General features: G+C 60.8%; 109 protein-coding genes and 2 pseudogenes (2 of these 111 only partly in view). 30 read left to right on the forward strand and 81 right to left on the reverse strand.

Going from position 1 to position 113,142, the window contains the following annotated elements; translation table 11 throughout:
• The 5 genes from ACS4NR_RS13495 to ACS4NR_RS13515 all read left to right on the forward strand — a co-directional run.
• On the forward strand, positions 1-558 hold the end of the coding sequence (locus tag ACS4NR_RS13495; protein ID WP_456020349.1) for a TRZ/ATZ family hydrolase. It extends 777 nt beyond the left edge of the window; only the last 558 of its 1,335 coding nucleotides appear in the window; its start codon lies off the left edge, out of view; it ends in the stop codon at positions 556-558.
• Between the two features lie 57 nt (positions 559-615).
• The gene (gene ubiG, locus ACS4NR_RS13500; RefSeq protein WP_047598712.1) at positions 616-1,314 is read left to right on the forward strand and encodes a bifunctional 2-polyprenyl-6-hydroxyphenol methylase/3-demethylubiquinol 3-O-methyltransferase UbiG; all 699 of its coding nucleotides are present in this window, start codon (positions 616-618) and stop codon (positions 1,312-1,314) included.
• A gap of 4 nt (positions 1,315-1,318) precedes the next feature.
• Positions 1,319-1,990: an N-acetylmuramic acid 6-phosphate phosphatase MupP gene (gene mupP, locus ACS4NR_RS13505; RefSeq protein ID WP_003226921.1), complete on the forward strand. Its 672-nt coding sequence runs from the start codon at positions 1,319-1,321 to the stop codon at positions 1,988-1,990.
• A gap of 177 nt (positions 1,991-2,167) precedes the next feature.
• Positions 2,168-2,908 (forward strand): YciK family oxidoreductase, encoded by a 741-nt coding sequence (locus ACS4NR_RS13510; protein WP_003226924.1) that lies wholly within the window; start codon positions 2,168-2,170, stop codon positions 2,906-2,908.
• Positions 2,909-3,270: 362 nt separating this feature from the next.
• The gene (locus ACS4NR_RS13515) at positions 3,271-4,197 is read left to right on the forward strand and encodes a GGDEF domain-containing protein (RefSeq protein WP_095137259.1); all 927 of its coding nucleotides are present in this window, start codon (positions 3,271-3,273) and stop codon (positions 4,195-4,197) included.
• A gap of 144 nt (positions 4,198-4,341) precedes the next feature.
• Here the strand turns inward: ACS4NR_RS13515 and ACS4NR_RS13520 are convergent.
• Positions 4,342-5,095, reverse strand: a pseudogene (locus ACS4NR_RS13520) (TenA family transcriptional regulator).
• Positions 5,096-5,174: 79 nt separating this feature from the next.
• A complete protein-coding gene (locus ACS4NR_RS13525) occupies positions 5,175-7,634 on the reverse strand; it encodes an EAL domain-containing protein (RefSeq protein ID WP_115984056.1) in 2,460 nt (819 codons plus the stop codon).
• A 173-nt stretch (positions 7,635-7,807) separates the two neighbouring features.
• Here ACS4NR_RS13525 and ACS4NR_RS13530 point away from each other — a divergent pair, with 173 nt between their 5' ends.
• A complete protein-coding gene (locus ACS4NR_RS13530) occupies positions 7,808-12,424 on the forward strand; it encodes a deaminase domain-containing protein (RefSeq protein ID WP_456020350.1) in 4,617 nt (1,538 codons plus the stop codon).
• On the opposite strand, the gene ACS4NR_RS13535 is transcribed toward ACS4NR_RS13530, so the two are convergent.
• The 5 genes from ACS4NR_RS13535 to ACS4NR_RS13555 form a co-directional block, all read right to left on the reverse strand.
• Complete coding sequence (locus tag ACS4NR_RS13535; protein WP_456020351.1) at positions 12,425-14,242, reverse strand: ABC transporter ATP-binding protein; 1,818 nt, start codon at positions 14,240-14,242, stop codon at positions 12,425-12,427.
• Positions 14,235-14,837, reverse strand: coding sequence for a DsbA family protein (locus ACS4NR_RS13540; RefSeq protein ID WP_443533910.1), 603 nt, complete (start codon positions 14,835-14,837; stop codon positions 14,235-14,237). Before ACS4NR_RS13540 ends, ACS4NR_RS13535 begins: the two co-directional genes overlap by 8 nt.
• A 35-nt stretch (positions 14,838-14,872) precedes the next feature.
• The gene (gene trhO, locus ACS4NR_RS13545; RefSeq protein WP_166496868.1) at positions 14,873-15,814 is read right to left on the reverse strand and encodes an oxygen-dependent tRNA uridine(34) hydroxylase TrhO; all 942 of its coding nucleotides are present in this window, start codon (positions 15,812-15,814) and stop codon (positions 14,873-14,875) included.
• A gap of 148 nt (positions 15,815-15,962) precedes the next feature.
• Positions 15,963-16,262 (reverse strand): BolA family protein, encoded by a 300-nt coding sequence (locus tag ACS4NR_RS13550; protein ID WP_003226935.1) that lies wholly within the window; start codon positions 16,260-16,262, stop codon positions 15,963-15,965.
• A 12-nt stretch (positions 16,263-16,274) separates the two neighbouring features.
• Positions 16,275-16,790 carry a DUF2059 domain-containing protein gene (locus ACS4NR_RS13555; protein WP_047598727.1) on the reverse strand — a complete coding sequence of 172 codons (516 nt, stop codon included), beginning with the start codon at positions 16,788-16,790 and terminating at the stop codon, positions 16,275-16,277.
• Positions 16,791-16,983: 193 nt separating this feature from the next.
• Between ACS4NR_RS13555 and ACS4NR_RS13560 the strand changes: the two genes are divergently transcribed.
• Positions 16,984-18,378 (forward strand): class II fumarate hydratase, encoded by a 1,395-nt coding sequence (locus ACS4NR_RS13560; protein WP_115989174.1) that lies wholly within the window; start codon positions 16,984-16,986, stop codon positions 18,376-18,378.
• A gap of 113 nt (positions 18,379-18,491) precedes the next feature.
• Here the strand turns inward: ACS4NR_RS13560 and ACS4NR_RS13565 are convergent, their stop codons facing one another.
• Entirely contained in the window at positions 18,492-19,451 is a 960-nt protein-coding gene (locus ACS4NR_RS13565; protein WP_253151966.1) for a DMT family transporter, read from the reverse strand.
• A 208-nt stretch (positions 19,452-19,659) separates the two neighbouring features.
• On the opposite strand from ACS4NR_RS13565, the gene ACS4NR_RS13570 reads away from it, so the two are divergent.
• On the forward strand, positions 19,660-19,848 hold the full coding sequence (locus ACS4NR_RS13570) for a DUF6316 family protein (protein WP_456020352.1): 189 nt from the start codon (positions 19,660-19,662) through the stop codon (positions 19,846-19,848).
• A 132-nt stretch (positions 19,849-19,980) separates the two neighbouring features.
• On the opposite strand, the gene ACS4NR_RS13575 is transcribed toward ACS4NR_RS13570, so the two are convergent.
• Entirely contained in the window at positions 19,981-21,165 is a 1,185-nt protein-coding gene (locus ACS4NR_RS13575; RefSeq protein ID WP_456017675.1) for a thiolase family protein, read from the reverse strand.
• Between the two features lie 103 nt (positions 21,166-21,268).
• The gene (pap, locus tag ACS4NR_RS13580; protein ID WP_456017676.1) at positions 21,269-22,783 is read right to left on the reverse strand and encodes a polyphosphate:AMP phosphotransferase; all 1,515 of its coding nucleotides are present in this window, start codon (positions 22,781-22,783) and stop codon (positions 21,269-21,271) included.
• 337 nt (positions 22,784-23,120) lie between these two features.
• Here pap and mnmC point away from each other — a divergent pair, with 337 nt between their 5' ends.
• From mnmC to ACS4NR_RS13605, 5 genes are all read left to right on the forward strand, one after another.
• Positions 23,121-25,100 carry a bifunctional tRNA (5-methylaminomethyl-2-thiouridine)(34)-methyltransferase MnmD/FAD-dependent 5-carboxymethylaminomethyl-2-thiouridine(34) oxidoreductase MnmC gene (mnmC, locus tag ACS4NR_RS13585; RefSeq protein WP_456017677.1) on the forward strand — a complete coding sequence of 660 codons (1,980 nt, stop codon included), beginning with the start codon at positions 23,121-23,123 and terminating at the stop codon, positions 25,098-25,100.
• Positions 25,101-25,249: 149 nt separating this feature from the next.
• Positions 25,250-27,022, forward strand: a complete 1,773-nt coding sequence (locus ACS4NR_RS13590) for an N-acetylglutaminylglutamine amidotransferase (protein ID WP_166496874.1) — start codon at positions 25,250-25,252, stop codon at positions 27,020-27,022.
• A 3-nt stretch (positions 27,023-27,025) separates the two neighbouring features.
• On the forward strand, positions 27,026-28,774 hold the full coding sequence (ngg, locus tag ACS4NR_RS13595; protein ID WP_204895169.1) for an N-acetylglutaminylglutamine synthetase: 1,749 nt from the start codon (positions 27,026-27,028) through the stop codon (positions 28,772-28,774).
• Between the two features lie 164 nt (positions 28,775-28,938).
• Positions 28,939-30,129, forward strand: a complete 1,191-nt coding sequence (locus tag ACS4NR_RS13600; protein WP_027612398.1) for an osmoprotectant NAGGN system M42 family peptidase — start codon at positions 28,939-28,941, stop codon at positions 30,127-30,129.
• Between the two features lie 170 nt (positions 30,130-30,299).
• Complete coding sequence (locus ACS4NR_RS13605; RefSeq protein WP_003192759.1) at positions 30,300-30,527, forward strand: YheU family protein; 228 nt, start codon at positions 30,300-30,302, stop codon at positions 30,525-30,527.
• Here ACS4NR_RS13605 and csrA read toward each other — a convergent pair.
• The 3 genes from csrA to ACS4NR_RS13620 form a co-directional block, all read right to left on the reverse strand.
• Positions 30,524-30,709: a carbon storage regulator CsrA gene (gene csrA, locus ACS4NR_RS13610; protein WP_456017678.1), complete on the reverse strand. Its 186-nt coding sequence runs from the start codon at positions 30,707-30,709 to the stop codon at positions 30,524-30,526. The genes ACS4NR_RS13605 and csrA overlap by 4 nt on opposite strands.
• 146 nt (positions 30,710-30,855) lie before the next feature.
• Positions 30,856-31,188 (reverse strand): YnfA family protein, encoded by a 333-nt coding sequence (locus ACS4NR_RS13615; RefSeq protein WP_003226957.1) that lies wholly within the window; start codon positions 31,186-31,188, stop codon positions 30,856-30,858.
• 63 nt (positions 31,189-31,251) lie between these two features.
• Positions 31,252-32,067, reverse strand: coding sequence for an SDR family oxidoreductase (locus tag ACS4NR_RS13620; RefSeq protein ID WP_095137244.1), 816 nt, complete (start codon positions 32,065-32,067; stop codon positions 31,252-31,254).
• A gap of 323 nt (positions 32,068-32,390) precedes the next feature.
• Between ACS4NR_RS13620 and ACS4NR_RS13625 the strand changes: the two genes are divergently transcribed.
• Positions 32,391-32,549 carry a DUF3309 family protein gene (locus ACS4NR_RS13625; protein WP_169432680.1) on the forward strand — a complete coding sequence of 53 codons (159 nt, stop codon included), beginning with the start codon at positions 32,391-32,393 and terminating at the stop codon, positions 32,547-32,549.
• Positions 32,550-32,606: 57 nt separating this feature from the next.
• On the opposite strand, the gene ACS4NR_RS13630 is transcribed toward ACS4NR_RS13625, so the two are convergent.
• From ACS4NR_RS13630 to ACS4NR_RS13675, 10 genes are all read right to left on the reverse strand, one after another.
• Positions 32,607-34,700: an LTA synthase family protein gene (locus tag ACS4NR_RS13630; RefSeq protein ID WP_095137243.1), complete on the reverse strand. Its 2,094-nt coding sequence runs from the start codon at positions 34,698-34,700 to the stop codon at positions 32,607-32,609.
• Between the two features lie 311 nt (positions 34,701-35,011).
• A complete protein-coding gene (locus ACS4NR_RS13635; protein ID WP_456017679.1) occupies positions 35,012-35,617 on the reverse strand; it encodes an START domain-containing protein in 606 nt (201 codons plus the stop codon).
• Positions 35,618-35,658: 41 nt separating this feature from the next.
• Complete coding sequence (locus tag ACS4NR_RS13640) at positions 35,659-35,913, reverse strand: YkgJ family cysteine cluster protein (protein ID WP_027612393.1); 255 nt, start codon at positions 35,911-35,913, stop codon at positions 35,659-35,661.
• Positions 35,914-36,078: 165 nt separating this feature from the next.
• Positions 36,079-36,570: a translation initiation factor 2 gene (locus ACS4NR_RS13645; protein WP_456017680.1), complete on the reverse strand. Its 492-nt coding sequence runs from the start codon at positions 36,568-36,570 to the stop codon at positions 36,079-36,081.
• 78 nt (positions 36,571-36,648) lie between these two features.
• Positions 36,649-38,088 (reverse strand): aminotransferase-like domain-containing protein, encoded by a 1,440-nt coding sequence (locus ACS4NR_RS13650; protein WP_064588649.1) that lies wholly within the window; start codon positions 38,086-38,088, stop codon positions 36,649-36,651.
• A gap of 201 nt (positions 38,089-38,289) precedes the next feature.
• Positions 38,290-39,102, reverse strand: coding sequence for an OmpA family protein (locus tag ACS4NR_RS13655; protein ID WP_456017681.1), 813 nt, complete (start codon positions 39,100-39,102; stop codon positions 38,290-38,292).
• Positions 39,099-39,455 (reverse strand): DUF4398 domain-containing protein, encoded by a 357-nt coding sequence (locus ACS4NR_RS13660; protein WP_178083262.1) that lies wholly within the window; start codon positions 39,453-39,455, stop codon positions 39,099-39,101. The genes ACS4NR_RS13655 and ACS4NR_RS13660 overlap by 4 nt, the downstream gene beginning before the upstream one ends.
• Before the next feature lie 9 nt (positions 39,456-39,464).
• The gene (locus ACS4NR_RS13665) at positions 39,465-40,286 is read right to left on the reverse strand and encodes a substrate-binding periplasmic protein (protein WP_456017682.1); all 822 of its coding nucleotides are present in this window, start codon (positions 40,284-40,286) and stop codon (positions 39,465-39,467) included.
• 80 nt (positions 40,287-40,366) lie between these two features.
• The gene (locus ACS4NR_RS13670; RefSeq protein ID WP_041069267.1) at positions 40,367-41,296 is read right to left on the reverse strand and encodes an electron transfer flavoprotein subunit alpha/FixB family protein; all 930 of its coding nucleotides are present in this window, start codon (positions 41,294-41,296) and stop codon (positions 40,367-40,369) included.
• 2 nt (positions 41,297-41,298) lie between these two features.
• Entirely contained in the window at positions 41,299-42,048 is a 750-nt protein-coding gene (locus ACS4NR_RS13675; RefSeq protein WP_003226982.1) for an electron transfer flavoprotein subunit beta/FixA family protein, read from the reverse strand.
• Between the two features lie 525 nt (positions 42,049-42,573).
• On the opposite strand from ACS4NR_RS13675, the gene ACS4NR_RS13680 reads away from it, so the two are divergent.
• Positions 42,574-44,238, forward strand: a complete 1,665-nt coding sequence (locus tag ACS4NR_RS13680) for an electron transfer flavoprotein-ubiquinone oxidoreductase (protein WP_027612388.1) — start codon at positions 42,574-42,576, stop codon at positions 44,236-44,238.
• 184 nt (positions 44,239-44,422) lie between these two features.
• Here ACS4NR_RS13680 and ACS4NR_RS13685 read toward each other — a convergent pair whose 3' ends face one another.
• A complete protein-coding gene (locus ACS4NR_RS13685; RefSeq protein ID WP_007961974.1) occupies positions 44,423-45,313 on the reverse strand; it encodes an AraC family transcriptional regulator in 891 nt (296 codons plus the stop codon).
• A gap of 190 nt (positions 45,314-45,503) precedes the next feature.
• Between ACS4NR_RS13685 and ACS4NR_RS13690 the strand changes: the two genes are divergently transcribed.
• Positions 45,504-46,556 (forward strand): NAD(P)-dependent alcohol dehydrogenase, encoded by a 1,053-nt coding sequence (locus ACS4NR_RS13690; RefSeq protein WP_095137236.1) that lies wholly within the window; start codon positions 45,504-45,506, stop codon positions 46,554-46,556.
• Between the two features lie 4 nt (positions 46,557-46,560).
• Here the strand turns inward: ACS4NR_RS13690 and ACS4NR_RS13695 are convergent, their stop codons facing one another.
• The 5 genes from ACS4NR_RS13695 to ACS4NR_RS13715 all read right to left on the reverse strand — a co-directional run bounded on the left by ACS4NR_RS13695 (position 46,561) and on the right by ACS4NR_RS13715 (position 51,729).
• Entirely contained in the window at positions 46,561-47,364 is an 804-nt protein-coding gene (locus ACS4NR_RS13695) for an IclR family transcriptional regulator (protein WP_095137235.1), read from the reverse strand.
• A 60-nt stretch (positions 47,365-47,424) separates the two neighbouring features.
• Positions 47,425-48,729 (reverse strand): MFS transporter, encoded by a 1,305-nt coding sequence (locus ACS4NR_RS13700; RefSeq protein ID WP_166496881.1) that lies wholly within the window; start codon positions 48,727-48,729, stop codon positions 47,425-47,427.
• A gap of 173 nt (positions 48,730-48,902) precedes the next feature.
• Positions 48,903-50,051, reverse strand: coding sequence for a galactonate dehydratase (gene dgoD, locus ACS4NR_RS13705; protein WP_007961968.1), 1,149 nt, complete (start codon positions 50,049-50,051; stop codon positions 48,903-48,905).
• Positions 50,052-50,099: 48 nt separating this feature from the next.
• Complete coding sequence (locus ACS4NR_RS13710; protein ID WP_456017683.1) at positions 50,100-50,720, reverse strand: 2-dehydro-3-deoxy-6-phosphogalactonate aldolase; 621 nt, start codon at positions 50,718-50,720, stop codon at positions 50,100-50,102.
• 19 nt (positions 50,721-50,739) lie between these two features.
• Complete coding sequence (locus ACS4NR_RS13715; protein ID WP_456017684.1) at positions 50,740-51,729, reverse strand: 2-dehydro-3-deoxygalactonokinase; 990 nt, start codon at positions 51,727-51,729, stop codon at positions 50,740-50,742.
• A 191-nt stretch (positions 51,730-51,920) separates the two neighbouring features.
• On the opposite strand from ACS4NR_RS13715, the gene ACS4NR_RS13720 reads away from it, so the two are divergent.
• Entirely contained in the window at positions 51,921-52,367 is a 447-nt protein-coding gene (locus ACS4NR_RS13720; RefSeq protein ID WP_027612381.1) for a hypothetical protein, read from the forward strand.
• Positions 52,368-52,410: 43 nt separating this feature from the next.
• On the opposite strand, the gene ACS4NR_RS13725 is transcribed toward ACS4NR_RS13720, so the two are convergent.
• The 5 genes from ACS4NR_RS13725 to ACS4NR_RS13745 form a co-directional block, all read right to left on the reverse strand.
• Positions 52,411-52,905: a hypothetical protein gene (locus ACS4NR_RS13725; protein WP_456017685.1), complete on the reverse strand. Its 495-nt coding sequence runs from the start codon at positions 52,903-52,905 to the stop codon at positions 52,411-52,413.
• Positions 52,898-53,638 (reverse strand): alpha/beta hydrolase, encoded by a 741-nt coding sequence (locus tag ACS4NR_RS13730; protein ID WP_456017686.1) that lies wholly within the window; start codon positions 53,636-53,638, stop codon positions 52,898-52,900. Before ACS4NR_RS13730 ends, ACS4NR_RS13725 begins: the two co-directional genes overlap by 8 nt.
• A gap of 5 nt (positions 53,639-53,643) precedes the next feature.
• The gene (locus ACS4NR_RS13735; RefSeq protein WP_108588821.1) at positions 53,644-54,138 is read right to left on the reverse strand and encodes a PAAR domain-containing protein; all 495 of its coding nucleotides are present in this window, start codon (positions 54,136-54,138) and stop codon (positions 53,644-53,646) included.
• A complete protein-coding gene (locus ACS4NR_RS13740) occupies positions 54,135-54,797 on the reverse strand; it encodes a hypothetical protein (protein ID WP_456017687.1) in 663 nt (220 codons plus the stop codon). The genes ACS4NR_RS13735 and ACS4NR_RS13740 overlap by 4 nt, the downstream gene beginning before the upstream one ends.
• 158 nt (positions 54,798-54,955) lie before the next feature.
• Complete coding sequence (locus ACS4NR_RS13745; RefSeq protein WP_007961964.1) at positions 54,956-55,435, reverse strand: GNAT family N-acetyltransferase; 480 nt, start codon at positions 55,433-55,435, stop codon at positions 54,956-54,958.
• Positions 55,436-55,650: 215 nt separating this feature from the next.
• Here ACS4NR_RS13745 and ACS4NR_RS13750 point away from each other — a divergent pair, with 215 nt between their 5' ends.
• From ACS4NR_RS13750 to ACS4NR_RS13765, 4 genes and pseudogenes are all read left to right on the forward strand, one after another.
• Positions 55,651-56,304 carry an HD domain-containing protein gene (locus ACS4NR_RS13750; protein WP_456017688.1) on the forward strand — a complete coding sequence of 218 codons (654 nt, stop codon included), beginning with the start codon at positions 55,651-55,653 and terminating at the stop codon, positions 56,302-56,304.
• 97 nt (positions 56,305-56,401) lie between these two features.
• The gene (locus ACS4NR_RS13755; RefSeq protein ID WP_047598772.1) at positions 56,402-56,746 is read left to right on the forward strand and encodes a hypothetical protein; all 345 of its coding nucleotides are present in this window, start codon (positions 56,402-56,404) and stop codon (positions 56,744-56,746) included.
• Positions 56,747-56,790: 44 nt separating this feature from the next.
• Positions 56,791-57,045, forward strand: coding sequence for a hypothetical protein (locus ACS4NR_RS13760; protein ID WP_095137223.1), 255 nt, complete (start codon positions 56,791-56,793; stop codon positions 57,043-57,045).
• Positions 57,046-57,180: 135 nt separating this feature from the next.
• A pseudogene (locus ACS4NR_RS13765) lies at positions 57,181-57,561 on the forward strand (Rho termination factor N-terminal domain-containing protein).
• A gap of 115 nt (positions 57,562-57,676) precedes the next feature.
• Here the strand turns inward: ACS4NR_RS13765 and ACS4NR_RS13770 are convergent.
• The 27 genes from ACS4NR_RS13770 to ACS4NR_RS13900 all read right to left on the reverse strand — a co-directional run bounded on the left by ACS4NR_RS13770 (position 57,677) and on the right by ACS4NR_RS13900 (position 82,506).
• On the reverse strand, positions 57,677-58,606 hold the full coding sequence (locus ACS4NR_RS13770; protein WP_456017689.1) for a PfkB family carbohydrate kinase: 930 nt from the start codon (positions 58,604-58,606) through the stop codon (positions 57,677-57,679).
• Positions 58,599-60,065, reverse strand: coding sequence for a purine-cytosine permease family protein (locus ACS4NR_RS13775; protein ID WP_456017690.1), 1,467 nt, complete (start codon positions 60,063-60,065; stop codon positions 58,599-58,601). The genes ACS4NR_RS13770 and ACS4NR_RS13775 overlap by 8 nt, the downstream gene beginning before the upstream one ends.
• Before the next feature lie 202 nt (positions 60,066-60,267).
• Entirely contained in the window at positions 60,268-61,266 is a 999-nt protein-coding gene (locus ACS4NR_RS13780; protein ID WP_166496892.1) for an ADP-ribosylglycohydrolase family protein, read from the reverse strand.
• Entirely contained in the window at positions 61,263-61,976 is a 714-nt protein-coding gene (locus ACS4NR_RS13785; RefSeq protein WP_095137218.1) for a GntR family transcriptional regulator, read from the reverse strand. Before ACS4NR_RS13785 ends, ACS4NR_RS13780 begins: the two co-directional genes overlap by 4 nt.
• A 186-nt stretch (positions 61,977-62,162) precedes the next feature.
• Positions 62,163-63,131, reverse strand: coding sequence for an L-arabinose ABC transporter permease AraH (gene araH, locus ACS4NR_RS13790; protein ID WP_027612371.1), 969 nt, complete (start codon positions 63,129-63,131; stop codon positions 62,163-62,165).
• A 12-nt stretch (positions 63,132-63,143) separates the two neighbouring features.
• Positions 63,144-64,688, reverse strand: coding sequence for an L-arabinose ABC transporter ATP-binding protein AraG (gene araG, locus ACS4NR_RS13795; RefSeq protein WP_115984081.1), 1,545 nt, complete (start codon positions 64,686-64,688; stop codon positions 63,144-63,146).
• Between the two features lie 33 nt (positions 64,689-64,721).
• Entirely contained in the window at positions 64,722-65,726 is a 1,005-nt protein-coding gene (locus ACS4NR_RS13800; protein WP_095137216.1) for a substrate-binding domain-containing protein, read from the reverse strand.
• Positions 65,727-65,868: 142 nt separating this feature from the next.
• Positions 65,869-66,687, reverse strand: a complete 819-nt coding sequence (locus tag ACS4NR_RS13805) for an SDR family oxidoreductase (protein WP_456017691.1) — start codon at positions 66,685-66,687, stop codon at positions 65,869-65,871.
• Positions 66,688-66,957: 270 nt separating this feature from the next.
• Positions 66,958-67,833: an SMP-30/gluconolactonase/LRE family protein gene (locus ACS4NR_RS13810; protein ID WP_456017692.1), complete on the reverse strand. Its 876-nt coding sequence runs from the start codon at positions 67,831-67,833 to the stop codon at positions 66,958-66,960.
• 132 nt (positions 67,834-67,965) lie between these two features.
• On the reverse strand, positions 67,966-68,682 hold the full coding sequence (locus ACS4NR_RS13815; RefSeq protein ID WP_253149912.1) for a FadR/GntR family transcriptional regulator: 717 nt from the start codon (positions 68,680-68,682) through the stop codon (positions 67,966-67,968).
• A 192-nt stretch (positions 68,683-68,874) separates the two neighbouring features.
• The gene (locus tag ACS4NR_RS13820) at positions 68,875-69,435 is read right to left on the reverse strand and encodes a DUF1285 domain-containing protein (protein WP_095137212.1); all 561 of its coding nucleotides are present in this window, start codon (positions 69,433-69,435) and stop codon (positions 68,875-68,877) included.
• A 15-nt stretch (positions 69,436-69,450) separates the two neighbouring features.
• Positions 69,451-70,056, reverse strand: a complete 606-nt coding sequence (locus ACS4NR_RS13825) for a DUF4823 domain-containing protein (protein ID WP_115984085.1) — start codon at positions 70,054-70,056, stop codon at positions 69,451-69,453.
• A gap of 169 nt (positions 70,057-70,225) precedes the next feature.
• The gene (locus tag ACS4NR_RS13830) at positions 70,226-71,194 is read right to left on the reverse strand and encodes a GTP 3',8-cyclase MoaA (RefSeq protein WP_456017693.1); all 969 of its coding nucleotides are present in this window, start codon (positions 71,192-71,194) and stop codon (positions 70,226-70,228) included.
• Positions 71,195-71,331: 137 nt separating this feature from the next.
• Entirely contained in the window at positions 71,332-71,970 is a 639-nt protein-coding gene (locus tag ACS4NR_RS13835; protein ID WP_007950805.1) for a TetR/AcrR family transcriptional regulator, read from the reverse strand.
• A gap of 351 nt (positions 71,971-72,321) precedes the next feature.
• A complete protein-coding gene (locus ACS4NR_RS13840) occupies positions 72,322-73,113 on the reverse strand; it encodes a TatD family hydrolase (RefSeq protein ID WP_115984087.1) in 792 nt (263 codons plus the stop codon).
• A 14-nt stretch (positions 73,114-73,127) separates the two neighbouring features.
• A complete protein-coding gene (locus ACS4NR_RS13845) occupies positions 73,128-73,484 on the reverse strand; it encodes a PilZ domain-containing protein (RefSeq protein WP_027612362.1) in 357 nt (118 codons plus the stop codon).
• Between the two features lie 42 nt (positions 73,485-73,526).
• On the reverse strand, positions 73,527-74,510 hold the full coding sequence (locus ACS4NR_RS13850; RefSeq protein WP_041069199.1) for a DNA polymerase III subunit delta': 984 nt from the start codon (positions 74,508-74,510) through the stop codon (positions 73,527-73,529).
• Positions 74,503-75,135, reverse strand: coding sequence for a dTMP kinase (gene tmk, locus ACS4NR_RS13855; protein WP_456017694.1), 633 nt, complete (start codon positions 75,133-75,135; stop codon positions 74,503-74,505). The genes ACS4NR_RS13850 and tmk overlap by 8 nt, the downstream gene beginning before the upstream one ends.
• A 19-nt stretch (positions 75,136-75,154) precedes the next feature.
• A complete protein-coding gene (gene mltG / locus ACS4NR_RS13860) occupies positions 75,155-76,342 on the reverse strand; it encodes an endolytic transglycosylase MltG (protein ID WP_456017695.1) in 1,188 nt (395 codons plus the stop codon).
• A gap of 3 nt (positions 76,343-76,345) precedes the next feature.
• Positions 76,346-77,161: an aminodeoxychorismate lyase gene (pabC, locus tag ACS4NR_RS13865; protein WP_456017696.1), complete on the reverse strand. Its 816-nt coding sequence runs from the start codon at positions 77,159-77,161 to the stop codon at positions 76,346-76,348.
• Complete coding sequence (fabF, locus tag ACS4NR_RS13870; protein ID WP_003227039.1) at positions 77,161-78,405, reverse strand: beta-ketoacyl-ACP synthase II; 1,245 nt, start codon at positions 78,403-78,405, stop codon at positions 77,161-77,163. Before fabF ends, pabC begins: the two co-directional genes overlap by 1 nt.
• A gap of 108 nt (positions 78,406-78,513) precedes the next feature.
• A complete protein-coding gene (gene acpP / locus ACS4NR_RS13875; protein WP_003175607.1) occupies positions 78,514-78,750 on the reverse strand; it encodes an acyl carrier protein in 237 nt (78 codons plus the stop codon).
• 196 nt (positions 78,751-78,946) lie between these two features.
• The gene (fabG, locus tag ACS4NR_RS13880) at positions 78,947-79,687 is read right to left on the reverse strand and encodes a 3-oxoacyl-ACP reductase FabG (protein ID WP_027612356.1); all 741 of its coding nucleotides are present in this window, start codon (positions 79,685-79,687) and stop codon (positions 78,947-78,949) included.
• Positions 79,688-79,703: 16 nt separating this feature from the next.
• Positions 79,704-80,642, reverse strand: coding sequence for an ACP S-malonyltransferase (gene fabD / locus ACS4NR_RS13885; protein ID WP_456017697.1), 939 nt, complete (start codon positions 80,640-80,642; stop codon positions 79,704-79,706).
• 125 nt (positions 80,643-80,767) lie between these two features.
• Positions 80,768-81,778, reverse strand: coding sequence for a phosphate acyltransferase PlsX (gene plsX / locus ACS4NR_RS13890; RefSeq protein ID WP_456017698.1), 1,011 nt, complete (start codon positions 81,776-81,778; stop codon positions 80,768-80,770).
• Positions 81,779-81,782: 4 nt separating this feature from the next.
• Positions 81,783-81,965 (reverse strand): 50S ribosomal protein L32, encoded by a 183-nt coding sequence (rpmF, locus tag ACS4NR_RS13895; protein WP_003179396.1) that lies wholly within the window; start codon positions 81,963-81,965, stop codon positions 81,783-81,785.
• Positions 81,966-81,978: 13 nt separating this feature from the next.
• Complete coding sequence (locus tag ACS4NR_RS13900) at positions 81,979-82,506, reverse strand: YceD family protein (RefSeq protein ID WP_003204262.1); 528 nt, start codon at positions 82,504-82,506, stop codon at positions 81,979-81,981.
• A 105-nt stretch (positions 82,507-82,611) separates the two neighbouring features.
• On the opposite strand from ACS4NR_RS13900, the gene ACS4NR_RS13905 reads away from it, so the two are divergent.
• A complete protein-coding gene (locus tag ACS4NR_RS13905) occupies positions 82,612-83,190 on the forward strand; it encodes a Maf family protein (protein ID WP_095137204.1) in 579 nt (192 codons plus the stop codon).
• 33 nt (positions 83,191-83,223) lie between these two features.
• Here ACS4NR_RS13905 and sppA read toward each other — a convergent pair whose 3' ends face one another.
• Genes sppA through rluC form a run of 3 tightly spaced genes read right to left on the reverse strand, consistent with a single transcriptional unit; the run spans position 83,224 to position 85,849 of the window.
• Positions 83,224-84,213: a signal peptide peptidase SppA gene (gene sppA, locus ACS4NR_RS13910; protein ID WP_456017699.1), complete on the reverse strand. Its 990-nt coding sequence runs from the start codon at positions 84,211-84,213 to the stop codon at positions 83,224-83,226.
• 24 nt (positions 84,214-84,237) lie between these two features.
• Positions 84,238-84,900, reverse strand: a complete 663-nt coding sequence (locus tag ACS4NR_RS13915; protein WP_027612351.1) for an HAD-IA family hydrolase — start codon at positions 84,898-84,900, stop codon at positions 84,238-84,240.
• On the reverse strand, positions 84,887-85,849 hold the full coding sequence (gene rluC, locus ACS4NR_RS13920) for a 23S rRNA pseudouridine(955/2504/2580) synthase RluC (protein WP_007950779.1): 963 nt from the start codon (positions 85,847-85,849) through the stop codon (positions 84,887-84,889). Before rluC ends, ACS4NR_RS13915 begins: the two co-directional genes overlap by 14 nt.
• 699 nt (positions 85,850-86,548) lie before the next feature.
• Between rluC and rne the strand changes: the two genes are divergently transcribed.
• On the forward strand, positions 86,549-89,788 hold the full coding sequence (rne, locus tag ACS4NR_RS13925) for a ribonuclease E (protein WP_456017700.1): 3,240 nt from the start codon (positions 86,549-86,551) through the stop codon (positions 89,786-89,788).
• A 189-nt stretch (positions 89,789-89,977) separates the two neighbouring features.
• On the opposite strand, the gene ACS4NR_RS13930 is transcribed toward rne, so the two are convergent.
• From ACS4NR_RS13930 to ACS4NR_RS13985, 12 genes are all read right to left on the reverse strand, one after another.
• Positions 89,978-90,574, reverse strand: a complete 597-nt coding sequence (locus tag ACS4NR_RS13930) for a nucleotidyltransferase family protein (protein WP_456017701.1) — start codon at positions 90,572-90,574, stop codon at positions 89,978-89,980.
• Positions 90,571-91,551, reverse strand: coding sequence for an XdhC family protein (locus ACS4NR_RS13935; protein ID WP_456017702.1), 981 nt, complete (start codon positions 91,549-91,551; stop codon positions 90,571-90,573). Before ACS4NR_RS13935 ends, ACS4NR_RS13930 begins: the two co-directional genes overlap by 4 nt.
• On the reverse strand, positions 91,551-93,872 hold the full coding sequence (locus tag ACS4NR_RS13940; protein WP_456017703.1) for a molybdopterin cofactor-binding domain-containing protein: 2,322 nt from the start codon (positions 93,870-93,872) through the stop codon (positions 91,551-91,553). The genes ACS4NR_RS13935 and ACS4NR_RS13940 overlap by 1 nt, the downstream gene beginning before the upstream one ends.
• Positions 93,869-94,339, reverse strand: coding sequence for a (2Fe-2S)-binding protein (locus tag ACS4NR_RS13945; RefSeq protein WP_456017704.1), 471 nt, complete (start codon positions 94,337-94,339; stop codon positions 93,869-93,871). The genes ACS4NR_RS13940 and ACS4NR_RS13945 overlap by 4 nt, the downstream gene beginning before the upstream one ends.
• A gap of 394 nt (positions 94,340-94,733) precedes the next feature.
• Positions 94,734-95,753 (reverse strand): UDP-N-acetylmuramate dehydrogenase, encoded by a 1,020-nt coding sequence (murB, locus tag ACS4NR_RS13950; RefSeq protein ID WP_166496909.1) that lies wholly within the window; start codon positions 95,751-95,753, stop codon positions 94,734-94,736.
• Entirely contained in the window at positions 95,750-96,214 is a 465-nt protein-coding gene (locus ACS4NR_RS13955; RefSeq protein WP_456017705.1) for a low molecular weight protein-tyrosine-phosphatase, read from the reverse strand. The genes murB and ACS4NR_RS13955 overlap by 4 nt, the downstream gene beginning before the upstream one ends.
• Complete coding sequence (kdsB, locus tag ACS4NR_RS13960; RefSeq protein WP_456017706.1) at positions 96,214-96,978, reverse strand: 3-deoxy-manno-octulosonate cytidylyltransferase; 765 nt, start codon at positions 96,976-96,978, stop codon at positions 96,214-96,216. The genes ACS4NR_RS13955 and kdsB overlap by 1 nt, the downstream gene beginning before the upstream one ends.
• On the reverse strand, positions 96,975-97,160 hold the full coding sequence (locus tag ACS4NR_RS13965) for a Trm112 family protein (RefSeq protein ID WP_003174668.1): 186 nt from the start codon (positions 97,158-97,160) through the stop codon (positions 96,975-96,977). The genes kdsB and ACS4NR_RS13965 overlap by 4 nt, the downstream gene beginning before the upstream one ends.
• Positions 97,161-97,181: 21 nt before the next feature.
• Positions 97,182-98,192, reverse strand: coding sequence for a tetraacyldisaccharide 4'-kinase (lpxK, locus tag ACS4NR_RS13970; protein ID WP_456017707.1), 1,011 nt, complete (start codon positions 98,190-98,192; stop codon positions 97,182-97,184).
• On the reverse strand, positions 98,192-98,620 hold the full coding sequence (locus ACS4NR_RS13975) for an ExbD/TolR family protein (RefSeq protein WP_027612340.1): 429 nt from the start codon (positions 98,618-98,620) through the stop codon (positions 98,192-98,194). Before ACS4NR_RS13975 ends, lpxK begins: the two co-directional genes overlap by 1 nt.
• Complete coding sequence (locus tag ACS4NR_RS13980; protein WP_095137193.1) at positions 98,617-99,252, reverse strand: MotA/TolQ/ExbB proton channel family protein; 636 nt, start codon at positions 99,250-99,252, stop codon at positions 98,617-98,619. The genes ACS4NR_RS13975 and ACS4NR_RS13980 overlap by 4 nt, the downstream gene beginning before the upstream one ends.
• 111 nt (positions 99,253-99,363) lie before the next feature.
• Positions 99,364-101,577 (reverse strand): DNA internalization-related competence protein ComEC/Rec2, encoded by a 2,214-nt coding sequence (locus tag ACS4NR_RS13985; protein WP_456017708.1) that lies wholly within the window; start codon positions 101,575-101,577, stop codon positions 99,364-99,366.
• A gap of 136 nt (positions 101,578-101,713) precedes the next feature.
• Between ACS4NR_RS13985 and ACS4NR_RS13990 the strand changes: the two genes are divergently transcribed.
• The gene (locus ACS4NR_RS13990; RefSeq protein ID WP_115984131.1) at positions 101,714-102,232 is read left to right on the forward strand and encodes a DUF2062 domain-containing protein; all 519 of its coding nucleotides are present in this window, start codon (positions 101,714-101,716) and stop codon (positions 102,230-102,232) included.
• 140 nt (positions 102,233-102,372) lie between these two features.
• Here ACS4NR_RS13990 and ACS4NR_RS13995 read toward each other — a convergent pair whose 3' ends face one another.
• From ACS4NR_RS13995 to ACS4NR_RS14010, 4 genes are all read right to left on the reverse strand, one after another.
• On the reverse strand, positions 102,373-103,152 hold the full coding sequence (locus ACS4NR_RS13995; RefSeq protein ID WP_007908200.1) for an ABC transporter permease: 780 nt from the start codon (positions 103,150-103,152) through the stop codon (positions 102,373-102,375).
• Positions 103,149-104,081, reverse strand: a complete 933-nt coding sequence (locus ACS4NR_RS14000) for an ABC transporter ATP-binding protein (protein WP_027612335.1) — start codon at positions 104,079-104,081, stop codon at positions 103,149-103,151. The genes ACS4NR_RS13995 and ACS4NR_RS14000 overlap by 4 nt, the downstream gene beginning before the upstream one ends.
• A gap of 133 nt (positions 104,082-104,214) precedes the next feature.
• On the reverse strand, positions 104,215-104,838 hold the full coding sequence (locus ACS4NR_RS14005) for a glutathione S-transferase family protein (RefSeq protein ID WP_456017709.1): 624 nt from the start codon (positions 104,836-104,838) through the stop codon (positions 104,215-104,217).
• A gap of 43 nt (positions 104,839-104,881) precedes the next feature.
• Positions 104,882-105,541: a transglutaminase-like domain-containing protein gene (locus ACS4NR_RS14010; protein WP_456017710.1), complete on the reverse strand. Its 660-nt coding sequence runs from the start codon at positions 105,539-105,541 to the stop codon at positions 104,882-104,884.
• Between the two features lie 248 nt (positions 105,542-105,789).
• Between ACS4NR_RS14010 and ACS4NR_RS14015 the strand changes: the two genes are divergently transcribed.
• Positions 105,790-108,237, forward strand: a complete 2,448-nt coding sequence (locus ACS4NR_RS14015; protein WP_456017711.1) for an acyl-CoA dehydrogenase — start codon at positions 105,790-105,792, stop codon at positions 108,235-108,237.
• An 89-nt stretch (positions 108,238-108,326) separates the two neighbouring features.
• Complete coding sequence (locus tag ACS4NR_RS14020; protein WP_007967565.1) at positions 108,327-108,734, forward strand: PA2817 family protein; 408 nt, start codon at positions 108,327-108,329, stop codon at positions 108,732-108,734.
• 94 nt (positions 108,735-108,828) lie between these two features.
• Here the strand turns inward: ACS4NR_RS14020 and ACS4NR_RS14025 are convergent, their stop codons facing one another.
• On the reverse strand, positions 108,829-109,824 hold the full coding sequence (locus ACS4NR_RS14025; protein ID WP_115984135.1) for a LysR family transcriptional regulator: 996 nt from the start codon (positions 109,822-109,824) through the stop codon (positions 108,829-108,831).
• 90 nt (positions 109,825-109,914) lie between these two features.
• Between ACS4NR_RS14025 and ACS4NR_RS14030 the strand changes: the two genes are divergently transcribed.
• The 4 genes from ACS4NR_RS14030 to ACS4NR_RS14045 form a co-directional block, all read left to right on the forward strand.
• Positions 109,915-110,541 carry an alanyl-tRNA editing protein gene (locus tag ACS4NR_RS14030; protein WP_456017712.1) on the forward strand — a complete coding sequence of 209 codons (627 nt, stop codon included), beginning with the start codon at positions 109,915-109,917 and terminating at the stop codon, positions 110,539-110,541.
• A gap of 92 nt (positions 110,542-110,633) precedes the next feature.
• Positions 110,634-111,404 carry a 2OG-Fe(II) oxygenase gene (locus tag ACS4NR_RS14035; RefSeq protein ID WP_095137186.1) on the forward strand — a complete coding sequence of 257 codons (771 nt, stop codon included), beginning with the start codon at positions 110,634-110,636 and terminating at the stop codon, positions 111,402-111,404.
• 1 nt (position 111,405) lies between these two features.
• Positions 111,406-112,044 carry a LysE family translocator gene (locus ACS4NR_RS14040; protein ID WP_456017713.1) on the forward strand — a complete coding sequence of 213 codons (639 nt, stop codon included), beginning with the start codon at positions 111,406-111,408 and terminating at the stop codon, positions 112,042-112,044.
• A gap of 199 nt (positions 112,045-112,243) precedes the next feature.
• Positions 112,244-113,142, forward strand: partial view of a dipeptidase gene (locus ACS4NR_RS14045; protein WP_456017714.1) — the 5' portion only. The gene runs 841 nt beyond the window's last position; the window shows 899 of its 1,740 coding nt (coding positions 1-899); its start codon is at positions 112,244-112,246; the stop codon falls past the right edge of the window.

The following is a 113,142-nucleotide window of genomic DNA, read 5'->3' on the forward strand; positions in this document are numbered from 1 at the left end:
ACCCAGATCAGCGATGACGATCTGGCATTGCTGGTAGAAAGCAACACCAGCGTGATCCACTGCCCGGAATCGAACCTGAAGCTGGCCAGCGGTTTCTGCCCGGTGGAGCGTCTATGGCAGGCTGGCGTGAACGTCGCCGTCGGCACCGATGGCGCCGCCAGCAACAACGACCTCGACCTGCTCGGCGAAACCCGCACTGCCGCGCTGCTGGCCAAAGCCGTCGCTGGCTCGGCCACCGCGCTGGACGCCCATCGTGCGCTACGCATGGCCACGCTCAACGGCGCCCGAGCCTTGGGCATCGAGGCGCAGGTCGGCTCGCTGGAGATTGGCAAGGCTGCGGACATCGTCGCGTTCGACCTGTCCGGCCTGGCCCAGCAACCGGTCTATGACCCCGTGTCGCAGCTTATTTATGCCACCGGCCGCGACTGCGTGAAACACCTGTGGGTCGCCGGTAAACAGTTACTCGACGACCGGCGCCTTACCCGTCTGGACGAACAACAGCTGGGCGCCACCGCCCGGGCCTGGGGCCAGCGCATCAGCGGCCACACCGAATCGTAAACACTGCGGAGCAGACTCCGCGGCTACAGCCCTTTTCAAGTTTTTCGAGGAATAGATATGAGCAACGTCGACCACGCCGAAATCGCCAAATTCGAAGCCCTGGCCCATCGCTGGTGGGACCGTGAAAGCGAATTCAAACCGCTGCACGACATCAACCCGCTGCGCGTCAACTGGATTGACGAGCGGGTCAATCTGGCCGGCAAGAAAGTCCTCGACGTCGGCTGCGGCGGCGGCATCCTCAGCGAAGCCATGGCCCAGCGCGGCGCCACTGTCATGGGCATCGACATGGGCGAAGCGCCACTGGCGGTCGCGCAACTGCATCAGCTGGAATCCGGGGTCAGCGTCGAATACCGGCAGATCACCGCCGAAGCCCTGGCTGAAGAAATGCCCGAGCAGTTCGACGTCGTGACCTGCCTGGAAATGCTGGAGCACGTACCGGACCCGTCGTCGGTGATCCGTGCCTGCTACCGCATGGTCAAGCCCGGCGGCCAGGTGTTCTTCTCGACCATCAACCGCAACCCGAAGGCGTACCTGTTCGCCATCATCGGCGCCGAATACATCATGAAGCTGCTGCCGCGTGGCACCCACGACTTCAAGAAATTCATCCGCCCGTCCGAGCTGGGCGCCTGGAGCCGCATCGCCGGCCTGACCGTCAAGGACATCATCGGCCTGACCTACAACCCGCTGACCAAGCACTACAAGCTGGCCAACGACGTTGACGTCAACTACATGATCCAGACCCTGCGCGAGGAGTAAGCCGATGGCCATCAGAGCAGTCCTTTTCGACATGGACGGTACCCTGCTCGACACCGCGCCGGACTTCATCGCCATCTGTCAGGCGATGCGCGCGGATCGCGGCTTGCCGCCGATGAACGACAAGCACATCCGCGACGAAATCTCCGGCGGCGCGAAAGCCATGGTCGCGGTGACGTTCTCGATGGACCCGGAATCGCCGGGCTTCGAGGAGCTGCGTCAGGAATTTCTCGAGCGCTATCTGGCCGGGTGCGCGGTACACAGCAAGCTGTTCGACGGCATGGGCGAGCTGCTGGCCGACATCGAGCGGGCCAACCTGATCTGGGGCGTGGTCACCAACAAGCCGGTACGGTTTGCCGAGCCGATCATGCAGCAACTGGGGCTGGCCGAGCGTTCGGCGCTGCTGATCTGCCCGGATCACGTGAAAAACAGCAAGCCGGACCCGGAGCCGCTGATCCTCGCGTGCAAGATGCTTGATCTGGATCCGTCGACGGTTTTGTTTGTGGGCGATGATCTGCGCGATATCGAGTCGGGCCGTGATGCCGGCACCAAGACCTGCGCCGTGACCTACGGCTACATCCACCCGGACGATAACCCGCGGCACTGGGGCGCGGATGTGGTGGTGGATCATCCGCTGGAATTGCGCAAGGTGCTCGACAGCGCGCTGTGCAGCTGCTGACCTACCCCCTGTGGCGAGGGAGCTTGCTCCCGCTGGGTCGCTCAGCGGCCCCTTTTTTACCTGAGTCCGCATTTTCTCAGGCACACCGCACTGGCTGGCACTACGACTGCTCTGCAGCCGAGCGGGAGCAAGCTCCCTCGCCACAGCGTTCAGCATTCGCCTTATGGAGAGGTTTTTATGTTTGATTACACCGCCCGTCCCGAATTGCTCAAGGATCGGGTCATTCTGGTCACCGGTGCCGGCCGTGGCATCGGTGCAGCTGCCGCAAAAACCTACGCCGCCCATGGCGCCACCGTGTTGCTGCTGGGCAAGACCGAAGCCAATCTGACGCAGGTCTACGACGAGATCGAAGCGGCGGGGCATCCACAACCGGCAGTGATCCCGTTCAACCTCGAGACCGCCCTGCCCCATCAATACGATGAGCTGGCGGCGATGATCGAAACCGAGTTCGGCCACCTCGACGGTCTGCTGCACAACGCCTCGATCATCGGCCCGCGCACGCCGATCGAACAGCTGTCGGGCGAAAACTTCATGCGTGTCATGCAAGTCAACGTCAATGCCATGTTCATGCTGACCAGCACTTTGCTGCCGCTGCTCAAGCTGTCGCAGGATGCCTCGGTGGTGTTCACTTCCAGCAGCGTCGGACGCAAGGGCCGGGCCTACTGGGGCGCCTATGGCGTATCGAAGTTCGCCACCGAAGGCCTGATGCAAACCCTGGCCGATGAAGTCGATGGCGTAGCACCCGTGCGCTCCAACAGCATCAACCCGGGCGGCACGCGTACCAGCATGCGAGCACAGGCCTATCCGGGGGAAAACCCGCTGAACAATCCGACTCCGGAAGAGATCATGCCGGTGTACCTGTACCTGATGGGGCCGGACAGCACCGGCATCAATGGTCAGGCATTCAACGCGCAATAACTGCCATACGTCGCTTTTGTTGCCGTGGCGGATTACCGTCGCGGCACACAATTGCCGCTTCCCGCCGTCACACTTCAGTCAAATATCCGCCACCCGCCCTCAAAGCAAAAAGCCATCCCGTTGATTCATAACGGTTTTAATAAACCTGAACCGAATGGCACGACTTTCGCTCTAATTTTCCTCAAAGCATGCCGTGTGAAGGCACTGGGGCCAGGCCGATTTCGATAGCTGACTAATCGTCATCAGGCAGACTAAACTTACGCCAAATGTCCTACGGGACTGATGGATCAGTATGACGCGCAGCCCATAGCCGCTCTCACCCAGCCTGTAAGACAGACTTACTGCTTAGGGGCTCACGCCATATGAAATCACCCTCCCAGACCAATGCAATTGACTTTGACAGTGCCAAATTGCAACGCCTGGGCTTTGGTCAGCTGCCTCCGCTTCTGGAACGCCCGGCCAGCCTGGCGCAATTGCGCCAGCAAATGAGCCTGCAACTGCAAACCAGTCTTGAGCCGCAACGAATCCTCGGTCTGTTTTTCCGCGAAGTTCAGCGTCTGGTGCCGCTGGATGCCTTGAGCTACGTGCATTCGGCCAGCGACCTGCGCCTGGAATTCGGCGCCCGCGGTCACCATTCGGTCAGCTACAGCCTCAGCCACGAAGGCGAGCACTTGGGCGAACTGGTCTTTCGCCGCAACCAGCGCTTCAGCGAGCAGGATCAGGGCAACCTCGAATCGCTGCTGTCGTCGCTGTTGTTCCCGATGCGCAACGCCCTGCTCTACCGCGCCGCAACGCAAAGTGCATTGCGCGACCCGTTGACCGGAACCGGCAACCGGATCGCCATGGAGCAGACCCTGCAACGCGAGATCGACATGTCGCGCCGGCATCTTCAACCGTTGTCGGTGCTGATGCTCGACATCGACCACTTCAAACGAGTCAACGACAGCCACGGCCACAGCGCCGGGGATGACGTACTCAAAGCGGTGGCAGCGTCAATCAAGGGCCAGCTACGCAACGTCGACATGGTGTTTCGCTATGGCGGGGAAGAGTTTCTGATCTTGCTGTGCAACACCGGCCGGGAAGCGGCGGCGATGGTCGGCGAGCGTCTGCGGCATGCCGCGCAGACTGCGGAATACTTCGCGGACGGTCAATTGATCGACCTGACTGTCAGCCTTGGCTGTTCGACGCTGTTGCCGGGGGAATCGGCTGACAGCCTGCTGCGCCGGGCCGACAGTGCGCTGTATGTGGCCAAACGCGAAGGGCGTAATCGGTTGGCGATGGCTGGCTGAGTCCTTCCAGACAACCACAAACCACTGTAGGAGTGAGCCTGCTCGCGATCCGGTGTGTCAGTCACCCTCTTTGTTGACTGACACACCGGATCGCGAGCAGGCTCACTCCTACACTTTTTTGCGGCGTTATTGGCTATCAGCTCTCTACAAGTGCCCGGCGTTCACGACCGTGGATCGCGCGCTCCGTGGTCTCCAGTTGCATGCAGCGCTCCAGAAACAGGTACATGTAGTCGTAGCTCTTGCACACCGCCTGACGCAGTTCGGTCTGCAGTGCCTTGCTCGGATTCATACCCGCCAGCGTGCAGATGATTTCCAGCGCTTCCCACGGGTGGGCATCGTCATACTGGGCATGCATCTTCAGCCACTTCATCGCGCGCTTGCGTTCCTCTTCCGGGAACGCCGCCGCGTACACGCCAGTGGAGCAGACCAGCGCTGACCACTCCCCGGTCGCACCCTCGATGGCGTAGTTGGTCGCAGCGATGGCGACGATCAGCGAATCCGCCGAACTCGTATGCCAGCACCAGTGACTCAATGCATGCAGTTCCGGCGGTACTTGCTGGGCCTGCAGATCCTCCAGGCTGACGCCATGCGCGCGACTCCAGTTCAGCCAGTAGTCGGCATGATTGAGTTCAACGCGGATGTTGCGCATCAGCCAGCGGCGCGCCATGTCCTCCCCAGGATGGCGGGCGAACTTGGTCTTGGTCAGGTTCTGCGCCATGTACAACGCAAACTGTTCAACTACCGGCCAGCCCCCGATCAAGTACTGGCGCATGGTTTTGGCGCTGAGCTTGTTATCGCGCATGCGCAGGTACAGTTCATGTTCGACAACCCGGCGCTTGCTCTCGCTGCAATCTGCAATGAGCTGTTGTGCCCAGGCAGGATAACTTGCAGCTTCCATGAGTGGTCCGGTTCGGTTGAATGTGTCGATCACTGTTCGGCTCCTTTTGATTTGTGATTGTAAGGATCGGCAAGAGATTTCAACGGAACGTGCCAGGCGCCTTGAACAACAGCGGCTGCGGTCTGGCGGGCCGACTTTGCAAACTGTCGCAGGTAAACAACTGCGGGCGTTCGATGACATAACCCTGAGCGTAATCCACCCCGATTTCAAGCAATGCCTGCTCGATCTGGGTTGTTTCAACAAACTCGGCAATTGTCTGCTTACCCATGACATGCCCGATGTGATTGATCACCTCGACCATAGCGCGGTTAATCGGGTCGTCCAGCATATCCTTTACGAAACTCCCGTCGATCTTCAGGAAGTCTACAGGCAAATGTTTCAGATAAGCGAATGAAGACATTCCGGCACAAAAGTCATCAAGTGAGAAGTAACAACCTAAGCCTTTGAGTTCATTAATAAATCGAATTGCACTACCAAGATTGGCAATGGCGCTGGTTTCAGTAATTTCAAAACAAATCATTTCAGGGGGTATAGCGTAATTAACAAACTGTTCACGCAGAAAGTGCAAGAACGCGTCATCTCCGATAGTAATGCCTGAAAGATTAATCGCACACATTGCCAACGGACCTTCATGTTCTTCGGTAATACATTGGGCAATGACTTTAAAAACATTCTCGACGACCCAACGATCCAGTTGACTCATCAGACCATAACGTTCGGCCGCCGGAATGAAACTGTCCGGCAGGATCATCCGTCCGGCTTCGTCATGCAGGCGCAAGAGTATTTCGATGTGCCCCCCGCCATGGGCTGTAGCGCCCAGCGGAGCAATTTCCTGGGCATAGAGGCAGAAGCGGTTTTCCTCCAGCGCCATGTGCAGGCGCTGCACCCAGGCCATTTCGCCGAAGCGCAGCGACAGTTCGGAGTCGTCGGCATGATAGACCTGGACCCGGTTGCGGCCCTTTTCCTTGGCCATGTAGCAAGCCATGTCGGCGGCGCGCAATGAGGCTTCGAGGGTGGTCGGGGTCTGGGCGATGTGCACCAGGCCGATGCTCACAGTGGTCAAAAACGGCCGCCCCTTCCACACGAAGTGCAGGTTCTGCACGGTCTGGCGCAGGCTCTCGGCGATTTTCTCGGCGGCATCCGGGGCGCAGTTCTCCAGCAGAATGCCGAACTCGTCGCCGCCCAACCGGGCCAGGGTGTCGCTCTCGCGCAAGCCCGATTGCAACAGCGTGCAGATGTGCCGCAGCAACTCATCGCCAGCGGCGTGACCGCAAGTGTCGTTGACCAGTTTGAACTGATCCAGATCGAGGAACATCAGCGCATGCCGAGCGGGCTGGCGCGTCAGATTGTGCAGGGCCTGCTCCAAGCGATATTCGAACTCGCGGCGGTTGGCCAGACCGGTCAGGGCATCATGGGTCGCCTGCCACGACAGATTGGCGATGTATTGCCGTTCCTGAGTCATGTCATGCAGCACCAGCACCGTACCGATAACCTTCTCGGCATTGCGGATCGGCGCGCCCACCAGCGTCACCGAAACCGTACTGCCATCCAGACGCTGAATCAGTTTGGAGTGCTCACTGCCGCCGATCAGTTGCCCGCTGAGAATATGCTCGATCAGCGTCAGCCCTTCGGTCTGCGCATTGTCATCGAGCAGATTGAACAGCGCTGCCAATGGCAGCCCCGCCGCGTGCTCGGACTTCCAGTGCGTCATGGCCTCCGCCGCCGGATTCATGTAATCGATCGCGCCGTTGACGTCGGTGGTGATCACCCCGTCGCCAATCGATTGCAGGGTGATGTGCGCCCGATCCTTCTCCAACTGCAGCGCCTGGGCAAAGGCATGTCGCTGCTTGAGCAGTTTATGGGTGCGCAACAGGGCCAGCACGATCAACCCCAGCGCCGTGGCCAGGTTGGTGAACAGCAGCAGGCGCAGGATCATCCGCGAACCTTCGCCCAAGGCATCGCTGAACGCCTTTGCCGCCGGCGTCACACCGTCGTTGATGGCAAAGATCTGCGCTTTCCAGTGCTGGATATCAGCCGGGGTCGCGATGTTTTCGCTGATGCCCTGATGCATCTCGCGCGCGACATTGTCCAGTTGCACCAGATAGGCGTCGCCGATGGTCCAGCGCTCGATCGCGGTTTCCAGATAACTGAAATGACGGAAATTGAGGTACAGCCAGATCAGGCTCGACACATCATCGGGATGGTTGCCGCCCTTGAGGATCCCCTCCCGTGCCGCCTGCAGATCCGGTGGCTGACGATCCAGTGCCAGACGCAACTGGTGACCGCCCTGAGGCACGGCAATCGCTTCCTTGTATTTGAGGAAGATCGCCTCGTCGCGGCTGTCGGCATACAGGTTCAGGTAATAGATGGCGTCCTTCTGGCCCTTGGACCAGAGACTCTCGCCGGCGACATAGCCGCGAACGGCCGACAGGACGTAAAGACTCACGCCCCCCAGTAAAGCCTGAAACAACACGACGGCAATAAATGGCCAGACGATGCCCAACAACCGTGGCGTTCCGAGAGTCCTTTTTTGCTTCATGAGGTCCTTTGCGCACGCACTGTCATCTTCAAGGGGAGACCGCCAGAGCCAGACCAGGGAGCGACCCCTTCCAGCAAGCCAGAACATTTTCAACCGGCGATACGTATGTACCGCACCCGCTGTTCGCCATGCTTCGACACTGACGGCTTTCAATCATTCCAGAGCCGTTCTCCATGCAGTCACCTTCCGCCACGCTGCAACGCCATACTGCCCAACAGAGCGAATACCGCGCAATGATCTCTGCCCTGCGCGCCGTGCTCAGCGCATCGACCTCATTGCAGACCTACTACCTGGCGCCCCAGGCACATTCGCGACTGGGTGCAGCACACGCCCTGGCGCAAAAACTTCTGCAAGCCCTGTTCGAAGACAGCGCCGAACCGCAATTGGCGGCGTACCTGCAAACGTCCAGAGGATCACTGCTGCAAGTCGACGCCACAGCCGGTCAGTGCAGCTTTTCCTTCAACCGTCCCGATGGCAGCTGCGCTCGCTACGCCATCGAGGATGTCACCCGGGCCTCCAGCACAATTGAAGAATTTCAGCGAGCGTTGCTGAGTATAGGCGCACACCTGCGTTCCGACAGGCTGCTGCCGTTGTCACAACTGCTGCGTGAGTCCGGGTTCACATTTGCGGACGTACAGGACGCCACGACGCTGACCCGGCTGATCGGCAAGGTCGAAGAACAATGCGCCAGTCATCGACTGAATCTGCGACACCAGCCGGCGCTGACGGTACTGATGAGCGACGATGACAAAGCCGCGATTCACGACCTGATTGGCGACTGGCTCACCGGCAAAACCCTGTCGGCCATCGACAGCCTGGCCAGCGAAGTAACGCCTCCATTCACCCGCCAGCAGCTGGAACAGCAGCCCGCCGCCTGCCTCGAACGCCTGCTCGACACGCCGAAGGCGCGTGACCTTGGCCAGCGCTTATTGCAGAAACTGCAATGGTATGGCGCCCGGCCCGATGAACCGACCGTGCCCGATATCGGCCTGCGTTTACTGCTCGAAGCGTTGTGCCTGTGGTACGAACTGCCCGGCGAAGCCAGCTCGACCGAAGTGGCCGGTTTTGCGCTGGAACAACGCGCTCACTACGGCGCCAGCTACGCCAGCATTCGCCGCGATTTTTTACAGCACCTGGAGGATTCTCACCGAACCTCGACCCCGACCGAAAAACATGTGCTGGGATGGGTATGCCTGACGCAGTTCGGACTGGATTTTCAAGTGCGCGATATTCCTGACGAGCTGCCATACGCCAGCTCGGTGGTCTGGGTCAATTTCGTGCATGGCGTGCACCTCGCCCAGGCTCTTGATCCACAGTTGCCGGAACATCTGAGCTTTCAGCAACTGGTCGATCTGCCGCTGCACAAAAGCGAAAACGCCAGCACCGACCTGCAAACCCTGATCGCCATGACCCGAGTGGCTGCCGCACAGACCTGGACACTGGCCACCGGAGCACCGGCAGCAGCGAACGAGACATCCGACGATGACGCGACGCTGCAAGCGCTGGAAGACCACAAGAAGCAAATGAACGCAGCGATCCTGCAGCTGGACATCGAGCCGCCCCGGCGACTTGCCCTGGCAAAACAGCAACTGGACAAGGCGCTGGCCAACGAGCTGTACGATCACACGACGATTCGCCTCAAACGCCACCATCCTTCAGCGCCCAACCGTAGCCGACGCAGCATTATCGACACCCCGGATGTGGCATTGCCGACCTGGCCGTTGCTGGAGGTCTATGCCGCCGGCGGGCTGAGCAGCGACACACGCTGGTACGTCAGCGACGATGGCCGCAGCGCCAGCGAATGGATCAGCCTGAACGCAGACGGCCAACTGCAAAGCGGCTTCGTCAATACCCACCAACCTGGCCGCCGCCTTTCACGGTTTCCGAGCAACTGCACCTTGCCCGAGATCAGGCCCTTGTTCGAGCAGCAGTTCGACGACTATCTGAGCGAGGCCCGCAAAGCCTATGAATACCTGATCAAGTCGCTGCTGGTCACACTGCCGTGGCCCGACCGCCGGGCACTGGAGCACGGCGAAGTGCGGATTCACAGCCTCAGGAATCCGACACGGCACATCGAAGCTCACCTGGAAACACTGAAAAACATCCTGCCGTACCGGGCCCGCATGGGCTTCGTGCTGCAGGCGACGTATCAGGGCCCGGCACAATTCTACGAATGCCTGCCTCGCGCCGGCATCCTTCGCAAACGCCCGGATCTGGATGGCACACATGTTGGCGGTCTGTTGTTGCCACCCCTGCCGCCCAAACGTGGACGCACCAAGGGCCAGAGCATCAGCCGCATCGTCGCCCGCCGCCTGCCATTCGATCGAAAAGCACACTGGGACGGTTCGATACCCGCCCCCGACGCCAAGTGCATTGCCATCCTCGAACCGCTGGGCGACTCCCTGCCCGCCTCGCTCATCCCGGCAGCCCATCACGACAGCTCACCGAACCTGACCTTCACCTCGCCGCGCACGGCGCAAATCGCCTCGTTTATCGCGACCCGATTGTTCTATGTCGATGAGCAGGCGCTGCGCAATGAGGCCTGGGGTGATACCCGTTTCGAGCGCGACAGCCGCAAACAGCACTGGACTCATGCTCTGAAGGGCTTCATCCCGTTCTGGGGCAGTCTCGAAGACCTGCAGTCTGACAGTCCGGGCAAACACGCACTGGGCGTACTCGGCCTGCTCCTCGATATCGTCTCGTTCGCGATTCCCTTGGGCAAGTTCGTCGCCGGCAGCATTCGCCTCGCAGCCGTGGCCGGGAAAATGGCGATTCGCGTCGCCCTGCCACGCATGGCGCAATTGTCGAAAAACCTGCTGGTTTCGAGTTTGAGAAACCTCAATCCGCTGGACGCTGCGCCTGCCCTGCTCAAGTTCGGCGGCGGAGGTGCGATCGGCGCAGTGCGGGCCGTGGCGCATCTGGAACACCGCGCGGTTGCACGTTTGAAAAGACTGGCCGGCAGCAGCGCTGACTATGACCTGCTGCACAGTCTGCCCCAGGCACTGGATGCCGGGCGCTGGAAAGCGCTGAACCCGGCCGATCATCTGGCCGTGGTCAGGGGCATTGACGATGTGCCGGTGCGCAATGTCGGCGGCTCGCGGTATCACTTGCTCGATCCGCTGTCGGAGCGCCCTTATGGGCCGCAGTTGCTCGCACACGAGCATGAGTTTTCGCTGGGGCGTTCGCACTACCGCACCGTGAAAAAAACCGAAGATCAGATCGATATCGAACTGGCGCCGAACACCCGCGTCGAGCTTGTCCCCGAGGCTGGCGGACGCACCACGGTATTGATCGATGATGTGCCCTATCGACTCGACGGTGATGAACTGCGCCGGGCCGATCTGCTCGATGACAGCCAGCACTGGACGCTGTTGCCGTGCCGGATACGTCGCGCACCGGGCGCGGGCGACTGCCGCGTCAGCTACATCACCGCAGAACCCGCCCCGACGCCCGCCGTCGGCACCATCGACAAGGAAAAGGGTTACGCGCCATGGTTCGGCGAGCGGGTTTCGGAGCCGGGCGCCCTGCCCCGGCAGGACGGAGCGTTCCTGGCGGTCGATGCCAGGCTTTATCAAATCATCGATGGCCGCCCGAGGCTGTTCACCGGCGACCTGCGACGCCTTGGATTCCATCAAGGCAGGCTGGTGCCAAGACAGCAGATTCAAGCCACGCTGCAGTTTCGCAAAGGTATTTTTGCCCGGGTAAAAACCGGCGGCACCTACGATGGGATCAACGACTCACATCAGGTTGGTGCCGTGCTGGTGCCGGCCGTCGATGACTCGGCCACCTATGTGTTCTTCCGGGTCAACAAGCAAGAGTACTACCTGGCCAGCTTCGCCAAAGGCGAACTCCCCGGCAGGCAACTGACATTCCAGCGCCTGACCCCAGCCGAACTGGCTGACGGCACCCTCGGCGCAGAACTGCTGACCGTCTACACCGGCTCGCTGCACGCCAACAACATCGTGCGCATCCATGGCCTCGAATCGGTGCAGCGCGCGATGCAGACCATGGAGCAGATCGCGATCCCCATCGGCACCACGGCCATTCCTGCAAACAACATGAAATGGCTGAAGGTCGACACCAGCCCGGGCGAGGCGCTGATGTTCGATCACTCGACACGGATGATCGTCACCCGCCTGCCCGAAGGCGCCGCCACTTGGGCGCGCAGCAAGGAAGCGCCGGAAGCCTTTCGGCAAAAAACCGCAGAGATTTTCGACACGTTGTTTCTGTCACCGACAATCACCCCGGCCAACACTAACGCGGCCCTGCGCATCGACAGTGCCATGCAGAAACTGCACAACCTGCTGCCCGTGCGTGAGCGGCCGCTCAACGCACGTAACATCGCCTATGCCGAAGTCACTACGGCCAGCGGCAAACGGGAGATCTACGTCAGCGTGTCCGGCGCGCAAGGCAGCACCCAGCGCCTGCCGTTGTTTCGCCACATGGGTGCCAATCACGTGCGGATCGGCGACACCACTTACATCAACATCGACTACGACCCGAGCTTCCCGCGAACCTCGCTGGAGGTCACCGAGCAAGGGCAACTGCTGGCCGTGCCGCTGACCATCAAGGAGCTGAAAACCTATCAGCCGACGCAGACCAGCCGGCCGACCTCGCTGGACAGCGAAAGCAAACTGATCAGCGTGCTGCGCGAGAAATACCCCGACCCGACAGAGATCCGCGCGGTCGACATCGCGACGACCCTGCGCCCGTGCGAATCCTGTTCGGTGGTGATGAAGCAGTTCGGCCATGACGGCGGCGAGGCGGCGTTGCAGGTGCTGTGGGGCTGATTACAGGCGCTGCAGGTGGCCGTAGAGCTTGGCGTAAAGGCCGCCATCGGCGATCAGTTGCTGGTGGTCGCCATCCTCGGCCACTTGCCCGCCATCGAACACCAGCACCCGATCCGCCTGCTTCACCGCCGACAGGCGATGGGCAATGATCAGCGTGGTGCGGCCATTGAGAAAGCGCGCCATGGCCTGATGCAGGTTGTATTCGGTGGCGGCATCGAGGGCCGAGGTGGCCTCGTCGAGAATCACCACTTTCGGCTCGGCGAGGATCATCCGTGCAATCGCCAGACGCTGGCGCTGACCACCGGACAGGCGCACGCCGGAACGTCCGACGATACTGTCGAGACCGTCCGGCAGCGCGCGGATGGTCGCTTCCAACTGGGCGATTTCCAGCGCCTGCCAGCAAGCTTCGTCGCTGCGGGTGCGGCCCATGGTCAGGTTGGCCCGTACCGTGTCGTTGAACAGCGCCGGATGCTGCAACACCACCGCAACGTTTTCACGAATCAGCTCCAGGCCGATTTCCTGTTGGGTCGAACCGCCGAAACGAATGGTCCCCGCCGACGGTGTGTACAGCCCCAGCAGCAACTGCACCAAAGTACTTTTGCCGCCGCCACTGGCACCGACAATCGCGACTTTCTCTCCGGGGGCAATCGACAGGTTCATCTGATCCACCACCAACTCATCGCCGTAACCGAAGCTCAGCCCCTGCACCTCGATGCCCACGGTATCCCGACCCTTGAACGGATCGACGCCACCTGGGTACTGCGGCTCGTCGGCCCGCGCCAGCAATTCGTTGATCCGCGCCAGCGCACCGCCCGCCGCGTAGTAGGCATATTGCAGATTGAGCAGTTGTTCGACCGGGCCGATCATGAACCACAGGTAGCTGAACACCGCGAGCATCTGGCCGATCGACAGGTCGGAGAACAGCACCGTGAGCATCGCCGCGGCGCGGAAGATGTCGATCCCGAACTGGAACAGCAGACCGCTGGCACGATTAGAAGCATCGGTCTTCCACTGCGAGTTGACCGCGTAATTGCGCACTTCCTGCGCGCGCAAGCCGAGGCGCCCGAGGAAGAAGCCCTGACGGTTGCCGGCGCGCACTTCCTGGATCGCATCGAGGGTTTCGCTCAAGGCCTGAGTGAAACGCGAGGTGCTGTCGTTCTCCAGCTTCTTCAGGTGCTTGACCCGTTTGCCCAATTGCACCGTGGCGTAGATCACCAGCGGGTTGAACAGCAGGATCAACAGCGCCAGTTTCCAGTGCATCCACATCAGGATGCTCGCGGTGCCGACCAGCGTCAGCATCGCCACCAGAAAACGGCTGAGGGTTTCGCCGACAAACTTGTCGAGAGTGTCCAGATCGGTGACCAGATGGGTGGTCACGGTGCCGCTGCCGAGGCTTTCGTATTCGCCGAGGGAGATGCGTTTGAGGCGTTCGATCAGGCGCACGCGAATGCGGTAGACGATGTCTTTCGCCAGCCGGGCGAACAGCCGCGCCTGCAATACGCCAAAACACAGGGCGCTGCAACGCAGGGTCAGAGTGACCAGCAGCATCAGGCCGATGTAACCCGCCGCTTGTTGCCACATCGACGGCAGCACGTGATTCATGACCTTCAGTGCGGCATCGCCATGGCCGAGCAAGACCTCGTCCACCAGCAAGGGCAAAAGCAACGGAATCGGCACGCTGCACAGCGTCGCCAGCACGGCCACGCCGTTGGCGATCCACAGAGACTTTTTGTGATGCAGTGCCAGGCGCCGGACTTCTGCCCAGCTCAGCCGGTCGACACGCTTTACGGCTGGCGTGCCATCGGCCAGGTCAGGCACAGGCAGCGCGCTCCAGCCAGCGGCCGAGCAATGGTGAGAGTTCACTGAGCGGTTGATAGCCGTTGGTCAACAGCGCCAGTTGGCCATTGCGCTCGGCGAGCAGGGTCGGGAACCCGGCGATGCCCAGATCCTGTACCCAGCTGAAATCAGCCTGAGTCGCCTTGTGCTGATCGGCATGATCGAACAGCGCGGCAAACTCGATACGTGGCACGCCGGCCTGCTCGGCCAGCTCGACCAACACGCTGGCCTGGGTGACATCGCGGCCTTGCGCGTAAAACGCCTGCTGGATCAGGCCGACCAGTGTCCACGCGCAATCCGGCGCCAGACTGCGCGCGGTGACAATTGCCCGGCAGGCCGGCTCGGTGTCGTAGACGAAACCATCGGGCAACGCACCTTCGAACTTGAATGGCTGACCGGTGGCCTCGGTGACCGCCTGCCAATGCTCAAGAATGTAACGCCGCGTGGTCGGCTCCAGCGCCGCACCGCTGCCGGTGCGCAACCCGCCGACCACCAGATGCAACTCCACCCCGGCTGCCTGCGCCTGCTCGACCAATGCCTTGGCGACCGGAGCGAACCCCCAGCACCAGGAACACATCGGATCCATCACATAGAGCAGGCGCGCAGTCATGATCAGGCCTCGGTGGACGCTTGTTTATAGTTGTAGCCGATCGGGTGCGGCATGTTGCGCGCCTTGGCCAGTTCGATCTGCTTCTGCCGATCGATGGCGCTGCGGCGGGTTTTCTCGCTCAGCTTGTCCCAGCAATGCGGGCAGCTGATGCCGGCCACGTAGTGCTCGGAGGCGCGATCTTCAACGCTGACCGGTGTGCGGCAGGCATGACATTGATCGTAGTCGCCTTCGCTGAGGTCGTGACGCACGGTCACGCGGTTGTCGAACACGAAGCAGTCGCCCTGCCACTTGGTTTCTTCCTGCGGCACTTCTTCGAGGTACTTCAGGATGCCGCCCTTGAGGTGGTAAACCTCTTCGAAACCCTCACCCAGCATGTAGCTGGAGGCTTTCTCGCAGCGAATACCGCCGGTGCAGAACATCGCGACCTTCTTGTGTACGGCCGGGTCGAAGTGTTCTTTGATGTAGTCGGGGAATTCGCGAAAACTGGTGGTTTTCGGATCGATGGCGCCTTCGAAGGTGCCGATCGCCACTTCGTAGTCGTTGCGGGTGTCGATCAGCAGCACTTCCGGATCGCTGATCAGCGCGTTCCAGTCCTGCGGTTCGACATAGGTGCCGACCTTTTTGTTCGGGTCCACGCCTTCTACGCCGAGGGTGACGATCTCTTTCTTCAGCTTGACCTTGGTGCGGTAGAACGGCTGCTCGTCGCAGTACGACTCTTTGTGGTCGATGTCGATCATGCGCGGGTCGTTCTTCAGCCAGGCGAGCAGGCCATCGATGCCTTCGCGTGTACCGGAAACCGTACCGTTGATGCCTTCTTCGGCGATCAGCAAGGTGCCTTTGATGCCGTTGTCGACCATCGCTTGCAGCAGGGGCTCGCGCAGGTTGACGTAATCTTCGAGGGTGACGAACTTATACAGTGCCGCCACGACAATCGGTTGTGTCATGGGTATTTCTCCAGGTGGCTACCCTCGCAAAGGGTGAACCGGATTCAAAAAAAACGCGCCGGGTAAGCGGCGCGTTGCGGATTCTAGCAAAAACACGGTGGATTTAGGATCTGTCGAAGCTCCCTCGCCACAACAGCCCTCGCAATCCTCAGTGTTTGCTACCGCCGGCACAGGTCGGCGACGCCGGGGCGGCGCCGACTTCTGCCCATTCCTGCGGGGTGTAGGTATGCAGCGCCAACGCATGGAACTCGCCCATCAGCTCGCCGAGCGTGCCGTAGACTTTCTGGTGGCGCTTGACCCGGTTCAGGCCTTCGAACTGCGCGCTGACCACCACTGCCTTGAAGTGCGTCTGTAACCCGCGACTGTGCATGTGGCTTTCGTCCAGCACTTGCAGATGCTCAGGCTGCAGCAGGCCCAGCGTCGATTCGATGCGTTGTTGCATGGTCATCACGAACTCCGCTTACTTCTTCTTGGCCGCAGGGGCTGCCGGGGTCAGCTCTTTGGTCATGTCGTCGAGCAGCTTGTTGACGACAGGCACGGCGCTTTCCAGCTTGCCTTGGGTCATCTGGGCCGATTGCTGGGTCAGCTGCGGCATTTTTTCCAGGACTTTCTTGCCCAGTGGCGACTGGTAGAACGCGACCAGATCTTTCAGCTCCGATTCGCTGAAGTTGCTGGTGTAGAGCTTGACCATGTCAGGCTTGAGCTTGTTCCAGCCGATGGCCTGGTCCAGGGCGGCGTTGGCCTTGGCCTGGTAGGTTTCCAGTACGGCTTTCTTGGATTCCGGGGCTTTGGTCTGTTCAAAGCGCTGAGCGAACATTTGCTGCACTTGCATGTACACCGGAGTGCCCAGCTTGTCAGCGTGCGCCAGGGTCAGGAAAGCTTCAGCACTGGCGTTGTGGCTGGCGGTATCGGCAAGCACCTGGCCGCTGGCGCAAACCAGTGCAACCGCGGTGCAGATGGCACGAAGACGAGTCATCGAGTTTCCTTTTCAGCTAGGCGAGGTCAAACCCCAAGGGCGACCATTCTGCGCCTAAAAAACCTTATGGCTCAACCCCCGGCCCTTGCCGTGCTTGATTGGCCGGGTTTTACCGGTCAACAATCGGTTCGAGGGAACCACCTGGGCCTGACCGGGCCTAAACTGCGCAAACGAACCAACAGGAGTGTGCACGATGAGCCGTATCGAAACCGACAGCCTGGGCCAGATCGAAGTCCCGGACGACGCCTACTGGGGTGCTCAGACGCAACGCTCGCTGATCAACTTCGCCATTGGTCAGGAACGCATGCCGCTGCCGGTACTGCACGCCCTGGCCCTGATCAAGAAAGCCGCCGCCCGGGTCAACGACCGCAACGGCGACCTGCCCGCCGACATCGCCCGCCTGATCGAACAGGCCGCCGACGAAGTCCTCGACGGCCAGCACGACGACCAGTTTCCGCTGGTGGTCTGGCAGACCGGCAGCGGTACCCAGAGCAACATGAACGTCAACGAAGTGATCGCCGGTCGCGCCAACGAACTGGCCGGCAACCCGCGCGGCGGCAAGACGCCGGTGCACCCCAACGATCACGTCAACCGCTCGCAAAGCTCCAACGACTGCTTCCCTACCGCCATGAGCATCGCCACTGCCAAAGCCGTGCAGGAGCAATTGCTGCCGGCGATCGCCGAGCTGTCCGGTGGCCTGGCCGAATTGGCCGCGCGCCACATGAAACTGGTGAAGACCGGTCGCACGCACATGATGGACGCGACGCCGATCACCTTCGGTCAGGAGCTATCGGGCTTCATAGCGCAGTTGGATTACGCCGAACGAGCGATCCGCGCCGCGCTGCCGGCAGTGTGTGAGCTGGCGCAGGGCGGCACCGCGGTCGGCACTGGTCTGAATTCGCCGCACGGCTTTGGCGAAGCGATTGCCGCCGAACTCGCCGCCCTGTCCGGCCTGCCCTTCGTCACCGCGCCGAACAAGTTTGCCGCACTGGCCGGGCACGAGCCGCTGACCAGCCTGTCCGGCGCCCTGAAGACCCTCGCCGTGGCGCTGATGAAAATCGCCAACGACCTGCGCCTGCTCGGCTCCGGCCCTCGCGCAGGCTTTGCCGAAGTCAAATTGCCGGCCAATGAACCCGGCAGTTCGATCATGCCCGGCAAGGTCAATCCGACTCAGTGCGAAGCGCTGTCGATGCTCGCCTGCCAGGTGCTGGGCAACGACGTCACCATCGGCATCGCGGCGAGTCAGGGACACCTGCAACTGAACGTGTACAAACCGGTGATCATCCACAACCTGCTGCAATCGATCCGCTTGCTTGCCGACGGTTGCAGCAACTTCCAGCAGCATTGCATTGCCGGCCTTGAGCCGGACGCGCAGGTCATGGCCCAGCACCTGGAACGTGGGCTGATGCTGGTGACAGCGCTGAACCCGCACATCGGTTACGACAAGTCGGCGGAAATCGCCAAGAAGGCTTACGGCGAAGGCCTGACCTTGCGCGAGGCGGCGCTGCAGCTGGGGTATCTGACCAGTGAAGAGTTCGATGCGTGGGTGCGGCCGGAAAACATGATCGAGGCTGGCGCCAAGGGCTGAGGTTCGTAGCGCCTGACAGGCCGCCTTCGCGAGCAAGCCCGCTCCCACATTTGGATCGGTGTACGCCGTACCAATGTGGGAGCGGGCTTGCTCGCGAAGAACGATAACGCGGTCTAACTGGCTGCAATCCGCATCCGTCGCGCCTTCAGCCCGGCAATCAACGACGGCCCCAACGCCACCAGCGCCGACCCCAGCACCACCAGCACCGCCCCGCCATAACCCAGCCCGTTGATCTGCTCGGCATGCACATAGTCCGGCCACACCCCGGCGGCAATCGCCACCGCGCCGAAGGTCACCAACGGCGTGATCGCCAGCGTCGCACTGACCCGTGACGCTTCCCAATGCGCCAGCGCCTCGGCAAATGCACCGTAGGCAATCAGCGTGTTCATGCAGCACGCCAGCAACAACCAGCCCTGCAATGGGCTCAGTTCCAGTGCCTCAAGCGGATGCACCCACGGCGTCAGCAACAGCGCGCAGAACAGGTAGATCACCATCATCACCTGCAACGAATTCCACACCGTGAGCAATTGCTTCTGCCCCAATGCGTAGAAGGTCCAGACCGTCGAGGCCAACAGCACCAACAACACCCCGGCGGTGTAATCCGACAATGAGGTGAGCAGTTCAGCCAGACGCTGATTGAAGAACAGCACAAAACCGATCAGCAGCACCGCCAGGCCAATGCCCTGACCGATGCTGAAGCGCTCCTTGAACACAAACAGGCTGGCAATCAGCAGCATGATTGGCCCCATTTGCACCACCAGTTGCGCGGTGCCGGGGCTGAGCAGATTGAGGCCCATCAGGTACAACACGTAGTTGCCCACCAGCCCGAGCACCGCCATCAGCACCAGCCAGCCGCCCCGGGGGCCGAGCACCTTGCGGCTCGGCAGGCGTCGGGTGGCCGCGAGGTAGATGAACAGACAACCGCCGGACACCAACAGGCGAAACCAGGTCACGGTGATCGGGTCCATCACCTGCAATACCTGTTTCAGCTTGATCGGCAAAATGCCCCACAAAAACGCCGTCAGCAGCGCCAGGAACAGACCGTAAACCCAGCGACCGGATGAAATGTGCATGCGAACCCCAATGCCTGCTGACAAGAGCGGTCATTCTAGGCCCGCCGTCAGACGCAACACAGGGACAGTTACGGCCAGGCCGCGAATGAAACTGTGCAGGTCGCAGCATTAAATTGACGCTTTGCCGTTGATCGGCCGACGAGGCGCGCCAAGTGCTTCAGGCATAAGCTGATTGGATCCCTGCAACGGATTAATCAAGGAGCCGATCATGTACGGAATGCGCGCCGATGACAGCGCCCCCGCCACGCACTTTCGCAGTGACCGAGTGTGTCGGGTCAATGGCGAACTGTTTTTCAGCACGCGGGAGAACACCCTTGAGGGGCCGTTCGACAGCGCCGAGAAGGCAGAGCGGGAGATTCAGGCGTATATCGCGCGGATGCAGGCGCAGACAGCGTAAACCTGTGGCGAGGGAGCTTGCTCCCGCTGGGGCGCGCAGCGGCCCTCGTTTCAGGCTTTACCGGGAAATTTCAGGTCTGCTCCGCAGCCCAGCGGGAGCAAGCTCCCTCGCCACAAGGATTGTGTTGGCCCGTCAGCGCACCGCCTCAAACAACCCCGTCGCCCCCATCCCGCCCCCCACGCACATGGTCACAATGCCGTAACGCAGGTTACGCCGCTGCAACTCACGCACCAGATGCCCGACCTGCCGCGACCCGGTCATGCCGAACGGGTGGCCGATGGAAATCGAGCCGCCGTTGACGTTGTATTTATCGTTGTCGATCTCCAATCGATCCCGGGCATACAGGCACTGCGAAGCAAACGCCTCGTTGAGCTCCCACAGATCAATGTCCGCTACCTGTAAGCCTTTGGCTTTGAGCAGTTTCGGCACCGAGAACACCGGGCCGATGCCCATCTCGTCCGGCTCGCAACCGGCGACGGTGAAACCACGGAAAAACGCCTTCGGCTTGAGCCCCAGTTGCAGGGCTTTTTCCAGGCTCATCACCAGGGTCATCGACGCGCCGTCGGACAGCTGCGACGAGTTGCCGGCCGTCACCGAACCGTCCTCGGCAAATACCGGCTTCAGTCCGGCGAGGCTTTCGTAAGTGGTGTCAGGGCGGTTGCAGTCGTCGTGATCAACGATGCCGTCGAGGATCTGCACCTCACCGCTGTTTTTGTCCTCGACCCGGTACTTGACCGCCATCGGCACTATTTCATCATTGAACAGCCCGGCCGCCTGCGCCTGAGCAGTGCGCAACTGGCTTTGCAGCGCGTAACGATCCTGCGCCTCGCGGCTGACGGCATACCGCCGCGCAACCACTTCGGCGGTCTGGCCCATGGTGTAGTAGATGCCCGGGACCTGCTGCTTGAGCAGCGGGTTGAACAGGTGATCGGTGTTGACGCTTTTCAGGGTCAGGCTGATCGACTCGACGCCACCGGCAACAATGATGTCGCTGCAACCGGAGGCGATCTGGTTGGCGGCAATCGCAATCGCCTGCAACCCAGACGAGCAGAAACGGTTGAGGGTCATGCCGGCCACATTCGTGCCCAAGTGCGAGAGCACCGCCACGTTGCGGCCGATGTTGTAACCCTGCGCGCCCTCGTTGGAGCCGGCGCCGACAATGCAGTCCTCGACGCTGGCCGGGTCGATGTCGTTGCGCGACAGCAGCGCGTTGACGCAATGAGCCGCCATGTCGTCGGGACGGGTCTGATTGAACTTGCCGCGAAAGGACTTGGCCAGGCCGGTCCGCACGCTGTCGACGATCACCACTTCACGCATGGCATACCTCAATTGTTGTTGTCGGAGGAGAGTGAACCGAGCATAAGTCCACCCCGCCGCCGACCGCGACAATCATTCACCCCGCGTATGCGTGTCCATCGGCTCAGTCCTTATGTTTTTTCGCGCGCTTGTCGGACTTTTCGAACGCCTCTTCGAGGGCTCGGTTGATCGTGCGCAGCACCTTGACCCGCGCCCAGCGCTTGTCATTGGCCTCGACCAGCGTCCACGGCGAAATCTCGGTGCTGGTGCGGTCAACCATGTCGCCCACGGCAGCGCGGTAGGCGTCCCACTTGTCGCGGTTGCGCCAGTCGTCCTCGGTGATCTTGAAGCGCTTGAACGGAATCTGCTCGCGGGCCTGGAAGCGCTCCATCTGCGTGTCCTTGTCGATCGCCAGCCAGAACTTGACGACGATGACTCCGGCGTCGGCGATCTGCTCTTCGAAGTCATTGATCTCGCTGTAGGCGCGCAACCAGTCGGCCGGGCTGCAAAAGCCTTCGACCCGCTCCACCAGCACCCGACCATACCAGGAGCGATCAAACACGGTGAACTTGCCCCGCGCCGGCAGGTGCCGCCAGAAGCGCCACAGATACGGCTGCGCGCGCTCCTCTTCGGTCGGCGCGGCAATCGGCACGATGCTGTACTGACGCGGATCGAGCGCCGCCGCGACCCGGCGGATCGCCCCGCCCTTGCCCGCCGCATCGTTGCCTTCGAACACCGCCACCAAGGCATGGCGGCGCATGCGTTTATCGCGCATCAGCCCGGACAGCCGCGCCTGCTCGGTGATCAGTTGTTCTTCGTAGTCTTTCTTTTCCAGCCGCTGGTTCAGGTCGAGGCTGTCGAGCAGGTTGAGTTGATCGACCGCCGTGCCCAACGGCGCCGCGTTGACCTCTTCGGCATGCACCTCGGGGCGCTTGAGCGCATTCTGCAGGCCTTCGAGCAGGATCTTGCCGACCGCCAGACTGCGGTAATTGGCGTCCATGCCTTCGATGACATGCCACGGCGCGTAGTCGCGGCTGGTGCGGCGCAACACGCGCTCGCCGTATTTGACGAACTTGTCGTAAGTCTGCGATTGCTGCCAGTCCAGCGGGCTGATGCGCCAGCTGTGCAAAGGGTCATCGGCCAACGCCTTGAGCCGCGCTTTCATCTGCTTCTTGGACAGGTGAAACCAGAACTTGAAGATCAGCGCGCCTTCATCGCAAAGCATTTTTTCCAGACGCTCGGCGGCGTTGATCGCCTGGTCCAGGCGTGGATCCTTGAATAGACCGTGGACCCGCCCTTGAAGCATCTGGCTGTACCAGTTGCCAAAGAAAACTCCCATCCGTCCCTTGGCCGGGAGCATCCGCCAGTAACGCCAGGCCGGTGGATGCGCCAGCTCTTCATCGGTCTGCTGATCGAAGGTGCGCACCTCGATCAGGCGCGGGTCCATCCACTCGTTGAGCAACTTGACGGTCTCGCCCTTGCCCGCGCCTTCGATGCCGTTGATCAGAATGATCACCGGAAAACGTTTCTGCTGCTGCAACTCGAACTGCGCTTCCAGCAGTGCTTCACGCAGTGCAGGCACAGCCGCGTCGTAAGTCTCTTTGTCGATGGCATGGCCGATTTCGGCGGATTCAAACATGGGGACGGCTCCTTCCAGGATTCAGCAAGACTAGCGGATTGGGCATGGGCGCGGCGGAGAAATTCCGCTCACCATGGCAAGTGGGATGAATGAACAAACTGTGGCGAGGGAGCTTGCTCCCGCTCGGCTGCGCAGCAGTCGCAAGATCTGCAACCACCGTCCTCCAGACAAATTGTGGTCGCAGGTTTTGGGGCTGCTGCGCACCCCGGCGGGAGCAAGCTCCCTCGCCACAAAAGCCGGTGATGATCGTGCATTCGACACAAGGGTCACTTGCCATGGATCAAGCACCCTCCGCGCGATCAGCTAGAATGGCCGCCTTGTCGTTGCCGAGCCTGCCATGAAACCTGTATTGCCCCACGCCCAACTCGACTGGGATGACCAGGGACGCCCGCGCTCGCGGGTGTTCGATGATGTGTATTTTTCCGACCAGTCGGGGCTGGATGAAACCCGTTACGTGTTCCTCGAACAGAACCGTCTGGCCGAGCGTTTTGCCGCGCTGCCGGCGCACGGGCGGCTGGTGATCGGCGAAACCGGCTTCGGCACCGGGCTGAATTTTCTCTGCGCCTGGCAGTTGTTCGAACAGCACGCGGTGGCCGGTGCGCGGCTGCATTTCGTCAGCGTCGAAAAGTACCCGCTGAGCCCGGCGGATCTGCAACGGGCACTGGCCTTGTGGCCGCAGCTCAAGCCGCTGGCCGACCAGTTGCTGACCCATTACGTGGCGATCCATCAGGGCTTTCAACGGATCGTCCTCGACAACGGTCGGGTCACGCTGACGCTGTTGATCGGCGATGCGCTGGAGCAACTGCCGCAACTCGATGCGCAGATTGATGCATGGTTTCTCGACGGTTTCGCCCCGGCGAAAAACCCCGACATGTGGACCGCCGAGCTGTTCGTCGAATTGGCTCGACTGGCCGCGCCCGGCTCGACCATCAGCACCTTCACCAGCACCGGTTGGGTGCGGCGTCTGCTCAACGCCGCCGGGTTCAAGATGAAGCGCACGCCGGGCATCGGTCACAAATGGGAGATCCTGCGCGGCGAGTTTCTCGGCTGGCCGCAGGACGTTGCGCCACCGCTGCCGGACAAACCGTGGTTCGCCCGCCCTGCCCCGCTGACTGGCGAGCGTCGCGCGCTGGTGATCGGCGCCGGGCTGGCCGGCTGTGCGACCGCTGCCAGCCTCGCCGCGCGCGGTTGGCAAGTCAGTCTGCTGGAGCGTCACGAGGCGGTGGCGCAGGAGGCGTCGGGCAATCCGCAGGGCGTGCTGTACCTGAAGTTGTCGGCCCACGGCACCGCGTTGTCGCAACTGATCGTCAGCGGCTTCGGCTACACCCGCCGCCTGCTGGAAACCCTGCAACGCGGCACCGACTGGGATGATTGCGGTGTGCTGCAACTGGCCTTCAATGCCAAGGAAGCCGAGCGTCAGGCGCAACTGGCCGCGGCGTTCCCGGAAGATCTGGTGCACTGGCTCGATCAGCCGCAAGCCGCAACTCAGGCCGGAATCGCCGTTGCCCATGGCGGGCTGTTCTACCCCGAAGGCGGCTGGGTGCATCCACCCGCGCTGTGCCAGGCGCAAGCCGCGCAAGCGAACATCGAACTGCTCAAGCATCACGAAGTGCTGGAACTGCGCAAGGTCGAGGGTCAGTGGCAAGCCATCGACGGCGAGCGCGTGCTCGCCAGCGCGCCGGTAGTGGTACTGGCCGGAGCTGCGGAGATCAAACGTTTTGCGCAAAGTGCCGAGCTGCCGCTCAAGCGCATTCGCGGGCAGATCACGCGCCTGCCACAAACCGCCGAGAGCCAGGCGCTGCGCACCGTGGTCTGTGCCGAAGGTTATGTCGCCCCGGCACGTCTGGGCGAACACACGCTGGGCGCGAGTTTCGACTTCAACAGCGATGACCTGACGCCGACCACCGCCGAACACCTGGGCAATCTGGCGATGCTCGAAGAAATCTCCAGCGATCTGGTGGCACGTCTGCACATCAATGAGCTGCCGCCGGAAACCCTGGAAGGACGCGCCGCATTCCGCTGCACCAGTCCCGATTATCTGCCGATCGTCGGCCCCCTCGCCGACCGCACAGCCTTCGCTCAGGCCTACGCGGCGTTGAGCAAGGATGCACGACAAGTGCCGGACATCGCCTGCCCTTGGCTCGATGGCCTGTACGTCAACAGCGGCCACGGTTCACGCGGGCTGATCACCGCGCCGCTGTCGGGCGAACTGCTCGCGGCGTGGCTGGACAATGAGCCGCTGCCGCTGCCAAGAAGCGTCGCCGAGGCCTGCCATCCCAATCGTTTTGCACTGCGCACATTGATTCGCGGCAAATGAAAAATCGCGACTGGCCGCTGGTCAGTCGCCCCCTCTTATAACTCATCGTTCTAAAACTCCCACATCTGCAGCGGGTCAGTTTCTGAGTACCGGCCATTTTGGCCTGACTTGAATGACCCCTCCCCAACGGAAAAACCGGTAAGGACCTTATGTGCGGATTAGCTGGCGAGTTACGTTTTGATCATCAACCTGCAGACCTTGCAGCGGTAGAGCGAATCACCCATCACCTGGCCCCTCGCGGCCCCGACGCGTGGGGCTTCCATGCCCAAGGGCCGATTGCTCTGGGCCATCGTCGCCTGAAAATCATGGACCTGTCGGACGGCTCGGCGCAGCCGATGATCGACAGCCAACTCGGCTTGTCCCTGGCCTTCAACGGCGCGATCTACAACTTCCCGGAACTGCGCGCCGAACTCGAAGCACTCGGCTACGCCTTCTATTCCGGTGGCGACACCGAAGTGCTGCTCAAGGGCTACCACGCCTGGGGCGAAGCGCTGCTGCCGAAACTCAACGGCATGTTCGCGTTTGCCATCTGGGAGCGCGATGCCCAGCGCCTGTTCATTGCCCGCGACCGTCTCGGCGTCAAGCCGCTGTACCTGTCGCGTACCGGTCAGCGTTTGCGCTTTGCTTCGGCCCTGCCGGCGCTGCTCAAGGGCGGCGATATCAACCCGATCCTCGATCCGGTGGCGCTCAATCACTATCTGAATTTCCATGCGGTGGTGCCGGCTCCGCGCACTTTGCTCGCGGGCATTGAAAAGCTGCCGCCAGCGACCTGGATGCGCGTCGAAGCCGATGGCCGCACCGAGCAGAAAACCTGGTGGACCCTGCCCTACGGCCCACACGACGACGAGAAAAACCTGACCCTCGAAGACTGGCGCGACCGCGTGCTCGACAGCACCCGCGAGGCCGTGGCAATCCGTCAACGCGCAGCGGTGGATGTCGGCGTGCTGCTTTCCGGCGGTGTCGATTCGAGCATGTTGGTTGGCTTGCTGCGTGAAGTCGGCGTGGAGAATCTGTCGACCTTTTCCATCGGTTTCCAGGATGCCGGCGGCGAGCGTGGTGATGAATTCCAGTATTCCGATCTGATCGCCAAACACTACGGCACGCAGCATCATCAATTGCGCATCGATGAAAAAGAGATCATCGAGCAACTGCCTGCTGCGTTCCGTGCGATGAGCGAGCCGATGGTCAGCCACGACTGCATCGCCTTCTACCTGCTGTCGCGCGAAGTGGCCAAGCACTGCAAAGTGGTGCAAAGCGGCCAGGGTGCCGACGAGCTGTTCGCCGGTTATCACTGGTACCCGCAAGTCGATGGCGCGGCCGATCCATACGCAGCCTATCGCGCGGCGTTCTTCGACCGCAGCTACGACGACTACGCTGCCACCGTGCAACCGAAATGGTTGACCGCGAATGACGCCGCTGGCGACTTCGTGAAAGAACATTTCGCCCAGCCCGGCGCCGAGGCTGCAGTCGATAAAGCGCTGCGTCTGGACAGCACGGTGATGCTGGTGGATGACCCGGTCAAACGCGTCGACAACATGACCATGGCCTGGGGCCTGGAGGCGCGCACGCCGTTCCTCGACTATCGACTGGTGGAACTCTCGGCGCGGATTCCCGGCCAGTTCAAGCTGCCGGATGGCGGCAAACAGGTACTCAAAGAAGCTGCACGTCTGGTGATTCCAAGCGAAGTGATCGACCGCAAGAAAGGTTACTTCCCGGTGCCGGGCCTCAAGCACTTGCAAGGCGACACCCTGAACTGGGTGCGTGAACTGCTGCTGGACCCGAGCCAGGATCGCGGCCTGTTCAACCCGGCCATGCTCGACAAACTGCTGACTGATCCGCAAGGCCAACTGACGCCATTGCGCGGCTCGAAACTGTGGCAACTGGCGGCCCTGAACCTGTGGCTCAGTGAACAAGGAATCTGATTGATGAAACCTCACGCCACAGCGATCAATCAGCGCCTGTTACGCGGTCAGACACCGTCGTATGAACGCTTGCAGGCGCGCTTGGCCGAAGACGGCAGCGAACTCGGCGCCGACCCCATCGCCGTGCATTGCGGCTGGGGCCGGCTGCTGATCGGCCACACCTTCCCTGACCCGGCGACGCTGGCCCAGGAACTGCTCAACGAGCAGCCCGGCGAGCGCGATATCGCACTGTACGTCGCCGCGCCGCAGCAGATTCTCGGTCTGGAACCGACGCAACTGTTTCTCGACCCGTCCGATACTCTGCGCCTGTGGTTCAGCGATTACCGCCAGGCCACCCGCGTGTTTCGTGGTTTCCGTATTCGCCGCGCCCAGAGCGAAGCGGACTGGCAGGCAATCAATCTGCTGTATCAGGCGCGCGGCATGTTGCCGATCGATGCCACGCGATTGACCCCGCATCATCAGGGCGGGCCGGTGTACTGGCTGGCCGAAGATGAAGACAGCGGCGCGGTGATCGGTAGCGTCATGGGCCTCAATCACCAGAAAGCCTTCAACGATCCGGAGCACGGCAGCAGCCTGTGGTGCCTGGCGGTGGATCCGCAGTGTTCGCGGCCCGGTGTCGGCGAAGTGCTGGTGCGGCATTTGATTGAACACTTCATGAGTCGCGGCCTGAGTTATCTGGATCTGTCGGTGCTGCATGACAACCGTCAGGCCAAGAATCTTTACGCCAAGCTCGGTTTTCGCAACCTCTCGACCTTCGCCATCAAGCGCAAGAACGGCATCAATCAGACGCTGTTCCTCGGGCCCGGGCCGGAAGCCAACTTCAACCCTTACGCGCGGATCATCGTCGAGGAAGCGCATCGGCGCGGCATCGACGTGCAAGTGGATGATGCCGAAGCCGGGCTGTTCACCCTTAGCCATGGCGGGCGTCGGGTACGTTGCCGCGAATCGCTGAGCGACCTGACCAGCGCGATCAGCATGAGTCTGTGTCAGGACAAAAGCCTGACCCACAAAGTGTTGAAAGGCGCCGGCCTGAAGCTGCCTTCACAGCAACTGGCAGGCAACGCCGACGACAACCTGGCGTTTCTTGACGAGCATCAGCGTGTGGTGGTCAAGCCGCTCGACGGTGAACAAGGCCAAGGCGTGGCGGTGGATCTGCAGAGCATTGAAGAGGTGCAGCAGGCCATCGAAGCTGCCAAGCATTTTGACAGCCGCGTGCTGCTGGAAAGCTTCCACGAAGGCCTCGACCTGCGGATTCTGGTGATCGGTTTTGAGGTGGTGGCGGCGGCGATTCGTCGTCCTGCCGAAGTGGTCGGTGACGGGCATCATTCGATCGGTGCGCTGATCGAGGCCCAGAGTCGCCGTCGGCAAGCCGCCACCGGTGGCGAGAGCAAGATCCCGCTGGATCATGAAACACAACGCACCCTGCACGCGGCCGGTTATGACTACAGCAGCATCCTGCCGGCGGGCGAACATCTGTTCGTGCGCCGCACGGCCAATCTGCACACCGGCGGCACGCTGGAAGATGTCACCGCAATCCTGCACCCGACCCTGGTCGATGCAGCGGTACGGGCGGCGCGGGCGCTGGACATTCCGATGGTCGGCCTCGACTTGATGGTGCCGGCGGCGGATCAGCCGGAGTACGTGTTTATCGAAGCCAACGAACGCGCCGGCCTGGCCAATCACGAGCCGCAGCCGACGGCGGAGCGGTTTGTCGATTTGTTGTTTCCGCACAGTCAGCCGGCTGTTTCTTGATTCCGAGGTGTCTGGACTGACGCCTTCGCGAGCAAGCCCGCTCCCACAGGTTGAACGTATTCCAAATGTGGGAGCGGGCTTGCTCGCGAAGGGGCCGGATCAGGCACTACAAATCTTTCCCCTCATCGAAACCATCGATGCGCCTCAACTCATCAGGAGTTTCCATGACCACTCAAATCCCCGAACCGGATCTGAATTACCTGCAAAAAGTCCTGCTGGAAATGCTCGCCATTCCCAGCCCCACCGGGTTCACCGACACCATCGTGCGCTACGTCGCCGAGCGTCTGGAAGAACTCGGCATCCCTTTCGAGATGACCCGTCGCGGCACCATTCGCGCCACTCTCAAGGGCAAGAAAAACAGCCCTGACCGCGCCGTCTCCGCGCACCTCGACACCATCGGCGCCGCCGTGCGTGCGGTGAAAGACAACGGCCGTCTGACCCTGGCCCCGGTCGGTTGCTGGTCGAGCCGGTTCGCTGAGGGCAGCCGGGTCAGCCTGTTCACCGACAACGGCGTGATTCGTGGCAGCGTGCTGCCGCTGATGGCGTCCGGGCACGCATTCAACACCGCGGTGGACGAGATGCCGATCAGTTGGGATCACGTCGAACTGCGTCTGGATGCCTACTGCGCGACCAAGGCCGATTGCGACTCGCTGGGCATCAGCGTCGGTGACGTGGTGGCGTTCGACCCGCTGCCGGAGTTCACCGACAGCGGTCACATCAGTGCCCGACACCTCGACGACAAGGCCGGGGTTGCGGCGTTGCTCGCTGCGCTCAAAGCCATCGTCGAGAGCGGTCAGGAATTGATGATCGACTGTCACCCGCTGTTCACCATCACCGAGGAAACCGGCAGCGGTGCGGCGGCAGCCTTGCCGTGGGATGTCAGCGAGTTCGTCGGCATCGACATCGCGCCGGTCGCGCCGGGCCAGCACTCCAGCGAACACGCGGTGAGTGTGGCAATGCAGGATTCCGGCGGGCCTTACGACTATCACCTGTCGCGGCATTTGTTGCGCCTGGCCGGGGAAAACGAACTGCCGGTGCGCCGTGACCTGTTCCGCTATTACTTCAGCGACGCGCATTCGGCAGTCACCGCCGGGCACGACATCCGCACGGCCCTGCTGGCCTTCGGCTGCGATGCCACTCATGGTTATGAACGTACGCACATCGACAGCCTGGCAGCGCTCAGTCGTTTGCTCGGAGCGTACATTCTGAGTCCGCCGGTATTCGCCAGTGATGCGGCGCCGGCCAATGCTTCGCTGGATCGCTTCAGTCACCAGATCGAACATGAGACACAGATGGAGAGCGATACGCGAGTGCCGTCGGTGGACAGTCTGGTGGGGCAGCGTTCCGACAGTTGAATCCTTGTTGTCTGAACGATGGCTATCGCGAGCAGGCTCACTCCTACAGTTGAAATGCATTTCCCTGTAGGAGTGAGCCTGCTCGCGATGAGGCCGATACTGCCCACACAAAACTGGCAGCCAACCACCAATCGCCGTAGCATCCCGCCATTGATTGAACCGAGGTGCCCATGCTGATTCCCTACGACGCTCTTGAAGTCGACACTCTCACCCGCCTGATCGAAGACTTCGTCACCCGCGACGGCACCGATAACGGTGATGACACACCGCTGGAAACCCGCGTGCTGCGCGTACGCCAGGCGCTGACCAAAGGCCAGGCGTTGATCGTCTTCGATCCGGAAAGCGAACAATGCCAACTGATGCTCAAGCACGACGTGCCCAAGCACCTGTTCGACTAGCGGACCTTCTCGGTGACCTGTTTGCGCTGGATCCGTTTGTAGACTTCAGCACGGTGCACATTGACCTGCTGCGGCGCCTCGACACCAAAGCGCACACTGGAGCCGTTGACTGACAACACGCGCACGGAAATGTCGTCACCGATGGAAATCAACTCGCCCACTACACGGCTGAGTACAAGCATGGAATTTATCCTTCAGGGTTAGCCAGCCCTGAAGATGCGCGGTGGACGCCCGCTCGACAATGCGTGGTGAGCAATTCAGTCTTGCCCTACACCCGCAAGCGCTGCGCCCGTCAGACGTTTCCTGCAAATCGCTGAACAGCCTCGCCTCACGCAGCGGAAAAGCGCGGACCGAACAGAATCACGCTGGCACCGATCACGCACAGCGCCACGCCGATCCAGTCCGAACCCAAAGGGCGAACCCGCTCGACCACCGCCAGCCAGCCGATCGACGCGACGATGTAGATCCCGCCATACGCGGCATACGCACGACCGGCGTAAGCCGCTTCGACGCGGGTCAGCAACAGGGCGAACAGGGTCAGGCTGAGCAGCGCCGGGATCACCCACAAGGCACTTTTGCCCTGGCGCAACCACATGAAAAAGGCAAAACAACCGGCGATTTCAAACAGCGCCGCGAGGAAAAACCACAGATAGTTGAGCATTGATGCGTCTCGACAGGGTGACCATTGCGGCCACCCTAACCACGCGTCATCCTCGGGGCAAGTTCAGCCGTTGGTTTGTCTGGCCTTGGCGCGCATTTTATCGGCCATGGTGGTCATCTCGTTGTAGAGCAGTTGCGGGTTCTTCTGCTTGATCGCCCAGGCCATGCGCCCCTGCTCGTGCGGCAGGATCATGAACTCGCCGGCGGCCACTTGCTGGTAGATATAGTCAGCGATGTCGGCAGCCGTGATCGGCGAACTTTCCAGCAACTTGCCGACCTGGGCTTTCATGGCCGGCGTCGGGCCACGGAACGAGTCGAGCAAGTTGGTCTGGAAGAACGACGGGCAGACCACATGCACGCTGACTTCCTGCTGCGCCAGTTCGATCAGCAAACTTTCCGACAGCGCCACTACACCGGCCTTGGCCACGTTGTAGTTGCTCATCGCCGGGCCTTGCATCAGTGCAGCCATCGAAGCGATGTTGATGATCTTGCCTTTGCTCTGTTCCAGCAGCGGCAGGAACGCCTTGCAGCCCTTGACCACCCCCATCAGGTTGATCGCAATCTGCCAGTCCCAATCCTCCAGCGACAGTTCGCTGAAGAATCCGCCGGACGCCACACCGGCGTTGTTGACGATGACATCGATGCCACCGAGCTTCTCCTCGCAGGCCTGGGCAAACGCCGTGAGCTGGCTGTAATCACGCACATCGCAACGCTGGATAAAACCGTCGCCGCCGGCTTCGCGCACCAGTTTCAGGGTTTCCTGCAGGCCCGGCTCGCTGACGTCGGACAAGGCCAGTTGCCAGCCTTCACGCGCCCAGCGCAACGCGATTTCGCGACCTAAACCTGAGCCCGCACCCGTGATCATCATGCGATTTTGCATAGCAGACAGCCTTGTTGTTCTGTAGGAGATGAGCGGAGTGTAGCGAAGGAATACTGGCCACCCACGCTCCATCAGATTGCTGAATACGGGATCAAAAGATCGCAGCCTTCGGCAGCTCCTACATCAGTTTCCTGCAGGAGCTGCCGAAGGCTGCAATCTTTTGATCTTGCGCTTTAAAGGAAATAAGCGAGTAATCCAAATACATTAAAAAAACATTGAATTTTCTTTCATTCGCACCGGTCGGAATTTGTAAGCCGTCTGGAATTAGTTAGCCTCCAGTCGCCCTTGAACACCAAGTCTTCTCGAACGCTATAAACAAGGAAATCGACATGGGCACAATTCTTATCATTATCCTGATCCTGTTGCTGATCGGTGGTCTGCCGGTCTTCCCGCACTCCAGAAGTTGGGGTTACGGTCCTTCGGGCATTATTGGCGTGGTGTTGGTGGTGCTGCTGGTCTTGCTGTTACTCGGCAGGATATAAAACCCCAAGACAAAAAAAAGAGGCCCTCAGGGGCCTCTTTTTTATACAGCGGTTTTATCAGTCCGGCTTGCCGTTGACGACACCGGCAGTGTTGTCCATCAGGCTCTTGGTCGCCGTTTGCAGGAACGCTTCAAGCTTGAGTTTCAGTTCCGCGGTACGCGGTGCGTCCGCAATGACTTCGGCAGAAGGGTTCGCGCCCAGTTGGTACTGGTAGACCTTCGGCGCCATTTCTTTTTCTCTCGGCAGCACCAGAATCTGGTCGGCGGTGACGATGGCGGTGGTCTGCTCGCTGCCCGATGGCTTGATCACACCGAACCCGGTGTCGCCGGCCGGCAGGTTGAGCAGGTCGCGACCCCAGCACTGGTGACGCACTTCGCCACCCAGACGACCCATGATGGTCGGCACGATGTCGATCTGCGTGCCCACGGTGTGGTCACGGGTACCGAACTTCTCCTGGATGCCCGGGGCGATCATCAGCATTGGCACGTTGAAGCGGCCCAGGTCCATTTCGGTGATCTGGCGCTCGTTGCCGAAACCGTGGTCACCGACGATCACGAACAGGGTTTCCTTGAAGTACGGCTCTTTGCGCGCCTTCTCGAAGAACTGGCCCAGAGCCCAGTCGGAGTAACGCATGGCGGTCAAATGCTCGTTCAACGAACCGCGGTCGGTTACGCGCTCGACCGGCAATGGCGTCGGCAAGGCATACGGCGTGTGGTTGGACAGGGTTTGCAGCAGCGCGTAGAACGGCTTGCCGTTTTCCCGCGCCTTCAGCTCCTCCAGACCACGGTTGAACATGTCCTGGTCGGACACGCCCCAAGTCGGATCGGAGAACACCGGGTTGACGAAGTCGTTACGACCCACAAAGTTGGTCATACCCTGGTTGCTGAAGAAGCCCGACTGGTTGTCCCAGGCGAAGTCGCCGTTGTAGACGTACACGTCGTCATAGTCACGGGCGCTGAGCACCTGCGGCAGGCCGGACAGCTTGTGGCTACCCTCCGGAGTCTGCATCAGGTATTCGAAGCCAGGCAGGTTCGGGAAGCAGGCCATGGTCGCGAACATGCCCTGGTGGGTGTGCGTACCGTTGGAGAAGAAACGGTCGAACAGCAGGCCTTCCTTGGACAGCTTGTCCAGGTAAGGCGTGATATTGCCCGGCGCGCCCAAGGCGCCCACCGAGTGACCGGCCATGCTTTCCATGAGGATCACAACGACGTTCTTGATCGGCAGGGTCTTGTCGGCCGGTGGCATGTAATCACGGCGCACGGCGGCAATATCGGCATCGACCAGTTTGTCGTCAGGCATCAGCAGCATGTCACGCACGACTTTCTGCGCTTGCTCCTGCGGCAGCGTGGCTTTCCAGATGTTATCGCGATCCTCGCCCATGCGGGACTTGGCGGCCTCGATCAGCGACAGCGTGCCGTTGAGGCCGAGCTGGTTGGCGAAGTTGGAATCGGTGGTGTAGACGTCACCCCAGCGCATCGGTGGACCTTGGCGCAGCGTGCCACGGGCCGCCACCACGCAGATCAGCAGGCAGACCACGAACACCGCCAGGCGGGTGTACCACGGCGCCACCTGACGGGTGCCGACGTTGCCGCCGCTGAACGGGCCGCGTGGACGGGTCGCACGGTCGGCGCCCTTGAAGGCCAGAGTCAGGATCACGGTGCCGATGACCCACGCCAGCAGGTAACGCACTACCGGGAAACCGTACCAGAGCATGCTCATCACGGTTTTCGGGTCTTCCTTCACATACTGGAAGACCAGGCCGTTGAGGCGCTGGTGGAACTCGCGGTAGAAGTCCATCTCCATCAGGCCGAGGAACAGCGCGATGCTCGACGTCACGGTCAGCCAAAAGCGGAAGAAACCGCGCGCAGCCATTGCACGAGCGCTGAACAGTGCCAGCACCAGCGGAACGCAGATGTAGACCACCAGGCGCAAGTCGAAACGCAAGCCATTGGCGAAGGCTTCGAGGAAGGTCGAAGCGGGAGTGTCGAGGATCATCTCGCGGTTGTAGACCAGCAGCGCGAGGCGCAGCACGGAAAACATCACCATCATGACCAGGGCACACAGCAGCGTGTAGGCCAGATGCGATTTGACGGTCGGTTGCAGCAGGCGAGCGGAAGATCGCTGCTGATTCAGGGCGTCCGGGTTTGCCATGTCGTTTTAGGACCCATTGGAAGTTGAAGTTGCAAAATACAGCGGCGCCATGCCCTCTATTGGCCATTCCAGGCCCCGGGACTTGCGCGGTGCGCAAATGTTGCACGATCAACGGCAGCATTGCCATTGATTACTGCCCCATTGCCCGACTCTTTCATGCAAGCATTCGGGCGGGGGACAAACTGAATTACGCGGGCGAATTGTCGGGAACACGTTGTGAAAATTTCGTCCAACGCATATCTGGAAACACAATATAACGACAAAACAAAACGCCCCGATTCGGTCGGGGCGTTTTGCTGTGAGCGCGAAAATTACTTCTCGGCGCGTTCCTTCAAGGCTTTCAGCGTATTGAATGGCGCATCGACCACGAACTTGTTGGCGATCATGCTCGGCACGCTGCCGCCGGGCTCGGTGTGCACCTGGTAGATCACTTCGACCTGATCACCTTTGGGTACGAACTTCCAGAAACCCTTGACCTGGGCGACACGGACAAAGCCCTTCTCTTCGGGAATGTACTTCGGTACGCCTTCGAGGTTGCGGGTCAGGCTGCCATCGGCGCCCTCCACCGTGGTGATATGCAACACCGAATCACGTGGGGTCACTGGCCACGGCGTATTGAACTGGGTGTAGGTCCAGCTCTGATCGCCCTCGTGCTTGAGCAGCTTCTGGGTTTTGCATTCGTGAATCCAGGCGCAGGCTCCGGCCACGTCTTCCTGCAAGGCACGCAGTTTGGCAATGGTGGTCTTCATCAGGGCAACACCCTGATAGGACTTGTAATCAGAACCCGGCACTTCGGCCAGCGAGACCTTGATCCCGTCCTGTTCCTTGGCGACCTTCCATTCCTCAGCCTGAGCAACCGAAGTGGCCAGCACAGCGGTCAAACCACACAACACAGCGATACGATGCAGCGAACCCATAGTCTTATTCCTTATTGTTGAAGTTCCGTTCGTTTGACACATCACGCCGCCGTCATCTGCTCCCACCAGCCGATCAACCTGATCGCCTCTTCCGAGCTGCTGCCGCAGACTTCGACATCGGCGGCGAATCCTGAACAGACCGCCGGACGCTCCGGCTGGCCGAAAATGCTGCACAGGTTTTCGACCGAGAGTTGCACGCAACGTTCGCCGGCAGGTTTGCCGTTGGGCATGCCCGGAATGGCAGAGCTGATGGACGGGGCAATGCAGCAAGCGCCACAGCCTTCACGGCATTTCATGACGAGCAAGTCCTCGCGACGGGCAATGTGTTAAAGAGACACGGACAGAGTAACCGCTAAAACGGTTGTTTCAAATTCCCTGAACCGGGGTTTTTAGCGATAACTGAATGTGACTGACCAGTCTGCGACAAAGCGTCTGGTCTGCGGGTCACGGGTCGATTGAATTTACTGTTTGAATTCGAAATCCAGCGCGGCGCCTTCGACATCGCGGCGCTCTTCGTTGCGCAGCTGCAACTGCATTTCGTTGCTGAGCAGGCGGCCGTTGAGCTGGAAGCCGCTGTTCTTCTCGCCAAACATCTGCGGCAGGATCGCGTCGTTTTTCGGCATCGGCACGGTGCCGGCAGGTTTGAGTTGCTGAACCATGTCCTTGGGCAGACTCAGATCGAGCTTGGCCGGCGGCAGTCGGGTTTTCGCCACCTCACTGGCCGATTTCGACTTGGACGCGACCGGGGGGCGTTTCTTCACCGGGGCGGCCTTCTTCTGCGGGGCTTTTTTAGTCTGAGCTTTTTTATCCGCAACGGCTTTGTTGCTGGCCGTTTTGCTCGCCGGAGCTGACGCCGCAGGCTTTTCCTGAACGGCGGCTGCCATGACACCGGGCGCAAGGCCCATCGTCAATACACCAAACAAAATCCAGGCAGTAGGCAAAATCGCTTTCATGAGCCCTACAACACTAACGGCAGAGGGCCATATGCTCGCCTGTTGAGCGTCACAAGACAAGCGCGGTGCGCCACTCGTTCAGAAACCGCCTGCGGTTTCCTGACACAATTGAGTCGCCAGCAAACCGAGGGTCATCAGCGCCCTTTCCGCCTCGCGATTCCACGGCGTGCCGCAGTTCAGGCGGATACAGTGGTTGAACTGCTCGGTATTACTGAAGATCAGCCCCGGTGCAATGCTGATCCCCTGCTGCAATGCGCGGACATGCAATTCCTGGGTATTGACCCTGCCCGGCAGACTCACCCAGAGGATGAAACCGCCCGTGGGCCGGGTCATTTGCGTGCCTTCGGGGAAGTACTGCTGCACCGCCAGCTGGAACGCGCTGAGGTTTTTTCGGTATTCCTGGCGGATGTACCGTAAATGCCGGTCATAACCGCCATTTTCCAGATAAGCGGCAATCGCCATTTGCGTCACGCTGCACGCCGAATGCGTGGTGAAGGTCTGCAGACGCTGGATTTCCTGCTGATACTTGCCGGCGATCATCCAGCCGACACGCACACCCGGCGACAACGTCTTGGAGAAACTCGAGCAGTAGATCACCCGATCCAGCCGATCGTAGGCCTTGAGGGCTTTGGTGCGGCCCTGTTCGAACATCAACTCGCCATAGATGTCGTCTTCGACGATCTGGATATCGAAGTCCGAGGCCAGGCGCAGCAATTGTTTCTGCCGCTCTTCCGGCATGGTGCCGCCCAATGGATTGCTCAGGCGAGTGGTCAGAACCAGAGCCTTGATTGACCATTGATTCGCCGCCAGTTGCAGGGCTTCGAGGCTCATGCCGGTGGCCGGATCGCTGGGGATCTCGATCACTTTCAGGCCCAACAGGTCGGCAAGTTGCAGCAGACCGTAATAGGTCGGCGATTCGGCGGCGATCAGGTCGCCCGGACGGGTCAGCACCCGCAGCGACATCTGCAACGCATCGACACAACCGTGGGTGATCACCACTTCCGACGGATCGACGACGACCCCGGCATCGCGCATGCGGATCGCCACTTGCCGACGCAGCGGTTCGAAACCGGGGCTGAACATGTAACTGAACGCGCGCGGGCTATGGAATCGGGTGACCTTGGCCAGTTGCTGATGCAGCGCACGCACCGGGAGGTATTCGACACTCGGCACCGCAGCGCCCAACGGGAACACCCCTTCGCGACGGGATTCGACCAGCACTTGCTGAATGATGCTGGCGCGGGTGACCAGCCCTGGCCGTTCGACCCGAGCGATGTCCGGGGTCGGCGCTGTCAGTGCCGGGGTCTGGTGCACATAGTAACCGGACTGCGGCCGTGCGCGGATCAGGCCCTGATCTTCGAGATTGGCGTAAGCCTGCAACACCGTTGCATGGCTGACATTGAGCTGCGAACTCATCTTGCGCACCGACGGCACGCGTTCTCCGGGTTGATAGACACCACGCCGGATGTCTTCCGCCAGTTGTTGAGCAATACGTTGGTAGAGCAAGAGGTTGGTCATGACGCAGCACTCGATTTCACGGGCATTTTATTCTTGTGTGAAACAATACCGGAACAGTTTAGAAGTGTACTGGGACAGTTGCCACCATAGTCGACCGTACAGTGCAGTGTCAGCTACAACTGTACGGATTTGCGCGCTATTCGACAGACGTAAAAAAGCCCGGCACTGCATGACAGGCCGGGCTTTCCAGAGACGCAGCCCTCAGCGGGCGGCGCCGAGCTGGCCTTTTTCGTCGGAGAACACAATTTCCACCCGACGGTTCTGTGCCCGCCCGCGCTCGGAAGCGTTGACGTCCACCGGGTATTCGTCGCCGTAACCTTCGACCTGAATGCGCTTGTCCTCGATACCCATGTCCATCAGCACATCGGCCACCGCCTGCGCGCGATCACGCGACAGCTTGAGGTTTTCCTGTTTGCCGCCGGTGCTGTCGGTGTAGCCCTCGATGCGCACCACGCGTTTCGGGTTGAGCTGCAGGAACTGCACGATCTTCAGCACCACGCGGTTGGCCGAGTTTTTCAGCTCCGCTTCGCCGGTGTCGAACAGCACGTCGCCCAAGGTCATGACCAGACCGCGATCGGTTTGCGTGGTGGCCAGCGCAACGATCTGCTCCTCAAGCCACTTGCCCTGCTGCTGCACGCTCAGCAGTTTGGACTCGCGCAGGGCCAGTTGCAGGCGTTGACGCTCCAGCTCAAGCTTAGCCGCGCGCTCTTCGTTGAGCACCAGATTGGTGTGTTCGCGGGCGATTTCGCTGTAGCGCTGACTCAGGTAGGCGTAATGCACCACGTCCGAGCCACTGCCCCAATAGGTGGACAGGCGATCGGCACGGGCCAGCGACTCACCGGCGCGGATCACATCCTTCGGCGCGATACGCAGCACGTTGGAATCTTCCTTGACCTTCTGAAAATCACTGCCGGCCTGTTGCAATGCGGCTTCACCGTGTTGACCGGCGCAGCCGTAAAGGCTTGCGCAACCGGCCAGGATCAACCCGCCGAGGGCTTTGGACTTGAGGCTCATTGGGCATCTCCCAGTTGCTTGCGCAGACGGATGATGCGGGTGTTGAGCACGTTGAGTTGCTCTTCGCTCTTTTGCGTCAGCACCCTGGCTTCGGCCAGACGAGCATCCAGTTCAGCCTGTTCGGCGCGCATGCGGGCGTTCTTGAAAGACTCGTCGGTCATGTTGCCTTTGGCCCGGTTGAACTTGTCTTCGGCCAGTTTCATTTCCGGCACTTCATCGGCGGTCGCACCGACAGCCCTGGCCTGGGTGATGGCCTGCTCGGTCAGACGCATTTGCTCATTGGGTGCCGGGTCGTTGGCGCAGCCGGCCAGGGCCAGAACGGCCATGGCCGCGAAAAGAGGTCGAATACTCACTAAGAATCCCTACTGTTTTGGGGCACTGACAGGTGGCTGCGGCTGTTGCTGCTGCGCCTTCCAGCGCTCGATGTTGCTTTGCAGCGCGGCTTCGGTCAGTCCGGACGCGGGCAATTCTGTCATCTTTTTAGCGAGCTGTCCGCGCAACCACGGATCGTTGCAGGCCGAGTTGTGCGAAACCGCGAGGAACAGTCCCGGTCGGTCGATCGGTTGCTCGAACGCCAGCAGATCATTGGCCATGCCCAATGCCTGCGCGGCGGCCATGCCCGAGTAGCGCCCGGCGAGTACATATTCGACTTCGCCCAGCAGAAGTTTCTGAAAGGCCTGAGTGAGGTTTGCCGTCCGCGTCAGGGTCAGATTCTGCTCGGCGAAAGTGCCGAATGCCTGGGTCATTCGAGACTTTTCCGACAGCCCGCCGGTGTGCCTGTGCAGGTCTTTGGCTTCGCTGTAGGCCAGCGTCGAGCCTTTGCGCGTCCACACCAGATAGTCGTTTTCCAGCAACGGCGGATAGATGTAGTCGAGGTTTTCCAGCTCGTTGAACATCAGCGGCGTGTCGGCCAGCATGTCCATGCGTCCACTGCGCACTTCATCGAGGGCCTGCGCGCGTTTGCCGGCGTAGAGCAGCTCGACCTTGATCCCCAGATCCTTGGCCACTTGCTGCAACAGATCGGCACTGGCGCCGATCAAGTGCTTGGGATTCTGCGGGTCCTGCCACAGGTACGGTGGCGCATCCGGGCTGCCGGTGACGACGAGGCGCTCGCATTTGCCGGCAGCCGCAGCCATCCCCGGCAACAGGATCAATCCCAGTAACAACCCGCGGCGCAGCTCCATGGCAAAACACTCCCACTCAAATTCGAGACAAAAAAAAGCCCGACCAGAAGGCCGGGCTCTTTATAAGTGAAGCCGCCGGATTAGACCAGCTTCTCCAGCTCAGGTACCGCTTCGAACAGATCCGCCACCAGGCCGTAATCGGCCACCTGGAAGATCGGCGCTTCTTCATCCTTGTTGATCGCAACGATCACTTTGGAGTCTTTCATGCCGGCCAGGTGCTGGATCGCGCCGGAGATACCGACGGCGATGTACAGCTGTGGCGCAACGATCTTGCCGGTCTGACCGACCTGCATGTCGTTCGGTACGAAACCTGCGTCGACTGCGGCACGCGAAGCACCGACGGCAGCGCCCAGCTTGTCGGCCAGGGCGTACAGGTGTTTGAAGTTGTCACCGTTCTGCATGCCGCGGCCGCCGGAAACGACGATCTTGGCAGCGGTCAGCTCAGGACGATCGGACTTGGCCAGTTCTTCGCTGACGAAGCTGGAAGTGCCGGCGTCGTGCGCAGCCGCTACGGCTTCAACAGCTGCCGAACCACCTTCAGCGGCAACCGGGTCGAAACCGGTGGCACGCACGGTGATCACTTTGATCGCGGCGGTCGATTGCACGGTAGCGATGGCGTTACCGGCGTAGATCGGACGCTTGAAGGTGTCGGCGCTTTCTACCGAGATGATCTCGGAGATCTGGTCAACGTCCAGCGCAGCGGCAACGCGCGGCAGGATGTTTTTGCCGTTGGACGTGGCGGCAGCCAGGATGTGGCTGTAACCAGCGCCCAGCTCTGCAACCAGCGGAGCAACGTTTTCCGGCAGCTGATGCGCGTAAGCGGCGTTGTCAGCGTTGAGGACTTTGCTCACGCCAGCGATTTTCGCAGCGGCTTCGGCCACGGCGCCAGCGCCCTGACCTGCAACCAGCACGTGAATGTCGCCGCCGATTTTGGCAGCAGCAGCCACGGTGTTCAGTGTGGCCGGGGCCAGCACCTTGTTGTCGTGTTCGGCGATTACCAAGATAGTCATGATTAGATTACCTTCGCTTCGTTTTTCAGTTTCTCGACCAGTTCAGCCACCGACTTGACCTTGATGCCTGCGCTGCGTGCAGCCGGCGCTTCGACTTTCAGGGTCTTGTTGGTGGAGGCGGTGGAAACGCCCAAAGCGTCCGGAGTCAGCACTTCGAGAGGCTTCTTCTTGGCTTTCATGATGTTTGGCAGGGACGCGTAGCGCGGCTCGTTCAAACGCAGGTCGGTGGTGACGATGGCCGGCAGTTTCAGGGAAACGGTCTGCGCGCCGCCGTCGATTTCGCGAGTCACGGCAACGCTGTCGCCGGAAACTTCGACTTTCGAGGCGAAAGTGCCCTGACCGTAGCCGCTCAGTGCAGCGAGCATCTGGCCGGTCTGGTTGTTGTCGCTGTCGATGGCCTGTTTGCCCAGGATCACCAACTGAGGCTGTTCCTTGTCGACCACAGCCTTGAGCAGCTTGGCCACGGCCAGCGAAGTCAGGTCTTCAGCGGATTCGACGAGGATGGCGCGGTCGGCACCCAGAGCCAGTGCGGTACGCAGCTGTTCCTGAGCGGTGGACGGGCCGATGGAGACGACGACGATTTCAGTCGCAACACCTTTCTCTTTCAGGCGTACGGCTTCTTCCACTGCGATTTCGCAGAACGGGTTCATCGACATCTTGACGTTGGCGAGGTCTACGCCGGAATTGTCCGCCTTGACGCGGACCTTGACGTTGTAATCCACAACGCGTTTGACAGCTACAAGAACCTTCATGGATTCCTCGTTACTCTCCGGTGAAAAGAAAGTCGCCTAGGCGAACCTGGCGGTTGATGCTCATCGGGCACAAGGGCACCTCTAAAAACGCCGGCTGGGGGCGATGACCGTTCGTCAGTGGTGACCAACCAGTCATTGAATCGCACGGTGTGTAAACTGCGCGCCGGACTTGCGCTGCGCATCACCCTGTACTGCCTGTGCCCTGTCTTTAGAGGTGCTCTTGAAACCGCCAGTCTGCCTACGGCGAGCGCAAAACCGCCCGTATCTTGACCGGAACGCCTATTCCGGTCAATACGGCAAAATGGCCGTTCATAAGCCGCGCTTCTTTGATTTCTCTGGGCTGGAGCCGATTCAAACAAACGTTTGTATTGGACGCTCGGAGTGGTGTAGATATAATGCGCCGCCTAGAGAGAAAGGTGGTTTGCCCATTATTACCCTTGACGTTAACGTAAAGGCAATAACGGATACGACACCGAACCTCCAAATTAGAAAAAAAACTGTTGAGCCTTGAGTAGGAGATAGCCTGTGGAACGCGAATACATGGAATTCGACGTGGTCATCGTCGGTGCCGGCCCCGCTGGCCTGTCCGCCGCCTGCCGTCTGAAGCAGAAGGCCGCCGAAGCCGGTAAGGAAATCAGCGTCTGCGTGGTCGAAAAAGGCTCCGAAGTCGGCGCGCACATCCTTTCCGGTGCCGTGTTCGAACCACGCGCTCTGAACGAACTGTTCCCGGACTGGAAAGAACTCGGCGCCCCGCTGAACACCCCGGTCACCCGCGATGACATTTTCGTGCTGAAAAACGCCGACAGTGCGCAGAAAATCCCTGACTTCTTTGTGCCCAAGACCATGCACAACGAAGGCAACTATATTATTTCCCTCGGCAACCTGTGCCGCTGGCTGGCCCAGCAGGCCGAGAACCTCGGCGTGGAAATCTACCCGGGCTTCGCCGCTCAGGAAGCGCTGATCGACGAAAACGGCATCGTGCGCGGGATCATCACCGGTGATCTGGGCGTCGACCGCGAAGGCAACCCGAAAGAAGGCCTGTACACCCCGGGCATGGAACTGCGTGGCAAGTACACGCTGTTCGCCGAGGGCTGCCGTGGTCACATCGGCAAGCAGCTGATCAAGCGCTACAACCTCGACAGCGATGCCGACGCCCAGCACTACGGCATCGGCCTGAAGGAAATCTGGGAAATCGACCCGGCCAAACACCAGCCAGGCCTGGTGGTGCACACCGCCGGCTGGCCGCTGGACATCATGGGCACCGAAAATACCGGTGGCTCGTTCCTCTATCACCTGGAAAACAACCAAGTGGTGGTCGGTCTGATCGTTGACCTGTCCTACAGCAACACTTACCTGTCGCCGTTCGACGAGTTCCAGCGCCTCAAGCACCACCCGGTGCTGGCTCAGTACCTCGAAGGCGGCAAGCGTGTCAGCTACGGCGCCCGCGCGATTTGCAAAGGTGGCCTGAACTCGCTGCCGAAAATGGTCTTCAAGGGCGGCGCGCTGATCGGTTGCGACCTCGGCACCCTGAACTTCGCCAAGATCAAGGGCAGCCACACCGCGATGAAGTCCGGCATGCTCGCCGCTGAATCGGTGGCCGACGCACTGTTCGCCGAGAAGGATGGCACCGAGGAGCTAACCACTTACGTCGACGCGTTCAAGAAGAGCTGGCTCTACGACGAACTGTTCGCCAGCCGTAACTTCGGCCCGGCGATCCACAAGTTCGGCGCGATCGTCGGTGGTGGTTTCAACTGGCTGGACCAGAACATCTTCGGCGGCAAACTGCCGTTTACCCTGCACGACACCAAGCCGGATTACGCTTGCCTGAAGCTCGCGGCCGACTGCAAGAAGATCGACTATCCGAAGCCGGACGGCAAACTCAGCTTCGACAAACTGAGCTCGGTGTTCATCTCCGGTACCAACCACGAAGAAGAACAGCCGTGCCACTTGAAGCTGACCGACCCGAGCATCCCGATCAGCAAGAACCTGCCGCTGTACGACGAACCGGCGCAGCGCTACTGCCCGGCCGGCGTGTATGAAGTGATCACCAAGGAAGACGGCGAAAAACGCTTCCAGATCAACGCCCAGAACTGCGTGCACTGCAAGACCTGTGACATCAAGGACCCTTCGCAGAACATCACCTGGGTCACGCCGGAAGGCGCTGGCGGCCCGACTTACCCGAACATGTAAGGCGTATCGCTGAACAACGAGGCTCCCGAAACGGGGGCCTTTTTGTTGTCCTGATTTTTTTCCACACTACATGACTTGTGTGGGAGCGGGCTTGCTCGCGAATGCGGTGTGTCATTCAGCCCATTCATTGACTGATACACCGCATTCGCGAGCAAGCCCGCTCCCACAGGGAATCATCGTCGAATCAGGCAACGCGTTCATCGCCAGGACTGCGCTCGAAGTAGCGCTTGTACTCGCGACTGAACTGCGACGTACTCTGATACCCCACCCGATGCGCCACCTGCGCCACGCCCAGCCCTTCGGCGACCAGCAAGGTCTGCGCCTTGAGCAGGCGCAAGCGCTTCAGATACTGCACCGGCGACAACAGCGTGCTGCGCTTGAAGTGTTCGTGAAAGGACGACACGCTCATGTTCGCGCAACTGGCCAAAGTCTCGACGTTCAGCGGCTCGGTGTAGTGCGCATGCAGATGACTGATCGACGCCGCGACCCGGGCGAACTGTCCCTGCTGCTCGACCAGCGCGCGCAACACATCGGCCTGCGGCCCGCGCAACGCAGTGAACAACAATTCACGCACCCGCGCCGGCCCGAGAATCTGCCGCTCCAGCGGATCGTGCAGACAGCGCAACAAGCGTTCGACGCAGCCACGCATGTCATCGTCGAGCACCACCGAGGTCATCGACTCCGGCGTTTGCGCCGGAATATGCCGCCCCGGCGCCAGTCCCATGGCCAGCACCAGCTCGCCGAGCAGCACCCGGTCGATGGCCACCGAAACCCCCAGCAACGGCGCATCCGGCAAGGCAAAGGTTTCGCACTCGAACGGCACCGGCAGCGCCTGAATCAGGTAATGCCCGGCGCCATATTCCATGGTGCGCGGGCCGAGGAACGCCAGTTTGCTGCCCTGGGCGATGATCATCAGGCTCGGCTCATAAATGTGCGGGCCACGCGCCACGTCGCAACTGGCGCGCAACACCTGCACGCCGGGCAGCCCGGTCTGGCTGTAACCATCGCAAAGCGCCAGCGGCTCGATCAGCGAAACCAGCGTGGCATTGGCATCAAGGTGACGGGTCAACTGCATCGGAGGGGTCTTCAAAAAAGTCACGGAAAAAGGCATGCAAGCATCATCGCAGATCCTTTTGCCAATGCGCTTGCCCAGACCTGCATGCCGGAGGATTAGGCATGAGACCCGGAGGAATCGTCATGGCCGCAGCGGCAGACGGCGCCCAAAATGCGCCACCTCACCTGTCACTGCTTCTGCGAGGTTTCTTATGTACACCGCTATCGGTTATGCCGCTCAATCGGCCACCACTCCCCTCGCCCCGATGAAATTCGAACGCCGCAGCCCACGCGCTGACGACGTGGCGATCGAGATCCTGTATTGCGGCGTTTGCCACTCCGACATCCACCAGGCGCGTAACGAATGGGGCATCGCGGTTTATCCGCTGATGCCCGGCCACGAGATCGTCGGCAAAGTCACCGCCGTCGGTGCGAACGTCACTCAACATAAAGTCGGCGATCTGGTCGGGGTCGGCTGCATGGTCGACTCCTGCCGCACCTGCGCCGCCTGCCAGCAGAACCTTGAGCAATACTGCCTCGAAGGCCCGACCATGACCTACGCCACCCCGGACCGGGTCGATGGCAGTAACACCATGGGCGGCTATTCGGACAGCATCGTGGTCAGCGAACACTTTGTGGTGCGCATCCCGGAGAAGCTCGACCTGGCCAGCGCCGCGCCGATCCTCTGTGCCGGCATCACCACCTATTCGCCGCTCAAGCACTATGGGGTCAAGGCCGGCGACAAGGTCGGGATTCTCGGTATGGGCGGCCTCGGCCACATGGGCATCAAGTTCGCCAAGGCGATGGGCGCGGAAGTCACGCTGTTCACCCGTTCGGCGAGCAAGGCCGAGGAAGGTCGTCGTCAGGGCGCCGATCATGTGATCGTCTCCACCGATGCCGAGCAAATGGCCGCCGCCGCAGGCCGTTTCGATTTCCTGCTCGACACCATTCCGGTGCAGCATGATCTCAACCCGTACCTCGACACCCTGCGCTTCGACGGCGTGCACATCATCGTCGGTCTGATCGAACCGGTTGATCCGCCGGTACACGCCGGCAAATTGGTAATGAGCCGCCGCGTACTGGCCGGCTCGTTGATCGGCGGCATCGCAGAAACCCAGGAAGTGCTGGATTTCTGCGCCGAGCACAACATCACCTGCGACATCGAAATGCTCGACATCCGCCAGATCAACGAGGCTTACGCGCGGATGATTGCCGGTGACGTGAAGTATCGCTTCGTGATCGACATGGCGACGCTCAAGGTTTAAGGCCTCAGACCTTCAAGCCAAGCTCCGCCGACAGCCGGGCTGTGACCCCTTTGATCAGGGGAATCAGCTCGGCCATTTTTTCCAGCGGCATGTACGGCACGGTGCTGGCGATACTGATCGCCGCGACAATGCGCTTGCTCGCATCACGAATCGGCGCCGCCACGCAGCGGATCGACGGTTCGTTGTCTTCCAGATCGAAGGCGTAGCCACCGGCTACGTACTCGGCCATGCGCTGTTCGAGCTGTTCCCACGACTGCTGCGGATGCTGCGGCCAGAACTGACTTTTCCCACCCGCCGGCAGGCTGATGTCGTACAGGCGCTGCCAATCCTGCGGTGAATCATCGAGCATCAAGGCCTTGCCGATCCCGGTGCGTGCCAACGGCATCCGGTGACCGACCCGCGAACGCATTTCCGGGCCGTTGCGCCCCGGATTCTTCAGCAGATACAAGACCTCGTCGCCTTCACGAATGCCCAGGTGCACGGTGTCGCCGGTCAGCGCCGACAACTCGTCCAGATACGGCCCGGCCAGACTCACCAGCGGCAACTCTTCGCGCGCCTGAAACCCCAGTTCGATCAACTTCGGCCCCAGCAGATAGCCGATTTGTGGCACCACGCGCAGATAGCGCTCGTCGACCAGGCAACTGGCCAGACGATGGGTGGTGCTGCGCGTGGTGCCGATCAGCCGGGCAATCTCTTTCAGATCGCGGGCGCCACTGGCCACCGCCTGCACCACACCCAGGCCGCGAAGCAGCGTCTGAGTGCCGGTGGGTGCGGCGTCCTTGGTTTTTTCCGGGGCGTCTTCCTGCATATCCAGCCTTTACCGTTGAGCGAGGGAACGGGCGGCATTATGGTCGCCCGACGCAGACGACTACAACTCGATACGTTCGACCTTGCCCACCAGCAGCACGTAGGACAATGCACCGATCAGCGCCAGCACCGCGATGTAGGTAATCGCCGGGGCAAACGAATCACCACTGGCGAGGAACCCGATGACGATCGGCGTGGCAATCGCCGACAGGTTGCCGATGAAGTTGAACACCCCGCCGGTCAGCCCCAGCAACCGCGCCGGAGCGAGGGTCGAGACCAGCGACCAGGTGATCGAGGCCAGCCCGTTGCCGAAAAACGCCAACGCCAGGAAGGCAATCACTAGCGGTGTCGATTCAACGAAATTGGCGCCGATGATCGAGGTGGAAATCAGCAGCCCGCCAATGATCGGCAACTTGCGCGCAAAGCCCACGCTGCAGCCACGGCGGATCAGCAAGTCAGAAAAGAATCCCGAGCACAGCACGCCGACAAACGCCGCGAGAAACGGCAGCGAAGCCAACAGGCCGGACTTGATGAAGTCCATGCCACGGTACTTCACCAGGTAAGTCGGGAACCACGTCAGGAAGAACCACAGCGTCGAGTTCAGGCAGAACTGGCCGAGGTAGATGCCCCACAATTTGCGTTTGCTCAGGACGATACCGAGGTCGGTCCAACTGAACGAGGTTTTGGCCGTCTGTGCTTGAATATCCACCAGTCCGCCCCCCTCGCGGATCAGGTCGATCTCCGCGTCGTTGGCGCCCTTGAAATCCCGCGGTTCGCGATACACCGCGTACCAGATTGCCGCCCAGATGATGCCCGCCGCACCGGTCGCGACAAACACCATGTGCCAGCCAAATTCATGTTGCAGCCAGGCCAGCACCGGGGTCAGAAAGGCCAGGCCGACAAACTGCCCGGAGGTGTAGAAACCAATCGCCGTGGCCCGCTCGCGCTCGGGAAACCAAGTGGTGACCACGCGGCTGTTGATCGGATAGGCCGGCGCTTCCAGCGCGCCGACCGCCATGCGCAGCACGAACAGCGCAATGAAACTCGCAGCGAAGCCGAGCAGCACCGTGGCCAGCGACCACAGCAGTAGCGCGACGCTATAGAGGATGCGCGGCGGCACCCGATCCACCAGCCAGCCGCCGGGGATCTGCATCGCGGCGTAGGTCCAGCCGAATGCGGAGAAAATCAGCCCGACGTGAACCGGGTCGATGCCCAGTTCACTGGTCAGCGCGGGCGCGGCAATCGACAGGTTGCTGCGGTCGAGGTAGTTGATTACCACGGTGATGAACAGCAGCACCATGATGAAAAAACGCTTACGGCTAGGCGTGACTAAAGACGCCTGCCCGGTGAGGGTTTGCGTTGGCATGGGGGGGTGCCTCTTCTTATGATTATTTGAGGTCGGCCTGAGGCCTTGCACTAATCCCTGTAGGAGTGAGCCTGCTCGCGATTCGGTGGCACATCCGGCATTGATGTGTCAGACAAGACGCCATCGCGAGCAGGCTCACTCCTACAGGAGATTTGTGGTGGGTCAGAAGAGACTCACCACTCGGCAAAACTGCCATCGGCATGACGCCAGATCGGATTGCGCCAGCGGTGGCCGACCGCCGCGCGTTCGATCACGTATTCCTCGTTGATCTCGATGCCCAACCCCGGCCCGTTCGGTATCTTCACGAAGCCCTGGTCGTAGTCGAACACCCGCGGATCCTTCACGTAGTCGAGCAGATCGTTGCTCTCGTTGTAATGAATACCCAGGCTCTGCTCCTGAATGAACGCGTTGTAGCAAGCCGCATCCAGTTGCAGGCACGCCGCCAGCGCAATCGGCCCCAGCGGACAATGCAGCGCCAGCGCCACGTCGTAGGCTTCGGCCATGTTGGCGATCTTGCGGGTTTCGGTGATACCGCCGGCATGCGAGGCATCCGGCTGGATGATGTCGACGTAGCCTTCGCTCAACACCCGCTTGAAATCCCAGCGCGAGAACAGCCGCTCACCGAGGGCAATCGGCGTGCTGGTCAACGGCGCCAGCTCCTTAAGCGCTTCATAGTTTTCGCTGAGCACCGGCTCTTCGATAAACATCAGTTTGTACGGGTCGAGTTCCTTCATCAGCACCTTGGCCATGGGTTTGTGCACCCGGCCATGGAAGTCGACACCGATACCGACGTTCGGCCCGACCGCGTCACGCACGGCGGCGACATTGGCCAGGGCCAGATCGACTTTCTCGAAGGAATCGAGGAATTGCAGCTCTTCGGTGCCGTTCATTTTCACCGCAGTAAAACCCCGGCTCACCGCCTCTTTCGCGGCACGCGCGGTGTCGGCGGGACGGTCGCCGCCGATCCACGAATACACGCGAATCTTGTCACGCACCTGACCGCCAAGCAGATCGCTGACCGACACACCGAGGGCCTTGCCCTTGATGTCCCACAGCGCCTGGTCGATACCGGCCAGCGCGCTCATGTGGATGGCGCCACCACGGTAGAAGCCGCCGCGATACAACACCGTCCAGATGTCCTCGATGTTGCGTGGGTCTTTGCCGATCAGGTAGTCGGACAATTCCTCAACGGCAGCAGCAACGGTGTGCGCGCGGCCTTCGACCACAGGCTCGCCCCAACCGGTCACGCCCTCATCGGTTTCGACCTTGAGGAAGCACCAGCGCGGCGGGACGATGAAGGTGGTGAGTTTGGTGATTTTCATCTGCTTGTCTCTCTTGTTAGATGCAGCGCACGCAGCGCCGGATAAATCTCAGCGAAGGGCTTTCCAGGCAGCCACGTAGGCCTTGGCATTGGCCGCCACTTGCTCAGTCGTCATGCCCGGTTTGAACAGGCCGGAACCGAGGCCGAAACCTTTCACACCAGCGTCGATGAACGCTTGCATGTTGTCCGGGGTGATCCCGCCGACCGGCGCCAGCACCGTCCCGGAGGGCAACACCGCGAGCCATGCCTTGATCACCGCCGGGCTCATCTGCTCGGCCGGGAACAGCTTGAGAATGTCCGCGCCCTCCTCCAGCGCCGCGAACGCTTCGGTCGGCGTGGCGACACCCGGCGACAGGAACAACCCCGCCGCTTTCGCCGCACGCAGCACTTTGGCGTCGCTGTGCGGCATGACGATCACCTGGCCGCCGGCCTCTTTCACCAACTCGACCTGCTCCGGGGTCAGCACCGTGCCAGCACCGATCAGGCAATCGGCGGGCAAGGACTGACGCAGGATGCGAATACTTTCGTACGGCGACGGGGAATTGAGCGGCACTTCGATGACGCGAAATCCTGCGGCATACAGGACTTCTCCGACAGCAGCGGCTTCCTGCGGATGCAGGCCACGCAGGATTGCGATCAGACCGTTTTGTGCCAATGCTTGCTTGAGCATGTCAGGCCTCCAGTCAGGGTTAACGTGATGAGGAATCGAGCAGCCCGGCGGCCAGCGCCAGTTGCCACAGGCCCCGCTCGGTGGCCTGCTCGGCCAGCGTGATGCGAGCGAAACCGCAGGCATCGAGGGCACGGCCGTAACGGGCGCAGAGTTGCGCGTTGCCGATGAGGATGATCGAGGGCAGATGCACGCTGTTGCGGCGGCGTCGCTGAACTGTGGCGAGTGCCGCCAGCTCATGGCCGATCATCAGCCCGGACAGGTAATCCGCTTGCGCCGTCGGCGCCAGTTCGCCGGTCAGGCCGAGGGTGCGGGCACTGAATAATGTGGAAAGCACGCCCAGTTCGCCGTCCGCCGACAGCGCCACTTGCACGCCACGGTCGAACGCCAGCCCGTCGAACGCCGCACCCTGTTGCTGGGTACGCCCGAGAATGCTGTGTTCACTGAGCACGGCGAACACTTCGCCGGTCATGAAAGTATCGAAATGCGTGATGCAGCCCTCGACCACTTCGACCCACTTGGAGTGGCTGCCCGGCAGACCGATCAACAGATCGCCGCCCGCCTCGGCCGACAAGTTCTGCAGCACGCCGAGGACCTGGGTTTCTTCACCGCGCATCACGTTGGGCAGGCGTGAGCGTTGAATCACACCCGGCACGATGTGCACCCGCGTGCCGCGCAGACTGACCAGTGTTTGTAGGGAATTTCCGAGATTGGCGACGTTCGCCGGCGTCTCGCAGTAAGCCGCTTCGCGCCAGCCCTGGGCGCTGCCGACCATACCGCAGGCGATCACTGGCAGATCCGGCTGCGAATCAAGCCAGTCGCCGCACGCCTCTTCGAAGGCCAGTTCAAAACCGTCGGCGCATTCACCACCGTTGATGACTCGCGGCGTCTTCGGTAACTGCATGATCCCGGACGACAGCGCACGCTGCTCCAGCACCACCCCGCCCGCCGCGAGTTTGTAAGCACGTAATGAGGTCGTCCCCCAGTCGAGCGCGATCAATTGCGCCTGCATCGCTTCACCTGTTTTGTTTTTGGCAGTGAGTGCGACGGACTATAAACCTTGGCGCAGGAAAATCTCAATATATAAATATCATTCCCATATTATGGGATTTACAAGTGTAACAGCCGTTTCTCTGCCAAATCTTTAAAATGCCGATCCCCATTCACGCGACGACCGCTCTCGACAGGTTCAAGGAAGAAAAAATGAAAACCGCTTTAAAGGCGTTACTGCTCTGCAGCGCACTCTGCTTCGCGGCAATTGCCAGCGCCTTGCCCGCTATCAAGGAGGGCGACATCTGGGCCTACAAAACCCGGCCGGGTGAAGAAGCCTCGACCTTGACCATCCTCAAAATCGAAAGCTATCCGCACTACGGCACCGTCGTGCATATCCGCGTTGATGGCATTCGGATGACCAATCCGGTCACCGGAGGCGAGTTCACCGCAATGCCCCACCTGCCTTTTCAAAGCGAGGCTTTGCAGCGCAGTCTGACTCACCGCGTGGGAGAAACGGCGCAGATTCCGGATTTCAGTGAGGGCTACACCTACTGGAAAGCGGCCTTCGATGAAGAGAAGGCCGGGGCTTTCAAGATTTCCGTGCGAAAGACACTTGATGGATTGCTCAGCGGTCATTGGGAATCCGCAGAGAAGTAAGCATCAGAACAAGGCTTCCTGTGATCAGGCAAGAAGCCCGATCTCAATACTTGTCAATTTCCTTTAGCAGCTCAGCAACAGGAATATTCATCACTTCTGAATAGTAGATTTTGTAGGAGTAGGAGTTGATTCTGACTTTGCATGCGATTGTTTTTCGCCCCGCTAATACAGTGCTTAAGTCCTTGCTGCTCATCAGCGTTTCACTCGTTGAGTCTTTCACACGATAAAACATGAGATCCGCTTTGAAAGTTGATGCGTCTGCAGGCTTCAGAGGCTCAATCCATCCTTCACCATACTCATTCAGATTGCGCGACTGCGAAAAATCTCTACTCTCCCCCAAAGCACAAAGCAGCGACTGACTTATCTTGGACTTGAAGAGCTTGTCGACATCGACGTCGGACGAAAAACTGACTTGGTAAATGTTTCGATCCAAGTAGCGCTCCACCCCCAAATACTCGATTTTGGCAGTAGGTTTTCCGTGGCTGATCGCACATGAAGCACACATCGAAAACATCAAAATCAGAATTAACTTACGCACATTTCCTTCCTTTAAAATGCAACACCACCGATTCCATCAGAACATCTCTGGCTGACATCCCGGCGCCAAGATCGGCAATATAAATGGCCCATGCATCAGCGTGGTTCACGTCAACCCTGCCATTCATGTTCGGACCGTGCTTCATATCCCACTGTTCTCCGAAATCAGCCACCAGGTCGGAAAAATTCCAGTCCTTGGCATCGGCTCTCACATTCACCCAATATTCAGCCTTAGGCGCGGGCTCTTTCTGATAGATATTGGAAATACCCCATACGATCTGCCCTTCCCCGACCGGATCAAGAGTAACCAGTACCGGAATTCGATACCCCTTGTCGGCGAGGACTTTTGATAAGTGAGCTCCGTTCCACCCTCCCAGGCTGTGTCCGATAATGTAGACCGGTGTCGTAAGGTCTGAAATTTTATCCAGTACGGTTGCCTTCAGCCCTTCTTCACTGACGAAAGAGTTGTAGCCAATATGGTGTGCGTCGTACCTATCCGCGCAAATCCCCTCTGCATCCATATTCTTCACAAAAATTTTGCGGGCCTCCGCAACGTTATTATTAGGTCCGGTTCCGTAATAACTTTCTTTATCCCCCGCCCCACCCACAAAAAACAGGACGATCTTCTTCGGAGCAACTGTAGCCTGCTTAACAGCACCATCGGTTTTACAGGTCAAATCGTGCGTTACCACTAGCCTCTGGCATCCCTTCAAATCAGGATTTTCAGCAGTCATCCAAACTACTCCACGAACAACTTGATGGATTCGGGAATGTGCGAGCTCACCGTATGAGTGAAACCCGCGTCATTGGTAATGCCATGCTCTACACGCCCATCGCCGCGTTGAATCGCGTAAGGATGATTAGCCATAGGCTCCCCCGTTATCTCGTTAATCACTTGCATCCGATCATTGAAATGCACCGGCATCGGCAACAACCCACTGAACGCTGCCCCTCCGCCACTTTGTCCAATAATCACCGTGCCCGAACCACCGACCACGACATTGCCGTGGCCACCGGTGCTATCGAGCGTGGCGGCGTTCAGGCCGTTGATGAATACGGTGCCGGAAACAGCGCCGGTGATCGGGCTGCCACAGGCTGATTTGTCGGTCATGCGCGCGGCGGCGAGGCCGTCGAAGAAGACGTCGGGCGAGCCGGAAACGATCGGGTTGGTGCCATGGCCTGGCAATGGGCAGGCGGTCGGGTCGGTGACACGGGCGGCGGGTTTACCACTCAATTCAAAGCTCCTTGCTTCAGAGGTTCCGAGTGCGGCTGATGGATGTCGATGTCGGTCGCGGCGAAGCGCCAGCGGTTGTCGACAGGGTCGAACAGTGCGTGGCAGTGCTCACGGCTGTCGGGGGATGTGGCAGTTTGCAGATGTCGCCAGGCTTGGTCGGTTTGCCAGGCCAGTTCGGCCGGCGCGGCGTCGTCGAGTTCGTTGAGCCAGGCGTTGTAATTGCGCAGGTGATTACGCTCGTAAGCCGTTTGCAGCAGATCGGCCATTTGCACACCGAGGTCCAGATGATGTTCGGCAGTCCACTGGCCGATCTCGGAATAGACGTACCAGCCCATCGGCATCAACGCGCCGTCCTTGAGCAACGAATGGCTGGCGGGGGCGACGAAACCGCAACAGATGTGCAGCGTCAGCCAGCCCCGATGCGCGTCGATAAACGCATTCGGCTCGAAGTGGCGTAACGCGATCACACGGTAGTCACCCAGGCCGGCGCTGCGTGTCATGAGTTCGGCGTCGAGCCGCGACACAAACGCACGAATGGCTTTGCCGCCCGTGCGATTGACGATGCACAGGATGTCTACCGGTTGACGCTGAGGGTTGTCAGAGCAGCCTGAGTTTTTCACCAGGCCATACAGACGCATTGACGCCCGCAGTCCGCTCATCGCCGGTCACTCAGTGACGCAGCGAAGGCTCCACGGGCGTGGAGAAGTATTGCCAGAAGCATTGCAGGTGTCGTCCGTGAGCGCGCAAAAATGGCGCGTAGAATGCCGGACTAGAGCGGTGGCGGCAATCACTTCAACATCGGGTTGCCATCATCTCCTCAGCCTTCGGCAAATTCGCGCAACACCTTGCCATCCATGCGATAGCGCACCCACTCTTCCTGCGGTTGCGCGCCGAGGGATTTGTAGAATTCGATGGCTGGAGTGTTCCAGTCCAGCACGCTCCATTCGAAGCGTCCGCAGTCGTTGTCGCAGGCGATTTTCGCCAGATGCCGCAACAGGGTTTTGCCGGCACCGCCGCCGCGTTGTTCGGGGGTGATGTAGAGGTCTTCGAGGTACAGGCAGTTGCTGCCGAGCCACGTCGAATAGCTAAAGAAGAACACTGCAAAACCGATCGGCACACCGTCACGCAGGCAGATCAGGCCGTGGGCGGTAGCGCCTTCGCTGAACAGGCTGCGCTCGATGTCGGTGACGCTGGCAATGACTTCGTGACGGGCCTTTTCGAAATCTGCCAGTTCGGTGATGAAGGCGAGGATTTGCGGTGCATCGCTGGGGGTCGCCGGGCGGATTTCGATCGTCATGGACGGGCCTTGTCGGAAAATGGAAAGCGCCATACTAAGGCCACGGACGGCGCTCGTCACATGGCAACACAGAGAATATCCTGCTCCGATATTGCAATGTGGGAGCGGGCTTGCTCGCGAAAGCGCTCTGACAGACGACAATGATGGCGACTGGATTGATGCCTTCGCGAGCAAGCCCGCTCCCACCGGAACTTCGACAGTCTGAAAGGATGCTCATGAACACTGAGATTTTTATGCCCGTGGCGGCGCTCGCAGCAGCACTGCTGCCCCACGCCCTCGAACCCGGCGACGACGGCGCCCACGACCTCGCCCACCTGCAACGGGTCTGGCACAACGTCCGCACCTTGCAGGCCGAGGAAGGTGGCGACCTGGAAGTGTTGCTCGCTGCCGTGCTGCTGCACGATTGCGTATCCGTCGAGAAGAACTCGCCGCTGCGCTCGCAGGCTTCGCGTCTCGCCGCAGAAAAAGCCGCCAACGTGTTGGCCGATCTGGATTGGCCCGAAAGCAAAATCGCCGCCGTCACCCACGCCATCGAATCACACAGTTTTTCCGCCAACATCACCCCGCTGACCCTCGAAGCGAAACTGGTCCAGGACGCCGACCGGCTCGACTCGCTGGGCATGCTCGGCGTTGCCCGCACCTTCTACGTCGCCGGGCGCATGGGCAGTGCGTTGTATGACCCGCTGGACCCTGAAGCCAAGGAGCGCGACTACGACGACACACGCTTCTGCCTCGACCACTTCCAGACCAAGCTGCTGCACCTCGCCGATGGTTTCCAGACTGGCGCCGGTCAGCGTCTGGCGCAGATCCGCCATCAGCGCCTGAAGGGCTTCATGGAGCAGTTCAAGGAGGAAATCGGCCTCGACTGATAGCGATGTGTCTCGACCGTTCGTCGTTCATCAGGCACCAATCCGATTCAAGGGCAGACCAAAGACAGGTAAGGATTCCAATCACTGGAGAAGCCCTATGATCCCGTCAAGGTTGACTGCCCTCGTTTTCGCCGCCCTGCTGAGTCCTGCGGTGTTTGCCGCCTCTACCACCGCAGCGGGCACAGGCCCCACCGACCCGGTTCCACCGCCACGCGCGCCCGCCATCAACAGTGCCCCCGGCATGAACACCGATGGCTCTGGCGTACCCTTGATCAATCAGCCACCCGCCACTGGCACCGACCCGCGCACCCAAGGCAGTGACCCCGGCCGCCAGGGTGGCATGAACACCCCTGACTCCCCCGCTACACCCGATAACGCCGGCCCCGGCATCGGCTCGAAAACCACCACCGGTGGCTCGGGCTCCGAGGGCGGCGGCCAGTAGTTCGCCGACGCGAGCGTCCTATTCACATCCATGAAGAGGTAACCATGAACGTCGATAAAAACCTGGAAAAAGAAGTCCTCACCCGCCTGCTGCACGCCCATCCAAGCGGACTGGGCAAAGAGGTGCTGGACAATTATCGCGGCGAGAAAGTAGTGGCCAGCGCCCTCGCCTCTCTGCAGGATCGCGGACTGATCCACCACGGTCATGTGACCTGCAACGAGGCCGGCGAACACTCGTTGAATCTGCCGATCAAGCTCAGTGCGGCGGGCGTCGAAGCGGCGCGCAAGCTTGATGTCTAGAAGCTGTGGTTGTGTGAACGCATGATCATTTAGGAGCAGCCGCAGGCGGCGATCTTTCGACTTCAAGATCAAAAGATCGCAGCCTTCGGCAGCTCCTACACATGAAACCCGTCTACTGATGCAAGGAGAAATCCCATGCCTCGTGGAAGCAAAGACAAATACACCGCCGAACAGAAGCGCAAGGCCGAACACATCGAACACAGCTATTAGCAAAAAGGCTTGTCGAAGGATGCAGCCGAAGCGCGGGCCTGGGCGACGGTCAACAAACAGTCGGGCGGCGGCGAAAAGGCTGGCGGGGCCGGACGCAAGAAACCGGCGAGTGCCAAGTCCGAAGATCGCAAGGAGTCGTCGCGACGCGCAGTGGCCAGTCGCGAGGGACAGGCGCGTGACAGCAAGGCCTCGCGGGATACTCAGACCGTAGACAGTCTGCGCAAGGAGGCGCGGGCGAAGAACATTGCCGGGCGTTCTTCGATGCGCAAGGATGAGTTGATTGCGGCGTTGCGCAAAGCGGGCTGATCCATTTTTTTGTGCTGAGCCGTGTGGCCTCTTCGCGAGCAAGCCCGCTCCCACAGGGGAGTTGCGAACGACGCAAATCCCCTGTGGGAGCGGGCTTGCTCGCGAAGGCGGTTGATCAATCGCCGCAGGATTCGCGGATAAAAATATCCACTTCAGCAGCCCCCGGCGCAGTTGCCGGCCCCCACCGCGTCACCGCCAAAGCCGCCGCCGCATTGGCCCGCCGCGCCGCCTCATGGGCGTTCAAACCCTGCGCCAATCCGGCGACGAATACCCCGGCATGCGCATCCCCGGCACCATTGCTGTCCACGGCTTTTACCGCAAACCCCGGCACATGCAGACGCTCGCCACGCTGCTGAATCCAGCAACCCTGCGGCCCATCGCGCACTACCATCAGCACATCCTTGGGCAGATGATCCGCCAGCCGATCCAGCGCTTGAGCAATGTCTGCAGCCTCGGTAAAGCGCAACGCCTCGACGCTGTTGCTGGTCCACACGTCGATGCGCGGCAGCAGCGCCTGCATCAACGCCGAGTCCGGCGACTCGACCAACGGCCCCGGATCGAACACCACGTTGATCACCTCCGGCAGCGCCAGCGTCCAGTCCAGCAGCGCCTGCGCCTTGCCTGCGTGCAGCAGGCTGTAACCGCTCACATAAACGTAGTCGCCCGCCTCGGCGGCCACGCTGTTCAAGTCCTCTTCGGTGACCTCACCTTCAGCGCCGATGTAGGAAATGAAACTGCGTTCGGCCGATGAGTCGGTCAGCGCCACGCAAATCCCGGTGTCGCGCTGCGCAGGCATCTGGATGCCGATGTGAATGCCTTCATCCTTCATCGCCTGGCGCGCCAGATCGCCGAAACGCCCGGTGCCGTGGCGACCGAGATAGACCACCGGCAACCCGTTGCGCACGGCAGCCGCCATCACGTTGAAGCCGCCGCCCGCCTCGAAAGCGGCAGACTGCGCCAGCACATCGCCACCGACTTGCGGCAACTGATCCACGGCCATGACCAGGTCGATGATGACCTGGCCGGTGTGCAACATCTTAGGCATGAGCATTCTCGACTTGCGCGGCGCGACGATCTTTCGCCCCGCCGAGAACCAGGTAAATGCCACCGGCCACCACGAAGGTCACGATCCAGCCCAGCCCGTTGTGGCCCAGCCACGAGTCGGACAAAAAGCCCTTGAACCAGACGTTCTCGGCGGTGGTGCCGATGGTGGTGAAACTGAAGCCGAGCACGATGGCAATCGCCCACGCGCCGAACGCGCGCCACTCGATGCCGCCGCGATACCAGTAGGCGCTGCTCGGGCTGACATCAAGCAGATCTTTGGGGCTGTAGTAGTGACGGTGAATCAGGTCGACGACGAAGATCCCGACCCACGCGGTGATCGGCACCGCCAGCAGGGAAATGAAGGTAATGAACGGGCCGTAGAAGCTGTCGGCGATCAGCATGAAGTAGATCGAGCCGGCGAAGATCGCCACGATGTCCACCACCACCGCGTAGACGCGTTTGACCTTCAGACCGAGGGTCAGCGTGGTCAGACCGGCGGAGTAAACCGACAGGTTGTTCGACAGCAGCAAGCCACCGAACGCGGTGATCAGGTACGGCACGGCCATCCAGGTCGGCAGCATGTCGCGGATCGCCACAATCGGATCTGTCGCCGAGGCGAGATCGTTGTTCCCTACCGACAGCAGGCCGCCGAGGGTAATCAGCAGCACCAGCGGAATCCCCGCACCGAACGCCGCCGAAGCGACCAGCCGTATAGCCTTGACGCTGCGGTGCTGATAGCGCGACATGTCGGCGCCGGCGTTGGCCCAGCCGATCCCGGTGCCGGCAGCCATGGTGCCGATGCCGATGATCATTGCGCTCAGCGGCGCCGGCGTGGCGTTGAACACCGCGCTCCAGTCGATGGTCGCGCAGAGGAAGCCGCCGACCAGAATGTTCAGCGCGCCGAACACGTAAGTCGCCCACTTCTGGATCACCAGGAGCGTGGCGTGGCCGAGGCCGGAAACCGCCAAGGTCAGCAGCACGAAAATCGCGATGAAGATCAGCGTCAGCACGGGCGCACTCTTCGCCTCAACCGGCGAGCCAAACAGGATCGAACACAGCGACAGCAACACGAATGCCGCGGTGGTGGTGTTGACCGTTTCCCAGCCCAGACGCGACATCAGCGAGACCAGCGTCGGGCCGATATTGCCGCGTACGCCGAAGATCGCCCGCGACAAGGTCAGACTCGGTGCACGGCCTCGACGGCCGGCAATCGAGATGATCCCCACCACCGCGAACGAACCGGCGGCGCCGACGATGGCAACGATGATCGCCTGCCAGATCGCCAGCCCGCGAAACGCCACCAGCGTGGCGCCCAGCGGCAAACCGAGAATGGAAATGTTGGCGGCGAACCAGACCCAGAACAGTTGCAGCGGATGGCCATTGCACTCGGCTTCCGGCACCGGCTCGATGCCGCGGGTTTCCAGTTGCCCGGCGCTTGGCCCGGCGTTTGATGAACTCATGAACAGTGCTCCTGTTTGCCTTTATTGTGGTTGTGGCAATGACTCAATAAAACTTGCTTTTGTGGCGAGGGAGCTTGCTCCCGCTCGGCTGCGAAGCAGTCGTAAATCCAAACAACGGGGTATGTCTGACAAAGTGTGTCGGCAGGGTTTGGGGCCGCTTCGCAGCCCAGCGGGAGCAAGCTCCCTCGCCACAGTTATGTGGTCAACGCAAGGCCAACAGCCCCTGCACCAACGGCTCAAGCTCCAGATGATTGACAGCCTTCACCGTCTCGATCATCTCGGCAGGCCAGCTCTCAAGACCCAGGCAGGCCCCGAGCATTGCCCCGAGTATCGCCGCGATGGTGTCAGTGTCGCCGCCAAGGCTGGCGGCCATGCACAACGCGTCGAACGCACTCATCTCGCCAACGGCCACTTGCTGCGCCAGGGCGAACGACACCACCACCGATTCCTGCGAGGCCACCGACGTGCCGATCACGTCGTACAGCAGATCCGCCAGCAGCGCCTTGTCACTGTCGACGCTGATGGTTCGCGCCCAACTGATGCGCGAAGCAATACGCCCACCGGCCACCCAGTGACCATGTGCCTCGGCCTGTTGCGCGATCTGCTGACCGAGGTTCAGCGCCTCGCCCAGATCCATGCCATTGATCCCGGCCGAAACCACCGCCGCCACCGCCGCCGCACTGGAAATCCCCAGCGTGGTGTTGTGGGTGACCTGACAGGCCTGCATCACGGCTGCGATGAAACCCTCGGGATCGGCGACGTTGGCGGCGATGCCCACCGGAGTGATGCGCATCGCCGCGCCGTTGGTGGTGCCGTAACGCCCGGCCTCCTCCGGCGAGTGGCCGGCGAGGATCATTTCAATGGCGCGTTTGGTCGACGGGCCGAGCAGGTCCTGCGAGCCCTTGGCCTGCATCTCGGCTTCCCATTCGATCAGCCGTTGGGCGAGCATGGCAGGTTCGATGCGGCCCTTGCCTTCGACCAGCAACTCGCCGACCAGAATCGCCTGTTCGGTGTCGTCGGTGATCGAGCCTTTGGGCATGTTGGCGGCGATCGGTTGCAGGGGACCGGCGTCCTGCAGATCAGTGATTGTGCCAAAGCGGGTCTTGATCGTTTCGCGGTTCAGCGACTGCGTCGGCATGCCCAGCGCGTCACCGAGAGCCAGGCCATAAAACGCACCGAGGGCACGGTTGAGCGCGGTCATTTCGATTCTCCAAATTGCAGGTGCAGGCGGAAATGCACCGGGTCGAGCAGGCTTTCGACCTGCTCCATGAAACGGTTCTGTCGGTCGTAGGTGGTGCGCAGGGCCTTGAGGAACACGGTCCCCACCGGGCGCCCGAGCAGTTCGGCGTCTTCGGCACTCAGCGGTTCGGCGCCGATCCACTGATCGCCGCGCTCGCCGATGTAGCCGTAGGCAGCGAGGGTGATGGTCAGGGAGTTGTCGATCAGACCGACGCGCGGCAGGCTTTCCAGGCCGCCGGTGGCCGGCATCAAAGAGCGTTCGAGGGAGACCAGCGTGCCATCGTTGGCGCGGCGACGGCGGTCGAGGGTGATGAATTGGTCGGTGCCAAAGCGCGAGAGCAGGTCAGGCCGGGTCACCGCTTCCAGACGAAGCACTTCGGTGTTGATCAGCGCCCCGCTGTCGGCCAAAGCCTGCGCCCAGCCGCTGCGCTGATCGAGCACCACACCGTCGAAGGTGACTATCGAGCCGACCCCGCTTTGGGTGGCGATGTAATTGCGCCGTTTCAGTTCGGCCAGCGCTTCACGCAACGTGCCACGGCTGACGTTGAATTCCTGAGCCAACTGATGCTCGCCGGGCAACAGAAAGCCGTCCTCCATGAGGCCGCTTTCAATGCGCCGGACGAGTTCGTCGACCACCCGTTGTTTCTTGTCAAATCGTACCTGTCTAATCATGTACAAAGTGATACCCGAAACGGGCGCACACGAGCAAGGGGTTTTTAGGAGAGATGACGGAAGGTCAGGCGCGGCGCGGCCAACTGTGGGAGCGGGCTTGCTCGCGAAAGCGCTGTGTCAGACGCCGAAAATATTGCCTGACACACCGCATTCGCGAGCAAGCCCGCTCCCACAGGGGGATTGAAGTTACCGTTGTTTCAGGCGGTCGATGACGACGGCCAACAGCAGGATCGAACCACGGATCACATACTGATAAAACGTATCAATGTTCTTCAGGTTCATCGCGTTCTCGATGATCGCCAGAATCAGCACCCCGGCAATCACGTGGCGGATCATGCCGATCCCGCCACTGAGCGACACCCCGCCAAGCACACACGCAGAGATCACGGTCAGCTCGAAACCCTGGCCAATCATTGGCTGCCCAGAGGTCATCCTCGACGCCAGAATCACCCCGGCCAGCGCACCGATCACGCCGTGCACGGCAAAGATAATGATCTTGGTCCGGTCAACGTTAACCCCGGCGAGCAACGCCGCTTCCTGGTTGCCGCCGATGGCCATGGTGTTGCGCCCGTAGGTGGTGTAGTTCAGCAGCCAGCCGAAGAACAGGAAGCAGACGATGGTGATCAGGATCGGCACCGGCACGCCGAACAACTGGCCGTTGCCGAAGACGAAGAACGATTCCTGCGACACGCCCACCGCTTTGCCGTTGGCAAAAATGTAGGCCAGACCGCGAACGATCTGCATGGTCGCCAGCGTGGTGATCAGCGCGTTGACCCGCAACTTGGCGATCACGATGCCGTTGATCAGCCCGACAATCAGGCCCATCACCAGCGCCGCACTGACGCCGAGGAACACGCTGTTGGTGTCGCGCATCACCACTGCCGCCACCACCCCGGCGCAGGCGATTACCGAGCCCACCGACAAGTCGAAGTGCCCCGACGCCAGGCAGTAGAGCATGGTGCACGCGGCAATGCCGGTAGTGGAAATCGCCAGGCCCAGCCCGCGCATGTTCAGCGGCGAGAGAAAGTTATCGATCAGCAAGGTACAGGCGACGAAGATGCCGATGGCCGCCAGCAGCATGACCCAGTCGTCGAGGAAGCGCCGCAGGTCCAGCGGTTTGCGGGGAGTCGGCAGCGCCTTGTTTTGGATGGTCATCATGTTCACCTCTCAGTTCGCCACGCCGTCAGCGCGATGGCGCGGCAAAGCCAGTTGCAGCAGGTTGGATTCATTGGCCTGGTCGCGGCTGACTTCGCCGCGCAGCGCGCCTTCGCAGAGCACCAGAATGCGGTCGGAAATGCCCATCACCTCCATGAGGTCGCTGGACACCACGATCACCGAAATGCCGTCGGCGGCCAGGTTATGGATGATCTGGTAAATCTCGGCCTTGGCGCCGATGTCGATGCCGCGAGTCGGCTCATCGAGCAGCAGGACCTTCATCGGCATCGACAGCCAGCGACCGAGAATCGCCTTCTGCTGATTGCCGCCGGACAGGAATTTGATCGGCTGACCGGCGTGCGGGGTTTTGACTTTCAGCGCCTTGATCTGCTTGTCGGCGTTGCCCTTCTCCCACAGCCCGCGCAGCAGGCAGCCGAGGCTGGCATTGGCGCCGCGCGCGCTGATGTTGATGTTTTCGGCAACGCTGGCCAGCGGGATGATCCCCTCTTTTTTCCGGTCCTCGGGGCACAGCAGGATCCCGGCCGCAATCGCATCGCGCGGTGAGCGCAATTTCAATTCATGACCGCGCAATTCGAGACGGCCGGCGGTGGTGCGCTCAAGCCCGCTGAGCAGCCGGAACAGCTCGGTGCGCCCGGCCCCGACCAGGCCGAACAGCCCGAGAATCTCGCCCTTGTGCGCCTCGAAACTCACCGGCTCACGCAGGCCCGGGCCGAGCAAACCGTCGACCTTCAACGCCACCGCGCCGCGCGGGCGACTGCGGTAATCGTAGATGTCCTGAATGTCGCGGCCGACCATGCAGGTCACCAGTTGATCGTGGGTCAACTGGCTCATGTCATCGAAGGTGCGCACGTAGCGGCCATCCTTGAACACCGTCACCGCGTCGCAAATGCGGAACACTTCTTCCATGCGATGCGAGACGTAGAGCACCACTTTGCCCTCATCGCGCAGGCGACTGATGATCGCCATCAAACGGTCGATTTCGCGCGCCGAGAGGCTGCTGGTCGGCTCATCGAAGGCGATCACATGCGCGCCACGGGACAGCGCCTTGGCGATTTCCACCAGTTGCCGCTGACCGAGTGACAGGCGCCCGACCTTGGTCTGCGGATCGATTTCGTCGGCCAGGCCCTTGAGGCAGGCCAAGGCATTCTGGCGCAGGACGCCACGGTTGATCAGGCCGAAACTGGCCGGCAGATGGCCGAGAAACAGGTTCTCGGCGACGGTCATTTCCGGCACCAGATGCAGCTCCTGGTGAATCACCGCGACGCCGCTGCCGATGCTGTCGGCGGTGGACTTGAACGCCATGGTCTGCTCGCCGATCTGCAACTCGCCGCTGCTCGGGATGTAAGCCCCGCCGAGGATTTTCAGCAGGGTCGATTTGCCGGCGCCGTTCTCGCCCATCAAGGCGTGCACCTGCCCCGGATGGGCGACGAAGCTGATGGCGTCCAGCGCCTTGACCCCGGGGAAGGTCTTGCCGATCCCGTTGAAGCGCAGGCTGCCGCCGGCGCTGTTTTCATGTGTCTGTACTTGCGCGTGCATCTGAGTCACCTCTTCACACCGATCGAGCAGCCATCAATTCCACAGGCCGATTTTTTCCAGCTCTTGCTTGAAGTTCTCGCGGGTGATCAGGGTGACGTCGTCCATCGCCGTGTATTTCGGCGGTTCTTTGCCGGTGGTGACCCACTCGTACATCATCTCGGCGGTCTTGTAGCCTTCGATGTGCGGGCTCGGCAGCATCGAGCCGAAGAAACCACTGTTGGGCTTTTTCAGCTCGCCGATGGCGTCGGTGCCGTTGATGCCGATGCCAATCACGTTGGCCGCAGCGAACCCGGCGGCTTCGGTGGCGCGTACGCCGCCGAGCACGGTGTTGTCGTTCATGCCGCCGATGATCAGGTTCTTCGCCGCGCTGGGCAGCTTGACCAGCGCCGAGTTGGTGGCGTCCATGCTGCCCGGCACATCGAGGGTTTTCAGCGCCGCGGTCAGGATGTGGTCTTTCGGCAGGCCGGCGTCTTCGAGCGCCTTCATCGAACCGTCGGTGCGCTTCTTGCCGGTGTCGAGTTCGTTGTAGGTGTTGACCACCGCGTAAGTGTCTTTCCAGTCCCAGTTGCGTTTCTTCGCTTCGGCAACCATCGCGTTGCCCTGCTTCTGGCCGACCTCAAACGCGGCCATGCCGAGGTACGGCACGTCTTCCATGAACTTGCCGTTGGCGTCGACGAAACGGTCGTCCACGGCAATCACTTTGAGGTCATTGAGTTTGGCTTTGGCCATGATCGCCGGGCCGAGGGATACATCCGGCGGGCAGATCACGAAGCCTTTGGCGCCGTTGGCCGCAAGGCTGTCGATGGCCGAGAGGGTTTTCTCACCGTCTGGCACGGCGATCTTGATCAGTTCGAAGCCTTTGTCCTTGGCGGCTTTCTCGGCAAAGGCCCACTCGGTCTGGAACCACGGCTCTTCAGCCTGTTTGACCAGGAAACCGATTTTCACGGCATCGGCAGCGAGCAGCGTACTGCTCAGACTGAAAGCGGTGACCGCCAGGGCGGTACTGCACAGGGTACGAATCCCGAAACGACGTTTCATAGCTGACTCCTTGTTATTTTTTTTGAGCAAATTAAACAGTTTGTGGTGGCGTGACACGTACTGCTGCAAAGCCTGTTGAAAATAGTCATATCGTATGATGATTGGATTTCACGCGGAGTTCACCGCCTGAAACCCGATCTGCTTAGTCGTGGTACATGACCGAGCGCCCACCATCGATGGTGATGCACGAGGCATTAATGAACGGCGCTTCATCACTGGCCAGAAACACCGCGGTCATCGCCACTTCGGTCGGCTGGCCGATACGTTTCGGCGGGTGCAGATCGAATGCGCGCTGACGCTCGGCGTGCGGATCAGCAAAGCCGTTCCAGTAATCGACGTTGAGTTGCGTCTCGATGTACCCCGGCGCGATGGCGTTGACCCGAACACCCTTCGCCGCGTATTCGATGCCCAGCGCCCGGGTCAGCCCGAGCAGGCCGTGCTTGGCCACCGGGTACGGGAAGCAGCCGGGAATGATGTGGCTGGAATGAGTCGAGGCAATGTTGATGATGCTGCCGACGCCCTGCTCGATCATCTGCGGCAGCACGGCTTTGCAACCGTACCAGGCGCCGTCCAGATCGATGGCGAAGCAACGACGCCAGTCTTCTTCGGTCATTTGCAGCGGGTCGCGGAACACGTTGACCCCGGCGCAATTGACCAGCACGTCGATGCGCCCGTGCAGCTCGATGGCCCGTCTGGCCATGGCATGCAGGTCTTGCTGGAGCGAGACGTCGGCCTTGATCGCCTGCACGTCGTAGCCCTGCTCGCGCCAGTGGGCAGCGACCTTCTCGACTTTTTCTGCCTGAATATCGCTGATCACCAGTCTGGCCTGCTGCGAGGCGAAAGTGGCAACGATCGCCTCGCCGATGCCTTGCGCGGCGCCGGTGAGCAGCACCACTTTGTTTTTCAAACGCTCACCCTTCGGCGGCGCGGGCACCGGCGGCAAGGAAAGAGGTTCAGCCATTGATCAGGACTCCTGCTCGTCAGCACAAAAAAACCGGGCATCTGCCGATGTCCGGTCTGGAAAACTGTGAAAACGAAACAGGCAGGCGCGGCGAGCGACGCCGGGCCGTTGCGAGACGCTGACTCCGCTGAGGAGTGCGATAGAGGTTCGCTGCATCACTTCACCTGTTTTGTTCTTTTTAAGTGTGAGTGCGTGTTACTGCTGGAGCCGACTATAAACCCGACCGCCGAATAATCTCAATATATAATTTTGCATCCCATATTTTGGGATTCAGCCTGCAAACCGCGTGCAGAGTTTGCCCGGCACATCGACCCGCATCGACAGCACCGCGCCATCGAGTGGGTGGTTGTGCGGACTCTCAGCACTGGTGACGTACAGGGTTTTCAGGTCTTCACCGCCGAATACGCAACTGGTTGGCCGGCTGACAGGCAGATCGATTTTGCGGTCGACCTTGCCGTCCGGCGTCAGGCGCAGCAGGCAGCTGCCGTCCCAACGGGCGTTCCACACATACCCTTCGGCGTCCATCGCCGAACCGTCCGGGCCGCCCTGCCCGTCTGCGGCGTACCAGACCTCAGGGCTGTTGAGCTTGCCGTCGGTCTGAATGAAATAGCGATTGAGCGCCCCGTCGAGGCTGTCGCCGAACAGCAGCGTGGTGCCGTCGTCGCTCCACAACAACGTGTTGGGAATGCCGAGACCGAGCAGCAATGGCGTGACACGCCGGTCGGGGTCAATGCGGAACAAGCCACCGGAACGACGCTCGATCGGCAGGTCTTCGCCGTTGTCGCCGATGTTGTTCTGCATGGTGCCGAGCCACAGTCGGCCCTGGGCGTCGCAGCGCGCTTCGTTTGGCCGATTGCCCGGTTGCGGGTCGGCGATGCACAACAGCGTCAGGCGTGGTTCGAGACCGGGGGAATCGAGATCCAGGCGGTACACGCCGCTGCTCAGGGTCACCAACGCGTCGCCACTGGCACAGGGAATAAACGCGGAAACGTGCTCGGGCATCTGCCAGATCTGCACGTTGTTGCCGATCAGCCGCAACGCCTGCTTGCCGGCGATATCGACCCAGTACAGCGACTGGGTCGGGGCATCCCAGAATGGCCCTTCGCCGAGCTTGGCGCGGTGTTGGGTTACGGCGGTCAACGGCATATCGAATCCTTCATGTTGTTGTTTTAACTGTAGGAGTGAGCCTGCTCGCGATAGCGGTGGGTCAGTGACGACGATTGTGACTGACCCACCGCCATCGCGAGCAGGCTCACTCCTACAGGGGGATTTGTGTTTTCAACTGGCTTTTTTGTCGGCCATCACCTGCGGGTAAAAGCGTTTGATCGCCAGGTCGGCGTTGTCGATCAGTGTCATGCAGGCCCATACGCCGCGCGCCGCATCGCGGGCGGCGATGGCGTCGGCCATGTCTTTGTGGATCGGCAATGTGCGACGCAGTTCATCGGGGTCGGCGGCCGAGACTTCAAACGACACGGCGAGCAAGGCGCCGAGGGCCGGGACCATTTGCTCGATGAACTGGTTGTGGCTGGCCGCCAGAATGCATTCGTGGAAGGCCTGGTCGGCACGGTTGTAATCGATGCCGCTGTCGACCGCCCGTTCCAGCGCGTTGTAGGCAAGTTGCACCGCGTGAATCTGCTCCAGGCTGGCGCGCTCGCAGGCCCAGCGCACAGCCATCGGTTCAATGGTGCGGCGCAGGTCGAGCAGGTCATCGACGAAATTTTCCGGCAAACCATTGCGCGAAAGCCAGCCAACCACTTGCGGATCGAACAGGTTCCAGCGCCGCACCGGCAACACCCGGGTACCGACCTTGGGCCCGACTTCGAGCATGCCTTTGGCGACCAGGGTCTTGATCGCTTCGCGAATCACCGTGCGGCTGACACCGAGCTGCTGACCCAGATCCGCCTCGACCTTGATCGCCTGCCCCGGTTTCACCTGGCCAGCGGCAATCCAGCTGCCCAGCCAGTCGACCGTTGATGCATGAAAGCTGCTGGACATGAAGACCTCAAAGCGCTTGGCGATGGGTGTCCACGCTAATGATCATATGATTGGGTGTCAAATCAGATTTTCAGGTTGTCCATCAATCAATGTGGGAGGGGGCTTGCTCCCGAAGGCAGTGCAGCAGTCAATACACAGGGTGACTGTCACACCGCCTTCGGGAGCAAGCCCCCTCCCACATTTGATTCATTGTCAGGGCTCGAGGCCGATGCGGAAGAACTCGCCGCCGCTCCACACACCCAACCAGCGCTGCCCGTCGATTTCGCGACTGACCGCCAGTTCCACCAGTTGGTAAAACACATTGCGGTGAATCAGCGCTTCGAGGTTGGTGCGCACATGCACGTAAGGCGCGGGTTCCTGCGTCGCCGGGTCGATCTCGACGCGGATCGGATGTTCCGGTCCGGCCTCGGCGGTCTCTTCAACGTTGGTGGTGAAACGCAGGACCTGCGCTTCGCCCTCGCCTTCGACCTCAACGGCAATCGCCACAAACGGCGCATCGTCGACCTTGATCCCGACCTTTTCGACCGGGGTAATCAGGAAGTAATCATCGCCGTCGCGACGGATGATGGTGGAGAACAGCTTGACCATCGGCTTGCGCCCGATCGGCGTGCCCAGGTAATACCAGGTGCCGTCGCGGGCGATACGCATGTCGATGTCGCCGCAGAAGTCCGGGTTCCACAAGTGCACCGGCGGCAGGCCTTTGGTTTTGGGGATCTGTCCCAACAGGTCATTGGCTTTTTGCGGGCCACTCATGGCGTACTCCTTGGTTTATTGGTCGCTGACTCCCAGCAGGCTGCGCGCGTACTGTGCCAGTGGCGGGCCGATCAGGTCTTCAGGCTTGTTGTCGTGGAACGTCAGTAAACCGCCACGACTCTTGATCCGTGCAGTATCAATCAAATACTGGGTGCTGGTCTCGATCAACATGATCTGAATCACCCCGCCGTCGATGCCTAGGCGATCCACGGCTTCCTGATCGAGCCACTCATCGGAGTTGCCGATGCGGTCGTCAGCCTTGGCGAAACGGGTGTACAGCAGGTAGTGGGCGCCGGCATCGCGGGCCTCGCCCATCGCCTGATCAAGACCTTCCGGGGCACGGGCGCGACGGACCATCGGGAAGTATTCGACAAAGCCCTTGAAGGCTTCTTCGGCCACCACGTTCGGCCGTGGGTAGGAGCCACCCGGCGGCGCAAATGCGCCCTGGGCGATGTAGATGAACGAGTCCGGCTGAATGCGGAAGTTGTTCACCCGACGGCTGTCGCTGTGATCCAGCAGCCCCGCGTCGCTCATCTGATAGCGAGTGCCTTCGGCCATATCGCTGACAGTCATACAGCCGCCAAGCGCCAAAACGGCCAGCAGCAAAACCAGGCTACGCATCCTCATCCTCCAGAAGCCGGTGACGGAAAACCGGCGAATGGCCGTTGGATGCAGCTTTTGCGCCAGCTCAGGAAATTCGTTGATTGTAAGATCGTATTCGCGAGCAAGCTCGCTCCCACAGGGTTTTTCGCAATCCTGTGGGAGCGAGCCTGCTCGCGAAAAAGAGGGTTCAGCCGCCGATAATCTTCATGACCGTAGCGCCACCGGAGAACGCCACTTCCTGCTTGTCGCCCAACGCCTTGACCAGCAGACGCTGCAGCGCCGGCAACGCCTGATGACGCGGCTTGTCGAGCAGATCACCGACATAGTGGCGATTGCTCGACGACAGGCAGCCATGCAGCCATCCCGTCGATGACAGGCGCAGACGCGAACAGGTTCGGCAGAACGGCACGCTTTCGTTGGCGATCACGCCGAAATGGCCTATGCCCGGGATCGCATAGCGCACGGCCGTGGCATCCACCGGCGCATCGGCCTGGGCGTACTCGTAGCGCTCGCCGATCAGGCTCAGCAGTTGCTGCAGGCTGACGAACTGTTGCAGGAAGGCATTGGAGTCGGTGGCGAGGTGGCCCATGCGCATCAACTCGATGAAACGCAGCTCGTAGCCACGCTCCAGGCAGTAATCGAGCAGCGGCATCACCTGATCCAGGTTCTGCCCGCGCAACGGAACCATGTTGACCTTGATCTTCAGCCCGGCGGCTTTTGCCTGATCCATGCCATCGAGCACGGTCGCCAGATCGCCGCCACGGGCGATACTGCGGAACGCACCGGCGTCCAGGGTATCGAGGGATACGTTGATCCGGCGTAGACCGGCATCCACCAGCAGCGGAAGTTTTTTCGTCAGGAGTTGTCCGTTGGTGGTCAGGCTGATGTCTTCCAGGCCCATCTTGCCGATGGCGCTCATGAACGATTCGAGTTTGGGGCTGACCAGTGGCTCACCGCCGGTAATACGCAAGCGCTCGATGCCAGCGGCTTCGATCAGATAAGCCACGCCGCGCGCCATGGCCTCGGCCGACAGTTCATCCTGCGCAGCCACCAGCCGCTTGCCGTTGGGCACGCAGTAGGTACAGGCGTAATTGCAGGCTGAAGTCAGGCTGATGCGCAAATTGCGAAAACGCCTGCCTTGACGGTCAACGATCATGATCACTCCGGCGATAGATTTTCGAGCCGCTAAAACTTGACTCACAAATCAAGTTTTAGCAAGCCCTATGCCTGAGTATATTCCTGCGGTACTGCGTCATGTAGCGAAATCATGGCGCAATAAGGCCGCTGAATGATTCAGCTGCTCGGCGTTTCCGGATCACGCTTGCGCTTGTTGCCCATGCGCACGCCGATGTCCATCAGGAACTGGAAGAAACCTTCCTGATCTTCCAGCACATTGCTCCAGAACGGCGAGTGATACAGCGCCACCGCGCCGTGCACCAGCGCCCAGGACGCACAGTAGTGGAAGTACGGCGGCACGTCTTCGAGCTTGCCTTCGCTGATCCGGCCCTTGATGAGCAGGGTCAGGCGTTCGAAGTTCGAGGCACGGATCTTGTGCAGCTCCTCGACCATTTCCGGCACCTGATTGCCTTTTACGACCTTCTCTTCGAGACGGTCGAACAGGCGGTAGCGCTGCGGGTCGCGCATGCGGAATTCGAAGTAGGCACGGGACAGCGCTTCCTTGTCCTTGTCGACATCGGCCGAATGCAGCAGCTCATTCAGATCGCGCTCGTAATCGAGCATCAGGCGCAGATAAATCTCGGCCTTGGATTTGAAATGCTTGTAGATCGTGCCTTTGCCGATACCCACGGCATCAGCAATCATCTCGACGGTGACACTGTCTTCACCTTGTTCGAGGAACAGCTTGAGCGCGGTATCGAGAATTTCTTGCTCGCGGCGACGAAACTCACGGACCTTACGAGGTTCTTTGTGCATAAGAAAAGGTCTGAAGGGTCAAAATTCGAAGCCGCGTATTATGCCTAACTTGCGCAAAAATGCACGGATCATCCGACCATATCTGTGTTTCTTGTTCATTTTGAGAACGTTTTGGGCGCAATGAGAACTCAACTGAAGCGAACGTATTCCAAATTTGTTTAAAAACCCCGACCGGCTAACTGGACTGCACGCCAGACTGATCAATACTTGAACTGTCGGGCGACATCTCCCCCAAGTGTCGCGCCGATAAAGGTACCAAGGGACCGTGTGCCTTTGTTTTACTCCTAATGGTCTTAACCCGGATTCACCCCCCAGAACCCGGGTTTTTTTTGCCTGCGATTTGCCGATGACCTACATGACAGATTTGACAGAGGCCAGCGGAAACAACCGCTTGAAGTTGTCGGTGGTCTGCTCGGCAAACCGCTCGTAGCTCTCCCCACGCAGCATCGCCAGAAACTCCGCTACTTCACGCACGTACTGCGGCAGGTTCGGTTTGCCGCGATACGGGATCGGCGCCAGATACGGCGAATCGGTTTCCACCAGCAAACGATCGGCCGGCACTTTGCTCGCCACATCACGCAGGGCGTCGGCATTGCGGAAGGTGACGATGCCCGACAGGGAAATGTAATAGCCCATGTCCAGCGCGGCTTTGGCCATGTCCCAGTCTTCGGTGAAGCAATGCAGCACACCGGCCTGGGGCAATGCCGCTTCGCGCAGCAGCTCAAGGGTATCGGCACGGGCGCCACGGGTGTGGATGATCACCGGTTTACCGGTCTGCTGGGCGGCTTGCAGATGCAGGCGGAAGGATGCCTGCTGCAGCTCGGCGGCTTCCGGCTCGTAGTGATAATCCAGACCGGTTTCGCCGATCGCCACCACTTTCGGGTGATTGAGTTCGTGCAGCAGCCAGTCAAGTGCAGGCGCCGCGCCCGGTTGCACATCCAGCGGATGCACGCCGACCGAACAATCGACGTCGTCATAGCGCTCGGCGAGAGTTTTGACGTCGGCGGCGTTATCGGCACTCACGCCGATGCACAGAAAGTGCCCGACCCCGCGCTGGCGAGCCGCATCGAGTGCAGCATCCAGCGAACCGTCATGGGCGGCGAGGTCGAGGCGATCAAGGTGACAATGGGAATCTACGAGCATAAAAGGACTGCAACTTACATCGTATGAGTGGGACGGTCGGACTTCAGGGCTCCGGCCAGATGAGTTTCAATGCGACTGCGGGCGGTGTTGTCGCCTTCATTGAATTGCACGCCGACGCCGGCGGCACGATTGCCTTGCGCGCCTTTGGGGGTAATCCAGGCGACCTTGCCGGCCACCGGAATCTTCTCCGCTTCATCCATCAGGTTCAGCAACATGAACACCTCGTCGCCCAACTTGTAGCTCTTGTTGGTCGGGATGAACAGGCCACCGTTCTTGATGAACGGCATGTAGGCGGCGTAAAGCACCGATTTGTCCTTGATCGTCAGGGACAGGATGCCGTTGCGCGGCCCGGGGCTGATGGCTTCATTCATGTTGACCTCCACTGCTGATGTTCAGAGTCTAGGTACACATTCTTATCTTTGGCCAGGCAATCCCGCCCATTGCACCAACAACGCTTCCAGCAGCAGTGCCGGGTTGAGGTTGGCTTTGCTCAGGACTTTCTGCCGCTGGGCGAGAATCCAGTCCTGAATATCAAGGACTTTGCCCTGGGCGCTTTTCTGCGCCAGGTACTGCACAACTTTGCGCATATCGGTCAAACCGAGGCCGGCTTCATCCTGGGTCAGTTGATAGCGCAGGATCAGGCTCGACCAGTCGCAAAACCAGTCGAACAGGCGCAGCATCGGAATGCTTTTCCACTCTTCGGCCAGTTGCGTCGGCGATTGCTGCTGCTTGAGCAGTTTCTTCACCCCTTCGACCACCTGTGCCCGCTGCTCGCGTACGCCCTGGGACTGCAGACTGACTGCCGCCAACGGCGAGCCTGCCGCCAGCGTCAGCAATTCGATGCGCTCCTCTTCGGAGCACTCCGGCAGCGCCTGCGCCAGCCATTGCAGGCTCATGGCCTCACCCGGCAGCGGACACGCCTGCTGCACGCAGCGGCTCTTGATCGTTGGTAGCAAACGGCTCGGCTGGTGGCTGACCAGCAACAGCACGGTATCGCCGGAAGGCTCCTCCAGGCTTTTTAGCAAGGCGTTGGCGGCGTTGATGTTCATCGACTCCACCGGCTCGATCAGCACCACCTTGCGCCCGCCCAACTGCGCGGTCTGCACCACGAAACTGACCAGATCGCGCACCTGATCGACCTTGATCGCCTTATCGGCTTCTTCCGGCTCAAGGATGTAATTGTCCGGGTGGCTGCCAGCCTTGAGCAGCAGGCAGGATTTGCACTCGCCGCACGCCTCGGGCGTCGGACGCTGACACAGCAGGCTGGCCATCAGGCGCTCGGCCAGCGCGCGCTTGCCGATCCCGGCCGGGCCGTGCAGCAAGTACGCGTGGGCGTGCTGGCTACGTCCGGCCAGTTGCTGCCAGAGGCTGTCCTGCCATGGGTAGGCCTCAGCCACGAATCAGCTCCCGCAAGTTCGGAATCAGGGTATCCAGCGCTTGCTGAACCTTGACCAGTGACTGACCGGCATCGATGCGCACATAGCGCGCAGGATCGGCTTCGGCGCGCTTGAGGAACGCATTGCGTACCGCTTCGAAAAACGCCCGGCCTTCCAGTTCAAAGCGATCCAGCCGACCACGGGCAGTAGCGCGGGCCAGGCCGATTTCTACCGGCAGATCGAAAATCAGCGTCAGATCCGGCCGCAGGTCGCCCTGAACGAACGTCTCCAGCGCGGCAATGCGCTCCAGCGACAAACCACGACCGCCGCCCTGATAGGCGTACGTCGAATCAGTGAAACGATCACACAGCACCACAGCGCCACGAGCCAGCGCCGGGCGGATCACTTCGGCCAGATGCTGGGCGCGCGCGGCGAACACCAGCAACAGCTCGGTGTCGGGGTTCATGACTTCATCGGCCGGGGCCAGCAGCACATCGCGAATGCGCTCGGCCAGTGGCGTACCGCCGGGCTCGCGGGTCAGCACCACTTCGATACCTTCGGCGCGCAGACGCTCGGCGAGGTATTCGCGGTTGGTGCTCTTGCCGGCGCCTTCCGGGCCTTCCAGGGTAATAAACAAGCCAGTCACAGGCAGTCCTTAATCAAAGTCATTGCGCGTTTTGCGGTGCCGCTGTCTCAGGCTCGGCAGCAGGGGCCGGGGCTGGCGCAGGATCCTGAGGTGGAACCTGCGGCAGCACCTCAGGAGCGGTATCCGGGGACGCCGCGGGAGTCGCCTCCTCCGTCGCCGAGGCAGGCGCATTCGCCGGGGCCGGGCTGGAGCGGTAATCGGCGCGGCGTTTGAGCTGGAACTCGCGCACCGCACTGTTGTGTGCATCCAGGTCATCGGAGAACACATGGCTGCCATCGCCGCGGGCGACAAAATACAGGCTGTTGCCTTCCACCGGATTAAGCGCGGCGTGAATCGCCTCGCGGCCGACCATGGCAATCGGCGTCGGCGGCAATCCGGGAATCACATAGGTATTGTAGGGCGTCGGCTCCTTGAGATGAGCACGGGTCAACTTGCCGGTGTAGCGATCACCCAGGCCGTAGATCACGGTCGGGTCGGTCTGCAACTGCATCCCCAGCGCCATACGGCGCACAAACACGCCGGCAATTTGCCCACGTTCCTGCGGCACACCGGTTTCCTTCTCCACCAGCGAGGCCATGATCAGCGCCTGATACGGCTCACTGTACGGGGCATCGGCCGAGCGGTTTTCCCACTCTTTGGCCAATACCTCGTCGAGGCGGTCGAAGGCTTTCTTCAGCAATTCGACGTCGGAGACGCCCCGCACAAAGCGGTAGGTATCCGGGAAGAATCGCCCTTCCGGGAACAGCCCGCGATGGCCGATTTTCTCCATCACTTCACTGTCGCTCAAGCCCTTGAGGGTCTGCTCGATCTTTTCATCTTTGGCCAACGCGGCACGGACCTGGTGGAAATTCCAGCCTTCGACCAGCGTCAGGCTGTACTGCACCACTTCGCCACGCTTCCACAGGTCGATCAGACCGTTGACGGTCATCCCTGGCTGCATGCGGTATTCGCCAGTATGGATCGGTGTGCCGGCCAGATTGAAGCGCCAGTAGATGCGCAACCAGAAGGCGTCCTTGATGACACCATCGGTTTCGAGTTCAAGAAAGGTACGGGTCGGCGTCGAGCCTTTTGGCACATCCAGCAGTTCTTCCTGCGTGATGTTCAGGGGCTGTTCCAGCGCCGAATGAATTTTCCAGGCGCTGGCGCCCATCAGCAGCCCTGCCAGAACCAGTCCGGTTTCCAGCAGCAGCAAGAGTTTACGTCTCACGAATCAAGCATCCAGTAGCGCGCGGGCAATGGTTTGCAGTTTACGGGTGAGCGGGCCAACCGGCCAGCTCAGTGCAGCGTAGGCACGTACCGGCCAGACGCCATACACGCTGTTGCAAACAAAGACTTCATCAGCCCATTGCAGCTGTTCGAGGCTGATGTCGGTGATTTGGGTGGGGATGGCCAATGACTCGGCCTGAAACAATATTTCGGCACGCATCACACCGGCCACGCCACAGCGCTGCAGATCCGGGGTGATCAGTACGCCGTCGCGCACCAGAAACAGGTTGCTGAATACGCCTTCGATGACGCGCCCGGCCTGATCAAGCATCAAGCCTTCGGCATGTTCGCCATCGTGCCATTCGGCCCGGGCGAGCACTTGCTCCAGACGATTCAGATGCTTGAGACCGGCCAGCAACGGCTGGTTGGATAATCGCGTGACGCAGGGAAACAGGCGCACGCCCTGCTCGCCATGCACGGCAGGATAAGCAGCAGGCGGATTGCCTTGCAGAATGCGTCGACCCTGTGCCGCAGGATCGGGTGCGTAGCCACGCAAGCCGTCACCCCGGGTGAGAATGAGCTTGAGCACGCCCTCGCCCATTGCCGCGGCATAAGCCAGCAGCTCGCTGCGAACCAATTCGATATCCACGGTGATGGCCAGACGCGAGCAACCCTCGGCCAGACGCGTCAGATGACGATCCAGCAATACCGGCTGGCCGCCGTGCACGGCAATGGTCTCGAACAGACCATCGCCGTAAGCCAGGCCGCGATCTTTCAGCGACAGAGCGTCAGCCGGCTGACCGTCGACCCAGCTGTCCATCACCCGGCGAACCGACGGAATGCCAATGTGCCGTTGGTGCCGCCAAACCCGAAGGAGTTGGACAGTACGACATCGATGTCCATGTTGCGCGCAGTGTGCGGCACGAAATCGAGATCGCAGCCTTCATCCGGCTCGTCGAGGTTGATGGTTGGCGGGGCCACCTGGCTGTTGATTGCCAGCACACTGAAGATCGCCTCGACCGCGCCCGCCGCACCCAGCAGGTGACCGGTCATGGACTTGGTGGAGCTGACCGCCAGGTTGTAGGCGTGATCACCGAACACGGTCTTGATCGCGTTGGCTTCGGCAAGGTCGCCGGCCGGGGTCGAGGTACCGTGGGCGTTGATGTACTGCACCTGGTCGATGTTGATCTTCGCATCGCGCAGCGCATTGGTGATGCAGCGGGCTGCACCGGCGCCATCAGCAGGCGGCGAAGTCATGTGGAACGCATCGCCACTGGTGCCAAAGCCAATCAGCTCGGCGTAGATGGTGGCGCCACGGGCCTTGGCGTGTTCGAGCTCTTCGAGTACCAATGCACCGGCACCGTCAGACAGCACGAAGCCATCACGGCCCTTGTCCCATGGACGACTGGCGCGAGTCGGCTCATCGTTGCGGGTCGACAGCGCACGGGACGCGCCGAAGCCGCCCATGCCCAGACCGCACGCGGCCATCTCGGCACCACCGGCGATCATCACGTCGGCCTCGTCGTACATGATGTTGCGCGCGGCCATGCCAATGCAGTGCGTACCGGTGGTACAGGCAGTGGAAATGGCGTAATTCGGCCCCTGTGCACCCAGATGGATGGACAGAAAACCGGAAATCATATTGATGATCGAGCCTGGCACGAAGAATGGCGAGATTCGACGCGGGCCCGTCTCATGCAGGGTACGGCTGGTTTCTTCGATGTTGGTCAGACCGCCGATGCCCGAACCCATGGCCACGCCAATGCGTTCACGGTTGGCGTCGGTGACTTCCAGACCGGCGTTGCGAACAGCCTGAAAACCCGCGGCCAGACCGTACTGAATGAACAGGTCGAGCTTGCGTGCTTCCTTGACCGACAGGTATTCCTCGACATTGAAGCCCTTTACCGAGCCGCCAAAACGGGTGGAATAGGCAGAAAGGTCGGTGTGTTCGATCAGACCAATGCCACTGCGGCCAGCCAGAATGCCCTGCCAACTGCTCGGCACATCCGTGCCCAGTGGCGACAACATACCCATACCGGTGACTACGACGCGTCTACGCGACACAGCACTCTCCTTTTTCAAATGACGACTTTGCATCAGGCCTAAAGAAAAAACCGCACGCCATGATGGCAGTGCGGTTTTTCCATGACAGCAGACAACGATTACAAACTATTACGCCTGGTGGCTAGTAACGTAGTCGATTGCAGCTTGTACAGTAGTGATCTTCTCAGCTTCTTCGTCAGGGATTTCGGTCTCGAATTCCTCTTCCAGAGCCATCACCAGCTCAACGGTGTCAAGGGAGTCGGCACCCAGGTCTTCAACGAAGGAAGCAGTGTTGACCACTTCTTCTTCTTTAACGCCCAGTTGCTCGGCAACGATTTTCTTGACGCGCTCTTCGATGGTGCTCATACCTTGTTTTCACTCCTAATGGACAAATTCAGGCAGCTGGCCAGTGGGTAAGTGTATAGAAAGGCTTTTCAGCTTTTCAACTGAAAGCTTCACTCCTCAAACCCTGCGGCCCTCTGCCTATAAATAGATTGCAGCTTTATAACGGATTTTAGACAGCTCGTATGACATTTTTTTGAAGCAATCCGTCACATTTTACTTACATGTACATCCCACCGTTCACCGGGATTGTAGCCCCAGTAACGTATGCCGCACCGTCGGATGCAAGAAAAGCGACCACCGAGGCGATCTCTTGAGCTTGTCCCAGACGACCCAGCGGAATCTGCGTCTGCAAGGCTTCACGCTGTGCTTCCGGCAGTTCGCGGGTCATATCGGTGTCGATGAACCCTGGGGTTACCGAGTTGACCGTAATCGAACGCGAACCGACTTCACGCGCCATCGCACGGCTGAAACCTTCCAGACCGGCCTTGGCGGCTGCATAGTTTACTTGGCCTGCGTTGCCCATGGCACCCACCACCGAGCCAATACTGATAATTCGACCCCAGCGCGCCTTGGTCATGCCGCGCAAAACGCCCTTGGACAGGCGATACAGACTGTTCAGGTTGGTATCGATCACGTCATACCATTCATCGTCTTTCATGCGCATCATCAGGTTATCGCGGGTGATGCCGGCATTATTGACCAGAATCGCCGGCGCGCCGAACTGCTCCTGAATGCTTGCGATCACGGCGGCAACGGATTCGTCGCTGGTCACGTTCAGTTCCAGACCAGTGCCCTGAATACCGTGCTCTTTCAGTGTCGCAGCAATCGCCTCGGCACCCTTGGCGGAGGTCGCGGTGCCAACAACGATGGCGCCCTGACGACCCAGCTCCAGTGCGATAGCCTGGCCGATACCGCGGCTTGCACCGGTGACCAGTGCAACTTTACCTTGCAGACTCATGCAAGTTTCTCCTGATTCAGGCCAACGCTGCGCGGGCGGCAGCGAAAGCGTCTGGGGTATTGAGGTTGGAAGTCGAAACGCCTTCGGCGCAACGCTTGTTCAGACCGGCCAGGACTTTGCCCGGGCCGCATTCGATCAGATTGGTCGCGCCTTTGGCAGCCAGCGTCTGAACCGATTCAACCCAGCGAACGGGCTTGTACAGTTGTTCAAGCAGATCGCGCTTGAGGGTTTCCAGATCGGCCGGCACTTGCGCGCTGACGTTCTGTACTACCGGGATCTGCGGCGCCTGCCAGTTGATGGCGGCGATGGATTCGGCAAAGCGCTCGGCAGCCGGACGCATCAGCTCGCAGTGCGACGGCACGCTCACCGGCAACGGCATGGCACGCTTGGCGCCACGGGCCTTGCAGCCCTCGATGGCACGCTCAACCGCAGCCTTGGCACCGGCAATCACTACCTGACCCGGCGAGTTGAAGTTCACCGCACCGACCACTTCGCCTTGCGCCGCTTCAGCGCAGGCTGCCAGCACGTCAGCGTCTTCCAGACCGAGGATCGCAGCCATGCCACCCTGACCGGCCGGAACGGCTTCCTGCATCAGCTGGCCACGGCGCTCAACGAGCTTCACCGCGTCAGCCAGGCTCAGACTGCCGGCAGCAACCAGGGCGCTGTATTCACCCAGGCTGTGACCAGCAACAAATGCCGGATGCGCGCCGCCTTCAGCCAGCCACAGGCGCCACAGGGCGATCGAGGCGGTCAGAATGGCCGGCTGGGTTTTGTCGGTTTGATTGAGCAGTTCTTCCGGGCCCTGCTGGGTCAGTGCCCACAGGTCATAGCCCAGAGCCTCAGAGGCTTCTTTGAATGTTTCGAGGATCAGCGGATGTTTCGCGCCCAGCTCGGCGAGCATGCCGAGGGACTGCGAACCCTGTCCTGGAAAGACGAATGCGAGGGAAGCAGACATGTAACAAGCCCCTAATGATCTTGTCGTCGGAAAAATGGCATCCCGCTAGAGGGACGCAAGAAACTGACAGTTGGATGGCCCTTTGAACCGGGCGGTCACATTTAAGCATTGTCCGACGAAAACGCCTAAGACAACAAATCCTCCAGACGACCGTGGAGGCGCTCGGGCAGGTTCTCCTGAATCTCGATCAGCGCGCGCTGAATCGCGCTCTGAAAGCCCTGAACCCCGGCCGAACCGTGACTTTTCACCACGATGCCCTGCAAGCCGAGGAAGCTAGCGCCGTTATGTCGCGCCGGCGCCAGATCAGCATGCAGGCGTTTCATCAATGGCAAGGCCAAAGCACCCACCACGCGGGAAGCAAAGTTTTTCTTGAACAAGGCTTCTATACGCGCGGCGATCATCGTCGCCAAGCCTTCGCTGGACTTGAGCAGAATATTGCCGACAAAACCGTCACAAACCACCACATCCGCCTCGCCGCGATACAAGCCATCGCCCTCGACAAAACCGATGTAGTTGATGCCACGCGCGGCCTGCAGCAAGGTCGCCGCCAGCTTGACCTGCTGATTGCCCTTGATGTCTTCGGTGCCGATATTCAGCAACGCGACACGCGGCCGGGCGATGCCCAGCGTCTGCGCCGCTACCGAGCCCATCACCGCAAACTGCAACAGATGCTCGGCGCTGCAATCGACGTTCGCACCCAGATCGAGCAACTGGCAGTAGCCCTTCTGCGTCGGAATCGCCGCCACCATCGCCGGCCGATCAATACCCGGCAAGGTCTTGAGCACGAAACGCGACAGCGCCATCAACGCCCCGGTATTGCCGGCGCTGACACAGGCCTGAGCCTTGCCGTCACGCACCAGCTCCAGGGCGATACGCATCGACGAGTCCAGCTTGCCACGCAAGGCCTGGGTCGGCTTTTCGTCCATGGTGATGACTTCAGACGCCGGGACAATCGTCAGGCGCGCGCGATCGGCAGCCGATTGGCCGTTGATCAGTTCTTCAAGTAGGGAGGGTTGACCGACGAGGGTCAGGTGCAGCGAGGGCGTAGCAGAAAGGCAAGCAAGGCTGGCCTGAACAATGCTGCGGGGACCGAAGTCCCCGCCCATTGCGTCAATCGCGATGACTTGAGCGGACAAGTGATTACTCGTCAGCGCCCTTGTCGATCACTTTACGGCCACGATATACGCCTTCTGGCGATACGTGGTGACGCAGGTGAACTTCACCAGTGGTTTTTTCTACAGACAGGGTGCTAGCCTCGAGAGCGTCGTGCGAACGGCGCATGTCACGGGCAGAGCGGGATTTTTTGTTCTGCTGAACAGCCATAATTGATTAACTCCTAAACGTTTGGGTCACGCTTTAACTGCGCCAATACACTGAACGGGTTGGACCGCGTTACCTCGTCCTCGCTCGGTTCGGGTTCATCTGCTCCCGCCGGCTGCTGGCATTCTTCCGGATGATGAGCAGGCACAATGGGCAAGGCGAGCAAAAGCTCCTCCTCGATCAGTGACTGCAGATCCAATGGATCTTCGCCCAGTTCCAGCACGTCATAACCTTTCGGTAACGACTGGGTATTCGCACCCTCCTTCACTACAGCGTAACTGCATTCGCTGTGGATCGGCAGGGTGACCAGCTCAAGACAACGCTGGCAAACCATTTTGACTTCGGTGTCGATAAAGCTGTGGATCACCACAGATTTACGTTCATCTCGTTCAAAAACGAATTTGGCCTGCACCGTACCGACATCGTCGGAAAGCGGGTCGCAGAGTCTCTTCAAATCGGCCAGCAGCAGTTCACCTTGAAGGGTGGTGCCACGGTCAGCCAATTTGCGCGGGTCAACGTGAGGTGGAATCGGGTCATTCAACATAGGCGCAGCATTATAGGGATGCACCCACCCATGTCAAAGGAAATTGTGCCCTGTCCGTCACTTGCGTGCCTCCGCTAGAATTCGCACCTGCCTCAGGAGACGCCAATGCTGCCTTTATTACTTGCTTCCAGCTCGACCTATCGCCGGGAATTGCTCGCCCGCCTGCACCTGCCGTTCGTCTGCAGCTCGCCGGATATCGACGAAAGCCACCAACCGGGCGAATCCGCCATCGAACTGGTCAAGCGCCTCGCCGAACAGAAAGCTCGCGCACTGGCGGCCAGCCACCCTGCTCATCTGATTATCGGCTCAGACCAGGTCGCGGTACTCGGCGAACGGATCATCGGCAAGCCACACACCTTTGACAAGGCTCGCGAACAGCTACTGGCCGCCAGCGGCGCCAGCGTGACCTTCCTCACCGGCCTGGCCCTTCTCAACAGCCAGACCGGTCACTGCCAGGTCGACTGCGTGCCGTTTACCGTGCACATGCGCCAGCTCGACGAAGCGCGCATCGAGCGCTACCTGCGCCTGGAGCAGCCCTACGATTGCGCTGGCAGCTTCAAGGCCGAAGGCTTGGGCGTGAGTCTGTTCCAGTCCACCGAAGGACCTGACGCCACCAGCCTGATCGGCCTGCCACTGATTCGCCTGATCGACATGCTGCTGCTTGAGGACGTGCAAATCCCTTAACGCAGGCTGCGATCTTTTGATCTTTACAACGAATCAGCGCAACGATGGCCCGTGGAAACCCATCCACATCGCCAACTGCTCAGCCACGCTGGCACCGAGCTTCTTCGAGAAGCGGTCGAACGGCGATTCCTGCACGGTGAAATCCACCAGCTCTTTCTCGCCAATCACATCCCGAGCCACCGAGCTGGCATTGCCCAGGCCATCGATCAAGCCCAACGGCAGCGCCTGCTCGCCCGACCAGACCAGTCCGGAAAACAACTCCGGATGCTCCTTGTCCTTCAGGCGATCGCCACGACCCTGCTTGACGCTGTTGATGAACTGCTTGTGCGTGGTATCCAGCACGGTCTGCCAGAACGCAGTCTCGTCAGGCTTCTGTGGCTGGAACGGATCCAGAAACGACTTGTGCTCGCCCGAGGTATAAGTGCGACGCTCGACGCCCAGCTTGTCCATGGTGCCGACAAAACCGTAACCGGCGGCCGTTACACCGATGGAGCCGACCAGACTGGCCTTGTCGGCATAGATCTGATCCGCCGCACTGGCGATGTAATAGGCACCGGACGCACCGAGATCGGAAATCACCGCGTACACCTTGGTATCCGGGTGCAGGCCGCGCAGACGCTTGATCTCGTCATACACATAACCCGACTGCACCGGACTGCCGCCAGGACTGTTGATCCGCAGGATCACGCCCTTGACCTTTTTGTCCTCGAAGGCCGCACGCAGGCTGCCGACAATGTTGTCAGCACTCGCAGGCTCCTTGTCGGCAATCATGCCGGTGACGTCGATCAGCGCGGTGTAGTTCGGCCCACGAGTGGCGCTCTTTTCCATGTCCATCAGCGGCGTGAACAGGATCAGCGCAACAAACAGATAAACAAACGTCAGCAGCTTGAAGAAAATCCCCCAGCGCCGTGAGCGACGCTGCTCCTGCACACTGGCCAGCAACGTCTTTTCCAGCAGCTTCCAGCTTTTCTCGTTACCGTCGTCGGCACTTGCCTTGGCCGGTGCTTTCCATTCGTCGGTCATGCGCGGTACCCCAGCAAAAACGTATTAAGCCTGCTGCCCAAGCCAGGCGTGCAATTCACTAAAACGATCAATCGACAGACGCGGCTCGAACTGTTGCAGCGACTCGATCGACTGCGCGCCATAACTGACTGCCACCGACGCCATGCCCGCATTGCGCGCCATCAGCAGATCGAAGGACGAATCACCGACCATCAGCGCCTGCTCGGGCCGCACGCGACAATGCGCGAGAATCTGTTCGAGCATCAGCGGGTGCGGCTTGCTCGCAGTCTCGTCAGCGGCGCGGGTAATATCGAAATAATCTTCCCAGCCATTGGCCTTGAGCACTCGATCCAGTCCGCGACGATTCTTGCCAGTCGCAACCGCCAAGTGATAACCCTGCTCGCGAAACGACGCCATCGACTCGACTACGCCTTCGAACAACGGCGAAGGCACGGCTTCTGCCGCGATGTAGTGATCGGCGTAATACTCTCGAAACAAGGTCATCTCGGCATCGCTGATGTCCGGGTACAAGGTGCGGATCGCCTCGGGCAAGCCCAGGCCGATGATGCCCTTGACCGCAAAATCATCGCGCAACTCGAAACCGGAACGCGCGGACGCAGAATGCATCGCCTCGACAATCCGACCAATGGAATCGGCGAGGGTGCCGTCCCAATCGAAAATCAGCAGTTTGTAATCAGATGGGCGCACTCAATCGCTCCACGGTCTTGGCCCACATTTCATCCACTGGCGCCTGCAACTTCAGCTCACCGCCATCGGGCAGCGGCACGGTCAGCATGTAGGCGTGCAGGAACAGGCGCTTGCCGCCCAGATCACGGATTTCCTTGCTGAAACCGTCATCGCCGTACTTGGTGTCACCGGCAATGCAGTGCCCGGCGTGCAAGGTGTGGACGCGGATCTGGTGCGTACGGCCGGTGATCGGCTTGGCTTCGATCAGGGTGGCAAAGTCGCCAAAGCGGCGCAGGACCTTGAACACGGTCACCGACTCCTTGCCCTCCTCCTCGTCGACCTCGACCATGCGCTCGCCGGAGCGCAGATTGCTCTTGCCCAGCGCCGCACGGACTTGCTTGATCGAGGTCGCCCAATTGCCGCGCACCAGAGCCATGTAACGCTTGTCGACACCGTCACCGCGCAAGGCGGCGTGCAAGTGCCGCAACATGCTGCGCTTCTTGGCGATCATCAGCAGGCCGGAGGTGTCACGGTCGAGACGGTGAACCAGCTCCAGCTCCTTGGCGTCGGGACGCAACTGACGAAAGGCTTCGATCACGCCGTAATTCAAGCCGCTGCCGCCGTGAACCGCAATGCCGGCGGGCTTGTTGATCACGATCAGGGCTTTGTCTTCGTAGACGATCGAGGCTTCCAGACGCTGCAACAGGCCCTGGGCCAGTGGCACCGGTTCGTCGCGCTCAGGCACACGAACCGGCGGCACGCGCACGATATCGCCGGCCTGCAGCTTGTATTCGGGCTTGATCCGACCCTTGTTCACGCGCACTTCGCCCTTACGCAAAATGCGGTAAATCAAGGTCTTGGGCACGCCTTTGAGCCGGGCTAGCAGGAAATTGTCGATTCGTTGGCCGGCATACTCCGGCGAGACTTCAAGCAGTTGAACGCCTGGAGTCGAAGGGGCAGTAGTTGTCATGCCGCGGATGATAACAATTTTTATGGAATTGAAGCACTTAATCATTGCTGCTATAGTCGCGAACGCCGCCAAAAGCGGCCTGGACAGCGGAACCACGGTCAAAAACCGGCCCTGACCAACGCAATTCACCAGGACGCGAGGCCGTCCTACGGGGCTTTCGCTACGTAACGGTGGAGTTTGCAGTTGTAACAAGCGCAGGTGACATGAGGCCTGAATTACACCGTCGAGCAGAGTTATCACTCGCCTGACAGGCAAATATTCGAGGCCAGTTCACAAAGTGCAGTCAGCTGCAGATGACCCCGAGCGAAGACTTCGGAAACATCGCCTGAATTAGCCATGATGCGTGACCTCCCCTTTCGGAGCTCACGGTAAATGCCAACCCGCTGCGGATTCTGCGCGCGGCAGCACCCGAATTATCAGGGATACGTGTAGGGTGGAGATGCACAACCGCCGGACTGTGTAGCAATAGGCTTTATCAAGACGCTTCATCTCGTCCACAGCCGCTGGTTGATTCCTCCTCCTGACTGAGTGCTTAAGTAGCCACAGCAAGCAGGACGCGTACGTCGCGATATCGGCCCAATTGGCCTGACATCGCTGGACACGGGAATGGCCAACCACTCCCGACGCACCTGACACCGACCGTGAGAAGTCGTGTGTGCCGAACGCCGTTTCCGGCAGCCCGGAAACCGACGGTACTACATGAAAAGAATGCTGATTAACGCAACTCAACCCGAAGAGTTGCGTGTTGCACTGGTAGATGGCCAACGCCTCTACGACCTGGACATCGAATCCGGTGCACGCGAGCAGAAGAAGGCCAACATCTACAAAGGCCGTATCACTCGCATCGAACCAAGCCTTGAGGCTGCCTTTGTCGATTTCGGCTCCGAGCGCCACGGCTTCCTGCCCCTCAAAGAAATCTCCCGCGAATACTTCAAGAAAGCCCCTGAAGGCCGCGTCAACATCAAGGACGTCCTGAGCGAAGGCCAGGAAGTCATCGTACAGGTCGAAAAAGAAGAACGTGGCAACAAGGGCGCCGCCCTGACCACCTTCATCAGCCTGGCCGGTCGTTACCTCGTACTGATGCCGAACAACCCGCGTGCCGGCGGTATCTCCCGTCGCATCGAAGGCGAAGAGCGCAACGAACTGCGTGAAGCGCTGAACGGCCTGGTTGCACCCGCCGACATGGGTCTGATCGTGCGCACTGCCGGCCTGGGCCGCAGCAGCGAAGAAATGCAGTGGGACCTCGACTACCTGCTGCAACTGTGGACCGCTATCAAAGAAGCCTCGCTGGATCGCTCCGCGCCATTCCTGATCTATCAGGAAAGCAACGTGATCATCCGCGCCATCCGCGATTACCTGCGCCAGGACATCGGCGAAGTGCTGATCGACAGCGTTGAAGCCCAGGACGAAGCCCTGACCTTCATCCGCCAGGTGATGCCGCAGTACGCCAGCAAGATCAAGCTGTACGAAGACAGCGTGCCGCTGTTCAACCGTTTCCAGATCGAAAGCCAGATCGAGACCGCTTTCCAGCGCGTCGTCGAACTGCCTTCCGGCGGCTCCATCGTCATCGATCCGACCGAAGCCCTGGTGTCCATCGACATCAACTCGGCGCGCGCCACCAAAGGCAGCGACATCGAAGAAACCGCTCTGCAGACCAACCTTGAAGCCGCCGAAGAAATCGCCCGTCAGTTGCGCCTGCGCGACATCGGCGGCCTGATCGTCATCGACTTCATCGACATGACCCCTGCCAAGAACCAGCGCGCCGTGGAAGAGAAAGTCCGCGAATGCCTGGAAGCCGACCGCGCTCGCGTGCAGATCGGCCGCATCTCGCGCTTCGGCCTGCTGGAAATGTCCCGTCAGCGCCTGCGTCCATCCCTGGGCGAAAGCAGCGGCATCGTCTGCCCGCGTTGCAACGGCACCGGCATCATCCGTGACGTTGAATCGCTGTCGCTGGCAATCCTGCGTCTGATCGAAGAAGAAGCCCTGAAAGACCGCACTGCCGAAGTGCGCGCTCAGGTGCCGATCCCGGTCGCCGCGTTCCTGCTCAACGAAAAACGCAACTCGATCACCAAGATCGAACTGCGCACCCGTGCCCGTATCGTCATTCTGCCGAACGATCACCTGGAAACCCCGCACTTCGAAGTTCAGCGCCTGCGTGATGACAGCCCGGAAGCTGCGACCAACCAGTCCAGCTACGAAATCGCTGCTGCCGCTGCCGAAGTCGAAGAAGTCCAGCCAGCCGCTGCGACCCGCACCCTGGTTCGCCAGGAAGCTGCGGTCAAGACTGCGCCGGCCCGTGCCAATGCGCCGGTGCCGACCGAAGTCGCCGCGCCTGCCGCTGCTGCACCGGCTCCGGTTGCCGCGCCAGAGCCAAGCCTGTTCAAGGGCCTGGTGAAGTCGCTGGTCAGCCTGTTCGCCACCAAAGAAGAGCCAGCCGCTCCGGTCGTCGTTGAAAAACCGGCTACCGAGCGTCCGGCCCGCAACGAAGAGCGTCGCAACGGTCGTCAGCAGAGCCGCAACCGTAACGGTCGCCGCGATGAAGAGCGCAAGCCGCGCGAAGAACGTGCACCGCGTGAAGAACGCGCCCCACGCGAACCGCGTGAAGAGCGTCAGCCACGTGAAGCCCGTGAAGTTCGCGAGCCGCGTGAAGCCCGCAGCGAAGCGCCAGCCGCCCGCGAAGAACGCGCACCACGCGCTCCGCGTGAAGAACGTGCACCACGTGCGCCACGTGAAGACCGCAAGCCACGTGGCGAGCGCGAAGAGCGTGTTCGTGAACTGCGCGAGCCACTGGACGCCGCTCCGGCTGCACCCGTAGCAGCTGCCGCTGCCGCTGTGGTCGCAGAAGAGCGTCCAGCCCGTCAGCCACGCGAAGAGCGCGCACCGCGTCCGCCGCGTGAAGAGCGTCAACCGCGTGCCGAGCAGGCCGCTGCTGCCGTCGCCGAAGAAGAAGTGAACAGCAACGAAGAGCAACTGCCGGAAGACGGTCAGGACAACGCCGAAGGCGATCGTCCACGTCGTCGCTCCCGTGGTCAGCGTCGTCGCAGCAACCGTCGCGAGCGTCAGCGTGATGCCAACGGCAACGTGATCGAAGGTTCGGAAGAATCCGAGTCCGGCGAAAACGCTGAACCAGCACCAAACGCTGCCGATCTGGCTGCCGGCCTGGCCGTGACCGCCGCTGTTGCCAGCAGCGTGATCAGCGCTCCAGCCGAAGCACAGGCTCACGAGCAAGCCGAACGCGCTACCGCCGCCGTTCAGGAAACCGCTCCAGTGGAAGCGCCGGTTGTTGAAGCCACTACCCCAGTGGAAGTGGTTGCTGCTCCGGAAGTCGAAGTGGCACCGGTTCAAGAAACTCTGCCTCAGGTTGAAGCCGCTGCAGAACCTGCCGTTGAAGCGCCAATTTTGGCCGCAGAGCCGGCTGCTGAAACCGTCGCTGAAACCGTGACCGAAACCGTGCGTGAAGTTCGCGAAGAACAGACCGCGTTCAACTGGGTTGCCGAGCCTGCCGTCGCTGAAACGCCAGCGCCAGTCGTTGCGGCCCCAGTGGTTGAAGAAGCCAAGACTGCCGAGCCAGTGGTTGAAGTGAGCGAACCTGCTCCAGCGCCTGTCGTTGAAGCACCGGTGGTCGAAGCGCCAGTCGTTGCTGAAGCCCCTGCTCCAGTGGTTGAAGCCGCTCCGGTCAGCGCCCTGACGCCAAACGGCCGTGCGCCAAACGACCCGCGTGAAGTGCGTCGCCGCAAGCGTGAAGCCGAGCGCCTGCAAAAGGAAGCCGAACTGGCTGCCGCTGCCGCTCCGGCGGCTGAAGTGGTCGAAGTTGCTGCGGTGACTGAGGAGGCCGTTGTTGAGTCGGTGATCGCCGAAGCACCACGCTCCGTTCAGGACGCGGTCGAGCATCACCAGGCGACCGAGGAAAAACAGCACGAGCCTAAACCGCTCGTCTGATTCCGAAAGCCAATAAAAAGCCCCGCCTGAGCAATCAGGCGGGGCTTTTTCATGCCTCCAGTTCAAGCATCACCCCGACTCCTTGTAGGAGTGAGCCTGCTCGCGATAGCGGGGTATCAGCTACCACAAATGACACTGACCCACCGCTATCGCGAGCAGGCTCACTCCTACAGAGGATTTATGCAGGGCTCAGGATTGAGGAAATACCAGAGACTCAGGCACATCGATATCCCACAACACCCCGGGATCATCCACCGCTACCTCAATCACCCTGCCCTGCTTGAACAAAGGCCTGGCGCCGCGATCACCACTCAACGCCTGCAACCCCGACCCGAACGAACGCCCGAACCCCACCGGATGCCCAAATTCGCCGTCCTGCACCGGTACGCTCACGGCGTCCTCGGCCATCGCCGCCACCACCCGCTCAATACTCGACGGCAAAATAAACGGCATATCCCCCAGCACAATCAACCAGCCGTCTGCATCCGGACAAGCCGCAACGCCCGCCGCAATGCTGTCACCCATCCCGGTCGATTCAATTGAGACCACGTCACAGCCATAAGCCTGCGCCATGCGCATCGCCTGCGGCCGCGCTTCTGTGGTGACCAGCACCCGCTTGTCCAAGTCGGCCGGCAGATTCAGCAACACCTGCTCGATCACCGAGCGCACCGCGCCATCACGCCCGGTGCAATCGGCCAGCAGCTTGTCCTTGTCGGCACCGGCAACCTGACGAAAGCGGCTGCCCTCACCCGCTGCCAGCACAATCACTGCGATGGATCGACTCATGGCGCCTCCACAACTTTCTTCTGTTTCAACTCGACGCCGTTCTTGATCGCGACGATTTCCGCCAACAACGACAGAGCAATCTCCGCTGGCGAATGACTGCCAATGTGCAGACCGATCGGCCCGTGCAATCGCGCAATGGCTGCCTCTGACAAGCCTAGCTGAGCCAGATTGTCCCGGCGCTTCTGGCTGTTGACCCGCGAACCGAGTGCACCGACATAAAAGGCTGGCGAATCGAGCGCAGTGAGCAACGCCATATCATCCAGACGGGGATCGTGGGTCAGAGCGACGATAGCCGTGCGCTCGTCTGTCTGAATACTCAATACGGCGTCATCCGGCATACCAGGAACGAACCGCCCGTGATGCTCTTCCCAACCGTAGACGAACTCGGTGCGCGGATCGCAGATCAGCACTTCGAAATCCAGCAAACGGGCCATGTCCGCCACGTAGCGTGACAGCTGTCCGGCGCCGATCAACAGCAGACGCCAGCGCGGGCCATAAATGGCGCGCAAGGTCTTGCCATCGAATGCCAGCACATCGGATTTGCTCGCCGCTGACAGCAGCACTTCACCGGTTTCGATGTTCAGCTCGCGGGCGACAATCTCGTGCGCGTCACATCGCGCGAGCAATTCGGCGACCCAGGCCGGATCAGCGACTCGTTCTTCGGTCAGGCGTAACGTGCCACCGCACGGCAAGCCGAACCGTGCGGCTTCTTCCCGGGTCACGCCGTAGGTAATCAGTTGCACCGGCGGGCCGTCGCTGGCGATGCGCCCGTCGTGCAAACGGGCGATCAAGTCATCCTCGATACAGCCGCCCGACACCGAACCGATCACCACGCCGTCCTCGCGCAACGCGAGCATCGCGCCGGGTGCCCGGGGCGCAGTGCCCCAGGTCTGCACCACGCTGAACAGCACCACCCGCTGCCCGGCGCGGCGCCATTCGAGCACGCTGCGCAGGACGTTGAGATCGGCGCTGTCCATTACGCCTGCGCCTTCTGCCAGCCCTGCAACTGATAACGCACCGGCAAGTTACGGATGCGCTGGCCAGTGGCGGCGAAGATCGCATTGCACAGTGCCGGCGCAATTGGCGGCACGCCCGGCTCACCGACTCCGCCCAACGGCACGTCACCCGGCGGCGTCACCAGATGCACGGCAACTTCCTTCGGCGCCAGCGACATGCGCGCCACTTCGTACATATGGAAGTTGTCCTGCTGGACCTTACCGTCCTTGAAGCTGATTTCACCCAGCACCGCGTTGCCCAGGCCCATGACACAGGCGCCTTCGAACTGCGAGCGGATGCGCTCAGGGTTGATCTGCGGCCCGCAATCGACGGCGATGTCAGCCTTGTGCACGATCAGCGTGCCGTCGTCTTTGACCTCGACTTCGATCACCGCCGCCACATAGGTGACGAAGCTGTAATGCACCGCCAGGCCGAGGCCGCGCCCTTTCGGCAATTGGCGCCCCCAACCGGCAGCCTTGGCCGCGGTTTCCAGCACGGTGCGCATGCGTCCGGTGTCGATCGGGTAGCGCTCGGGGGATTCGCCATAGTTCCACTCCTCACTCAAGGTGCGCGGGTCGATCTGGCGATCCGCGCCGAGCAACTTGATCTGATATTGGAGCGGATCGACGCCGGCCTTGTGCGCCAGTTCATCGACGAAACTCTGAATCGCAAAACCGTGAGGAATGTTCGACACCGAGCGATACCAGCCGACGCGGGTGTGCACCGTGGCTTCGGGGTTTTCCAGGCGCACGTTGGGAATCGCGTAAGCCATATTGGTGAAACCCATGCCCAGTTCGAACGCCGCCTCATGATTCATGCCCGGGGCGAACAGCGCAGTAATGCTCGGCGCCACCGTGCGATGCAGCCAGCCGGACGGCATACCGTCCTTGCCGACAGCAGCTTTCAAATACTCGGCGGACACCGTGTGGAAATACGAGTTGTGGATGTCGTCTTCGCGGGTCCATTGCACCCGCACGGCTTTACCGGGGAACTCCTTGGCAAGGATCGCCGCCTCGACGACGAAATCCGGTTTCGATTTGCGGCCGAAACCGCCGCCCAGCAGCGTGACGTTGAAGGTGACATTGTCGAACGGCAGCCCCAGGCGCTCGGCGATGCGCTCGCGAGTCACCTGCGGCGCCTGACTCGGCGCCCACGCTTCACACACACCTTTGTCGTAGCGAGCGATGGCAACCATCGGCTCCATCGGTGCCTGGGCCAGATGCGGCAAATAATAAGAGGCTTCGAGACTGCTCGCTGCGCCGCTCAGGGCTTTGTCGATATCGCCAGTGTTGCGCACCACTTTGCCGGGTTTGCGCGCCGCTGCTTCCAGTTCCTTGCGGTAAGCGATCGAGTCATAACTGGCGTTGGGGCCGTCGTCCCACTCGATCTTCAGCGCCTCGCGGCCCTTGATCGCCGCCCAGGTATTGCTGGCAATCACCGCCACGCCGCCCAGCGGCTGGAATTCCGAAGGCAGTGGACGGCTCTCGATCTGCATGACCTTCAGCACACCCGGAACCTTCAGCGCGGCGCTGTCATCCAGCGACTTGACCTTGCCGCCGTACACCGCCGGACGGGCGATGGTCGCGTAGAGCATGCCGTCGAAATGCACGTCGGCGCCGTACACCGCGCGCCCGTTGACGATGTCGGCACCGTCGATGGCTTTGGTGCCTTCCTTGCCGATGTAGCGAAACTCCGACGGTTGCTTGAGGCGCAGGCTGTCACGCGCCGGCACTGTCAGCGCACTGGCGGCAGCGGCAAGCTCGCCGTAACCCAGCTCGCGACCGGATGGTTTGTGCAGGACTTTGTGCAACTGCGCATGGCACTCGCCCACCGGCACCTGCCACTGCGCGGCGGCGGCTTGCTCCAGCATGGTCCGGGCCGCCGCGCCGCAACGGCGCATCGGTTCATACCAGTGACGCATGCTGCGCGAACCGTCAGTGTCCTGGTTGCCGAAACGTACCTCGTCACCCGACGCCTGCAGGACTTTGACCTTGGCCCAATCGGCGTCCAGTTCATCGGCAACCACCATGGTCAGGCTGGTGCGCACACCCTGGCCCATTTCCGAGCGGTTGCAGACCACGGTGACCGTGCCGTCTGCGGCAATGCTGACGTAAACCTTGGGATCGTCAATCCAGCCGTTGGGCATGCCATCAGCACCGAACTTCTTCGGCGCGTCTTCAGCCAGTGCATCCTGCCAGCCCCAACTCGCGGCCAGCACCAACGCACCAGTCGCGCCAACACCTTTGAGAAAACCGCGACGGCTGAGATTGCTCAGGGCGAAATCATTCGGCAAGCGGCTCATGCCTTGGCCTCCTTCAGGTGAGTGGAGGCCTGACGGATCGCGGTCTTGATCCGGTTGTAGGTGCCGCAACGGCAAATGTTGCCGACCATGGCCTCTTCGATCTGCTCGTCGCTCGGGTTCGGATTGGTTTTAAGCAACGCGGTGGCAGACATGATCTGCCCACCCTGACAGAAACCACACTGCGCCACCGCGCTGTCGAGCCAGGCTTGCTGCACCACTTTCCCGACCGGATCGGCGTGCAGATTGTCGATGGTGCTGACGTTCTGCCCGACCACCGAGCCGATCGGCGTGATGCAACTGCGCGCCGGCAAGCCGTCGATATGAATGGTGCAGGCACCGCACAGGCCCATGCCGCAGCCGAATTTGGTGCCGTTGTAACCGGCGACATCACGAATAGCCCACAGCAGCGGCATGTCTTCCGTAACATCGAGGGAATGGTCTTGACCGTTTAGTTTCAGGGTAATCATGGGCACGCCCGCATATTTTAGTGGTTATGGGGTCGAGCAGAACTGGCGGTGGTTCACGCAGATCGACTCAGGCTAATGGGCCAATACACATCAGTGAAGCCGAACACTGAACCTGTGGCGAGGGAGCTTGCTCCCGCTGGACTGCGGAGCAGGCCCTTCTTGAAAGCGGGGCCGCTACGCGCCCCAGCGGGAGCAAGCTCCCTCGCCACAGGGTCATCGCTGACTGATATGTGGTTGGCACAGGCTCTCTCGTGCCGACGCGAACGTCTGCACCGGGCCTTTGGTGGAGCAAATGACGGTTATCGTTAGCTGGCTAAGTTAACCCACCGTTAACAAAAAAGCCCTGCACTTTTTTATCAGTGCAGGGCTTTGGATACCGACCTGAAGCGTAGCCTCAATAGCGGTTCGGCTCCATTTCCAGCTCGACATTGAAACGTTCGGCAATATCTTTCTGGATGCGTTGCGCCAGATCGAGTAACTGCAGACCGGTCGCGGTGCCGTAGTTGACCAGCACCAGCGCCTGCAATTTATGCACGCCGGCATCGGCCTCGCGGAAACCTTTCCAGCCAGCGCGCTCGATAAGCCAACCGGCGGCCAGTTTCATCTGCCCGTCCGCTTGCGCATAAGCCACCAGATCCGGGTGTTGCGCCTTGATCTGCTCAACCAGCGCCGCTGATACCAGCGGATTCTTGAAGAAACTGCCGGCATTGCCGAGCACCGCCGGATCCGGCAGTTTTTCGCTGCGAATACTGCAGATCGCGCGGCTGACGTCGCTTGGCGTCGGTTGGTCAATGCCTTGCTCGGTCAGGCGCTGACGCACCGGGCCATATTCCAGATGCAGATGCGCGACACGATCAAGCTTGAAGCGCACCCGCAGGATCAGCCAACGCCCCGGCTGCTGCTTGAACAGGCTGTCGCGGTAGGCGAAGTTGCATTCTTCCAGGCTGAAGTCGCGCAGCTCGCCGGTCTGGCGATCCAGCGCGGTCAGCCCGGCGAACACATCCTTGATCTCGACCCCGTAGGCGCCGATGTTCTGCATCGGCGCTGCACCCACGGTGCCGGGAATCAGGCTGAGGTTTTCCAGACCGGAAAAACCCTGCGCCAGCGTGTGCAGCACGAACGGGTGCCACGGCTCGCCGGCTTCAGCCTCGATCACCACGCGGTTGCCGTCGTCGCTGATCAACCGAATGCCTCGGGTCGCCATGCGCAGCACCAGTGCCGGGATGTCTGCGGTCAGCAGCAGGTTGCTGCCGCCGCCGATCACCAGCAACGGCAGGTCATGGGCAGTCGCATAGGCCAGCGCTTCGCGCACGTCGGCGTCGCTGTGGGCCTCGGCGAACAACTGCGCGCGAACGTCGACGCCGAAACTGTTGAACGGCTTCAGCGAAACCTGTGATTGAAGCTGCAAACTCATAACCGCCCCTTCACTTCGATCAACAGTTGGTCACACGCCGCCTCGATCAGGTCCAGCACCTGTTCGAAGCCCTGATCGCCGTCGTAGTACGGATCCGGCACCTCATCGACCACACCGGCATAACGGCGCAGGAACAGGTCCAGCTCGGCCTTGCCGGTGGACGGTTGCAAGGCCTTGAGGTTGCGCAGGTTGCTGTTGTCCATGGCCAGAATCAGGTCGTAACTGGCGAAATCGGCGCGGCTGACCTGCTGCGCGCGTTGCGCCGACAGGTCATAACCACGCACTTTGGCTGCAGCCTGGCTGCGCTTGTCCGGCGGATTGCCGACATGCCAGTCACCAGTGCCGGCGGAGGCCACTTCGACCTGATCCGCCAACCCCGCTACACGCAATTTGTGGCGCAACACGCCTTCAGCGGTCGGCGAACGGCAGATGTTGCCCAGGCACACGAACAGAACGCGCATCAGGCCCCCAGCATGCGACGAACGCGCTCGAGGTCTTCAACGGTGTCGACCCCGGTCGGCGGCGCGATCAACGCATCGGCGACATGAATCCGCACGCCATGCCACAAGGCACGCAGTTGTTCGAGGGATTCAGTGTTTTCCAGCCAGCATGGGCCCCAGCTCACGAAGTCCTGGAGGAACCCGGCGCGGTAGGCATAAATGCCGATGTGGCGACGATACGGCACACCTTCCGGCAACTGCTCGCGGCTCTTGGCGAACGCGTCGCGGGCCCATGGCAAGGTGGCGCGGCTGAAGGTCAGGGCCAGGCCATTGAGGTCGCTGACGACCTTGACCACGTTCGGGTTGAACAGGGTCTCCACGTCTTCGATCGGCTCGGCCAGGGTGGCCATACGCGCTTCGGTGTGGGCCGCAAGGTTAGCCGCGACCTGATCGATCACGCTCGGCGGGATCAACGGCTCGTCACCCTGCACGTTGACCACGATCGCGTCCGGCGCAAGGCCCAGTTTGGCGGCGACCTCAGCCAGACGATCGGTGCCGGAATTGTGGTCTTCACGGGTCAGCACCACTTCCGCGCCGAACGCCTTGCAGGCCTCGACGATGCGCGCATCGTCAGTTGCCACCACCACACGGCTGGCGCTGCTTTTGCTCGCCTGTTCCCAGACATGCTGGATCATCGGCTTGCCGGCGATATCCAGCAGCGGTTTGCCCGGCAGGCGGGTCGAGGCGTAACGCGACGGAATGACAACGGTGAAAGCAGTGGTCATTTATCCAGACGCTCGTCAGTGGTCAGGGTGCGCGCTTCGCTTTCGAGCATCACCGGGATACCGTCGCGGATCGGATAGGCCAGACCGGCACCCTTGCTGATCAGTTCGGTCTTGTCGGCGCTGAGCTTGAGCGGGCCTTTGCAGATCGGGCACGCGAGGATATCGAGCAATTTGGTGTCCATGAACATTCCCTGGATAAAGAGTTAAGGCAAAAGACGATCGGGCAACAGGCGTATCAGTTGGGTGTCGAACCAGGCCACGAAGGCCGGCGACGGCACGGCATCGACCGCCAGATACCACCAGTCGTCTGCTGCGAAGGCACGGCACTTCACCGCGTCTTTTTCGGTCATCACCAACGGCAATGACGGTGTGAAATTCAAGGCCTGCACGCTGTATTCGGCGTGGTCGGCAAACGCATGGGGGACTGCGCGCCAGTCTAGCGCTTCGAGGGTATTGAAGAAACGTTGCGGATTGCCGATCCCGGCCACCGCGTGCACCGATTGACCGGGCGCAAAATGATCGAGCGGCTTGCGCTCGCCGCTGCGCAGATTGACCAGTGCGGTCGGTTGCAGGCGAAACGCGAAGCCATCGTCGCGGTCTGCCGTGGCACCGTTGAACAGCACACCGTCGACGCTTTGCAGGCGCTCGATCGGCTCGCGCAACGGACCGGCGGGCAGGCAGCGTTTGTTGCCGAGGCCCCGGGCGGCGTCGATCAGCACCAGCTCCAGATCCCGCGCCAGACGGTAATGCTGCATGCCGTCATCGGAGAGGATCAGGTCCAGCGGCTCACTGGCGAGCAAGGCTTTGACCGCCGCGCTGCGATCAGGGTCGATCATCAGCGGCACGCCGGTGCGCTGCACGATCAACAGCGGCTCGTCGCCAGCGATCCCGGCGCTCTGCTCGGCGGTGACCCGCCACGGCAGTTGCGGCGGTTTGGCGCCGTAACCACGGCTGACTACACCAACCCGCAGGCCTGCGCGTCGGCAATGCTCGATCAGCCACAAAATCATTGGCGTCTTGCCAGTGCCGCCAACGGTAATGTTGCCGACCACGATCAACGGCACCGGCGGTTGATAGATCTGGCCTTCACCGTCGAGAAAGCGCTGACGCTTGTTGACCACCACGCGGCGGTAGAGCATTTCCAACGGCCGCAGCAGCGTCAGGGCCGGATGCCCCTGATACCACGCGGCGAGCAATCGATCGGACAGGCTCATCAGGATTTGGGCGCCGCCTCGACCGTGGTCATGCGCAGATGGCTGAAACCGAGCTTGCCGGCCGCGTCCATGGCGGTGATCACCGATTGGTGTTGGGTCTTGCCATCAGCGCTGATCGACAACGGCATGTTGGTGTCGCCGTTGGCTTCTTTCTGCATGGCTTCCATCAGCGTCGCCAGGTCGTTTTTCGGCAAAATCTTGTTGTTCACCGAGAACACGCCTTCGGCGCTGATCGCGACATCCAGTTGCTTGAGTTGTTGATCTTCGGCCGGCGATCCGCTGACCGATTCCGGCAGATCGACGCGCAGCTGAGTCTCGCGGGTGAAGGTGGTGGTCACCACAAAAAACAGCAACAGGATGAACACCACGTCGATCAGCGACGCGAGGTTGATGTCGATCGTTTCCCGGGGTTTGCGACGGAATTTCACGCTTTGTCCCCGGCCAGATCGACGTCACGGTCGCCCTGCACTACTTCGACCAGTTTGATCGCCTCCTGCTCCATGCCCACCACCAGCTCATCGATGCGGCGCTGCAGGAAACGGTGGAAGAACACCGCCGGAATACCGACCATCAGGCCCGCCGCGGTGGTGATCAACGCCTTGGAAATACCGCCGGCCAGGACCGAGGCGTTGGTGGTCATGCCGGAACCGGTGAAGGCGCTGAAAATGTCGATCATGCCCAGTACCGTGCCCAGCAGACCCAGCAACGGCGACATGGCAGCAATGGTGCCCAGCGCGTTGACGTAGCGTTCGAGCTCGTGAATCACCCGCGCCGCGGCTTCTTCGATGCATTCCTTCATGATCTCGCGACCATGCTTGGAGTTGGCCAGACCCGCGGCGAGGATTTCACCCAGCGGCGAATTGGCGCGCAATTCCTTGAGCTTTTCTTTATTGAGCTGCTTGTCCTTGATCCAGACCCAGACCTGGCCCAGCAGATGCTCGGGGGTGACGCGGCTGGCGCGCAGGGTCCACAGGCGCTCGGCGACAATCGCCATGGCCGCGATGGAACTCAGAATGATCGGCAACATCATCCAGCCGCCGGATTTGACCAATTCCCACACAGTGACAGTCCCCTCGAAAAAGTGCGCCACTTTACCATACCGGTTCGCGATTAAGACCCGCTGCCCCGACGACCTGATGCCGCATTCGGCGATCTCGCGATCAATGGTGTTTCAACGCCAGAAGCGCCGTTGTTGACGCATCAGCAACGGCGCCTGAAAGCTGCCCAGGCGCAAATGGATGGCGCCGTGCTGCGCGCTGTCGTAGATGCGCAGCCCTTGCTGGCGGTAACGCGCGAGCACCAGCGGGTGCGGATGACCAAAGGAATTGCCCTGCCCCCGGGAGATCAGCACCGAATGCGGGCGTAATGCCCGAAGCAAAGCCATCGAAGAGGAACTGCGGCTGCCGTGGTGCGGTGCTTGCAGCCAGTGCGTCGGCACTGCCAACGGACTCTTCAGCAACACCCGTTCGGCAGCCGTGTCGATATCGCCGGTCAGCAACAGACGCTCGCCATTGGCCTCGATCTGCAACACACAAGAGCGCTGATTGCTGTCATGGGCCGCCGCCCATTGCCACAGCTGAAAACGCACCCCGTCCCACTGCCATTGGCGCCCGCTTTCACAGGCCTCGGCGCGCAGTATGGCGGGCAACCCTGGCGGATCGCCGCTGATCACTCGCGTCACTCTCAGGCCCCGCGATACTGCCAGCGCACCACCGGCATGGTCGGCGTCGGCATGACTGAGCAGCATCAGGTCAATGCGGTTGACCCCAAGTTTGTGCAGCGCCGGCAGCACCACTCGCTCCCCCAGATCGAAATCGCCGAAGCGTGGACCGGCGTCGTAGAGCAATGTGTGATGACGCGTGCGGATCAGGATCGCCAGGCCCTGACCGACATCAAGCTGCCAGATATCCGCCAGACCCTCTGCCACTCGCTCGCGCGGCGGCGCCAACAGAATCAACAGCAACGGCCAGCCCAACGGTCGTAATGGCACGCCGCGCGGCAACAGCAACAACAAGGCGCCGAGACTGCCAATCAACAAGGCCCACCACGGCAGCGACGGCGAGATCCACGCCGGCCACACCCCGGCGATCAGCGACAAGCCGCGAAACAGCCAGTCGATCAAACCACCGGCCAGCCACAACAAGCCTGCACCGACGTAAGGCACCGGCAACAACAGCGTGCCGAGCAGTGCCGGTGGCAGCACCAGCAGACTGACCCAAGGCACCGCCAGCAGATTCGCCAATGGCCCGCTGAGGCTGATCGGCAGGTTCAGCGCCAGCAACACCGGGCACAGGCCCAGCGCAATCAGCCATTGCGCCCGGGTCCAGGCCTGCCACCATCTCCACGCACCGAGTCGCCCGCCGAAGGTGAAGATCAAAATCCCCACCGCGGCGAACGACAGCCACAAACCCGGACGCAAACTGGCTAACGGGTCGAGCAACAGCAACGCATCGAATGCCAGCAACAGCGGCCACCACGCGCCGAGATGGCGAAAGCGCAGGCGCCACAGCAACACCAGCCCGACCATCACGCAGGCCCGTTGCACCGGCACGTCAAACCCGGCGAGCAAGCCGTAACCGAGCGCCGCGGCAAACGCCAGCCCGCAGGCCCATGGCAGCCATGGCCAGCGCAGCGGCCACAGCCCAAAACGCGCCAGTCCGGCGACCAGCAGATAGATGACCGCCGCCAACATCCCGATGTGTTGGCCGGAAATCACCAGCAGATGCACGGTGCCGGTGTCCTGCAGGATCTGCCAATCCTCGCGGCTGAGACCGGAGCCGTCGCCGAGCACTAGCGCCGCCAATGCACCGCCCCGGCCTTGCGCGTCCACTTCAAACAAGCGTTGCCGAATGCTGTCGCGCCATGCCCAATTTGCCTCGGCCAGGCGCTGACCATCCTTGATCGTGCCGGTCGCACCGATGCGTTGCGCCAACAGCCAGGCTTCGTAATCGAAGGCCTCGGGATTGAGCAAACCACCGGGGCGCCTGAGCTTTACCGCCAGGCGCCAGCGTTCGCCGCTGTTGAGCGGCGGCCCGGCGTACCATGCCAGACGCATCAATGACGGCAATTTCTCGTGTCGCGAGCGGGCATCGGCCAATTCGAACCGCACCACGCCCTCGCTGATTTGCGGCAAACCGACCACCCGCCCCTCAACCCAACGGGTTTCGCCATCAAGCGCTGCGGGCAGGCGATCATTCAATGCCCACTGCGCACTGACGCACGCCCAAGTGAAACCGAACAGCAGAAACGCCAGGGGATAGCTGCGAAACGGCAGCAACATCAGCCCCACCAGCGGCAACAACATCATCAACCCGACCGGCGGTAACACCGGCAAAAAAACCGGAACCAGCAGACCGACTGCCAGCGCCATCATCCCTGTGCGCATAAGCCCGTCCTTGAGAGTTCCTGCATTAGGCGTAGCTGGTAGGAAGCCTGCTCGTCGTCAACAATTGTCACAAAGTCTGAATGGGCGCTTCGTAGAATCCAGACATACTTGCCGCCTTAACCGACCGAGAAGCCCTATGCCCCGGCGCTTATTCAAACGTTACATGCCCGACCCGACGAGCATCAGGGAACACAAATCCTTACGCTTTCTCGGCAAGTTGCTGCATGACCCGAACCTCTGGCACCTCAATCGTCACTCGGTGGCCCGGGCGATGGCCGTCGGACTGTTCGCCGCATTCCTGCCGATTCCGGCGCAGATGCTGGTGGCGGCGGCACTGGCAGTTAGCGTGCGCGGCAACATGCCGATTGCCGTGAGCCTGGTGTGGCTGACCAACCCGATCACCATGCCGGCGGTGTTTTTCTGCACGTACCAGACCGGGGCCTGGCTGATGAACGTGCCCGCCCGCACCCTGCCCGATTCGTTGACCTGGGAATGGATCAGTGGAGAGTTGTCGACCATGTGGCAGCCGTTTCTGCTGGGATCGGTGGTATGCGGGCTGCTACTCGGCATCCTCGCCTACTTCACGGTGATGCTGTATTGGCGCTGGTGGGTGGCGCGGCAATGGGCGCGGCGCAAGAAAAGCCGCAAGTCTTGAATGCAAAACGGCCTCCGCAAGGGAGGCCGTTTTTTTGTAGCGTCTGAATAGGCCCCATCGCGAGCAGGCTCACTCCTACATTGGAACGCGCCCTTCTGTAGGAGTGAGCCTGCTCGCGATGGCAGCGACGCGGTTTCGGATCAGGTGCGCATCCCGCGCCCACTCACCAGCAACCGCGCACAACCGAGATACAACACCACCGTCGCCACCAGCATGAAGGTGATCGCGATACCGATGCGGATATCCGACACCCCGAGAATGCCGTAACGGAAGGCGTTGACCATGTGCAGCACCGGGTTGGCCAGCGACACGGTCTGCCAGAACGGCGGCAGCAAGGTGATCGAGTAGAACACGCCACCGAGGTAGGTCAGCGGCGTCAGCACAAACGTCGGAATGATCGAAATATCATCGAAGTTGCGCGCAAACACCGCGTTGATGAAGCCGAGCAGCGAGAAGATCGTCGCGGTCAGCACCACCACCAGGATGGTCACGCCGAGGTGATGCACCTGCAGATGGGTGAAGAACAGCGACAGAATGGTCACGATCACCCCGACCATCAAGCCACGCAGCACCCCGCCAATGGTGAAGCCGATCAGAATCGTGTGCGGCGACACTGGCGAAACCATCAGTTCCTCAATGGAACGCTGGAACTTGCTGCCGAAGAAACTCGAGACCACGTTGCCGTAGGAGTTGGTGATCACCGACATCATGATCAGCCCCGGCACGATGTACTCCATGTAGGTGAAGCCACCCATGTCGCCGATCTGCCGCCCGATCAGATTACCGAAGATCACGAAATACAGAACCATGGTGATCGCCGGTGGCAGCAGGGTCTGCGGCCAGATCCGGGTGAAGCGTTTGACCTCGCGATAAACGATGGTCTGGAGGGCGACAAGGTTGGGGCGGAACTCGGAACTCATACCGCCACCTTCGACAGATTTTTCTCCACCAGGGACACGAACAGCTCCTCAAGGCGATTGGTTTTGTTACGCAGGCTCAGCACTTCGATGTTCTGTTGCGCCAACTGGGTGAACAGCGCGGTGATGCCCATGGATTTGTCGACCTGGACCTCCAGGGTATGGCCGTCAAGCAACCGCGCGGGATAGCCGATCAATTGCGGCGCGGCGTGCAAGTCGTTTTTCAGATCCAGCAGAAAGGTCTCGACGTGCAACTGGCCCAGCAACTGTTTCATGCTGGTGTTCTCGACGATGGTGCCGTGGTCGATGATGCCGATGTTGCGGCACAACTGCTCAGCCTCTTCCAGATAGTGCGTGGTGAGGATGATGGTGATGCCTTTCTGGTTCAGTTCGGTGAGGAACGTCCACATCGAGCGACGCAGTTCGATGTCGACGCCAGCGGTCGGCTCATCGAGGATCAGCAGGCGCGGCTCATGCACCAGTGCGCGGGCAATCATCAGACGCCGTTTCATGCCGCCGGACAGCGAACGCGAAGGTACATCGCGCTTGTCCCACAGGCCGAGCTGGGTCAGGTACTGCTCGGCGCGTTCCTTGGCGATCTTCGCCGGGATGCCGTAGTAACCGGCCTGAGTCACGACGATGTCGAAGGTCTTTTCGAACTGGTTGAAGTTGAATTCCTGGGGCACCACACCGATCGAGCGCTTGAGCGCGGCGGGATTTTTGTCCAGGTCATGACCGAAGATGTTCACCGTGCCGCTGGTCTTGTTGACCAGGGTCGAGAGAATGCCGATGGTCGTGGATTTGCCGGCGCCGTTGGGGCCGAGCAAGGCGAAAAAGTCACCTTCGGCGACGTCCAGATCGATACCACTCAAGGCCTGGAACCCGTTGCCGTAGGTTTTGGTTAGCTGCCGGATGGACAGAGCGGAACTCATATCGGATTTACGCACCAAGAAGGGAAGAAAAGGAAAGATTGGGCCGGGCGGCGAACAAAACAACCACGGCGCATGAGCGCAATGGTGCTTGCCGCCGCCACACAAGTACAGTCAAGAGTGTCGATAGTTATTATCAAGTCAACGCGGTCATGACCGCTTTCTGATAAGCCGGACGCTGCTTCAACCGTGCATACCACGCCTCCAGATGCGGCTGCGCGGCACGCTCGATGGGCATCTCGAACCAGGCATAAATGAAACTGCCCAGCGGAATATCGCCCATGCCGACTTCGCTGCCGGACAGGTATGGCTGGCTGGCGAGGGCCTGATCGGCCATGGCCAGCAGCGCCGTGCACTCCTTGATCGCGGCGTTGATTGCAGGCCAGTCCTGCTTGTCCGCTGGGGTACGCAGCACGCCCCAGAACACGGTGCGGAACGGCCCGGCAAAACTTGAGGTGGTCCAGTCCATCCACTTGTCAGCAATGGCCCGGGCTTGCGGGTCTGACGGATACCAGGCGCTGTTCGGCGCATGCTTGGCCAGCAAATAACGCACGATGGCATTCGATTCCCACAGCACGAAGCCGTCATCTTCGATCAGCGGCACCCGGCCGTTCGGGTTCATCGCCCGGTATTCAGGCGTGTCGACCACACCGAAAGCGCCACCGGCGTCAATCGCCTCGTAGGCCAGGCCCAGCTCCTCGGCGGCCCACAGTGGCTTCCTGACATTCGATGAGTTTTTCCGTCCCCAGATCTTCAGCATGACCGCCTCTTTTCCAATGCGTGGGCAGGCAGCATACGCCGGATCAGACCCGGCTCAAATCACTCTGCATATCACCCAAGACCTTCGCCTGATGTTCGCCGAACAGATGCGGGTAGCACTTTTCCAGGTGCTTGAAGAAGAACTTCTCCGGCACATCGGCGAACTGGCCGTGATCGACCAGATACTCCATCAACAGCGCGCCGTCACGGTTGTACGGGTGGAAAACGCTGTCATTGATGCCGTCAAATTCCAACGGTGCGACGTTGAACAGCTCGCAGAGTTGCTGGTTGAAGGCCGGCGTGGCCTTGACCCAGCGCTCGTTGAGGAACAGTTCGGTGTAGCCGTGCATGGCGAACACATCACTGCGCAGCAATTCCAGCAGACGCGGCGTCGACAGGTGATTCCTCACGTCGGCCAGACCGATACGCGCGGGAATGCCGCAATGCCGCGCGCACCCGGCCAGCAGCGTGGCCTTGGGCACGCAATAGCTTTCCCCGGCCGCCAGCGCATAACTGCCGCACAGGGTCTGCGGGTCGAGGCTGAAGGTGTACGGGTTGTAGCGCACCGCCTCACGCACCGCGTAATAGAGACTGATCGCCTGCTTGAGCGGGTCGCGGCTGGCACCGCGGTGTTGTTCGGCGAACTCCACCACCGCCGGATGGTCACTATCGATGAAGCGGCCGGGACTCAGATACTCGCGCATGACGATGTTCTCCTGGGTGAGCCCCGAGTCTAGCGACAGCTCAAGCACAGAGATAACGACGTTTCGGCCAAACATGCACGCGAAGACGCGGGAACGGCGAACGATTTCCCACGGGTGTTGCCCACCGAACCTACGAAAACCATCCGGGGTTTCCCACGAGTTCAATCACCATGTTCTGACCGCCCCGTTTTACAGATGCCGTCTAAGCTCTGGAGGGTCGGTTGGCCTTGGTTCACGGAGGATTACATATGCTGTTGTTGTGGATACTGGTTCTGATCGTCGGTGTGGCGTATCTCGCCCACCGCCGCATCGCCCCGCTGCCCGCGTTGGGTATCGTCGCCGTATACCTGCTGGCGATGGGCATTTTCAGCCATGCCCCGGGCTGGTTGCTGCTGGTTTTGTGGGTGGTGCTCGCGGTGGTTGCCACGCCGTTGCTGCTGCCTGACCTGCGCCGCAAACACTTCACCGCGCCGCTGTTCAACTGGTTCCAGAAAACCCTGCCGCCGATGTCGCAGACCGAACGCGATGCGATCGATGCCGGCACCGTGTGGTGGGACGGTGAGCTGTTCAGCGGCCGTCCGGACTGGGACAAGTTGTTGTCCTACCCGAAAGTGCAACTGACCGAAGAGGAACAGGCCTTTATCGACGGCCCCACTGAAGAACTCTGCGCGATGGTCACTGACTGGCAGATCGGCCAGTCGATGGACCTGCCGCCAGAAGCCTGGAGCCACATCAAGGAACACGGCTTCTTTGCCCTGATCATTCCCAAGGAATTCGGCGGCAAGGGCTTCTCCGCCTACGCCCACTCGCAAGTGGCAATGAAACTCGCGACCCGCAGCGGCGACCTTGCCTCCACCGTGATGGTGCCCAACTCCCTCGGCCCGGCCGAACTGCTGCTGCATTACGGCACCGACGAACAACGCAATCACTACCTGCCGCGGCTGGCCCGTGGCGACGACATTCCGTGCTTCGCCCTCACCGGTCCGCTGGCCGGCTCCGATGCTGGCGCCATGCCGGACACCGGGATCATCTGCAAAGGTGAATGGGAAGGTCAGGAAGTCATCGGCCTGCGCCTGAACTGGGAAAAACGCTACATCACCCTCGGCCCGGTCGCGACCCTGCTCGGTCTGGCCTTCAAAGCCTATGACCCGGAGCATCTGCTGGGCGACAAGGAAGATCTCGGTATCAGTCTGGCGCTGATCCCCACCGATACACCGGGTGTGGAAATCGGCCGTCGCCACCTGCCACTGGGTGCCGCATTCATGAACGGCCCGAACTCGGGCAAAGACGTGTTCATCCCGCTGGACTACCTCATCGGCGGCCAGGACATGCTCGGCAAGGGCTGGATGATGCTGATGAACTGCCTGTCGGTCGGGCGTTCGATTTCGTTGCCGGCAGTCGGCACCGGCGCGGCCAAGTTCACCAGTCTGGTGACCGGGCAATACGCGCAGATTCGTGAACAGTTCAACGTTCCACTGTCGGCCTTCGAAGGCATTCAGGAAGCCATGGCGCGCATCGGCGGCAATGCCTGGATGATGGACGCGGCGCGCATGCTCACCGCGAACGCGGTGGATCTGGGCGAGAAACCGTCGGTGCTGTCGGCGATCCTCAAGTATCACCTGACCGAACGCGGCCGCGAGTGCATCACCCACGCGATGGATGTGCACGGCGGCAAGGCGATCATCATGGGTCCGAACAACTACCTCGGGCGCAGCTGGAATGGCGCGCCGATCTTCATCACCGTGGAAGGCGCGAACATTCTCTCGCGCAACCTGATGATCTTCGGTCAGGGCGCCATTCGTTGCCATCCGTTCGTCCTCAAGGAAATGGCCCTCGCTGGCCGCGAGGACAAGGAACAGGCACTGAAAGAATTCGATGGTCTGCTGCTCAAGCACATCGGTTTTGCCGTCGGCAACGCCGCCAGTACGCTGGTGCTGAACCTGGGCTTCGGCCACTTCGAACATGCTCCCGGGGACAGGATCAGCCAGGGCTACTTCCGCGCACTCAACCGTCAGGCAGCGGCTTTCGCCATGCTGGCGGACTTCAGCATGATGCTGCTGGGCGGTGAACTGAAACGCCGCGAACGCCTGTCGGCGCGTCTGGGCGATGTGTTGAGCAACCTGTATCTGGCCTCCGCTGCGCTCAAGCGTTATCACGACCTGGATTCGCCGGCGCATATGGAGCCGCTGTTCCGCTGGGCCATGGAAGAAAGCCTCGGCCAGTCGGAACGGGCGCTGGATGAGCTGCTGAGCAACTTCCCGAACAAAGTGTTTGGCTGCCTGCTGCGAGTGATCGTGTTCCCGTTCGGCCGTCGTCACAAAGGCCCGTCGGACAAGCTCGGCGCCGAAGTCGCAGCGGTGATCGGTCGTGCCAAAGGCGATCCGACGCTTGAAGAACTGCTCGCCGGTTGCTATCGCCCGCAGTCCGCCGACGATGCCGTCGGTGCCCTGCAACACGCCAGCGATCTGCTGAATGCCGCCCAACCGCTGCACAAGAAACTGCACACCTCGCTCAAGAGTGGTCAGGTCAAACCGGTGGCTGGCGAACACGCCATCGACGCCGCACTGGAGGCCGGGGTGTTGCAACCGCAGGAAGCACAGACCCTGCGCGATGCCGAAGCGGCACGGCGCAAGGTGATCGACGTCGATGATTTCGACAAGGAAGAGCTGAAGCAGGCGGAGGGTAAAGTCCGCTGATGCTGGCGACCGTGTAGCTGTTTATTTGTGAAAAAACGGCGCGAGAGCTTTATACTCCCGCGCCCGTTTTGCTCTTGAGGACTTATCTCGTGTCCAACGTCGTTGCCGATCATCTGGTTTTGCTCGACCACTTGCGCAGTATCCTGGTCGCCGTAGGTGAGGCCGAACAGGTTCCCGAAGAAAGCCATGCCTTGTTCCTGGAGCGCTTTGACGAACTGCTGGCGTCCCTGCCGATCGATCCGATCGAAAGCCAGTACCTGGGCCAGGACATCCTGACCCAAGTGATTACCCGTTACCCGCAAATAGCCCACCTGATTCCACGGGATCTGCTGTGGTTCTTCGCCGGTGACTGCCTGCACTACCTGTCCGATGAAGAAATCGATCTGTATCAGGCACTGGAAGAACGTCGCTACGAAGCCGAACAGAACGACGAACCGTTCGACTGGAATCAGGAAAAACAGTTGCTGGCGATGTCGGCCCAAGACAGCAAGCACTAAGCTTCCAAAGAGCAAAAGATCGCAGCCTTCGACAGCTCCTACAGGAATCACATGTATTCCCTGTAGGAGCTGCCGAAGGCTGCGATCTTTTGCTTTAAAGCAGCCCCTCGCTCTCCGGTAATTCATACGCCATCGCCAGATTGTTCGGCGCCGCCTTGCCCGGCTTGCTCAACGTCGGCTCCTTCTCAAGACATTCCACCAGATAATCGATGAATACCCGCAGCTTCGGCGGCAGGTAGCGCGTGGGCGAATGCAGCAACCACAGACCACCGTGGTAGGACGCGAGAAACGTCCAATCCGGCAGGACCTGCACAATCAGCTTCTGCTCCAGCGCATAACGCGCGGTGAAATACGGCAAGCTGCCAATACCAATGTGCTGCAACACTGCCCCGAGCCGCACGCCGGTATGGTTGGCGGCATAACGACCACGTACGCCGACGGTCACCGCTTTGCTGCCCTTCTTGAATTTCCAGCGCGCATCGCTCGGGGTTTCCCCCAGATAGATGCAGCTGTGATTGAGCAAGTCATGCGGGTGGGTCGGTGTGCCGTGTTCGGCCAGGTATTGCGGGGTGGCGCAGAGCAAATGATCGATGGTCAGCAACTGCCGTCCGACCAGCCCGGCCGGCGGTCGATCAGTGATGCGAATCGCCAGGTCGACATGATCGTCGATCAGGTCAACCTGACGATCCTCCAGCAGCAACTCGACATCGACTTTCGGATAACGCCGCAAAAACTCGGGCATGTGCGGATGAATCACGAAACGCCCGACCGCTTTTGGCACGCTGACCCGCACCAGCCCTTCCGCCTCATGGGTGAACTGCCCGCTGATTTCCATCACCGATTTGGCGGCGCTGACCATCTCCTGGCAGCGCTTGAACACTTCTTCGCCACCGTCACTCAGACGCAGTTTGCGCGTAGTGCGCTGCAGCAAGCGCGTGGCCAGGGCCTTTTCCAGCCGGGAAATGCTGCGACTGATCGCCGACGGCGACGAGCCTAGCTGGCGGGCTGCCTCGGAAAAACTGCCGGTTTCCACGACCTTGACGAAGATCGCCATTTCACCGAGCAGTGGCAGCGGAAGATTGATGCTCACAGCGCACAAGTCCTTTGATGTTTGAACGGATTATCACGTTATTGCACGATTCATATAATAAAAAAAGACACTTTAATAAGGGCATGGAATATGACGCTTCGCCTCTTTTTCCATAGTGATGACCTCAAGGCTAATGTGGAAGTCCTCGACTGCACGCCCCACGAGAACGAATTTGCCGTTGTGCTGCGCGCCACGCTGTTTCATCCGCAAGGCGGTGGTCAGCCTTGTGACACCGGCATGATCGGCGAAAGCCAGGTGCTGCGCGTGGTGCAGGAACCTGACCGGATCGTGCATTACGTCGATCGTCCGGTAAAACCCGGCATGACCTGTATTCAGGTGGATGAACAACGTCGCCGCTACAACACCCGCATGCATTCGGCCGGGCACTTGATCGGGCATTTCGTGCAGGCCATGGGCTGGACGCCAATCAAGGCGCACCACTGGCCGGACGAGGGCCGGGTGCAATTCAAGCCGGGCGATGCCGCCCAGGAAGTCGATGCGCGAGCCGTTCAACACGGTATCAGTCAGTGGATCGAACACGATCTGCCGCGCCTGACCTCGCTGCGCGAAGGCGCGCGGGAAATCGGCTTCGGCGAGCTGCCGGCCTACGGCTGCGGTGGCACCCATGTACGCAGCCTGAAGGATTTGGGCACAGTCACGATCGCCTCGCTTTCGCAGAAGAAAGGCACGTTATCCGTCCACTACAGCGTGGATTAAGCATCTCGGGCGCTGCTCCGCGCAGCGCCTGACGCCGGGGGGAACCGCACTCGCAGGTTCCGTTGACTATCGATAGATGGACCTAAAAAACAATGATGCTAGACGTCGAGCGTCTCGATGAGACGTGCATAAAAAAACTGGCCAACGAAGAAGTCCTCGCCATCCGCGTCAGAGGCTTCTTGCCCGAGCCGCTGGCGATCGAGATTGGCGACAAGATTCTTGCTCCGGGCTTCGAGGGTTACATCAACGCGCCGAGCATCGGCCGCATCGGCATGGCGTTTTACGAGGCGGAAAACCAGCCGCTGCTGATCGAGGACTATTTCGAACGCGCCACCCGCAACATCGCCGAATTGCGCGAGCGCTGTGCGCCCTACTCTTCGCCGGTCGACACCCTGCGCTGCATGCTCGACGAGTCATGGCCGGCCGGCGCGCATCTGGAAAACCTCTACGGGCGCAAGATGTATGTCGGCCTGTCGCGGGTGGTCAAACCCGGCGTGTGCTTCCTTGCCCACCACGACATTTTCGCCAAGGACGCCCCGGACAGCTTTCAGGCCCGCAGCCTGGAAGCGCAATTCGCCTGCAACGTGTACCTGAACATGCCGACCGAGGGCGGCGCACTGCAAATGTGGGACGACGACATCACCCCGGATCAGTTCGACCAGATGCGTGGCGACAGTTACGGCATCGACCCCGCGTTGCTCGGCCCACCTGCCCTGGAAGTGCGGCCGGAGCCGGGTGATTTCATCATGTTCAATTCGCGCTGCATGCACTCGGTGACCCCGGGCGTGGCGGATCCGCGACTGAGCCTTTCGTTCTTTGTCGGCTATCGCGGCAATGCTTCACCCCTGACCTTCTGGAGCTGAGATGTTATCGAACTACCTGGGCGAGTTTCTGGCGCTGGCCACCATTCACTTTCTGGCCGTGGTCGCTCCCGGCCCGGACTTCGCCGTGACCATCCGCCAAAGCGTGCGCTTCGGCCGACTGGTAGGCATCTGCACCGCACTGGGCATCGGCGCCGGCATTTCCGTGCACGTTCTCTACACCTTGCTCGGCGTTGGCGCCCTGATGCACACCACGCCGTGGTTGCTGACGGTGGCCAAGGTGATCGGTGGCGCATACATCTTTTACCTCGGCATCAGCCTGATCCGCAGTAAACCGAAGACCACGCTCGAAGGCGAAAAAAGCGCTGACGAACCGCTGGTCGAGCAGTCGCTGTTCAAGGCGTTCAGCACCGGTTTTCTGACCAATGCCACCAATCCCAAGGCCACGCTGTTCTTCCTGGCGATCTTCACCACGATCATCAGCGCCAGCACGCCGCTGAATATCCAGGCGCTGTATGGGGTGTGGATGTGCTTCGTCAATGCGCTGTGGTTCGTGATCGTCGCGCTGTTTTTCTCCAGCAGCCGGGTACGCAACCTGTTCATGCGCATGGGCCATTGGTTCGAGCGCAGCATGGGCGTGATCCTGATTTTGTTCGCCGGCAGGCTGGTGCTATCGATGTAAAAACGACACCCAAAGACAAGGCCCGGTCAGTTGCACACTGCTCGGGCCTTTTTCGTTTGTGCGCCGCTTTTGCATTTCTGTGCGACGGATCCCACTTCAGGGACTCCCCTTCAACACCTTCGCGGTGTTAGTTTGGAAAAGATTTGTTTCAACTTTCAAACACTTCCACTCAACTGCCTGCAAAGGAATGCCCACCGCAATGAATTTTTCTCTCAAGCGCCTGGCCGCTACCAGCCTGATCCTGGCCAGCTTTTCTGCGTTCACCCTGCCCGCGCAGGCCAACATCACTCCACAGCAAAGCGCGGCCATTCTCAAGAGCTTCGATGAGGCGAGCGTCACCGACTTCCGCCAGTTTCTGGGTGCCGTAGGCAAGAGCGACCTGGGTAAAACCGATAAGCTCGGCCCGGCGATCAACGCCTTTCTCGACAACAAGACCCCGAGCGCTGAACAGCAGAACGAGATCTACCGCCTGCTGGGCATCTACACCCGCGTGAAGTACGGCAAGGCCGCGCTGGAAACCCTGCGCGAACTGGTGGAAATCCCGACTTTCCAGAAAGAAGGCGTGGCCCAGCACGACAATCCGGAGTTCATCAAGATCGCCGAAAAGATCAAGAACCTCGCCGAATCGTTCAACCTGAAGTTCCGCAACGTCGACAACCGCGTCTATGAAATCTCCCTCGACGGCAGCGGCGACGAAGTCGTGGGCATCCACGCGCATGCCGACGTGGTTCCTGTCACCCCGGAAAACTGGGTGCTGAAAGACGGCACCAAACTCGATCCGTTCAAAGTCACGCTGATCGGCGATCGCATGTACGGTCGCGGCACCGAAGACGACAAGAACGGCATCGTCGTCGCGATGTACGCGATGAAAGTGATCAAGGAAGAAAAGCTGCCGCTGGCACGCAATTTCAAACTGCTGGTGGACACCACCGAAGAAACCACCGGCGACGCGATCCCTTACTACTTCGAACACAACCCGACGCCGAACTACAACATGGCGCTGGACGGTGGCTACCCGGTGGTCATCGCCGAGAAAGGCTACGGCACGGTCATGGCCAACTTCCCGCTGCGCAAGGCTGAAGGCAACGGCGCAGAAAT

Source organism: Pseudomonas sp. JQ36, assembly GCF_053851495.1.

Bases quoted from the DNA above. Each gene is read 5' to 3' on its own strand.
- ubiG (WP_047598712.1), top strand. From the start codon at position 616: ATGAGCAACGTCGACCACGCCGAAATCGCCAAATTCGAAGCCCTGGCC.
- mupP (WP_003226921.1), top strand. From the start codon at position 1,319: ATGGCCATCAGAGCAGTCCTTTTCGACATGGACGGTACCCTGCTCGAC.
- ACS4NR_RS13510 (WP_003226924.1), top strand. From the start codon at position 2,168: ATGTTTGATTACACCGCCCGTCCCGAATTGCTCAAGGATCGGGTCATT.
- ACS4NR_RS13515 (WP_095137259.1), top strand. From the start codon at position 3,271: ATGAAATCACCCTCCCAGACCAATGCAATTGACTTTGACAGTGCCAAA.
- ACS4NR_RS13525 (WP_115984056.1), bottom strand. From the start codon at position 7,634: ATGAAGCAAAAAAGGACTCTCGGAACGCCACGGTTGTTGGGCATCGTC.
- ACS4NR_RS13530 (WP_456020350.1), top strand. From the start codon at position 7,808: ATGCAGTCACCTTCCGCCACGCTGCAACGCCATACTGCCCAACAGAGC.
- ACS4NR_RS13540 (WP_443533910.1), bottom strand. From the start codon at position 14,837: ATGTGTTCCTGGTGCTGGGGGTTCGCTCCGGTCGCCAAGGCATTGGTC.
- trhO (WP_166496868.1), bottom strand. From the start codon at position 15,814: ATGACACAACCGATTGTCGTGGCGGCACTGTATAAGTTCGTCACCCTC.
- ACS4NR_RS13550 (WP_003226935.1), bottom strand. From the start codon at position 16,262: ATGACCATGCAACAACGCATCGAATCGACGCTGGGCCTGCTGCAGCCT.
- ACS4NR_RS13555 (WP_047598727.1), bottom strand. From the start codon at position 16,790: ATGACTCGTCTTCGTGCCATCTGCACCGCGGTTGCACTGGTTTGCGCC.
- ACS4NR_RS13560 (WP_115989174.1), top strand. From the start codon at position 16,984: ATGAGCCGTATCGAAACCGACAGCCTGGGCCAGATCGAAGTCCCGGAC.
- ACS4NR_RS13565 (WP_253151966.1), bottom strand. From the start codon at position 19,451: ATGCACATTTCATCCGGTCGCTGGGTTTACGGTCTGTTCCTGGCGCTG.
- ACS4NR_RS13570 (WP_456020352.1), top strand. From the start codon at position 19,660: ATGTACGGAATGCGCGCCGATGACAGCGCCCCCGCCACGCACTTTCGC.
- ACS4NR_RS13575 (WP_456017675.1), bottom strand. From the start codon at position 21,165: ATGCGTGAAGTGGTGATCGTCGACAGCGTGCGGACCGGCCTGGCCAAG.
- pap (WP_456017676.1), bottom strand. From the start codon at position 22,783: ATGTTTGAATCCGCCGAAATCGGCCATGCCATCGACAAAGAGACTTAC.
- mnmC (WP_456017677.1), top strand. From the start codon at position 23,121: ATGAAACCTGTATTGCCCCACGCCCAACTCGACTGGGATGACCAGGGA.
- ACS4NR_RS13590 (WP_166496874.1), top strand. From the start codon at position 25,250: ATGTGCGGATTAGCTGGCGAGTTACGTTTTGATCATCAACCTGCAGAC.
- ngg (WP_204895169.1), top strand. From the start codon at position 27,026: ATGAAACCTCACGCCACAGCGATCAATCAGCGCCTGTTACGCGGTCAG.
- ACS4NR_RS13600 (WP_027612398.1), top strand. From the start codon at position 28,939: ATGACCACTCAAATCCCCGAACCGGATCTGAATTACCTGCAAAAAGTC.
- ACS4NR_RS13605 (WP_003192759.1), top strand. From the start codon at position 30,300: ATGCTGATTCCCTACGACGCTCTTGAAGTCGACACTCTCACCCGCCTG.
- csrA (WP_456017678.1), bottom strand. From the start codon at position 30,709: ATGCTTGTACTCAGCCGTGTAGTGGGCGAGTTGATTTCCATCGGTGAC.
- ACS4NR_RS13615 (WP_003226957.1), bottom strand. From the start codon at position 31,188: ATGCTCAACTATCTGTGGTTTTTCCTCGCGGCGCTGTTTGAAATCGCC.
- ACS4NR_RS13620 (WP_095137244.1), bottom strand. From the start codon at position 32,067: ATGCAAAATCGCATGATGATCACGGGTGCGGGCTCAGGTTTAGGTCGC.
- ACS4NR_RS13630 (WP_095137243.1), bottom strand. From the start codon at position 34,700: ATGGCAAACCCGGACGCCCTGAATCAGCAGCGATCTTCCGCTCGCCTG.
- ACS4NR_RS13635 (WP_456017679.1), bottom strand. From the start codon at position 35,617: ATGGGTTCGCTGCATCGTATCGCTGTGTTGTGTGGTTTGACCGCTGTG.
- ACS4NR_RS13640 (WP_027612393.1), bottom strand. From the start codon at position 35,913: ATGAAATGCCGTGAAGGCTGTGGCGCTTGCTGCATTGCCCCGTCCATC.
- ACS4NR_RS13645 (WP_456017680.1), bottom strand. From the start codon at position 36,570: ATGAAAGCGATTTTGCCTACTGCCTGGATTTTGTTTGGTGTATTGACG.
- ACS4NR_RS13650 (WP_064588649.1), bottom strand. From the start codon at position 38,088: ATGACCAACCTCTTGCTCTACCAACGTATTGCTCAACAACTGGCGGAA.
- ACS4NR_RS13655 (WP_456017681.1), bottom strand. From the start codon at position 39,102: ATGAGCCTCAAGTCCAAAGCCCTCGGCGGGTTGATCCTGGCCGGTTGC.
- ACS4NR_RS13665 (WP_456017682.1), bottom strand. From the start codon at position 40,286: ATGGAGCTGCGCCGCGGGTTGTTACTGGGATTGATCCTGTTGCCGGGG.
- ACS4NR_RS13670 (WP_041069267.1), bottom strand. From the start codon at position 41,296: ATGACTATCTTGGTAATCGCCGAACACGACAACAAGGTGCTGGCCCCG.
- ACS4NR_RS13675 (WP_003226982.1), bottom strand. From the start codon at position 42,048: ATGAAGGTTCTTGTAGCTGTCAAACGCGTTGTGGATTACAACGTCAAG.
- ACS4NR_RS13685 (WP_007961974.1), bottom strand. From the start codon at position 45,313: ATGCAGTTGACCCGTCACCTTGATGCCAATGCCACGCTGGTTTCGCTG.
- ACS4NR_RS13690 (WP_095137236.1), top strand. From the start codon at position 45,504: ATGTACACCGCTATCGGTTATGCCGCTCAATCGGCCACCACTCCCCTC.
- ACS4NR_RS13695 (WP_095137235.1), bottom strand. From the start codon at position 47,364: ATGCAGGAAGACGCCCCGGAAAAAACCAAGGACGCCGCACCCACCGGC.
- ACS4NR_RS13700 (WP_166496881.1), bottom strand. From the start codon at position 48,729: ATGCCAACGCAAACCCTCACCGGGCAGGCGTCTTTAGTCACGCCTAGC.
- dgoD (WP_007961968.1), bottom strand. From the start codon at position 50,051: ATGAAAATCACCAAACTCACCACCTTCATCGTCCCGCCGCGCTGGTGC.
- ACS4NR_RS13710 (WP_456017683.1), bottom strand. From the start codon at position 50,720: ATGCTCAAGCAAGCATTGGCACAAAACGGTCTGATCGCAATCCTGCGT.
- ACS4NR_RS13715 (WP_456017684.1), bottom strand. From the start codon at position 51,729: ATGCAGGCGCAATTGATCGCGCTCGACTGGGGGACGACCTCATTACGT.
- ACS4NR_RS13720 (WP_027612381.1), top strand. From the start codon at position 51,921: ATGAAAACCGCTTTAAAGGCGTTACTGCTCTGCAGCGCACTCTGCTTC.
- ACS4NR_RS13730 (WP_456017686.1), bottom strand. From the start codon at position 53,638: ATGACTGCTGAAAATCCTGATTTGAAGGGATGCCAGAGGCTAGTGGTA.
- ACS4NR_RS13740 (WP_456017687.1), bottom strand. From the start codon at position 54,797: ATGAGCGGACTGCGGGCGTCAATGCGTCTGTATGGCCTGGTGAAAAAC.
- ACS4NR_RS13745 (WP_007961964.1), bottom strand. From the start codon at position 55,435: ATGACGATCGAAATCCGCCCGGCGACCCCCAGCGATGCACCGCAAATC.
- ACS4NR_RS13750 (WP_456017688.1), top strand. From the start codon at position 55,651: ATGAACACTGAGATTTTTATGCCCGTGGCGGCGCTCGCAGCAGCACTG.
- ACS4NR_RS13755 (WP_047598772.1), top strand. From the start codon at position 56,402: ATGATCCCGTCAAGGTTGACTGCCCTCGTTTTCGCCGCCCTGCTGAGT.
- ACS4NR_RS13760 (WP_095137223.1), top strand. From the start codon at position 56,791: ATGAACGTCGATAAAAACCTGGAAAAAGAAGTCCTCACCCGCCTGCTG.
- ACS4NR_RS13770 (WP_456017689.1), bottom strand. From the start codon at position 58,606: ATGCCTAAGATGTTGCACACCGGCCAGGTCATCATCGACCTGGTCATG.
- ACS4NR_RS13775 (WP_456017690.1), bottom strand. From the start codon at position 60,065: ATGAGTTCATCAAACGCCGGGCCAAGCGCCGGGCAACTGGAAACCCGC.
- ACS4NR_RS13780 (WP_166496892.1), bottom strand. From the start codon at position 61,266: ATGACCGCGCTCAACCGTGCCCTCGGTGCGTTTTATGGCCTGGCTCTC.
- ACS4NR_RS13785 (WP_095137218.1), bottom strand. From the start codon at position 61,976: ATGATTAGACAGGTACGATTTGACAAGAAACAACGGGTGGTCGACGAA.
- araH (WP_027612371.1), bottom strand. From the start codon at position 63,131: ATGACCATCCAAAACAAGGCGCTGCCGACTCCCCGCAAACCGCTGGAC.
- araG (WP_115984081.1), bottom strand. From the start codon at position 64,688: ATGCACGCGCAAGTACAGACACATGAAAACAGCGCCGGCGGCAGCCTG.
- ACS4NR_RS13800 (WP_095137216.1), bottom strand. From the start codon at position 65,726: ATGAAACGTCGTTTCGGGATTCGTACCCTGTGCAGTACCGCCCTGGCG.
- ACS4NR_RS13805 (WP_456017691.1), bottom strand. From the start codon at position 66,687: ATGGCTGAACCTCTTTCCTTGCCGCCGGTGCCCGCGCCGCCGAAGGGT.
- ACS4NR_RS13810 (WP_456017692.1), bottom strand. From the start codon at position 67,833: ATGCCGTTGACCGCCGTAACCCAACACCGCGCCAAGCTCGGCGAAGGG.
- ACS4NR_RS13815 (WP_253149912.1), bottom strand. From the start codon at position 68,682: ATGTCCAGCAGCTTTCATGCATCAACGGTCGACTGGCTGGGCAGCTGG.
- ACS4NR_RS13820 (WP_095137212.1), bottom strand. From the start codon at position 69,435: ATGAGTGGCCCGCAAAAAGCCAATGACCTGTTGGGACAGATCCCCAAA.
- ACS4NR_RS13825 (WP_115984085.1), bottom strand. From the start codon at position 70,056: ATGCGTAGCCTGGTTTTGCTGCTGGCCGTTTTGGCGCTTGGCGGCTGT.
- ACS4NR_RS13830 (WP_456017693.1), bottom strand. From the start codon at position 71,194: ATGATCGTTGACCGTCAAGGCAGGCGTTTTCGCAATTTGCGCATCAGC.
- ACS4NR_RS13835 (WP_007950805.1), bottom strand. From the start codon at position 71,970: ATGCACAAAGAACCTCGTAAGGTCCGTGAGTTTCGTCGCCGCGAGCAA.
- ACS4NR_RS13840 (WP_115984087.1), bottom strand. From the start codon at position 73,113: ATGCTCGTAGATTCCCATTGTCACCTTGATCGCCTCGACCTCGCCGCC.
- ACS4NR_RS13845 (WP_027612362.1), bottom strand. From the start codon at position 73,484: ATGAATGAAGCCATCAGCCCCGGGCCGCGCAACGGCATCCTGTCCCTG.
- pabC (WP_456017696.1), bottom strand. From the start codon at position 77,161: ATGGACAGCTGGGTCGACGGTCAGCCGGCTGACGCTCTGTCGCTGAAA.
- acpP (WP_003175607.1), bottom strand. From the start codon at position 78,750: ATGAGCACCATCGAAGAGCGCGTCAAGAAAATCGTTGCCGAGCAACTG.
- fabG (WP_027612356.1), bottom strand. From the start codon at position 79,687: ATGAGTCTGCAAGGTAAAGTTGCACTGGTCACCGGTGCAAGCCGCGGT.
- fabD (WP_456017697.1), bottom strand. From the start codon at position 80,642: ATGTCTGCTTCCCTCGCATTCGTCTTTCCAGGACAGGGTTCGCAGTCC.
- rpmF (WP_003179396.1), bottom strand. From the start codon at position 81,965: ATGGCTGTTCAGCAGAACAAAAAATCCCGCTCTGCCCGTGACATGCGC.
- ACS4NR_RS13900 (WP_003204262.1), bottom strand. From the start codon at position 82,506: ATGTTGAATGACCCGATTCCACCTCACGTTGACCCGCGCAAATTGGCT.
- ACS4NR_RS13905 (WP_095137204.1), top strand. From the start codon at position 82,612: ATGCTGCCTTTATTACTTGCTTCCAGCTCGACCTATCGCCGGGAATTG.
- sppA (WP_456017699.1), bottom strand. From the start codon at position 84,213: ATGACCGACGAATGGAAAGCACCGGCCAAGGCAAGTGCCGACGACGGT.
- rluC (WP_007950779.1), bottom strand. From the start codon at position 85,849: ATGACAACTACTGCCCCTTCGACTCCAGGCGTTCAACTGCTTGAAGTC.
- rne (WP_456017700.1), top strand. From the start codon at position 86,549: ATGAAAAGAATGCTGATTAACGCAACTCAACCCGAAGAGTTGCGTGTT.
- ACS4NR_RS13930 (WP_456017701.1), bottom strand. From the start codon at position 90,574: ATGAGTCGATCCATCGCAGTGATTGTGCTGGCAGCGGGTGAGGGCAGC.
- ACS4NR_RS13935 (WP_456017702.1), bottom strand. From the start codon at position 91,551: ATGGACAGCGCCGATCTCAACGTCCTGCGCAGCGTGCTCGAATGGCGC.
- ACS4NR_RS13940 (WP_456017703.1), bottom strand. From the start codon at position 93,872: ATGAGCCGCTTGCCGAATGATTTCGCCCTGAGCAATCTCAGCCGTCGC.
- ACS4NR_RS13945 (WP_456017704.1), bottom strand. From the start codon at position 94,339: ATGATTACCCTGAAACTAAACGGTCAAGACCATTCCCTCGATGTTACG.
- murB (WP_166496909.1), bottom strand. From the start codon at position 95,753: ATGAGTTTGCAGCTTCAATCACAGGTTTCGCTGAAGCCGTTCAACAGT.
- ACS4NR_RS13955 (WP_456017705.1), bottom strand. From the start codon at position 96,214: ATGCGCGTTCTGTTCGTGTGCCTGGGCAACATCTGCCGTTCGCCGACC.
- kdsB (WP_456017706.1), bottom strand. From the start codon at position 96,978: ATGACCACTGCTTTCACCGTTGTCATTCCGTCGCGTTACGCCTCGACC.
- ACS4NR_RS13965 (WP_003174668.1), bottom strand. From the start codon at position 97,160: ATGGACACCAAATTGCTCGATATCCTCGCGTGCCCGATCTGCAAAGGC.
- lpxK (WP_456017707.1), bottom strand. From the start codon at position 98,192: ATGAGCCTGTCCGATCGATTGCTCGCCGCGTGGTATCAGGGGCATCCG.
- ACS4NR_RS13985 (WP_456017708.1), bottom strand. From the start codon at position 101,577: ATGCGCACAGGGATGATGGCGCTGGCAGTCGGTCTGCTGGTTCCGGTT.
- ACS4NR_RS13990 (WP_115984131.1), top strand. From the start codon at position 101,714: ATGCCCCGGCGCTTATTCAAACGTTACATGCCCGACCCGACGAGCATC.
- ACS4NR_RS13995 (WP_007908200.1), bottom strand. From the start codon at position 103,152: ATGAGTTCCGAGTTCCGCCCCAACCTTGTCGCCCTCCAGACCATCGTT.
- ACS4NR_RS14000 (WP_027612335.1), bottom strand. From the start codon at position 104,081: ATGAGTTCCGCTCTGTCCATCCGGCAGCTAACCAAAACCTACGGCAAC.
- ACS4NR_RS14005 (WP_456017709.1), bottom strand. From the start codon at position 104,838: ATGCTGAAGATCTGGGGACGGAAAAACTCATCGAATGTCAGGAAGCCA.
- ACS4NR_RS14010 (WP_456017710.1), bottom strand. From the start codon at position 105,541: ATGCGCGAGTATCTGAGTCCCGGCCGCTTCATCGATAGTGACCATCCG.
- ACS4NR_RS14015 (WP_456017711.1), top strand. From the start codon at position 105,790: ATGCTGTTGTTGTGGATACTGGTTCTGATCGTCGGTGTGGCGTATCTC.
- ACS4NR_RS14030 (WP_456017712.1), top strand. From the start codon at position 109,915: ATGACGCTTCGCCTCTTTTTCCATAGTGATGACCTCAAGGCTAATGTG.
- ACS4NR_RS14035 (WP_095137186.1), top strand. From the start codon at position 110,634: ATGATGCTAGACGTCGAGCGTCTCGATGAGACGTGCATAAAAAAACTG.
- ACS4NR_RS14040 (WP_456017713.1), top strand. From the start codon at position 111,406: ATGTTATCGAACTACCTGGGCGAGTTTCTGGCGCTGGCCACCATTCAC.